Source organism: Enterococcus sp. DIV2371 (assembly GCF_050498525.1).
GTDB lineage: Bacteria > Bacillota > Bacilli > Lactobacillales > Enterococcaceae > Enterococcus_B > Enterococcus_B mangumiae.
Map to the genome: position 1 here is coordinate 882,672 of NZ_JBIPAJ010000001.1, position 115,343 is coordinate 998,014.

General features: G+C 38.4%; 111 protein-coding genes, 2 tRNA genes and 1 other annotated feature (2 of these 114 cut by a window edge). Of the genes, 98 read left to right on the top strand and 15 right to left on the bottom strand.

Annotation, left to right across the window (positions count from 1 at the left end; translation table 11 throughout):
• The 4 genes from tnpA to dinB all read left to right on the top strand — a co-directional run.
• Positions 1 to 194 carry the 3' portion of an IS200/IS605 family transposase gene (tnpA, locus tag IGL24_RS04105; protein WP_207699407.1) on the top strand. It extends 169 nt beyond the left edge of the window, so 194 of the gene's 363 nt are visible here — the last part of the coding sequence; its start codon lies beyond the left edge, outside the window; it ends in the stop codon at positions 192 to 194.
• Positions 195 to 237: 43 nt separating this feature from the next.
• A complete protein-coding gene (locus IGL24_RS04110; protein WP_429968396.1) occupies positions 238 to 1,302 on the top strand; it encodes an RNA-guided endonuclease InsQ/TnpB family protein in 1,065 nt (354 codons plus the stop codon).
• 176 nt (positions 1,303 to 1,478) lie between these two features.
• A complete protein-coding gene (rsmI, locus tag IGL24_RS04115) occupies positions 1,479 to 2,348 on the top strand; it encodes a 16S rRNA (cytidine(1402)-2'-O)-methyltransferase (RefSeq protein WP_206856591.1) in 870 nt (289 codons plus the stop codon).
• A 203-nt stretch (positions 2,349 to 2,551) separates the two neighbouring features.
• Complete coding sequence (gene dinB / locus IGL24_RS04120; RefSeq protein WP_207699415.1) at positions 2,552 to 3,688, top strand: DNA polymerase IV; 1,137 nt, start codon at positions 2,552 to 2,554, stop codon at positions 3,686 to 3,688.
• An 84-nt stretch (positions 3,689 to 3,772) separates the two neighbouring features.
• Here the strand turns inward: dinB and nrdG are convergent, their stop codons facing one another.
• Together nrdG and nrdD are read right to left on the bottom strand one after the other, a co-directional pair.
• Positions 3,773 to 4,375 carry an anaerobic ribonucleoside-triphosphate reductase activating protein gene (gene nrdG / locus IGL24_RS04125; protein ID WP_206856592.1) on the bottom strand — a complete coding sequence of 201 codons (603 nt, stop codon included), beginning with the start codon at positions 4,373 to 4,375 and terminating at the stop codon, positions 3,773 to 3,775.
• 238 nt (positions 4,376 to 4,613) lie between these two features.
• Positions 4,614 to 6,803 carry an anaerobic ribonucleoside-triphosphate reductase gene (nrdD, locus tag IGL24_RS04130; protein WP_206856593.1) on the bottom strand — a complete coding sequence of 730 codons (2,190 nt, stop codon included), beginning with the start codon at positions 6,801 to 6,803 and terminating at the stop codon, positions 4,614 to 4,616.
• Positions 6,804 to 7,126: 323 nt separating this feature from the next.
• Here nrdD and IGL24_RS04135 point away from each other — a divergent pair, with 323 nt between their 5' ends.
• From IGL24_RS04135 to IGL24_RS04185, 11 genes are all read left to right on the top strand, one after another.
• On the top strand, positions 7,127 to 7,894 hold the full coding sequence (locus tag IGL24_RS04135) for an ABC transporter ATP-binding protein (protein WP_206856594.1): 768 nt from the start codon (positions 7,127 to 7,129) through the stop codon (positions 7,892 to 7,894).
• Positions 7,884 to 9,944: an ABC transporter permease gene (locus tag IGL24_RS04140; RefSeq protein WP_207115111.1), complete on the top strand. Its 2,061-nt coding sequence runs from the start codon at positions 7,884 to 7,886 to the stop codon at positions 9,942 to 9,944. The genes IGL24_RS04135 and IGL24_RS04140 overlap by 11 nt, the downstream gene beginning before the upstream one ends.
• A gap of 230 nt (positions 9,945 to 10,174) precedes the next feature.
• The gene (locus tag IGL24_RS04145) at positions 10,175 to 10,324 is read left to right on the top strand and encodes a teichoic acid D-Ala incorporation-associated protein DltX (protein WP_206856597.1); all 150 of its coding nucleotides are present in this window, start codon (positions 10,175 to 10,177) and stop codon (positions 10,322 to 10,324) included.
• A gap of 10 nt (positions 10,325 to 10,334) precedes the next feature.
• Complete coding sequence (gene dltA, locus IGL24_RS04150) at positions 10,335 to 11,837, top strand: D-alanine--poly(phosphoribitol) ligase subunit DltA (RefSeq protein ID WP_207699409.1); 1,503 nt, start codon at positions 10,335 to 10,337, stop codon at positions 11,835 to 11,837.
• A complete protein-coding gene (gene dltB / locus IGL24_RS04155) occupies positions 11,837 to 13,042 on the top strand; it encodes a D-alanyl-lipoteichoic acid biosynthesis protein DltB (protein ID WP_206856601.1) in 1,206 nt (401 codons plus the stop codon). The genes dltA and dltB overlap by 1 nt, the downstream gene beginning before the upstream one ends.
• Positions 13,043 to 13,069: 27 nt before the next feature.
• Positions 13,070 to 13,303 (top strand): D-alanine--poly(phosphoribitol) ligase subunit DltC, encoded by a 234-nt coding sequence (gene dltC / locus IGL24_RS04160; RefSeq protein WP_206856604.1) that lies wholly within the window; start codon positions 13,070 to 13,072, stop codon positions 13,301 to 13,303.
• A gap of 2 nt (positions 13,304 to 13,305) precedes the next feature.
• Complete coding sequence (dltD, locus tag IGL24_RS04165; protein WP_207699410.1) at positions 13,306 to 14,571, top strand: D-alanyl-lipoteichoic acid biosynthesis protein DltD; 1,266 nt, start codon at positions 13,306 to 13,308, stop codon at positions 14,569 to 14,571.
• Positions 14,572 to 14,784: 213 nt separating this feature from the next.
• Positions 14,785 to 15,867: a M42 family metallopeptidase gene (locus IGL24_RS04170; protein WP_429968397.1), complete on the top strand. Its 1,083-nt coding sequence runs from the start codon at positions 14,785 to 14,787 to the stop codon at positions 15,865 to 15,867.
• Positions 15,867 to 16,664 (top strand): DUF975 family protein, encoded by a 798-nt coding sequence (locus tag IGL24_RS04175; RefSeq protein ID WP_206856609.1) that lies wholly within the window; start codon positions 15,867 to 15,869, stop codon positions 16,662 to 16,664. Before IGL24_RS04170 ends, IGL24_RS04175 begins: the two co-directional genes overlap by 1 nt.
• Positions 16,665 to 16,725: 61 nt before the next feature.
• Positions 16,726 to 17,466 (top strand): MBL fold metallo-hydrolase, encoded by a 741-nt coding sequence (locus tag IGL24_RS04180; protein WP_207115109.1) that lies wholly within the window; start codon positions 16,726 to 16,728, stop codon positions 17,464 to 17,466.
• A gap of 13 nt (positions 17,467 to 17,479) precedes the next feature.
• Positions 17,480 to 18,484, top strand: coding sequence for a lipoate--protein ligase (locus tag IGL24_RS04185; RefSeq protein ID WP_206856614.1), 1,005 nt, complete (start codon positions 17,480 to 17,482; stop codon positions 18,482 to 18,484).
• Positions 18,485 to 18,562: 78 nt separating this feature from the next.
• On the opposite strand, the gene IGL24_RS04190 is transcribed toward IGL24_RS04185, so the two are convergent.
• On the bottom strand, positions 18,563 to 20,395 hold the full coding sequence (locus tag IGL24_RS04190) for a hypothetical protein (RefSeq protein WP_207699411.1): 1,833 nt from the start codon (positions 20,393 to 20,395) through the stop codon (positions 18,563 to 18,565).
• 200 nt (positions 20,396 to 20,595) lie between these two features.
• Between IGL24_RS04190 and IGL24_RS04195 the strand changes: the two genes are divergently transcribed.
• The 3 genes from IGL24_RS04195 (at position 20,596) to IGL24_RS04205 (ending at position 22,249) form a co-directional block, all read left to right on the top strand.
• The gene (locus IGL24_RS04195) at positions 20,596 to 21,126 is read left to right on the top strand and encodes a signal peptidase I (RefSeq protein ID WP_207115107.1); all 531 of its coding nucleotides are present in this window, start codon (positions 20,596 to 20,598) and stop codon (positions 21,124 to 21,126) included.
• A 79-nt stretch (positions 21,127 to 21,205) separates the two neighbouring features.
• Positions 21,206 to 21,889 (top strand): O-methyltransferase, encoded by a 684-nt coding sequence (locus tag IGL24_RS04200; protein ID WP_206856625.1) that lies wholly within the window; start codon positions 21,206 to 21,208, stop codon positions 21,887 to 21,889.
• 286 nt (positions 21,890 to 22,175) lie between these two features.
• A tRNA-Arg gene (locus tag IGL24_RS04205) sits at positions 22,176 to 22,249 on the top strand.
• Between the two features lie 262 nt (positions 22,250 to 22,511).
• On the opposite strand, the gene IGL24_RS04210 is transcribed toward IGL24_RS04205, so the two are convergent.
• Positions 22,512 to 23,201, bottom strand: a complete 690-nt coding sequence (locus IGL24_RS04210) for a CPBP family glutamic-type intramembrane protease (protein ID WP_207699412.1) — start codon at positions 23,199 to 23,201, stop codon at positions 22,512 to 22,514.
• A 241-nt stretch (positions 23,202 to 23,442) separates the two neighbouring features.
• Between IGL24_RS04210 and IGL24_RS04215 the strand changes: the two genes are divergently transcribed.
• The gene (locus tag IGL24_RS04215) at positions 23,443 to 23,793 is read left to right on the top strand and encodes a hypothetical protein (RefSeq protein WP_206856630.1); all 351 of its coding nucleotides are present in this window, start codon (positions 23,443 to 23,445) and stop codon (positions 23,791 to 23,793) included.
• A 77-nt stretch (positions 23,794 to 23,870) separates the two neighbouring features.
• Here the strand turns inward: IGL24_RS04215 and IGL24_RS04220 are convergent, their stop codons facing one another.
• On the bottom strand, positions 23,871 to 24,407 hold the full coding sequence (locus IGL24_RS04220; protein WP_206856631.1) for a TetR/AcrR family transcriptional regulator: 537 nt from the start codon (positions 24,405 to 24,407) through the stop codon (positions 23,871 to 23,873).
• Between the two features lie 145 nt (positions 24,408 to 24,552).
• Here IGL24_RS04220 and IGL24_RS04225 point away from each other — a divergent pair, with 145 nt between their 5' ends.
• The 4 genes from IGL24_RS04225 to IGL24_RS04240 all read left to right on the top strand — a co-directional run bounded on the left by IGL24_RS04225 (position 24,553) and on the right by IGL24_RS04240 (position 27,964).
• Entirely contained in the window at positions 24,553 to 25,158 is a 606-nt protein-coding gene (locus IGL24_RS04225; RefSeq protein WP_206856633.1) for a GNAT family N-acetyltransferase, read from the top strand.
• Between the two features lie 221 nt (positions 25,159 to 25,379).
• Entirely contained in the window at positions 25,380 to 25,739 is a 360-nt protein-coding gene (locus tag IGL24_RS04230; RefSeq protein WP_206856635.1) for a DUF1304 domain-containing protein, read from the top strand.
• Positions 25,740 to 25,863: 124 nt separating this feature from the next.
• Positions 25,864 to 27,498, top strand: coding sequence for a SulP family inorganic anion transporter (locus tag IGL24_RS04235; protein ID WP_207699413.1), 1,635 nt, complete (start codon positions 25,864 to 25,866; stop codon positions 27,496 to 27,498).
• A gap of 91 nt (positions 27,499 to 27,589) precedes the next feature.
• The gene (locus tag IGL24_RS04240; RefSeq protein ID WP_206856638.1) at positions 27,590 to 27,964 is read left to right on the top strand and encodes a MerR family transcriptional regulator; all 375 of its coding nucleotides are present in this window, start codon (positions 27,590 to 27,592) and stop codon (positions 27,962 to 27,964) included.
• Positions 27,965 to 28,033: 69 nt separating this feature from the next.
• Here the strand turns inward: IGL24_RS04240 and IGL24_RS04245 are convergent, their stop codons facing one another.
• Positions 28,034 to 28,678 (bottom strand): uracil-DNA glycosylase, encoded by a 645-nt coding sequence (locus tag IGL24_RS04245; protein ID WP_206856640.1) that lies wholly within the window; start codon positions 28,676 to 28,678, stop codon positions 28,034 to 28,036.
• 127 nt (positions 28,679 to 28,805) lie between these two features.
• Positions 28,806 to 28,885 (top strand) — a sequence feature (ribosomal protein L21 leader region).
• Between the two features lie 20 nt (positions 28,886 to 28,905).
• Here IGL24_RS04245 and rplU point away from each other — a divergent pair.
• From rplU to recN, 20 genes are all read left to right on the top strand, one after another.
• A complete protein-coding gene (gene rplU, locus IGL24_RS04250) occupies positions 28,906 to 29,214 on the top strand; it encodes a 50S ribosomal protein L21 (protein ID WP_019723824.1) in 309 nt (102 codons plus the stop codon).
• Positions 29,215 to 29,242: 28 nt separating this feature from the next.
• Positions 29,243 to 29,581: a ribosomal-processing cysteine protease Prp gene (locus IGL24_RS04255; protein WP_206856642.1), complete on the top strand. Its 339-nt coding sequence runs from the start codon at positions 29,243 to 29,245 to the stop codon at positions 29,579 to 29,581.
• 18 nt (positions 29,582 to 29,599) lie between these two features.
• Complete coding sequence (gene rpmA, locus IGL24_RS04260; RefSeq protein ID WP_010736011.1) at positions 29,600 to 29,893, top strand: 50S ribosomal protein L27; 294 nt, start codon at positions 29,600 to 29,602, stop codon at positions 29,891 to 29,893.
• Between the two features lie 389 nt (positions 29,894 to 30,282).
• The gene (locus tag IGL24_RS04265; protein ID WP_429968398.1) at positions 30,283 to 33,141 is read left to right on the top strand and encodes a sigma 54-interacting transcriptional regulator; all 2,859 of its coding nucleotides are present in this window, start codon (positions 30,283 to 30,285) and stop codon (positions 33,139 to 33,141) included.
• 163 nt (positions 33,142 to 33,304) lie between these two features.
• A complete protein-coding gene (locus IGL24_RS04270; protein WP_206856647.1) occupies positions 33,305 to 33,796 on the top strand; it encodes a mannose/fructose/sorbose PTS transporter subunit IIB in 492 nt (163 codons plus the stop codon).
• A gap of 102 nt (positions 33,797 to 33,898) precedes the next feature.
• Positions 33,899 to 34,870, top strand: a complete 972-nt coding sequence (locus tag IGL24_RS04275; RefSeq protein ID WP_206856648.1) for a mannose/fructose/sorbose PTS transporter subunit IIA — start codon at positions 33,899 to 33,901, stop codon at positions 34,868 to 34,870.
• A gap of 32 nt (positions 34,871 to 34,902) precedes the next feature.
• The gene (locus IGL24_RS04280; RefSeq protein ID WP_206856651.1) at positions 34,903 to 35,709 is read left to right on the top strand and encodes a PTS mannose/fructose/sorbose transporter subunit IIC; all 807 of its coding nucleotides are present in this window, start codon (positions 34,903 to 34,905) and stop codon (positions 35,707 to 35,709) included.
• A 16-nt stretch (positions 35,710 to 35,725) separates the two neighbouring features.
• On the top strand, positions 35,726 to 36,640 hold the full coding sequence (locus IGL24_RS04285; protein WP_206856653.1) for a PTS system mannose/fructose/sorbose family transporter subunit IID: 915 nt from the start codon (positions 35,726 to 35,728) through the stop codon (positions 36,638 to 36,640).
• 292 nt (positions 36,641 to 36,932) lie between these two features.
• A complete protein-coding gene (locus IGL24_RS04290) occupies positions 36,933 to 37,307 on the top strand; it encodes a DUF956 family protein (RefSeq protein WP_206856654.1) in 375 nt (124 codons plus the stop codon).
• 77 nt (positions 37,308 to 37,384) lie between these two features.
• On the top strand, positions 37,385 to 37,630 hold the full coding sequence (locus tag IGL24_RS04295) for a GlsB/YeaQ/YmgE family stress response membrane protein (RefSeq protein ID WP_010736004.1): 246 nt from the start codon (positions 37,385 to 37,387) through the stop codon (positions 37,628 to 37,630).
• Positions 37,631 to 37,781: 151 nt separating this feature from the next.
• Positions 37,782 to 38,846, top strand: coding sequence for a M24 family metallopeptidase (locus tag IGL24_RS04300; RefSeq protein WP_206856655.1), 1,065 nt, complete (start codon positions 37,782 to 37,784; stop codon positions 38,844 to 38,846).
• A 214-nt stretch (positions 38,847 to 39,060) separates the two neighbouring features.
• A complete protein-coding gene (locus tag IGL24_RS04305) occupies positions 39,061 to 39,486 on the top strand; it encodes an Asp23/Gls24 family envelope stress response protein (protein ID WP_206856656.1) in 426 nt (141 codons plus the stop codon).
• On the top strand, positions 39,479 to 39,928 hold the full coding sequence (gene nusB / locus IGL24_RS04310; protein ID WP_206856657.1) for a transcription antitermination factor NusB: 450 nt from the start codon (positions 39,479 to 39,481) through the stop codon (positions 39,926 to 39,928). The genes IGL24_RS04305 and nusB overlap by 8 nt, the downstream gene beginning before the upstream one ends.
• A gap of 94 nt (positions 39,929 to 40,022) precedes the next feature.
• Positions 40,023 to 40,877: a bifunctional methylenetetrahydrofolate dehydrogenase/methenyltetrahydrofolate cyclohydrolase gene (locus IGL24_RS04315; RefSeq protein ID WP_207115100.1), complete on the top strand. Its 855-nt coding sequence runs from the start codon at positions 40,023 to 40,025 to the stop codon at positions 40,875 to 40,877.
• Positions 40,874 to 42,214, top strand: a complete 1,341-nt coding sequence (gene xseA, locus IGL24_RS04320) for an exodeoxyribonuclease VII large subunit (protein ID WP_206856661.1) — start codon at positions 40,874 to 40,876, stop codon at positions 42,212 to 42,214. Before IGL24_RS04315 ends, xseA begins: the two co-directional genes overlap by 4 nt.
• Position 42,215: 1 nt before the next feature.
• Positions 42,216 to 42,440 carry an exodeoxyribonuclease VII small subunit gene (locus IGL24_RS04325; RefSeq protein ID WP_206856663.1) on the top strand — a complete coding sequence of 75 codons (225 nt, stop codon included), beginning with the start codon at positions 42,216 to 42,218 and terminating at the stop codon, positions 42,438 to 42,440.
• Positions 42,440 to 43,327 (top strand): polyprenyl synthetase family protein, encoded by an 888-nt coding sequence (locus tag IGL24_RS04330; protein ID WP_206856664.1) that lies wholly within the window; start codon positions 42,440 to 42,442, stop codon positions 43,325 to 43,327. Before IGL24_RS04325 ends, IGL24_RS04330 begins: the two co-directional genes overlap by 1 nt.
• 8 nt (positions 43,328 to 43,335) lie before the next feature.
• Complete coding sequence (locus IGL24_RS04335) at positions 43,336 to 44,157, top strand: TlyA family RNA methyltransferase (RefSeq protein ID WP_207115097.1); 822 nt, start codon at positions 43,336 to 43,338, stop codon at positions 44,155 to 44,157.
• A gap of 101 nt (positions 44,158 to 44,258) precedes the next feature.
• Positions 44,259 to 44,708 (top strand): arginine repressor, encoded by a 450-nt coding sequence (locus IGL24_RS04340; RefSeq protein WP_206856668.1) that lies wholly within the window; start codon positions 44,259 to 44,261, stop codon positions 44,706 to 44,708.
• A gap of 17 nt (positions 44,709 to 44,725) precedes the next feature.
• On the top strand, positions 44,726 to 46,405 hold the full coding sequence (gene recN, locus IGL24_RS04345) for a DNA repair protein RecN (RefSeq protein ID WP_207700409.1): 1,680 nt from the start codon (positions 44,726 to 44,728) through the stop codon (positions 46,403 to 46,405).
• Between the two features lie 113 nt (positions 46,406 to 46,518).
• Here recN and IGL24_RS04350 read toward each other — a convergent pair whose 3' ends face one another.
• Together IGL24_RS04350 and IGL24_RS04355 are read right to left on the bottom strand one after the other, a co-directional pair.
• Positions 46,519 to 46,635 carry a DUF4044 domain-containing protein gene (locus IGL24_RS04350; protein WP_010735989.1) on the bottom strand — a complete coding sequence of 39 codons (117 nt, stop codon included), beginning with the start codon at positions 46,633 to 46,635 and terminating at the stop codon, positions 46,519 to 46,521.
• Between the two features lie 71 nt (positions 46,636 to 46,706).
• Positions 46,707 to 47,663 (bottom strand): magnesium transporter CorA family protein, encoded by a 957-nt coding sequence (locus tag IGL24_RS04355; RefSeq protein ID WP_207115095.1) that lies wholly within the window; start codon positions 47,661 to 47,663, stop codon positions 46,707 to 46,709.
• Between the two features lie 210 nt (positions 47,664 to 47,873).
• On the opposite strand from IGL24_RS04355, the gene IGL24_RS04360 reads away from it, so the two are divergent.
• The 17 genes from IGL24_RS04360 to ileS all read left to right on the top strand — a co-directional run bounded on the left by IGL24_RS04360 (position 47,874) and on the right by ileS (position 66,010).
• Complete coding sequence (locus tag IGL24_RS04360; RefSeq protein WP_206858021.1) at positions 47,874 to 48,242, top strand: DUF3397 domain-containing protein; 369 nt, start codon at positions 47,874 to 47,876, stop codon at positions 48,240 to 48,242.
• A gap of 170 nt (positions 48,243 to 48,412) precedes the next feature.
• Positions 48,413 to 48,844 (top strand): division/cell wall cluster transcriptional repressor MraZ, encoded by a 432-nt coding sequence (gene mraZ, locus IGL24_RS04365; protein WP_206858322.1) that lies wholly within the window; start codon positions 48,413 to 48,415, stop codon positions 48,842 to 48,844.
• A 21-nt stretch (positions 48,845 to 48,865) separates the two neighbouring features.
• Positions 48,866 to 49,825, top strand: a complete 960-nt coding sequence (gene rsmH / locus IGL24_RS04370; protein WP_207700123.1) for a 16S rRNA (cytosine(1402)-N(4))-methyltransferase RsmH — start codon at positions 48,866 to 48,868, stop codon at positions 49,823 to 49,825.
• Positions 49,826 to 49,829: 4 nt separating this feature from the next.
• The gene (gene ftsL / locus IGL24_RS04375) at positions 49,830 to 50,228 is read left to right on the top strand and encodes a cell division protein FtsL (protein ID WP_206858037.1); all 399 of its coding nucleotides are present in this window, start codon (positions 49,830 to 49,832) and stop codon (positions 50,226 to 50,228) included.
• Positions 50,229 to 52,421, top strand: a complete 2,193-nt coding sequence (locus IGL24_RS04380) for a penicillin-binding transpeptidase domain-containing protein (protein WP_207700122.1) — start codon at positions 50,229 to 50,231, stop codon at positions 52,419 to 52,421.
• A gap of 16 nt (positions 52,422 to 52,437) precedes the next feature.
• Positions 52,438 to 53,400 carry a phospho-N-acetylmuramoyl-pentapeptide-transferase gene (mraY, locus tag IGL24_RS04385; protein ID WP_206858041.1) on the top strand — a complete coding sequence of 321 codons (963 nt, stop codon included), beginning with the start codon at positions 52,438 to 52,440 and terminating at the stop codon, positions 53,398 to 53,400.
• Positions 53,401 to 53,412: 12 nt separating this feature from the next.
• On the top strand, positions 53,413 to 54,774 hold the full coding sequence (gene murD, locus IGL24_RS04390) for a UDP-N-acetylmuramoyl-L-alanine--D-glutamate ligase (RefSeq protein WP_207700121.1): 1,362 nt from the start codon (positions 53,413 to 53,415) through the stop codon (positions 54,772 to 54,774).
• Between the two features lie 26 nt (positions 54,775 to 54,800).
• Positions 54,801 to 55,889: an undecaprenyldiphospho-muramoylpentapeptide beta-N-acetylglucosaminyltransferase gene (gene murG, locus IGL24_RS04395; protein WP_207700120.1), complete on the top strand. Its 1,089-nt coding sequence runs from the start codon at positions 54,801 to 54,803 to the stop codon at positions 55,887 to 55,889.
• A 14-nt stretch (positions 55,890 to 55,903) separates the two neighbouring features.
• Positions 55,904 to 57,067 (top strand): cell division protein FtsQ/DivIB, encoded by a 1,164-nt coding sequence (locus IGL24_RS04400; protein WP_206858046.1) that lies wholly within the window; start codon positions 55,904 to 55,906, stop codon positions 57,065 to 57,067.
• Between the two features lie 154 nt (positions 57,068 to 57,221).
• Positions 57,222 to 58,550, top strand: a complete 1,329-nt coding sequence (ftsA, locus tag IGL24_RS04405; protein WP_206858048.1) for a cell division protein FtsA — start codon at positions 57,222 to 57,224, stop codon at positions 58,548 to 58,550.
• A 21-nt stretch (positions 58,551 to 58,571) separates the two neighbouring features.
• Positions 58,572 to 59,819: a cell division protein FtsZ gene (gene ftsZ, locus IGL24_RS04410; protein ID WP_206858049.1), complete on the top strand. Its 1,248-nt coding sequence runs from the start codon at positions 58,572 to 58,574 to the stop codon at positions 59,817 to 59,819.
• A gap of 15 nt (positions 59,820 to 59,834) precedes the next feature.
• Positions 59,835 to 60,521 (top strand): YggS family pyridoxal phosphate-dependent enzyme, encoded by a 687-nt coding sequence (locus tag IGL24_RS04415; RefSeq protein ID WP_206858055.1) that lies wholly within the window; start codon positions 59,835 to 59,837, stop codon positions 60,519 to 60,521.
• Positions 60,521 to 61,123, top strand: coding sequence for a cell division protein SepF (locus IGL24_RS04420; RefSeq protein WP_206858057.1), 603 nt, complete (start codon positions 60,521 to 60,523; stop codon positions 61,121 to 61,123). Before IGL24_RS04415 ends, IGL24_RS04420 begins: the two co-directional genes overlap by 1 nt.
• A gap of 30 nt (positions 61,124 to 61,153) precedes the next feature.
• Positions 61,154 to 61,423: a YggT family protein gene (locus tag IGL24_RS04425; protein ID WP_206858059.1), complete on the top strand. Its 270-nt coding sequence runs from the start codon at positions 61,154 to 61,156 to the stop codon at positions 61,421 to 61,423.
• A gap of 33 nt (positions 61,424 to 61,456) precedes the next feature.
• Positions 61,457 to 62,239, top strand: a complete 783-nt coding sequence (locus IGL24_RS04430; RefSeq protein ID WP_206858061.1) for an RNA-binding protein — start codon at positions 61,457 to 61,459, stop codon at positions 62,237 to 62,239.
• 20 nt (positions 62,240 to 62,259) lie between these two features.
• The gene (locus IGL24_RS04435; RefSeq protein ID WP_010735972.1) at positions 62,260 to 62,967 is read left to right on the top strand and encodes a DivIVA domain-containing protein; all 708 of its coding nucleotides are present in this window, start codon (positions 62,260 to 62,262) and stop codon (positions 62,965 to 62,967) included.
• Positions 62,968 to 63,211: 244 nt separating this feature from the next.
• On the top strand, positions 63,212 to 66,010 hold the full coding sequence (ileS, locus tag IGL24_RS04440; protein ID WP_207700119.1) for an isoleucine--tRNA ligase: 2,799 nt from the start codon (positions 63,212 to 63,214) through the stop codon (positions 66,008 to 66,010).
• A gap of 219 nt (positions 66,011 to 66,229) precedes the next feature.
• Here ileS and IGL24_RS04445 read toward each other — a convergent pair whose 3' ends face one another.
• On the bottom strand, positions 66,230 to 67,777 hold the full coding sequence (locus IGL24_RS04445) for an ArnT family glycosyltransferase (RefSeq protein WP_429966288.1): 1,548 nt from the start codon (positions 67,775 to 67,777) through the stop codon (positions 66,230 to 66,232).
• Between the two features lie 819 nt (positions 67,778 to 68,596).
• On the opposite strand from IGL24_RS04445, the gene IGL24_RS04450 reads away from it, so the two are divergent.
• Entirely contained in the window at positions 68,597 to 69,880 is a 1,284-nt protein-coding gene (locus IGL24_RS04450) for an NlpC/P60 family protein (RefSeq protein ID WP_347564939.1), read from the top strand.
• 113 nt (positions 69,881 to 69,993) lie between these two features.
• On the opposite strand, the gene zwf is transcribed toward IGL24_RS04450, so the two are convergent.
• The 3 genes from zwf to IGL24_RS04465 all read right to left on the bottom strand — a co-directional run bounded on the left by zwf (position 69,994) and on the right by IGL24_RS04465 (position 72,925).
• A complete protein-coding gene (zwf, locus tag IGL24_RS04455; protein WP_206858325.1) occupies positions 69,994 to 71,517 on the bottom strand; it encodes a glucose-6-phosphate dehydrogenase in 1,524 nt (507 codons plus the stop codon).
• Between the two features lie 14 nt (positions 71,518 to 71,531).
• On the bottom strand, positions 71,532 to 72,179 hold the full coding sequence (locus tag IGL24_RS04460) for a metal-dependent transcriptional regulator (RefSeq protein WP_207700141.1): 648 nt from the start codon (positions 72,177 to 72,179) through the stop codon (positions 71,532 to 71,534).
• A 401-nt stretch (positions 72,180 to 72,580) separates the two neighbouring features.
• Positions 72,581 to 72,925, bottom strand: a complete 345-nt coding sequence (locus tag IGL24_RS04465) for a DUF4828 domain-containing protein (protein ID WP_206858071.1) — start codon at positions 72,923 to 72,925, stop codon at positions 72,581 to 72,583.
• 171 nt (positions 72,926 to 73,096) lie between these two features.
• On the opposite strand from IGL24_RS04465, the gene sfsA reads away from it, so the two are divergent.
• The 12 genes from sfsA to IGL24_RS04525 all read left to right on the top strand — a co-directional run bounded on the left by sfsA (position 73,097) and on the right by IGL24_RS04525 (position 84,019).
• Complete coding sequence (gene sfsA, locus IGL24_RS04470) at positions 73,097 to 73,825, top strand: DNA/RNA nuclease SfsA (RefSeq protein WP_206858082.1); 729 nt, start codon at positions 73,097 to 73,099, stop codon at positions 73,823 to 73,825.
• A gap of 15 nt (positions 73,826 to 73,840) precedes the next feature.
• Complete coding sequence (locus IGL24_RS04475; RefSeq protein ID WP_207700142.1) at positions 73,841 to 74,857, top strand: Gfo/Idh/MocA family protein; 1,017 nt, start codon at positions 73,841 to 73,843, stop codon at positions 74,855 to 74,857.
• Positions 74,854 to 76,131, top strand: a complete 1,278-nt coding sequence (locus IGL24_RS04480; RefSeq protein ID WP_207700143.1) for a DEAD/DEAH box helicase — start codon at positions 74,854 to 74,856, stop codon at positions 76,129 to 76,131. Before IGL24_RS04475 ends, IGL24_RS04480 begins: the two co-directional genes overlap by 4 nt.
• A gap of 62 nt (positions 76,132 to 76,193) precedes the next feature.
• Complete coding sequence (locus IGL24_RS04485) at positions 76,194 to 78,896, top strand: sigma 54-interacting transcriptional regulator (RefSeq protein ID WP_207700144.1); 2,703 nt, start codon at positions 76,194 to 76,196, stop codon at positions 78,894 to 78,896.
• 151 nt (positions 78,897 to 79,047) lie between these two features.
• Positions 79,048 to 79,365, top strand: a complete 318-nt coding sequence (locus tag IGL24_RS04490) for a PTS sugar transporter subunit IIB (RefSeq protein WP_206858096.1) — start codon at positions 79,048 to 79,050, stop codon at positions 79,363 to 79,365.
• Positions 79,366 to 79,391: 26 nt separating this feature from the next.
• Positions 79,392 to 79,712 carry a PTS lactose/cellobiose transporter subunit IIA gene (locus tag IGL24_RS04495; RefSeq protein ID WP_207700145.1) on the top strand — a complete coding sequence of 107 codons (321 nt, stop codon included), beginning with the start codon at positions 79,392 to 79,394 and terminating at the stop codon, positions 79,710 to 79,712.
• Positions 79,713 to 79,825: 113 nt separating this feature from the next.
• Positions 79,826 to 81,286 carry a PTS sugar transporter subunit IIC gene (locus IGL24_RS04500; RefSeq protein WP_206858100.1) on the top strand — a complete coding sequence of 487 codons (1,461 nt, stop codon included), beginning with the start codon at positions 79,826 to 79,828 and terminating at the stop codon, positions 81,284 to 81,286.
• Positions 81,287 to 81,424: 138 nt separating this feature from the next.
• Positions 81,425 to 81,646 (top strand): hypothetical protein, encoded by a 222-nt coding sequence (locus IGL24_RS04505; protein WP_206858102.1) that lies wholly within the window; start codon positions 81,425 to 81,427, stop codon positions 81,644 to 81,646.
• A 23-nt stretch (positions 81,647 to 81,669) separates the two neighbouring features.
• A complete protein-coding gene (locus tag IGL24_RS04510) occupies positions 81,670 to 81,852 on the top strand; it encodes a DUF3188 domain-containing protein (RefSeq protein WP_010735959.1) in 183 nt (60 codons plus the stop codon).
• Positions 81,852 to 82,265 (top strand): DUF3284 domain-containing protein, encoded by a 414-nt coding sequence (locus IGL24_RS04515; protein WP_206858104.1) that lies wholly within the window; start codon positions 81,852 to 81,854, stop codon positions 82,263 to 82,265. The genes IGL24_RS04510 and IGL24_RS04515 overlap by 1 nt, the downstream gene beginning before the upstream one ends.
• 262 nt (positions 82,266 to 82,527) lie before the next feature.
• Positions 82,528 to 83,706 carry a GNAT family N-acetyltransferase gene (locus IGL24_RS04520; protein ID WP_207700146.1) on the top strand — a complete coding sequence of 393 codons (1,179 nt, stop codon included), beginning with the start codon at positions 82,528 to 82,530 and terminating at the stop codon, positions 83,704 to 83,706.
• Between the two features lie 34 nt (positions 83,707 to 83,740).
• Positions 83,741 to 84,019, top strand: a complete 279-nt coding sequence (locus IGL24_RS04525) for a zinc ribbon domain-containing protein (RefSeq protein WP_206858107.1) — start codon at positions 83,741 to 83,743, stop codon at positions 84,017 to 84,019.
• Between the two features lie 158 nt (positions 84,020 to 84,177).
• Here the strand turns inward: IGL24_RS04525 and IGL24_RS04530 are convergent.
• Positions 84,178 to 84,251 (bottom strand) — tRNA-Arg (locus IGL24_RS04530).
• 121 nt (positions 84,252 to 84,372) lie between these two features.
• Here IGL24_RS04530 and IGL24_RS04535 point away from each other — a divergent pair.
• Positions 84,373 to 84,537 carry a hypothetical protein gene (locus IGL24_RS04535; RefSeq protein WP_206858109.1) on the top strand — a complete coding sequence of 55 codons (165 nt, stop codon included), beginning with the start codon at positions 84,373 to 84,375 and terminating at the stop codon, positions 84,535 to 84,537.
• A gap of 53 nt (positions 84,538 to 84,590) precedes the next feature.
• Here IGL24_RS04535 and IGL24_RS04540 read toward each other — a convergent pair whose 3' ends face one another.
• The gene (locus tag IGL24_RS04540; RefSeq protein WP_207700147.1) at positions 84,591 to 85,823 is read right to left on the bottom strand and encodes an aminopeptidase; all 1,233 of its coding nucleotides are present in this window, start codon (positions 85,821 to 85,823) and stop codon (positions 84,591 to 84,593) included.
• A 239-nt stretch (positions 85,824 to 86,062) separates the two neighbouring features.
• Between IGL24_RS04540 and IGL24_RS04545 the strand changes: the two genes are divergently transcribed.
• Positions 86,063 to 86,653, top strand: a complete 591-nt coding sequence (locus IGL24_RS04545; protein WP_429968514.1) for a TetR/AcrR family transcriptional regulator — start codon at positions 86,063 to 86,065, stop codon at positions 86,651 to 86,653.
• 112 nt (positions 86,654 to 86,765) lie between these two features.
• Here the strand turns inward: IGL24_RS04545 and IGL24_RS04550 are convergent, their stop codons facing one another.
• The gene (locus IGL24_RS04550) at positions 86,766 to 87,209 is read right to left on the bottom strand and encodes a flavodoxin (RefSeq protein WP_206858114.1); all 444 of its coding nucleotides are present in this window, start codon (positions 87,207 to 87,209) and stop codon (positions 86,766 to 86,768) included.
• Positions 87,210 to 87,372: 163 nt separating this feature from the next.
• On the opposite strand from IGL24_RS04550, the gene map reads away from it, so the two are divergent.
• The 23 genes from map to IGL24_RS04665 form a co-directional block, all read left to right on the top strand.
• Positions 87,373 to 88,137, top strand: a complete 765-nt coding sequence (gene map, locus IGL24_RS04555) for a type I methionyl aminopeptidase (RefSeq protein WP_206858129.1) — start codon at positions 87,373 to 87,375, stop codon at positions 88,135 to 88,137.
• Positions 88,138 to 88,700: 563 nt separating this feature from the next.
• Positions 88,701 to 89,624, top strand: coding sequence for a YihY/virulence factor BrkB family protein (locus IGL24_RS04560; protein WP_206858130.1), 924 nt, complete (start codon positions 88,701 to 88,703; stop codon positions 89,622 to 89,624).
• A 77-nt stretch (positions 89,625 to 89,701) separates the two neighbouring features.
• Positions 89,702 to 90,832, top strand: a complete 1,131-nt coding sequence (locus IGL24_RS04565) for an MraY family glycosyltransferase (RefSeq protein ID WP_206858133.1) — start codon at positions 89,702 to 89,704, stop codon at positions 90,830 to 90,832.
• A complete protein-coding gene (locus IGL24_RS04570; RefSeq protein WP_207699708.1) occupies positions 90,832 to 91,632 on the top strand; it encodes a glycosyltransferase family 2 protein in 801 nt (266 codons plus the stop codon). The genes IGL24_RS04565 and IGL24_RS04570 overlap by 1 nt, the downstream gene beginning before the upstream one ends.
• Positions 91,632 to 92,459 (top strand): glycosyltransferase, encoded by an 828-nt coding sequence (locus IGL24_RS04575; RefSeq protein WP_206858144.1) that lies wholly within the window; start codon positions 91,632 to 91,634, stop codon positions 92,457 to 92,459. The genes IGL24_RS04570 and IGL24_RS04575 overlap by 1 nt, the downstream gene beginning before the upstream one ends.
• 4 nt (positions 92,460 to 92,463) lie before the next feature.
• Positions 92,464 to 93,174 carry a glycosyltransferase family 2 protein gene (locus IGL24_RS04580; protein WP_206858328.1) on the top strand — a complete coding sequence of 237 codons (711 nt, stop codon included), beginning with the start codon at positions 92,464 to 92,466 and terminating at the stop codon, positions 93,172 to 93,174.
• Positions 93,175 to 93,271: 97 nt separating this feature from the next.
• Positions 93,272 to 94,138: a glucose-1-phosphate thymidylyltransferase RfbA gene (gene rfbA, locus IGL24_RS04585; protein WP_206858151.1), complete on the top strand. Its 867-nt coding sequence runs from the start codon at positions 93,272 to 93,274 to the stop codon at positions 94,136 to 94,138.
• 13 nt (positions 94,139 to 94,151) lie between these two features.
• A complete protein-coding gene (gene rfbC, locus IGL24_RS04590; RefSeq protein WP_206858158.1) occupies positions 94,152 to 94,724 on the top strand; it encodes a dTDP-4-dehydrorhamnose 3,5-epimerase in 573 nt (190 codons plus the stop codon).
• 23 nt (positions 94,725 to 94,747) lie between these two features.
• Positions 94,748 to 95,776 carry a dTDP-glucose 4,6-dehydratase gene (gene rfbB / locus IGL24_RS04595; RefSeq protein WP_206858160.1) on the top strand — a complete coding sequence of 343 codons (1,029 nt, stop codon included), beginning with the start codon at positions 94,748 to 94,750 and terminating at the stop codon, positions 95,774 to 95,776.
• Positions 95,777 to 96,159: 383 nt separating this feature from the next.
• Complete coding sequence (gene rfbD, locus IGL24_RS04600) at positions 96,160 to 97,011, top strand: dTDP-4-dehydrorhamnose reductase (protein ID WP_206858162.1); 852 nt, start codon at positions 96,160 to 96,162, stop codon at positions 97,009 to 97,011.
• A gap of 46 nt (positions 97,012 to 97,057) precedes the next feature.
• Positions 97,058 to 99,088 carry a DUF7657 domain-containing protein gene (locus tag IGL24_RS04605; RefSeq protein ID WP_207699707.1) on the top strand — a complete coding sequence of 677 codons (2,031 nt, stop codon included), beginning with the start codon at positions 97,058 to 97,060 and terminating at the stop codon, positions 99,086 to 99,088.
• A 119-nt stretch (positions 99,089 to 99,207) separates the two neighbouring features.
• Complete coding sequence (locus IGL24_RS04610; protein WP_207699706.1) at positions 99,208 to 100,437, top strand: EpaQ family protein; 1,230 nt, start codon at positions 99,208 to 99,210, stop codon at positions 100,435 to 100,437.
• A 261-nt stretch (positions 100,438 to 100,698) separates the two neighbouring features.
• Positions 100,699 to 101,505 carry an ABC transporter permease gene (locus tag IGL24_RS04615; RefSeq protein WP_206858173.1) on the top strand — a complete coding sequence of 269 codons (807 nt, stop codon included), beginning with the start codon at positions 100,699 to 100,701 and terminating at the stop codon, positions 101,503 to 101,505.
• Positions 101,506 to 101,516: 11 nt separating this feature from the next.
• A complete protein-coding gene (locus IGL24_RS04620) occupies positions 101,517 to 102,737 on the top strand; it encodes an ABC transporter ATP-binding protein (protein ID WP_206858174.1) in 1,221 nt (406 codons plus the stop codon).
• The gene (locus tag IGL24_RS04625) at positions 102,727 to 104,313 is read left to right on the top strand and encodes a methyltransferase domain-containing protein (RefSeq protein ID WP_206858176.1); all 1,587 of its coding nucleotides are present in this window, start codon (positions 102,727 to 102,729) and stop codon (positions 104,311 to 104,313) included. The genes IGL24_RS04620 and IGL24_RS04625 overlap by 11 nt, the downstream gene beginning before the upstream one ends.
• 31 nt (positions 104,314 to 104,344) lie before the next feature.
• Positions 104,345 to 106,483, top strand: coding sequence for a glycosyltransferase (locus IGL24_RS04630; protein WP_206858178.1), 2,139 nt, complete (start codon positions 104,345 to 104,347; stop codon positions 106,481 to 106,483).
• A 209-nt stretch (positions 106,484 to 106,692) separates the two neighbouring features.
• Complete coding sequence (locus IGL24_RS04635; protein ID WP_206858180.1) at positions 106,693 to 108,084, top strand: sugar transferase; 1,392 nt, start codon at positions 106,693 to 106,695, stop codon at positions 108,082 to 108,084.
• A 17-nt stretch (positions 108,085 to 108,101) separates the two neighbouring features.
• The gene (locus IGL24_RS04640; RefSeq protein WP_206858181.1) at positions 108,102 to 109,142 is read left to right on the top strand and encodes a glycosyltransferase family 2 protein; all 1,041 of its coding nucleotides are present in this window, start codon (positions 108,102 to 108,104) and stop codon (positions 109,140 to 109,142) included.
• Positions 109,143 to 109,264: 122 nt separating this feature from the next.
• Positions 109,265 to 110,122 carry a LicD family protein gene (locus tag IGL24_RS04645; protein ID WP_206858188.1) on the top strand — a complete coding sequence of 286 codons (858 nt, stop codon included), beginning with the start codon at positions 109,265 to 109,267 and terminating at the stop codon, positions 110,120 to 110,122.
• A complete protein-coding gene (locus IGL24_RS04650; RefSeq protein ID WP_429968399.1) occupies positions 110,123 to 112,858 on the top strand; it encodes a DUF5776 domain-containing protein in 2,736 nt (911 codons plus the stop codon). It abuts the gene before it with no gap.
• A gap of 251 nt (positions 112,859 to 113,109) precedes the next feature.
• Positions 113,110 to 113,811, top strand: coding sequence for an IspD/TarI family cytidylyltransferase (locus IGL24_RS04655; RefSeq protein WP_206858190.1), 702 nt, complete (start codon positions 113,110 to 113,112; stop codon positions 113,809 to 113,811).
• A 12-nt stretch (positions 113,812 to 113,823) separates the two neighbouring features.
• A complete protein-coding gene (locus IGL24_RS04660; protein WP_206858193.1) occupies positions 113,824 to 114,879 on the top strand; it encodes an NAD-dependent epimerase/dehydratase family protein in 1,056 nt (351 codons plus the stop codon).
• Positions 114,879 to 115,343, top strand: partial view of a glycosyltransferase family 2 protein gene (locus IGL24_RS04665; protein ID WP_206858195.1) — the start only. The gene runs 516 nt beyond the window's last position; 465 of the gene's 981 nt are visible here — the first part of the coding sequence; its start codon is at positions 114,879 to 114,881; the stop codon falls past the right edge of the window. The genes IGL24_RS04660 and IGL24_RS04665 overlap by 1 nt, the downstream gene beginning before the upstream one ends.

A 115,343-nucleotide genomic window follows, 5' to 3' on the forward strand; every position in this document is an offset into this window, starting at 1 on the left:
AAACAGATAAGGATCATTGTCATTTATTCTTAAATGCACGCCCAACGTATAGTCCTGCGGATATAATGGCGAAAGTGAAAGGTGGAACTTCAAGAATTTTGCGTGATGAATTCCCAGAGCTAAAAGCGATGCCTAGCCTGTGGACACGCAGTTATTTCGTATCCACCGCATCTAGTCAAACAATCAAACGATAGGTTGAAAATCAACGAAAGAGGTGAACATTTCATGACTCAATCCATGACAGTGAAAATAAAACTGAAACCGACGAAATCAGATAGAGAGTTAATCCGCTCTTCTTCTTTGGTCTATATTGCGACAGTTAATTCTCTAGTTTCAGAAATGGTGAGTAATGAAAAAATCACCAAAAAATCATCTAAGGACATTAACGTGTCCCTCAATAGTGCTGTTAAAAATCAAGCGATTCGTGAGGCCAAATCTGTTTTTCAAAAAGCAAAGAAAAGCAAATTTAAAAAGATTCCTGTATTGAAAAAGCCAGTTATTATATGGAATAATCAAAACTTCACTGTTTGTCCGTCGAGCATCCGTATGCCTTTTGTGATTAATGGTAAATCTAAAAAAATTGAAATTCCCGCAACCATCTTAGCGTATGAACGTTCGTTGTTAAATCAAGCGAGTAAAGTCGGTACACTAAGAATCACTAAAAAAGGGAATAAGTACATAGCCCAAATTTCGATTGAAATTTCAGAAAGAATAACAACATCTGTTAAAACAATGGGTGTAGATTTAGGGATAAAAATACCTGCAGTATGTTGCACAGATGAACATGAAGTTAAGTTTGCTGGTAATGGTCGAATGAACAAATATGTTCGTCGTTATCATAACTCCCGTAGGAAAGAATTAGGTCATGCTAAAAAGCTGAATGCTATAAAAAAATCTAAAGATAAAGAACAACGTTGGATGAAAGACCAAGACCATAAAATTAGTCGTGAAATCATAAATTTTGCGATCAACCACAATGTGGGAATGATTCGCTTAGAAAAACTGGCGAATATTCGCAAACAGACAAGAAAAAGTCGTAAAAACAACCATTCTTTAAGTAATTGGTCATTCTATCGTTTAGCTTCTTATATTGAATACAAAGCACATTTAGTAGGTATCAAAGTTGAATATGTTCATCCCGCCTATACAAGTCAGAGGTGTCCAGATTGCGGACAGAAACATCGTGCAAAAGACCGTAGGTATCATTGTATTAATTGTGGCTATGTTGGACATCGTGATGTTGTCGGTGCTAAAAATATTATTTATGCACCTGTACTTGATGGTAAAAGTCAAGTAGCCTAAACAGCTATATGCTCTGGTTTAGGATGGGGTATTGGCATACCCTTAGCTTTGGGCTAGTACAAAACAGAAATGGACAGCGTACGGTTTAGCACCAAAGAATCCCACCTCAATCCCTAAGGAATGAGGCTTGCGCCTTAAGTCGTGGGAGTGTCAATCTGTTTAATAAGGAGAATCATATGCATAATCAAAAGAGTTTTAAAGGGAATCATGTAGTTGGAACGCTTTATCTCGTTCCTACACCGATCGGGAACTTAGAGGATATGAGCGTCCGTAGTGTGCGAACATTACAGGAAGCTGATATGATCGCGAGTGAGGATACACGCAATACACAAAAACTGTTGAACCATTTCGAGGTCTCAACACCTCAAAAAAGTTTGCATGAACATAATTATAAGGAACGTATTCCACAATTGATCGACTGGTTAAAAGAAGGCAAAACGATTGCACAAGTAAGTGATGCGGGAATGCCGTCAATCAGTGACCCGGGACATGAGCTGGTTGTTGCTTGTATCAAGGAAGATATTCCAGTCGTTGCGTTACCAGGACCGACAGCGGGAATAACTGCATTGATTGCTTCAGGACTGGTGCCACAACCATTTTTATTCTATGGTTTTCTTCCTAGAAAGAAAAAGGAACAGCAAGAGGTACTGACCTCTCTTGGCGCTCAAAAAGCAACCTTGATTTTTTACGAATCACCTTATCGAGTAGCCGCAACATTAACTAATATGTTAGAAGTATTCGGTAATCGTCAAGTTGTGCTTTGTCGTGAATTGACGAAGATCCACGAAGAATACTTACGTGGAGACATCGAAGAATTACTGGCTTATTTAGAAAATCAGCCGATCAAAGGAGAATGTTGTTTACTCGTTGAAGGAAGCAATGAAGAAATTGCACCGACTGAACAACTTCAAGGTACGTTGAAAGAGCAAGTTCAACAATTGATTGATCAAGGTGAAAAGCCGAATGCGGCAATCAAAACGATCGCAGTAAAAAATGGGATCAAGAAACAAGAAGTTTATCGTCAGTTCCATGAACTAGATGAGTAGAAATTTAGCGAAAAAGATTGTTCAAAAGTTTGAGGTTGGGACAGAAGTGTTTCTTCGAAGAGGTTACTTCTATTCCAGATACCTTTTGAATAGTCTTTTTTGTTCTCAGAAAATAAACAGAGTAAGATAGACATAGTTAGTTACAGAAGTACCACCTCACTTGAAAGGGAACAAAGGTTCGTGTATAATGAAGTGGGGTGAGTCTGATGGAGCTACAGTTTCCTTTACATAATGATACGTCTAGAAAAATCATTCATATCGATATGGATGCTTTTTTCGCGTCCGTTGAAGAACGAGATCATCCTGAGCTTCGTGGGAAACCATTAGTGATCGCCAGACATCCCAGCGACACAGGTGGGCGTGGTGTGGTGACCACGGCCAACTATGAAGCACGTAAGTACGGTATCCATTCTGCTATGAGTGCCCAAAAAGCCTACGAGCTTTGTCCAAATGCGATCTTCAAACCTGGAGATCATCAAAAATATAGTGAGATATCAAAAGAAGTCAGAGAGATTTTTTATCGCTACACGGACTTGGTCGAGCCGGTAAGTATTGATGAAGCCTATTTAGATGTCACGAATAATAAAATCGATTGTAAATCGGCGATCAAGATTGCTCGCATGATCCAACTTGATATTTGGCAAACCGTCCATCTGACTTGTTCTGCTGGTGTCAGTTACAATAAATTTCTAGCGAAGCTTGCCTCAGATTTTCAAAAACCTAAAGGCATGACAGTTGTTACCCCCGAAGAAGCGATAGATTTTTTAAAAGCTTTACCAATCGAAAAATTTCATGGTGTTGGCAAAAAAACGGTCCCTAAAATGCACGAATTAGGTATCTTTACAGGGGAAGACCTTTATAAATGCAGCGAAATGATGTTGATCCAACAGTTCGGTAAAATGGGGTATTCATTGTATCGAAAAGTGAGAGGTATCCATGATTCACCAGTCAACGTCACAAGAGAGCGTAAGTCAGTGGGGAAAGAGCATACGTATGGACAACCATTACGAACAGAAGAGGAAGTTCTCGGGCAGTTGAGGCAGTTAGCTGAGAAAGTCGAAGCCTCGTTAAGACGTGTCCAGAAGCATGGAAAAACGGTTGTTTTGAAGGTACGCTACACTGATTATTCCACGGTAACGAAACGAGTGACATTGCCAGAATATGTTTATAAAAAAGAAGCGCTGTTTTATCAAGCAAGCTTGATATGGGAAGAGATCTTAGGAATCGAAAAGGGGATTCGTTTACTAGGTATCACGTTAACGAATTTAGACCCGATGACGTATGAGAATATTGTTTTACCTTTGTGGGAAACGAATGATATGGAATCTGAAATAGAATAGGAAATGCCCCAGCTAAGCCAAAATAAAAGTGTATTTTAGGCTTAGTTGGGGCATTCGCTATTTATAGAAAGCAATAGAGTATGTTTAAATCAACTCTTGTTTTTTTATTTGTTCATACGTTTGTGTCGCATCTGTACATTTGTCCCAGATGACTACTTGTTTTTCAGCGAGTGATCGTTGGACGTCAATGATTCGCTGATTACTGCTTCCACGAAATTGCAATTTGAAATCTCGTTTTGACCATTCGAAACGACCATCGACTAAAATGTCGATTTTCGAGAGCAGTTCAAGTTTATCTTCAGAATCCTGTAATAATTCATCAAATGTATAGCCGGTCCATGACCAGATATCTTTGCGATGACCGAATTCTTGGCGAATCCGATCGACTATACGTAGACAAACATTTGTATTCAAAAAAGGTTCACCGCCCAAGAGGGTCAATCCTTGTACATAATCATTGCGCAGATCGGCCATGATCTGTTCTTCTAATTCTGTAGTGAATGGTTTGCCGTAACGGAAATTCTGAGCAGCTTTATTAAAACAACCTTCACAAGCAAATAAACAGCCACTGACATACAAACTGTTACGAACACCTTCGCCATCCACAAAGTTGAACGGTTTATAATCGGCGATATAGTCATGACTATAATCTTGGGCCAGCCATTCTTTTGGTTTAGGATTTCTCATAGTAAAACTTCTTTCATTATAAAATGGTATTCGTTATAAAGGTTCTTTAAGGTCGTAGAGAGTGTAAGAAAATCGGACATGCTAGTCTTATTACTCAGTGCTGAACGCTTCTTTCACAACCTTATCGACGGTGTTCAAGAAGCAACACTTCGGTAATAAGTCAAAAAAATCTAAAATGAAAAAGCCATTTTTGATTTTTCTGTCTTATTACTCAGTGCTGAACGCTTCTTTCACAACCTTACTTCATATGTTTGACGCGTGACGAGATTTCTTTGTGTCTGCCGTGGACCATTGGGCGGGCTTGTGGGTTTCCTAAGTAGCCACATGTTCGTTTGACTACGTCACATGATTTTGGATCGTGATTGCCGCATTCTGGGCATTCAAAACCGCGTTCTGTTGGTTGGAAATCTCCTTCAAAACCACATTGGTAACAATGATCGATTGGTGTATTGGTACCTAAGTAGCCGACTTTATCATAGGCAAAGTCCCAAACAGCTTCTAACGCTTTAGGATTTTGTTGTAAGACTGGGTATTCACAGTAATGGATAAAGCCGCCTGAACAGTATTTTGGATAGTCTTTTTCAAACTCAAGTTTTTCAAATGGTGTTGGATTTTTACGCACATCATAATGGAAACTATTTGTGTAGTATTCTTTGTCAGTGATATTTTCAACGAGTCCGAATTTTTCGGTATCTAATCGACAAAAACGATCGGTCAAACTTTCACTTGGCGTAGAGTACACGCTGAAGTGATAACCGTATTCATTGCCCCAATCATCTGCTTTTTCTTTGAGTTTTTTCACGATATCAAGAGTGAAGTTTTTGGCTTCGGCATTGTTTTCCCACTCACCGCCAAAGAAAGAAGCAGCAACTTCATAAAGTCCGATGTAGCCCATTGAAACTGTTGCACGACGATTTTTGAATAATTCGTCTACAGCGTCTGTCCGAGATAATCGTTTGCCAAATGCACCATACATATAAAGGATCGGAGCGTTAGCAGGGATGGCTTCTTTACAGCGCTCAACACGATAAACTAAGGCATCTTTCATGATCGATAAACGATCTGACAGTAATTGCCAGAATTTTTCTTGGTCGCCATTTGCTTCTAAAGCGATCCGTGGTAAGTTCAATGTAACGACACCTAGGTTCATTCGTCCTACATTCACTTCTTCGCCATTTTCGTCTTTCCATCCTTGTAAGAAGGAACGACAGCCCATTGGCACTTTGAAGCTGCCAGTCAATTCAACGATCTTGTCATAATTTAGAATATCTGGATACATTCTTTTTGTGGCACACTCTAATGCGAGTTGTTTGATGTCATAGTTTGGATCAGTCGGTTTCAAATTGATGCCATCTTTTAGCGTAAATATCAATTTAGGGAAGATCGCCGTTCTTTTTTCACTGCCGAGTCCGTTGATTCGAATTTGTAAAATTGCTTTTTGGATTTCTCGTTCAAACCAGTTTTCACCTAGACCGAAGCCAAGTGAAGTAAAAGGGGTTTGTCCGTTTGAAGTGAATAGCGTATTGATCTCATATTCCAAACTTTGCATCGCATCAAAAATATCTTTTTTCGTTTTTGCTTTTGCGTATGCTTCTTGACGTTCTGATGTTTCGATCCATTCTTTGGCTTCGCTCAGATGCTTTTTATAATTTAATTCTGCAAAAGGAGCAAGTAATTCATCTGTTCGATCGGCAGAGCAACCACCATATTGGCTAGATGCAACATTTGCAATGATCTGTGAGATCTGGGCAGTTGCTGTTTGGATCGATTTTGGTGATTCAACTTCAGCATTACCGATTTTAAACCCATTGTTCAACATCCCTTTGAAGTCGATCAAACAGCAGTTTGTCATCGGAGTATATGGATGATAATCCAGATCGTGATAATGGATATCGCCTTTTTGATGCGCATTTGCAATATGTGGTGGGAGTAGTTTTAATCCGATTGATTTCCCTACGATCCCAGCAGTCAAGTCACGCTGTGTATTGAAAACATTGCTGTCTTTATTCGCATTTTCATTGACAACACTTTGATCCTTATTGATCAGTTTCTCGATTGAAAAGTTGATATCTGTCGCCTTGCTGCGAGCAAAATCGCGTTTTGTTCGATAGTTGATATATTCTTCTGCTAAGGCATATTCGTTTTTTTCTAGCAAGATATGTTCCACGATGTTTTGGATCTCGTAGATTTTTACGTTATGTGCGAAGCGATCTTTGATTTCTTTGATCACAAGTTCAGCGATGGATTGGATCTTTTCATACGTAATAGGAGATAAGGAACCATGAATTTTCTTTTCTGCTTTGATCAGTGCGGCATTTATTTTCTGCTCATCAAAAGGTACCTCGCGTCCATCACGTTTGATGACAGTCATTTGTTTTGTTTCAGGCTGTTTTTCGAGTACAGCCATTTCTTGATCTGTTCGTTTCATTTTCTTCAGCTCCTACAAAATAGTTCTTGTCTATCATAAAACAAATTGAAGAAAGGAGCAACTGATTATCTGCTACATATAGTGTTTTATCACTGCATAATTGAATGAGTATACTATATATGGTGTATATTATCTTGTGAAAAAAAGTGAAAACGTACGGTATCAGCTTTTGAAAAATACGAATTATTTTTTTTTGAATAAAAAAATTGAATAAAAAAATTTCAAAGGTAATTTTCGTGTGTGATGAGGTGACAAAATCAAAAGGGAAAAAAATGGAAGGATATGCTACTATTCAATTAAGGATAATGGTGGAGGACAAAATGATGAATAAAATAATCGAAGTAAAACATCTAAGTAAAAGTTATGGAAGTAGTAAAACACCAGTCAAAGTGTTGGATAATATTTCTTTTTCAGTTGAAGAGGGAGAGTTTATTGGGATCATGGGACCAAGTGGTGCTGGAAAAACGACCTTGATGAATATATTATCAACGATTAATCTGCCAACGATGGGAAGTGTGTTGATCCAAGGGAATGAACTCACTAAAATGAAAAAACATGAACTAAGTGATTTTAGACGTAAAAAAATTGGGTTTATCTTTCAATCATTCAATCTCATCGATACTTTGAACGGTAAAGATAATATTTTGCTTCCTTTAGCTGTTGAGAACATAGCAAAAAATGAAATGGAACGTAGAGTATTACATGTTGCGCAACTTTTGGGGATCGAAGAATTAATGAAGCGTTATCCGGATGAAATGTCAGTCGGACAAAGACAACGGATTGCGGCAGCAAGAGCTTTAGTGGTGAAACCAGAGGTGATTTTTGCGGATGAACCAACTGGGGCTTTGGATTCAAAATCAGCGACAGAATTGCTGAATTACTTGAAAACGATCAATGAAGTAGAAAAAACAACGATCCTGTTAGTTACGCATGATCCTTATACCGCTAGTTACTGCAATCGGATTTTATTCATCAAAGATGGGGTGATTTTTTCAGAAGTCATCCGTCGAGGAACAAGAAAAGAATTTTTTGAAAAGGTCATCGACATGCAGGCGACGATTGGAGGAGGCGGTAAAATCAATGCTTTATAAATTAGCCGCAAAGAGTTTTCTAAAACAGTCAAGAGGCTACCTTGTGTATTTCTTTAGTTTGACCTTATCAACGATGATCTATTATTCCTTTAGTGCAATGACCTATGACCAATCATTGATCCGCCGGGCGAGTCAAGATGTTTCTATTGATAATACCTTGAATCTAGGTAGCTGGATCATTACTGTTGTTTTGCTCTTTTTCGTTCTCAGTGCGAATCGTTTTTTTCTCAACCGAAGGCAAAAAGAAATAGGTATCTATCAATTGTTTGGGATCAATAAGTTTCAGATCTCATCGATTTATGTGTTGGAAACGATGATCATTGGTTTTTTTGCTTGTGCCTTAGGGATATTGTTAGGCAGTATTTTCTCAAAATTGTTCCAAATGATTTTAGTACGAATGATGAAGATGGACATCACGAGTCGCTTTTTTGTTTCTATTCCTTCGATCGTTGAAACTGTCGTTGTCTTTTTCGTCATTCTTGCAGCGGTCTCCCTTTATTCGTTATGGAAGATCTGGAGTTATCCAATGACTCGCAGCTTTGGGGAGAAAGAACAAGTCGAAAGTTCGATGATGCGTATACGGACAAGGCATCGTTTATTAGGGGTCGTTGGTCTATTGATGATCTCTAGTAGTTATTTCGCTGCATTGAATTTTAGAGAAGTATTGACCCGGTTATATGAAACAAGAGTCAGTCTCGGATTGATCATCGCTTTTCCATTTTCGATCCTATTTGTCTGTTTGCTAGGTACGTACCTGTTCTTTTGCTATTCTTTTCGGTTATTGTTCCATTTATTGAGTGAATCGAAATTCAAGTATAAAGGAACTAATTTTTTATTGATCGGGAACACACAGATCCACCAGCTAAAAAATTGGCGCATGAATTCTCTGATCACTTTAGTTATCGGTTTATCATTGGCCATGATCGGTGGGATGACGGGTATATCAACACTTATTGCTCACGGTGAACAAATCGCGACGCCTGTTGCTTACCAATTGGATACTCAAATAGCTAGTAAGCTTCGACCGATTTTAGGAGAAGAAAATCAAAAAATCACAGACGAAATCGTCTTTCATTACAAAGTAGTAGGTAGCTATTATGACATGAATATTGGTTCGTTCTCTGCGGGTAATGAAATCAAACCGGTGAATTTGATCTCAGAAAATGAATATCAGGCTTTTCGTGAACTAAAACCTAATTTGCCAGAGATCAAATTAACAGAAACTGATCATGCTGTTATGTTAGATGCAGTCGAATCAATGTTTCGCAATTTTTCCAGTTATGGGAAAAAGATCCATCTACCTGATCAGCAGGAATTAGTGATCCAACAAGTACTTCCTGGATTTTTAGGAGATGAAAGCATGACCTATTATGGACCGACCTTAGTCGTTGATCAGGAAATCTTTGAACGTGTCGATGGATTAGAATATCAGATCATCAACTGGAATGTGACTGGTGGGAACGAAGAAGAAGTCATTGATCGAATCAATGAGGAATTGCCGACCAATTGGACACATACGATCTATTATAGTTACGAGATCACTGATCAAGGGTTGATTGGAAACATTCACGCGGACCCTTCTAAAGCTGAGGCTAGTGTGTATTCAGAAACGAAATTGACTGGTCAGTCCTCACGCTTGAATTATAATGCGCGCTATCCTAGATTGCGTGCAATCGATCGCCAAATTGGCATCAATATTTTTGTCGCCTTGTTTGTAGGGATGATCGTGATCGTCACTACTGGTAGTATTTTAATGGTTCGGCAATTATCGGAGGCTGAAACGGAACGTAGTAATTATCAGTTGTTGACAAAATTAGGTATTGCTCAGCGCAAAACCAATCGGATGATCTATGAACAAAATGCATTGATGTTCTTTCCGCCGATGATCTTAGGGATCACACATGCAGTTTTTGCGATTAACGTGTTTTCCCAATATGTCGAAGGGGCAGATTATTGGTTGGCATATTTTGTCAGTGGCGTATTGATCGTCATTTATCTGCTCTTTTACGTGGTGACGAGTCGCTTATATTGTCGGATCATTGAGGAATAAGAAGAACCATCAAAAGCACATCTAGTGGAGACAATAACTATTCAACTTAAAAAGTGAGAGATACGAAATGATTTTCGTATGGCTCACTTTTTCTATTGGTTATTTTTGCGCAATTGCTTGTTAGTGACAAAACTGTTAGCTATAAAGCGCATTCTGTTAGTAAAACAGATGTATTTTTTTCACATGGATGAGTAGAATTTGACTAAGGATTTGATTAGGAGGAAAAAAAGATGAAACAATGGTGGCAGCGACCGCACGTTCGATATTGGCGAACATTTATATTTCGGACCCTTGTCTATTCTGCAATACTATTGGTACTCATTTATTTGTATCATTACAAAAATATCCAAGGTGGAACTTTTATATATAACGAATTCTAGGAGGGAAACGATGAAGAAAAAAGGAATCGTGGCAGCGATCGATTTTTGGGGAGTATCAGACCCGGAGAGAATCGCGTATCAGACATCAGAAAAAAATTACACATATAAAGAGCTGAAGCAGTCCTCGGACGCATTAGGTTATTACTTAGAAAAACGATTGCTGGAGAAAGGCCCGATCGTGGTGTTTGGCAATCTGGAGTTTGAGATGGTCGTGGCTTTTTTAGGTGCATCAAAAGCAGGACATGCGTATTTACCAATTGATGCCCAAACACCGAAGGAGCGGATCGAAGCCATTTTAAGAGTGGCTGAACCTAGTATGATCATTAGTTTAAATGATTGGGAGATTGAGACAGAGATACCAGTCATTCATAAAGATTGTTTACATTCAATCATTACGTTGATGGTCGAATATCCATTTGAGCAGCCGGTAAAAGAGAATGAAAATTTCTATCTGATTTTTACTTCCGGTACGACAGGCGAACCAAAAGGCGTACAGATCAGTCACGATAATTTAGTCAGCTTCGTGGATTGGGTCTTGACGGATTTTCCCATCAAAGAAGGGGAACGTTTTTTAGCACAAGCACCTTTTTCTTTTGATCTCTCGGTATTCACGTTATATCCGGCATTGGTTTCTGGTGGGATCATCAGTCCTTTATCTAAGGAAATCGTTCAAGATTTTCAAAAACTATTTACAGTTTTACCACAACTAGAACTGAATGTTTGGGTATCAACCCCTTCCTTTGTCGATATGTGTTTGATGGACCCAGCATTCGATGCGACACATTTGCCAGAACTGTCTACATTTATTTTCTGTGGAGAAGAATTGACGAAGAAAACTGCGCAAGCATTAGTAGATCGTTTCCCTTTAGCTGATATTTACAATACGTATGGACCGACAGAAGCAACCGTGGCGATTTCTAGTGTATTGATCACCAAGGAGATATTGGCTCGCTACGAACGGTTACCGATCGGCTATGTCAAATCAGATACGGCTGTCTCGATTTTGAAAAAAGGAGAAGGCGATCGTGGGGAGATTTTGATAACCGGACCTAGTGTTTCAAAAGGCTATTTGAATAATCCAGAAAAAACGAAAGAAGTGTTCTTTCAAACAACAGGTGGGCGGCAAAGCTATCGAACTGGCGATGCAGGTTATCTAGCAGAGGATGGCTTACTTTTTATTGAAGGAAGAATCGATCAACAGGTAAAATTGCACGGGTATCGCATTGAGTTGGGAGATATTGAGCATGCGTTGCTAAAGGATGAGCGGATCAATCAAGCAATCGTTGTTCCTAAATATCAAGGGTCAAAAGTCCAACAATTAGTGGCGTTTGTTGTGCTAAATGAAGAGACTCCAGATGCCAACTATCAATTGGCTCGTTCGATCAAGCAAGGATTATCGGACTTTTTGATGGATTATATGATTCCGCAAAGAGTGATTTTTATTGACCAATTGCCCCAAACGAACAACGGCAAGATCGACCGTAAAGCACTGACTGCTGAGGTGAATAGGTGATGAATCTCCCACATATGATTCCTTATGCGGAGCCGTATTACTTTCTCATGTTGGGTTTCGCGTTAGCACCAATCATTTTTTCTTTGCTATTTTTTCAGAAACGTTTAACGATTTATCAAGCCGTCGTAACTTGCTTTTTCTTATTCATCAGTTTTGGAGGAACGTATTGGCAACAAGGACTTGCCTTGATTGGCTATGTAGTCTGGCAATCGATACTTGTCTGGTGCTATTTCACTTATCGAAAAAAAAGTAATCAAGGTATTTGGTTTTATTTGGCGGTAGTTCTCGCAATTTTACCTTTAGTGATCACAAAGATCACACCGTTTGTCTTATCAGGTAAAGAATCTCTGTTTATTTTTTTAGGGATTTCTTATTTAACATTTAAATCGGTACAAATGATCATGGAAATAAGAGACGGCATGATCAAGACCTATCATCCGTATCGTTATATCCAGTTCTTATTATTTTTCCCAACTATTTCTTCAGGACCGATTGATCGTTATCGAAGATTTGAGAAAGACCAAGTGCAACCACCAACAAAAGAACGATATCTGGAGTTGTTGGAGAAAGGAGTCCACCATTTGTTTATGGGCTTCTTATACAAATTCATCATCGGTTACTATCTTGGACAGGTATTGTTACCAATCGTATCAAAAGGAGCCTTAGCTCATGGCGGGATCTCCTGGTCGTTACTCGGCTACATGTACGTATATAGTTTGTATCTATTTTTTGATTTTGCCGGTTATAGTTTCTTTGCGGTCGGCACAAGCTATTTGATGGGGTACGATACACCAATCAACTTCAACAAACCATTTTTAGCTTGGAACATCAAAGAGTTCTGGAATCGATGGCATATGTCGTTATCCTTCTGGTTTAGAGATTACGTTTATATGCGGTTGATGTTCTTCTTGATGAAGAAAAAATGGTTCAAGAGCAAGATCGTGACGTCCAATATCGGTTACTTTGCCTTGTTTCTACTGATGGGTGTCTGGCATGGTTTGACATGGTACTACATTTTGTATGGCATTTATCATGCGACATTGATTTGTTTGACAGATGCATGGATTCGCTATAAGAAAAAACGGAAGAAGAAACTTCCTTCGAATCGTTTTACTCACGCATTTTCTGTTTTTATGACATTTCAAGCAGTATGTGTTAGTTTATTGATTTTTTCAGGATTTTTAAATCAACTATTTTTCAAGTAAATAATTAACTCAAAGGAGAGAATAGACATGGAAGAACAAGTTTTAACGATTTTAGCAGAAATTACAGGGACAGATGAAGTGAAAGAAAACAAAGAAATGGATCTATTTGGGGAAGGTTTATTAGATTCGCTAGGCTCCGTCCAATTATTAGTGGAGCTTGATGGCCAACTTGATGTTCAGATTCCTGTATCAGAATTCGATCGAGAAGAATGGGCAACACCAAATAAAATCATTGACCAAGTCAACGAATTGAAGGGATAGAGATGAAGAAAAAGCTGTTTGTGATTTTTGGACCTGTGATACTGGCATTTCTATTGATTGCGGTATTTTTCACCTCATCTTATCGCGTGAATGTATCTGATCCGGAAATCATCCATAAAGCAGCCAGTTCGATGTCAGATAATGTGTTGCGAGGGGACATAATCAAAAACACAGCTTTTGCTGAGAAGCAGTATGTCCCTTTTCTTGGATCGAGTGAACTGAGTCGAATCAGTCCTTTTCATCCTTCAGTATTAGCCCAAAAATATGAACGAAGCTACGAGCCATTTTTATTAGGTGCGCCTGGAACGCAATCACTGAGCCAATTCATGATGATGCGCTCAGCCAGTAAGGAACTTAAGAATAAAAAAGTCGTGGTGGTCGTGTCGCCTCAATGGTTCGTAAAAGAAGGTGTGAAGGAAGACTATTTCAGTACACATTATTCGGAGTTACAGACATTGGATTGGTTGTTCTCAATAAAAAAAGTCACACCTACAGATCGTTACTTGGCCAGACGATTATTAAGTTTTTCGATCGTTTCTGATGATGAGGAAATCGCACGAATTTTAAATACAGTGAAAAAAGGACTCACACCAGGAGATAAAGAGCTAGCAGAGTTAGAAGACAAATGGAATATCTTGAAACGTGAGGATGAATTGTTTAGTGGTATTGGTTTGACAGACAAACAAAACCGGATCAATCAAGCAACAAAACCATTACCTGCGAGTTATGAAAAAGAGCAATTGGCAAAACTCGCGACGCAGATTGGTTCCAGCGAAACGAAAAATAATCCTTTTGCCCTAAAAAACGAGTTCTATACTACTCGGATCAAAAACCATTTAAATGAGTTGAAAGATTCGCAAAAAGATTGGGATTATCGTTTTTCCAAAGAGTATTCTGATTTCCAATTATTGTTGCAACAATTAGCGAATGAACAAGCGGAAGCCCTATTCATTCTTCCACCAGTGAATGAAAAGTGGAGTGAGTATACTGGCTTGTCGCAAGAGATGTTGCAAGGATTTGCGAAAAAAATCAAGTATCAATTAAAGGAACAAGGTTTCCAACATATCGCCGATTTGACAAAAATGGCGAGTGTTCCTTATTTTATGGAAGATACGATCCATCTTGGTTGGCAAGGCTGGTTGACGGCGGATCAATACATTCAACCATTTTTAGAAGAAAAGCAAGCGAAGAGTAGCTATCACATGGATGATGCTTTCTATAGTAAGGATTGGCAATTGCAATCCCCAGAAACGCTACCAGAAAAATAAGTCAAAATACCAACACGATAGTATCATTCACGTAAGTAAGATCAAGTTATGACCCGTAACATCCAAAGAAAAAGGATGTTACGGGTCATTTTTGGCATGCTGGACAGGTTAAATCAATAACATAAGGCGGAACAAATCAAACAAATATCCTGCCCAAAAACGAATGAAAAATGATATAATTCTACTATTAAGTATAGAAAAGAGGGAAAGCGTTTGAATAAAAATGAAGAACAATTATTGATTGATTTAACAGCTGCGCGTGGTGTACCAGGAAATGAAGAAGAAGTACGAAAAGTCTACAAAAAATATGCAGAGCAGTTCGCTGACGAGATTATTTATGATGGCTTAGGTAGTATCATCGCAAAACATGATTCTGGCAACGGTCCTAAAGTATATATCTCAGGACATATGGATGAAGTTGGTTTCATGGTTACGAAAATCACAGATAAAGGATTTATTGAATTTCAAACACTTGGTGGCTGGTGGGGTCAAGTGATGTTGGCACAACAAGTAGAAATCAAGACTCAAGCTGGAAAAATCATCCATGGAGTGATTGGTTCAAAACCACCGCATGTCTTAACAGCTGAAGCCCGAAATAAACCTTACGATATCAAAGATATGTTTATTGATATCGGTGCGACAAGCAAAGAAGAAGCGACAGCGTGGGGCATTCGTCCTGGAGATATGGTCACTCCTTACATTGAATATCGTCGAATGAATGATGGAAAATTCTTGTTAGCAAAAGCCTGGGACAATCGCATTGGAACTGCTGTTTCGCTACGTGTACTTGAAAATCTAGCCAAAGAAGGCCATCCAAATGTCTTGTTTGCCGGTAGTGATGTCCAAGAAGAAGTCGGCTTGAGAGGCGCTCGTACAAGTACACATTTAGTTGATCCTGATATTGCGATTGCTTTAGATACAGGAACTGCTGGAGATACACCAGGTATGTCACCTAAGGAGGCAGACTCTGTTTTAGGTAAAGGACCACAGGTTTTGATTTTCGATGCTTCAATGATCCCACATAAAAAATTATTGAATTTTGTGATCCAAGTGGCAGAAGAAATGGACATTCCTTTCCAATATACAGTGATCACAGGTGGAGGGACAGACGCTGGTCAAATGCATGTGTCACGTAACGGCGTGCCATCTATTGCTATCACAGTTCCAGTTCGTTATTTACATTCTCACACATCGATCATCCATGAAGAGGATTATTTCAATACAGTGAAATTAGTTACTGAAGTAGTTAAACGTTTGGATAGTGAAAAAGTAGCAGAAATCCGGAGTTATGAGTAATGAAAATCAAGGTATCTGAGTATCGGAAAAAGGCGCGGGCATCACTAGAAGGTCAGTGGGGGATCAATGCCTGGATCATCTTTCTTTCAATCGTGATCGGGATCGTCCTTCAAGAGATTTTTGGCGGCTTCTTCCCAACGGGTAGCACACAATCTAATATTTTCAATTTTTTGCTCCAGCATGTGTTAGTCTTTGCGTTCACTTATGGGGTCTATTATATCTCGTTGGTGGTGGTCAGAGGTGGGCAAGCAAAACCGAATCTGTTGTTTGCTGTTTTTCAGAAAGAATATTTTGTGCCGATTTTACTTATCAATCTTTTCAATGCAGTTGTGAATTGGCTGATCAACGGCATCATTTTTTTACCGGGCTTTTTGATTGGTGGCTTCAATACGTATGTTGATCTACTTTTTAATGGGAATACTGCGCCTCAACAAATCATGCCTGATTATACGATCGATTTGAGTTTTGCGGTCCTTACAACCTTATTGTTCTTCGTATCTTTATTTGCGATGACGGTCGTTATGGGTTTATTCCAGTTTGCTGCATGGACAAAGTTCGACTATCCAAAATTGACAGTTATTCAAAGCTTGAGATATGCCTGGTTTTTATTGAAGGATCGTATTTGGACCTATCTGCTTTTACAACTTTCCTTTATTGGTTGGTATATTCTCGGATTCATCGCCCTATTTTTCGGTTTACTTTGGGTGATTGTTTACGTCAATGTGTCGATTGCAGAATTTTATGAACAAGCCCGTATCGAAAAAGGAAGCCCTATGGAATATTTTTCCTTAGGATAAGCAGTTTTTCTTATGAAAATAAGAAATTGTGGTAGCATAAGTTTTTGAGGGGGAATCAGTCATGAAATTAACCGTTTTAGGTTGCTTAGGTGCATATCCTTACAAAAAACAAGGAACGACGAGTTATTTGTTGCAAGCCGATCAATTTAATTTAATGATCGATGCAGGCAGTACGACACTTGTAAAATTGGAAGATCATCTTGATCCACTTGATTTAGATGCAGTGATCATCAGCCATTACCATCACGATCACATCGCAGATCTAGGCGTTTTACAATACGAGTGGCAATTGAATCCAAAAAGAGACAAGGAAAAAATATTGCCGATCTATGGGCACGCAAAAGATACTAGTCATTTTGAACAATTGACGATGCCTGGAGTTTCACAAGGATTCGCCTACGATCCAGCAAAAGAACTTGAAATTGGTCCTTTTTCTATTACTTTCATGGAAACCATTCATCCAGTGGTATGTTATGCGATGCGCATTGTCGAAAGAGCAACTGGTAAAGTATTTGTTTTTACAGGAGACTCCGGTTATTTGGAGAGCTTCATACCGTTTGCTGAAGAAGCTGATTTATTTTTGGCGGATACGTATCTTTTTGCAGGAAATGAACGACATCAGGCGCATTTTACTTCAAAAGAATCTGGAGAAATCGCAAAAGCGGCAAAGGTCAAAAAACTGGTTTTAACACATTTACCACAATTCGGTGACTTAACACAATTAAAGGACGAGGCGAAACAAGCAGCTGGAGAAGGAATCGAAGTTGCTTTAGCGGAAGTCGATAAAGTGTTCGATATCTAGGAGGACGAGAAGAATGATTTTTGTACCAAATGAAAACCATGATCCAAGAGTAAATTTAGCAATCGAAACATATTTACTACAAGAGATGCCATTAGAAGAACCAATCTTGCTGTTTTATATCAATGAACCGTCGATCATTATCGGACGAAATCAAAATACGATCGAAGAGATCAATCGTGAGTACGTGGAAGAACATGGTATCCATGTGGTACGTCGGTTAAGCGGCGGTGGCGCAGTATATCATGATTTTGGTAATCTGAATTTCAGTTTTATCATGCCGGATGACGGGGATTCTTTCCGGGACTTTGCGAAGGTGACTAAACCAATCATCCAAGCATTACACGAGTTAGGCATTTCTGGTGCGGAATTAAAAGGACGCAACGATTTAGTCATCGATGGTTTGAAGTTCTCAGGAAATGCCATGTACGCTACAAACGGACGAATGTTTGCGCATGGAACGATCATGTTCGATTCAGATATTGACGAAGTAGTGAATGCGTTAAAAGTCAAAAAAGAAAAGATCGAATCAAAAGGAATTAAATCCATTCGTTCCCGTGTCACAAATATCAAACCTTTCTTACCTGAAGAAAAACAAGGAATGACGACGGAAGAATTCCGTGAAGATATTCTTTTGAAAATCTTCGGTGTGTCTTCGGTAGAAGAAGTAAAAACGTATGAATTGACAGAAAAGGATTGGGAGAAAATCAATCAAATTTCTGAACAATACTATCGAAACTGGGACTGGAATTACGGAAAATCACCAGATTTCAACTTCTCACGTCAAAAACGCTTCTCGATTGGTTCGATCGAGGTACATTTAAATGTTTCAGAAGGAATCATTGATGACGTAAAAATCTTCGGCGATTTCTTTGGTCTAGGAGATATCAAAGATGTTGAACAAGCATTGACTGGCTTAAAGTATGACAAACCTACTTTACAAAAAGCAGTTGAAACGATCGATATCAAAAAATACTTTGGCGCGATCGAAGCCCAGGACTTATTAGAGCTCTTGTACTAAATGAGGGTATGATAAAATCTAAAACATCAAATAAAGACCTTCGAAAACAGTCTATTGACTGCTTTTGAAGGTCTTTATTTAGCTAGGAGAGATATTGATTTTTAAACGATCGACCCATTTATCTTTTTCTTGGATCAAGGTGCTGCTGTATTTATCGAGCGTAGTTTGGATCATCATCAAGTCATACTGCTCCTGTCGCATCAATTCTTCTGTCACATCTTTTGAAAAAATATTTTTCTCATATTGTATGCTGTGTTCACAGTGGATCTGGATTTGAGAATTGATTTCTTGGATCGATAAATAGATTTCTCGATGCAAAGGATTCTCAATGGCTTGAGTCTCTCGGAACGAGTGCTCGAGAATATGAATAAGCAGTTGCGTGAAATCTTCATCTTGGATCGGTAACGAAGCGGGAATGTGTGTATGGAAATCGACTTTGATATTCTTTTTAGTCGCCACTTCTTGATATCTCGCCAGAATCAAATTTGTCAGTTGGTGCCCTGTCGGAAATAGGGACAGATCCAATTGTTTTGTTTCTTGTACGATTCGCTTTAAGTAAGCTTTTGCTTCATCTTGTTCATCTGCATCGATCAACTGACTGAGTGCTTCCATCCGGGCAACAAAGTCATTTTTAGCATGATCGATTTGCTGGATCTGTGCTTGGATTTTCGCATAATGTGTTTCAATCAAATCAGTTTTAGTTTGTAAGAAAAGCCGTTCTTTATGATAACTATCGATTTTCATGACATTTTCCATGATGTTGTATGCAACAATAACAATCAGGATGATCGCAAATAAAAGAGTGGACCAGTTGATGATCGTATGCCCGATACCTAAAGCTGTTTGGATATAGAACATACAATGAAAAATAGCGATCAAAACGATCCAAGGACTACAAACAGTGAAAAAGCGATTTTCTTTATATGCTTCTCCGATACTTGCGATGGAAGTAACTAAAGTGCTGACCACACTGACGACACTTGCAAATGGCATCAATTCAGGCAATTCAAAGTCGGACAATAACGAATAAAGAATGATATTGGCAAAAAGAAATGCTTGGAAATAGCAGAAGTAGCCATACCATTTCTGGTAGCTCGTCATTTTTGATTGATAGTAAAAAATGATCAGTATAGAAGTCAAAATAGCGAATAAGTGAGAAAAAATCGAATGAACGATTGGCTCAAAAAGAACCCCACTCAAGATATCCTCCGAAATAGATTCAAACCCAAGAACTAAAGAAAATAGACTTAAAATCAATAATGAACGATCCAATTTCTTGTGTCTATAGAGAATATAGCTCGTCCAGATCAATAATCCGATGGCGATAACGAAAGCCAGGATCATCGCAATGACTTGAGGGATCGACTGTGAAAAAATAAAGCTGATCATAGGACTGGTTGTTCCTAAATAAACGTTTGGTGTCAGTCCTGAATAATTCTGGTAGGGGGAGGAAACAACGATTTTCAATGTCTTACCAACATAAGATTCTGGAAGATCAATGATCGATAATGATAATCCAGGGTTGTTTCTTTCACTATCTTTTGATCGACTGTAGAGTAGAGTATCATCTAGTGAAACACTTAGCCATTGGTGATTACCTTTGATCAACAGATTGGCATCATCCAAATCTTTATGTAGAGTCGTCTCCATTATAAATGGTTCATTTTTATCGATCGATGGCATGTAGTCGATATGGCTGCTATCGAACTGGAAATATGGATCATACTCAGAATAATACACCCATGAGTCTTCGATCTGTGACATTTGTTTGCTGTCAACTGGAGTGAAAATGTAATGGAAAAAATAAGTAATGCTGATTATAAATAACGTAGTTAATGTAATGATTATACTCCATTTGAGTTTTATAGAGAATGGTGCATTTTTATTACGAATGTTATTAAAAAGAACCATAGACGAATCTCCTTTTGTAAGTACTCTAATTCAAGAGTAAACTTTTTTTATTTTAGAGTCAATTTTTATCTGCGTCAACACATTTTTTTGTTGATTAGTTTTATTTTTCTTTAATAAGATAATGCTTGAGTGTTAATGTTGTAATAAATATCTTGTTATTATATTATGTATTTAATGAAATGTTACGAAGGAGGTCCGATGTGCCTATCTATAAAAAAATAACCTTTATTAGCTCAATTACGTTAGTGTCTTTATTAGCAATGATTTTATGTGTCGTGTTGCTTCCTCGTGTATTTGGATTGACCCCACATATCATCGACGATCAAGCAATGGGCGCAGCCTATTCAGAGGGAAGCTTGATCTATGTACAAAAAAGAAAGGCGGATACGTTATTAGTTGGCGATGTGATTACCTACTATGAGAATTCTGGTAAACATATTGTGACAAGAAGAGTCGTTGCTATTGAAGACCAACATCGCTATTTTTATACGAAAGCCGATGGGAAAACGCAGATTGAAGTCGAAGCCGTTCGAGACCGCAATATTATTGGAACACCTGTGTTTAAGATTCCTTACATCGGATTGCTGTTTTCACGGCATGCATTTAATTGGATGAAATGGGTTTTCTTAGGCATTGCTGTTTGCTTGTCCTCAATTACTGCTTGGCACACTTACCTTGAATTGAAGAAGCGCCGAGAGAAAGAAACTGATTTCTTTTCTGATATCCAATAGATTGATTTTTTAACGATCGATTCTTCCTCTTGTCGAAAGATAGGTTTCTTCGTATAATGTTTGGAAGAGGAGTGGAAGTATGCGTAATGAAATGATGCATCGTCCCGTTGTAAAAGAAGAATTATTGGACTTTATGCGGACAGAACAAAAACAGTTGACCGGAGAATTAGGGAAAGTTGAAGAGGAAGCACATGTGGCAGAAGTGCCGATCATTCCTCATGAAACAGTCGTATTTTTACAGTTTTTATTAGGACAGATCAAACCAAAACAAGTGCTTGAAATTGGAGCAGCGATTGGTTTTTCATCTAGTTTGATGGCACAAGTGATCGGAAAAGATGGTCATGTGACAACGATCGATCGCTTTGATGTGATGATCAGAAAAGCGAAAGCGACGTATGAGCGTTTAGGATTGACCGATCAAGTGACATTATTAGAAGGGCAAGCAGCCGATATTTTGCCAACCTTGACTGGCCCGTATGATTTTATTTTCATGGATAGTGCAAAATCAAAATATATCGAATTTTTACCAGAATGCTTACGCGTGTTGAAAAAAGGTGGCGTCTTGATGGTTGATGATATTTTCCAAGGAGGAACGATTCTTTTAGCTGATGAAGAGATTCCGAGAGGGAAACGAGCAATCCATCGTAAATTGAATGAATTTTTACGTGTAGTTATGGCACATCCAGATTTGACCTCTACGTTATTACCTTTGGGAGACGGTGTGATTTTGATCACGAAAGAGGCTGAAACAATCGATTTATAAATTGATATAGTGTAATTAAGCGTGAAGCACCTATCCGTTCGTAACCGAACCTAGGTGCTTTTATAGTATTTCTTTAACAGATGGAGCCTAAAGGATTGATCAAGCGCTATGTTGATAGTTGGTGTCGAACTACTCTCTCGTAGCCGAAACTTAATAATGACAAATGTTTTTTTAGGTAAAGGCGATGTGAATAAAGTACGATAAAAATTTTTGTTTCATAAAATAACTATTTTGTATTGACAGAAGCTGTCTATTTATCTATAATTATTTTTGTTCCGCTAAAGCTGTCATAGTAGCTCAGCTGGATAGAGCATCCGCCTTCTAAGCGGACGGTCGGGGGTTCGAATCCCTCCTGTGACGTAAAAAACCGTTAGAAACTTTTGTTTCTAGCGGTTTTTCTTGTATATTGTGCCAAATGAGTGCCAAAAGGTGAGAAAAGTATAAGAGTATGGAGCAGCGATTCTTAAAACCACGAAAATGTTGTTCCAGAATCACTCCTTCAGAAATAAGTGTGAAACCCCCATAAATTCGTCGAGTAATTTTCGGTTCTTCATGGTTATTTTTTGGAGCTGCCCCACCCGTCATCCCCTCTTTCTGTACATATTTTTAAGAAATCAACATGCTAAATACCAAACAATAAAATGATAAAAAACAAAATCAAATCATATAAGATATGCGCGAGCATCGGGATCCATAAGTTTTGTGTTTTTAGCCATGCGTAGAGGGAAGGTGCATGAGCTAAGCCGATAACAAAAATACATTGATAGAGATTGCCACCATATACTGCATAATGGCTGAGACCGAAAACGAGTAGAGAAATCGTACTAGCGGTCAAAATAGAAACTTTAGTAGGCATAAATCTGGAAAGTAATAGAAAAGTTAGGACGAAGATCGCTGCAATATAAAGTTCTTCACCAATCAGGCTCACACTAAGTTGAGATAGATATAGGATTCCTCCGCCAATACTTAATCCTTCGTACCAGTTGGCTCCACCAGCATTCGCAGCCATTGTTTGATTGAGCAGTTTTCCGATCAAGATAAAAATATCTGAAAGTAGAGAACCACTGATAATAACAAAAATGATCCAGCTCCAATCTTTCTTTCTTAGTTTTTCAAATAAGGACTGTGTATTTTTCCAACCAATCAGCGAGATCAAAGCAAGCAGACCTCCGATAGGTAAAAAGGTCCAATCTAGAGCCCCTGAGAAGACCGGATTAGCGGTCATCATGCCCCAATCAGCCAAAATCAAAAGAATGAGTGCTAAGAGCGACCGCCACGGATTGAACGTGACAGCTTGAAACATCGTGAACATTAAATAACTCCTCCTACAATAAAATCAACAAAGTGCGATTGTATCATTGATCTAAAAGATATTGAAATCATTTGCTGTTTTTTTTAGAGCTAGATGAGAGAGCTTTTTTCTTGGTGTAGGAAAACCAGATATCTATGATAAAATAAAGTATCAAAAGAAACTGTCTGAGCAGATAGTGACTAGCGTTTCTTGAGTCGAAAATCGAATGGGCATATTTTAAGAGAGGACAAAGGAAAAACGAATGTTAATCACAAAAAAATGGATGGATCGTTTGACACGTCCATACAGGTCACAAGGAATGGTCCGTTGTTTAGCGGAATCGCAGAGTATGGATAGTATTAGTAGTAAAGTGATTTTATTGATCAATGAGAAGAATGTGACGATTTTATTTTTGAATTTTTTTCAAACGAAAGTCATTGATCATCTCACCTATGAACGAGCAGAGATTGAAAAGGAAGATGTGGCTTTAGGTGGTGGACTATCTGTTGTCTGGCGTTTTTCTGCTGGAGGGAAGAAGTGGCGCTTTCGAATCATAAAAAAAATCATTCCTTTAGGGGATGAACAAAGAGAATTTTTAATGCAAATCCAGTAAGGTATGTATTTACGGGTTCAATAAAGAAAAGAAGAACGACTATACAACCGTAGGTGATAGTGTTCTTCTTTTTTTGATCAGAATCGCGTGATGATGTCATCTAAAATAGTGATCAGTTCGTCTTTTTCTACTTTTAAGTGACCACTGCTCCATTCAGCTAAGACGTTTGTGATTCCTGAAATCGAGAAAAGAACTTCTACTTTGTTTTTGATATCCTTTTCATCTAATTGTTCTTCGTCCAGGACTCTTTTTATCAAGATGTGTGTCAACTGAGCGGAGAGTTCATCATCCATGAAATCATTGAAGAAAAAGTGGAAAACAGCTTTGTTCTCATCTACATGATTGACTAAAGCATGGACAAAGTTGCGAAAGTCATATTGCTCTTTTTTTGGGTAAGTTTGATCGAAGATATCTGTCAGTATACAGATCGATTCTTCAATGATTTTTGAACGAAGATCATAAATATCTTCATAATGAGTATAAAACGTTCCTCGCCCGATATCTGCTTGTTGTGAAAGCTCCGCGATCGTGATTTTATTGATTGGTTTTTCTTTCGTTAAATCCAAAAAGGCTTGTTTGATTGCTTGTTTAGTTTTGGCGCTTCGACGGTCCATGCGTATCTCCTTTTTTAGACAGTATCTTCCTAAATGTTCATTATTGGACAGATGTTGAACAATTGCCTATAGGAAGTGGCTTTCTGAGTAATTATAATAAAGTTACATCAAGAAATAAAGTTTTGTTTTAAAGGAGAAGATGAACATGGAAAAATTAACGATTCGTTCAATCGATAAAAAAGACTTAGATACAGCAAGTAAATTTGCGGCGCAAGGGATGAACTATTCGAGTTATACAGAAAATCCGATCGCGCTTTATCTCTATCGCCAGTACGCATTGTCAGCAATGTTGATGAAATCAACAGTCACCCTGGGTGCTTATTTGGATGGAAAATTTGTTGGCTTTATATTTGCTCGCTTCGATGGAGAAAAGAAAGTACCTGTTTCATGGGGGAGACGGTTGTTTGTCAACATGGTAGAAAAAATGATCGGCTTGACTGGTTACCAAGGTGCGATAGGAGCGTATGACCAAGCCAATCAAAAAATGTATCATGAATTTGCATCGAATCATCCAGAGGGCGAAATCACTTATTTTGCGGTTGATCCGGCTTTGAAAGGTAAGCGGATCGGTTCACGCTTGTTAGAAGAAATCAAGAAACGTTACAAAGATAAACGTGTATATCTCTATACAGACTCTAATTGTAATTACCAATTTTACTTGAAAAAAGGATTCCAGATTTTCGGTCGTCAACCAATCGATCTAGGTGAAGGAGAACCAATGACTTGTTACTTACTGAGCACAACTTTATGATCGAATAAATGACGTTAATATATATGCTACTCTTAACGTTGACTCATTGATGAGTCGGCGTTTATTTTTCTTTTACCAATCATGAGTCACGAGCAGAAGTTAAAGTAAAAAAACAAGAGTTCCTTTATAATCTAAATGGAGATCGTTTTAGTTGGCGGAGAATCACAGCGAGCCAACTAAAAAAATGGGATCGATCGCTGATTTAGAAAGGAAGAAAATAGATGACACTTTTATCTCAAATTTTAGTTACCCTTGTTGCATTGGAGTTTCTTTATATCATGTACATTGAAACATTTGCGACAGTCTCTGCAACAACTAGTCGAGTATTCAATATGCCAAAAGAAGAATTACAACGGCAGTCAGTGCAGACTTTATTTAAGAATCAAGGGATCTATAACGGTTTACTTGGCGTGGCTTTGATATACGGTGCTTATTTTTCCAATGCACCGAAAGAAATCACAGGGCTATTATTGATTTATATCTTACTTGTTGCGGCTTATGGCAGTTTTACGAGTGATCGCTTGATCATTGTCAAACAAGGTGGATTAGCGCTGATTGCACTCATTACGCTATTTTTTTAAGAATGATGCGGAGAATTCAATGTAAAAAACATGAAAGTTTGTGAAAAACCTTACTTTGGTCGCTAGAATATGCTATCCTATAACGTGCATTTTATAAATTTTTTATGAAAATGGGGTAGTAGTGTTGTTGAAGAATTATATGCGTTTATTGAGAAAAGAATTTACTGGTTATGATCTTTCAAAATTCCAAAAAGATGTATTGGCAGGAATCACCGTTGCTGCGGTTGCTTTGCCTTTAGCATTGGCGTTTGGTGTTTCAAGTGGGGCTGATGCGGCCGCTGGGTTGATTACAGCTGTCATTGCCGGTCTAGTCATTGGTGGTTTGTCAGGTGGGTTCTATCAAATCTCTGGTCCGACTGGTGCGATGGCGGCTATCTTGATGTCTATTGCGGCTAAGCAAGGGATGCAAGGGGTTTTGTTAGCCACTTTCTTAGCTGGCGGCTTTTTACTAGTTGCGGGTATTTTTAGGCTTGGAACGTTGACTTCGTTTATTCCAGCGCAAGTCATCACCGGATTTACTTCTGGGATCGCGATTATTATCGCATTGGGGCAGGTGGATAATTTATTCGGAGTCTCGTCTAAAGGTGCGAATGTCATGGAGAAGTTGACTAGCTATCAAGATTTAGGCTTTGCTATCTCTTTTCCAACGCTTCTAATGGGGAGTTTGGTGATCATCGGGATGGTGTTCTATCCTAAAAAATGGGGACAAAAAATACCAAGTTCATTACTAGCGATCGTCATTACAACTGCTTTGATGATGCTTGTTGATTGGCCAATCGCAACGGTAGGAGACATTCCTCAAACATTGATCAGTAACAATCGGTTGTCCCTTGGTGATTTTAGCCTCTCAGCGTTCCAAACAGTACTTGTCCCTGCAATCAGTATTGCGTTATTAGGGATGATCGAAAGTTTGTTGTGTGGTGCTTCGGCAGGACGTATGGCGAATCGTCAATTAGATAGCAACCAAGAATTGATTGCACAGGGGATTGGCAATCTACTGTTGCCATTTTTTGGTGGGATTCCGGCGACAGCAGCAATCGCTCGAACAAGTGTAGCGATCAAATCAGGTGCGCAAACAAGATTAGCTGGGATGATCCACGCCATCGTCTTGTTTCTATCTATGCTGATTTTTGCTCCGATCATGTCGAATATCCCAATGCCAGCACTAGCAGGTGTGTTGATCGTTACTGCTTGGCGTATGAACGAATGGGAAACGATCAAAGAACTATTTGCTAAAAAATACTGGTCAGCGATCCTCTTATTTTTCTTGACGATGGGGTGTACAGTGATCTTTGATCTAAGTATAGCAATCGTTATCGGAATCATCAGCGGATGTGTATTTTTTGTTGCTAAGAGCGCAGCCATCACGATTTCGATTGAAGAAGTCGATTGGCAACGAGTGAACTTACCAGAAACAAGACAGTTAGATAATTGGGCGGTGGTTTATATCAGTGGACCTTTGTTCTTCATGTCTGCTGAACGCTTGAAGGCAACCTTAGCACAATTACAAGAAAAAGAAGGAATCATTTTTTCGATGCGTGGGGTACCGAGTATTGATTTGACGGCTCAAAGCTTATTTGAAGAATTTCAAGAAAAAGCTGCTTTACAAGGGCAGACGATCATTTACACTTCGTTACAGCCAGAAGTTGAAAAGCAATTGGAACATCTCTGGGAAAAACAAAAGACGGAACAGCATCGCACTGTAGCCCATGCATTATCCTCCTTGCACAAAAAATATGTGATCGACGGTGAAGCGTAGTCGGATGATGTGCGAGACAAAAAAGATTTGTGACTGTTACAAGGGGTAAGGTAAAATAAAGTAACAGATTTCTGGGAGGCGGAGAAATAAAATGAATATCAAACAAGTCAGTGAAGAAAAAGGCATCTCTGCGGATACATTGCGTTACTATGAGCGAATCGGACTGATTCCACCGGTAAATCGAACAACCGGGGGCATCCGTGATTATACCGAAGAAGATTTACGCTGGGTCGACTTCACACTATGTATGCGAAGCGCGGGTTTGTCGATCGAGTCCTTGACCGAGTATATCCGTTTATATGGTGCAGGTGAAGAAACGATCCTTGCTCGTAGAGACTTGCTGATGGAAGAAAGCGCCCAATTGGAAAGAAAGATGGCAGAGATGCAAGCTTGCTACGATCGTCTTCAAAAGAAAATCGCCCATTACAACGAAGACTTGGTAAAAGGCGATAAAATCTTTGCCTGATCGGGTAGACGAAACAAAGAACCAAGCAATTGCGCCTAAAATAAGGGATTGCTTGGTTCTTTGCTGTCTTTATATTTTTTGGTGAAGTAGTTCTCCGAGTGTTTGCCAATCCGCTAAAATAGTGTCTGTCAATGTTCGATTATAAAAAATAGCAGCTGGATGAAAGAGTGGCAGTACCTTATATTGCTTGTTGGAGTACTGGTAAGCATCGTGTTGTTGATTCAACTCTAAGACTGGGCCCGTATACAATTTCCCGTGATTTTTTGAAATCGTATAGTCTTTTCCTAACAAGCGCTGCAACCCAATATTACCTAATGTGGCAATCAATTGGGGACGAACATGTTGCAATTCATAATCCAAGATCGGTGCGTGGGCAAACACTTCTGCTTTACTAGGCGTTCGATTCGGATAGACGATCTCTGATTTTTGAGTCCGTCCATTGATCCGTTGGACGATACGGTAGGGGCGACTTCTAACAGCACTCGTGATATACACTTCTTCTCGAGATAAACCGACTGACTGCAGGGCATTCATCAACTCTTTGCCAGCTTGACCGCTAAATGGAATATGGTTCTCAATTTCTGTTTTTCCTGGTGCTTCGCCGACTAGCATCAACTTAGGCTGCATAGGACCTTGGCCTGCAACAAACCCTTCTACGTGATACCCTTGGATACGGCGAGTGGCTTCGTCAATCAATTGTTTTGGATAATCCATCTCATCAACTCCTGTTCTTATCCATTATAAAAAGAAATCGATCAATTGACGAATGATTGGCAACATAAAAAAGTAGTTGACGAATAAAGCCAGATTTGGTATTCTAGTAATGTTGTAATTGTGGTCTCCACAGCTACAACCGCACAGAACGAGTTAAATGAAGTACAGGTCACCCTGTCACTCTGGATGGCGAGTCTAAGTATGAAAATAAGGAGGTGCTTTAAAGCATGTACGCAATTATTAAAACAGGTGGTAAACAAGTTAAAGTTGAAGTTGGACAAACGATCTACATCGAAAAACTTGACGTTGAAGCAGGCGAAAAGGTTGTATTTGACGAAGTTATTTTAGTAGGTGGCGAAACTACGAAAGTAGGCGCTCCAACCGTTTCTGGTGCAACAGTTGAAGGTACAGTTGAAAAACACGGCAAACAAAAGAAAGTCGTAACTTTCAAATACAAACCTAAAAAACACTCACACCGCAAACAAGGTCATCGTCAACCATACACAAAAGTGGTTATCGACGCGATCAACGCTTAATCTGCGTTTGAGAAAGAAGGCCTAAACAATGATCAAAGGGACATTTAAACGAAATGACGCTGGTCAAATCGTTTCATTTACTTTGACTGGGCATGCTGATGCCGGTCCTTACGGAAGTGATATCGTCTGTGCAGGTGTTTCTGCATTAGCGATCAGCACGGTCAACGGGATTGCTTCATTAGCAGGTTTCGAACCGATTGTTGAAATGAATGAAGAAGAAGGCGGCTATTTGTACGTCGAAGTAATTTCACCATTGACACAAGAGCAAAACAATATTGCTGAAATCTTATTGGAGAATCTCCTATTAGGTTTACAATCGATCGAAGCTGATAACCCAGAACATATCCAAACAAAAACAATCAAATGAAAATAGGAGGTGCAGACCATGTTGTTAACAATGAATCTACAATTATTCGCCCACAAAAAAGGTGGCGGTTCTACATCTAACGGCCGTGACTCAGAATCAAAACGTCTAGGTGCTAAACGTGCTGACGGACAAACAGTTACAGGTGGATCAATTCTTTACCGCCAACGCGGAACAAAAATTTATCCAGGTGTGAACGTAGGTATTGGTGGAGATGACACTTTATTTGCTAAAGTTGACGGTGTTGTTCGTTTCGAACGCAAAGGCCGCGACAAAAAACAAGTGTCTGTTTATCCAGTAGCTCAAGAAGCTTAATGAACAGTTGGCTCTATTCCTTGCGTAGCAAGGGATAGGGTTTTTTTATGATTTAAATCAGACTATTCTCATGGGGTCATTTTCGACTCATCAAGAGGTGGTTTTTTTGTCTCTATAGAATGAAGGGCATCTATCATTAGTGGTTTAGCAATGTTCTTCAGCTATATATGGAAAAGAGAATGCGAAAAAATAAAAATATCCAGACAGTTGTTAATGATATCTATAAGATCCTGCTATTTCAAAAGTGCATTATTTGCTCGGAAAATAAATAACAAACGTTCTTTTTCGTTTTGAATGTATCTTGCTTCCTTTTTGATATAAATAGTTGACGAATAGTGATTAAATCAATAGTATTAAGTTTCAAGGACAAGAGAAAAGGGGCGAAAAAATTGGCAAAACGAATTGACCGAATTTATACGTATGTCAAAGAAAAGACCGCTCATTTATCAATAGAAGAAAATGATCAAGGCGTAACGACCCAAGAGATTGCTGAAGTTTTGGGTATCCAGCGTACCAATAGCAGTAAAGATCTTAACAAACTAGTACGCGAAGGAAAGCTAAAGAAAATGGATGGTCGTCCGGTTCGGTATGTCTACCAAGAGAGTCCAATCACAGAAAAACCATTAACCAAATATGTACCAAGTTATAAAGAAGAAATGACTGGTGTGAAAAAGCCGAGTCTTCAAGTAGATACGAAGGATATCTTTGCCAAGATCATCGGGGCAAATGGCAGTATGAAAAACTCAGTGGAGCAAGCCAAGGCGGCGATTTTATATCCGCCAAGAGGACTGAACTGTTTGATCACTGGGCCAACGGGATCAGGAAAAACCTATTTTGCTCATGCGATGTTTCATTTTGCTAAAACGAACCATGTAGTGGAAGATGATACAGAACTGATCGTCTTCAACTGTGCCGATTACGCGAATAACCCTGAATTACTGATGAGTCATCTTTTTGGCTATGTCAAAGGTGCATTTACAGGTGCAGAAGAAGAGAAAATGGGGATCATTGACCAAGCAGATGGTGGAATGCTTTTCTTGGATGAGATCCATCGCCTGCCTCCTGAAGGACAAGAAATGATTTTTTACTTTATGGACCATGGCACGTATAGTCGATTGGGTGAAACAACAAAATATCATGAAGCGAATGTTCGGATCGTCGGTGCCACGACGGAAGATCCAGGTTCGGCACTACTTGAAACGTTCGTTCGTCGTATCCCTATCAACATCAAGTTGCCTGCTTTTGATCGACGCCCAGCAAATGAAAAAATCGATTTAGTCAAAATCATGATTGCTCACGAAGCCAATCGTACACAAAGAAAAATCTCTTTGACAGAAGATGTTGTGAAAGCGCTAATAGGGAGTGTCACTTACGGGAATATCGGACAGCTGAAGTCGAATATCCAATTAGTTTGTGCGCGTGGATTTTTGAATCACATGAATAAACCTGAAATATCGATCACGATCGATGATTTGACGGAAGGGATTCGTAGTGGGTTGATCCAATTGGCAAGTAATCGGAAAGAGATGGCAGAGTTATCTAAGATTCTTGACCCAAAAATCACAGTATTTCCGAACGATGATGTGATGCAGTTACAGGCGGACTCTTATGAGTTACCTTACAATTTATACGATATTATTGGCGATAAAGCAGCATTGCTGAAGTCAGACGGATTGGACCAAGAAGCCATCAATCATTTTATCTCAACGGATATCAATATCCATTTAAAGTCATTCTACAAAGATCATGGATTTTCATTTAATGCTGACAATAAGTTAGCGGAGTTTGTCGATCCTAAAATCATTGAAGTAACGAATCAGATTTATATGATGGTCAAGCAATCATTACCTTATGAATTTCAACAAAACTTTATTTATGCGATGAGTCTTCATATCAGTTCTTTTCTAAAACGAATCCATTTAGGGGAAGAGCGTCATACGAATGATAATATTCGTGAAATGGCGATCGATTTCCCTGAGGAATATTCGTTGGCCAAGGAAGTACGGCAACATATCGAAGCGTATTTCCAAGTGGATATCCCAGAAAGTGAAGATTACTATTTGACCGTTTTACTTGTCTCGTTACGAGCGAATCAAGCAAGCGGTCGGATCGGTGTCGTTGTAGCTGCACATGGCAATAGTACGGCGAGCAGTATGGTCCAAGTGGTGCAACAGTTGCTTGATGCGGATAATGTTCGTGCAGTGGATATGCCGCTAGATATGGACCCGAAAACGGCATTGAGTCGGATCGAACGTAGTGTGCAAGAAGTAGATGAAGGAAGTGGAACGATTCTTTTAGTAGATATGGGGTCACTTGCGTCCTTCAATACACAGATCCAACAAGATACTGGTATTCCAGTCCGAACGGTCGATATGGTCACGACTTCTTTAGTTTTAGAAACGGTGCGTAAAGTTTCTGTACTAGGAACAGACCTTGATCTACTTTATGAATCCTTGAAGAATTTTCGAGGTTATGCTGAGGTTTCATCTGGAGAGGTCAGTAAAGAAGTGACGGATAAACAACGAAAAGCAGTAGTGGCGATCTGTGCGTCAGGCGAAGGAACGGCACAACGGATCAAATCTTTGATCGAACGAGCAGTCAGCAAAAGGCAAGAAGCCCAATTAGAAGTGATTGCATTGTCGATCGTTGATTTGAAAACAAAACTACCAGAGATCCAAAAAAACTATCAAATCATTGCAACGACAGGAATCACTGATCCGCACATTGCTGCACCATTTATTCCTTTAGAGCGATTTATTGATCAAAATATTGAAGTGATTTTAGATCAACTATTATTGGAGTCAGAATTAGACGAAACGGAAGATGTGTTGTTGAATGAAGAGACAGCTAAAACGACATGTGTGTCATTTATCGCTGAGAATTTTACATTTATCAATGGAGAAAAGTTGATCGATCCTCTTTGGAGATTTGCAGATGGCTTAATGGATTCAGCAGGTATCGACGTCAAAGAATACGGAATTATGATCAACTTGGTCTTGCATACAGCAGGAATGATCGAGCGTGTCATTTTAGATGAGCCGCTTTCTGTCGAAAGACAAGAGGATCATTTGATTGAAAATGACCCGTTGTATGTAAAAGTAATTGAGCCGTTAAACGATTTAGAAGAAAAGATCAAAGTGAAATTTCCGTTGGAAGAAGTGTATTATCTGTTGAAGATGATCAACAACCATTTAGAGAAAAAAGAATACACTAATGAGGATATACACAAAAAAGATACACTATTGTAGTGTATCTTTTTTGTGTATTGTATAAGAAACCATTAAATAAAGCAGTGTATCTTTTTAAAGTTGGCACGGTTCTTGCTTTTAATAAAGTGTGCTTAACGGAGATTCTTCCTATACGAGTAGGAAGATGTTTTGCGTAGTGATTTTAAAAGAAGGAGATTTACGAATGGATATTCGATTAGCACGTATAGATGATCGTTTGATCCATGGGCAAGTTGCAACTGTCTGGTCTAAATTGACTGGCGTTGAACGTATCATCGTCATCAGTGACGTAGTAGCAAAAGATAAGTTACGAAAGTTTCTTTTAAAAGAAGCTGCTCCTCCAGGGATCATGGCAAATGTCATCACAGTCGAAAAGATGATCCAGATTTTTGAGAGCGGACTCTTAGCGAGAACGAAAGTGATGCTTTTGTTTACGAATCCTAAAGACGTTGAAAAAATTGTCCGAAGTGGTATCCGACTGAATTCTCTAAATATCGGAGGAATGAGTTTTTCTGAAGGGAAAACCATGATCACAAATTTTGTGTCCGTCGATCAACGAGATATTGAAGCCTTCCATTTTTTGGATGGACAAGGTGTCGAACTGGAGATTCGGAAAGTACCCGCAGATCGGAAAATCTTTTTGATGGAATTGCTGACCAAAGCCAAAAAAGCATAAAATTGTTGTTGCGTAACGGTCAAATGTATCTGTTGTAAGAGGAAAGCACTTATTTTTTTATTTTTGATTTTGTTACAACAAAAAGAAGTAGGAGGTATAAATATGGTAGGGATTATCCTTGCAAGTCATGGGCAATTTGCTGAAGGAATCTTACAGTCGGGTTCAATGATCTTTGGCGAACAAGAAAACGTCAAAGCTGTTGTTTTACAACCGAGTGAAGGTCCAGATGACTTGAGAGCCAAATTAGAAGAAGCAGTCGCTTCCTTCGATAACCAAGACGAAGTCTTATTCTTAGTTGATTTATGGGGCGGAACTCCGTTCAATCAATCAAACACATTATTTGAAGAACACAAAGATAAGTGGGCAATCGTAAGTGGTTTGAACTTGCCTATGCTGATCGAAGCATATGCTTCACGTTTTTCAATGGAATCAGCGCATGAAATTGCTGCTCATATCATTGAAACAGCAAAAGAAGGTGTGAAAGTCAAACCAGAAGAATTAGAGCCAGTAGTAGAAACTAAAGCTGCAGGACAAGAAGCTAGTACTTCAGGAGCACCTGGTAAATTCACTTATGTATTAGCACGTATTGATTCACGTTTGTTGCACGGACAAGTAGCAACTGCTTGGACAAAAACAACAAAACCAACACGTATCATCGTTGTATCTGATGCTGTAGCAAAAGATGAATTACGTAAAAAATTGATCCAACAAGCTGCACCTCCTGGGGTAAAAGCTCACGTTGTACCAGTTGAACAAATGATCAAACTTGCAAAAGACGATCAACATTTTGGTGGACAACGCGCATTGCTATTGTTTGAAAATCCTCAAGATGTCGTGCGTGCAGTTGAAGGTGGCGTACCACTAGAAACAGTGAACGTCGGTTCAATGGCGCATTCTCCAGGTAAAGTACAACCAAATAAAGTACTTGCTTTCAGTCAAGATGATATTGACTCATTCAATAAATTGAAAGAATCTGGCGTGAAATTCGATGTACGTAAAGTACCGAATGACTCTAAAGGAAACATGGATGAAATTTTGAAAAAAGCGCAAGATGAATTGAAAAATCGTGCTTAATTAATTATCAGAAAAAATGGAGGATTACTATCATGGATTTAAATATTATTCAAGTGATCTTAGTCATCATCGTCGCATTTTTAGCTGGTATGGAAGGAATTCTTGATGAATTTCAATTCCATCAACCAGTTGTTGCATGTACGTTGATCGGCTTAGTAACTGGAAATCTAGTTCCTTGTCTTATCTTAGGTGGTACATTACAAATGATCGCGCTAGGTTGGGCAAATATCGGTGCCGCTGTCGCTCCCGATGCTGCTTTAGCATCTGTTGCATCTGCAATTATTTTAGTTTTAGGTGGTCAAGGTTCAGCCGGCGTTTCTTCAGCGATCGCGATTGCTGTGCCACTAGCTGTTGCTGGTTTATTGTTAACAATCATTTGTCGTACGATTGCGACAGCGTTTGTTCATTTGATGGATGCTGCTGCAAAAGAAGGTAACTTTAGAAAAGTTGAATTATGGCACATTGTTGCAATCTGTATGCAAGGTGTTCGTATTGCAATCCCTGCTGGTTTGATCTTAGCAATCGGTGAAGGTCCAGTAAGAAGCTTACTTGAATCTATGCCAGTTTGGTTAACAGACGGATTAGCTATCGGTGGTGGAATGGTCGTTGCCGTTGGTTACGCAATGGTTATCAACATGATGGCTACAAAAGAAGTATGGCCATTCTTTGCAATCGGTTTTGTTTTGGCAACTGTATCAGAAATCACTCTTATCGGTCTAGGCGCAATCGGTATTGCTTTAGCTCTTATTTACTTGGCACTTTCTAAACAAGGTGGTTCAGGTAACGGCGGAAGCTCAAATACTGGTGACCCACTAGGCGATATCATCGATAACTATTAAAGGAGGCGTTCACGAAATGGCAGAAGAAAGAATTCAATTATCTAAAAAAGATCGTATTTCTGTTTGGTTGCGTTCGACTTTCCTTCAAGGATCTTGGAACTACGAACGTATGCAAAATGGTGGTTGGGCATTCTCAATGATCCCAGCGATCAAGAAATTATATAAAACAAAAGAAGACCGTGCGGCTGCGTTGACACGTCATTTAGAGTTTTTCAACACACATCCATACGTTGCTTCACCAATCATCGGGGTAACTCTTGCACTAGAAGAAGAACGTGCAAATGGCGCACCTGTTGATGATGTTGCGATTCAAGGGGTTAAGGTTGGTATGATGGGTCCTTTAGCTGGTATCGGTGATCCAGTCTTCTGGTTTACAGTAAGACCGATCCTTGGTGCTTTAGCAGCTTCTCTAGCGATGGCTGGTAACATCTTAGGCCCAATCATTTATTTCGTTGCTTGGAATATCATCCGTATGGCATTTATGTGGTACACACAAGAATTCGGCTACAAAGCTGGTTCTAAAATCACAGAAGATTTATCTGGTGGATTGTTGCAAGATATCACTAAAGGTGCTTCAATCTTAGGGATGTTCATCTTAGGTTCATTAGTTAACCGTTGGGTATCTATTGGTTTCGCACCAGTAGTATCAGAAGTTAAACTTGACGATGGCGCGTTCATTGACTGGAGCAGCTTACCTGCAGGTGCTGAAGGAATCAAGAGTGCTTTGGAACAACAAGCAGCTGGACTTTCTCTATCTGAATACAAAGTAACAACATTACAAGACAACCTAGACAGCTTGATCCCTGGATTAGCTGCATTGTTACTAACATTGTTCTGTATGTGGTTATTGAAGAAAAAAGTTTCACCAATCGTTATCATTCTTGGATTATTCGTAGTGGGTATCGTATTCCACTTGATCGGTTTAATGTAATCTAAAGGAATAAAAGATAAGCTGTGACAGAAATCAATCATTGATTTTTGTTGCAGCTTTTTTCTTGAAACGTATCGAGATTGGTCTCTTCAATCGTCCTGTTACATCAGGGAGTGAATGGGAGAAACTGTTCGTTGAAGGTAGTGTCTATGCTCGAAAAGGCATATAATTTATGATAAGATGACCTTGATATAGAAGCGAAAACTTGTGAGTATAAGTGAGGTCAACCGCTTCTGACCTACCTTCTTTTACTTAATATAACTTTAGATTGATTAGAAATGGAGTGATTGAAATGGTCCAATCGCTGAATACAAAAGTGGACTTAACGATGAATGCCACCTCTTATCTAGGGGTAGCAGAATATGGAAAAATCATGATCGGGGATAAAGGATTTGAATTTTACAACGATCGCGATGCACGTAAATTTGTGCAGATCCCTTGGGAAGAGGTCGATGTAGTAATTGCCTCAGTGATGTTCAAAGGGAAATGGATTCCCCGTTTTGCGATTCGAACAAAGAAAAATGGGACGTATTCATTTTCTGCGAAGCGCCCTAAGGAAGTTTTACGAGCAGTTCGAAAATATGTCGACCCAAGTCACATGGTGCGCTCTCTCAGTTTGTTCGACGTAGTCAAACGAGGTGTGATTGGTATTTTTAAGCGTAAATGATCTGTAGCGAACCCTCATCGTTTGCTTGGTTTTTATTTCTTATGATAAACTTAAGAAGTAAAGAGGGAGGTTATACGATGAGTTGGTTATGGACATTGATTGTTGGTGCGATCATTGGAGCGATTGCTGGAGCAATCACAAGTAAAGGAAATTCGATGGGATGCATCACAAATATTATTGCTGGTTTGATTGGTTCAACGATCGGTCAAGCGATTTTTGGTAACTGGGGACCGAGCGCTGCTGGTATGGCACTTATTCCATCTATTTTAGGGGCAGTGATCTTAGTTGCAGTTGTTTCATTTTTCTTTGGCAAAAGATCTTAGAAATAAAAGTATGAAGCGTTTTGACTTGAGTGAAAGTTCAAGTCAGAACGCTTTGTTCGTTTCTATTGAGGGAATTTATCTTTCTTATGCCTATAAAAAAGAAAGTTTGCTATAATGATAAAAAGAGTGCAAAGAAAGAAGGAATTTACACATGATGTTACGAGTAGAAAAGTTACGCAAAAAAATGCGAGAAGCGAATCTAGATTCATTTTTAGTGACAAGTCCTTACAATCTCCGCTATTTGACAAACTTTACCGGAACGACTGGTTTAGCTGTGATCACATTAGATAAAGCTTTTTTTATTACGGATTTTCGTTATACAGAACAAGCAGCAGCACAAGCACAAGGCTTTGAGATCATCAAAAATGTTGCCCCTATCTTTGAAGAAGTAGCAGATTTGACGCACAAAGAAGGTTTGAAAAATCTAGCGTTTGAAGAACGTACAGTATCATTTTTAGAGTATTCGGTATTAGAAGAATTACTTGATGCAGAATTGATCCCTGTTTCTGACATGATCGAAGAATTGCGTGAAGTAAAAGATGACGATGAATTAGTGATCATTGAAAAAGCATGTAGTATCGCTGACATGGCGTATGATCATATCCTAAAAATGATCCAACCAGGCATGACAGAGATCGAAGTTGCGAACCAATTAGATTTCTATATGCGCTCACTAGGTGCATCCGGTGTATCTTTTGAAACGATCGTGGCAAGTGGCGTTCGTTCCGCAATGCCACATGGTGTTGCTAGCAAAAAGATCATTGAACAAGGGGATTTGATCACGATCGACTTTGGCTGTTACTACGAAGGCTATGTTTCTGATATGACTCGTACTTTTGCGATCGGTGATCCAGGAGAAAAGCTGAAAGAAATCTATCAAATCGTCTTGGATGCTCAATTAGCAGTGTTAGAAGCTGCTAAACCAGGTGTGACAGGAATCCAGCTTGATGCAGTGGCTAGAGACTATATCAGTAAACATGGTTACGGTGAAGCATTTGGTCATTCGACTGGCCACGGTATTGGGTTAGAGATCCACGAAGGGCCTAATGTATCTTCTCGTGCAGAGAAGCCGTTTGTTGTTGGTAATGTCATCACAGATGAACCAGGTATTTACTTACCAGGAATTGGCGGGGTCCGGATCGAAGATGATCTGTTGATCACGGCTGAAGGAAATCGGGTGTTGACTCACTCACCAAAAGAATTGATTATTTTATGATCGATTAGCCTTTTTCAATAAATGTAAATGTCAAAACTCAGACTTTGTTATAGAAAATGGGCTCATTTAATGATACACTATAAGAGAAATCAAGCGATTGTAAACGGCGCGTTTTTCACGCATGACTGATTTACAGGCGACAGTTTTCCTAGGTACATGAACGGAGCTTATTGAAGTGAGGGATGTACGTAGGCAAAAGGAGGAATAAATAAAAATGGCAGACGAAAAAAACTTAGTCTTACATGCTAATCAAGATTTAGGAGAAATCGTGATTGCACCAGAAGTAATCGAAGTCATTATCGGTATTGCAGCTTCTAAAGTCGAAGGTGTCTACGGGATGCGTGGAACTTTTGCTAGCAATGTCACAGAATTGCTAGGTCGCGCAGCGCATGGTAAAGGTGTATATTTAGTCAATGATGAAGAAGGTTTGAAAGTTGACTTATATTGTTATTTAGAATATGGCGTTTCAGTACCAAAAGTAGCGATGGAAATGCAAGATCGAGTGAACCAAGAAGTACTTTTCATGACCGACATTGCACTAGCTGAAGTCAATATCCATGTCGTAGCAGTTGTGCCAGAAAAATTGGAACAACCAGCAATCGATGAACTTTTTGAGGACGAAGAGGAAGAAAATGAATAAAGAGTTATCAAGACACGAAATTCGCGAGATGGCATTACAGGCATTGTTCCCATTAGATTTCAATACTGATCTGACGAAAGAAGATGCGATTTTCAATGCGATCGAGTTGGATCACCAAGAGATGATCAATGAAGAGCAATCAGAATTTGTTCCGGTATATCTAGACACACTAGTAGGTGGCGTCTGTGCAAAAAAAGAATCGTTAGACACGATCATTGAAAAGCATTTAAAAAATAATTGGCGGATCAACCGTATCTCCAAAATGGACTTGATTATTTTAAGAATCGCGATTTTCGAAATGATGTACGTGGATGACGTACCTGCAACCGTTGCATTGAATGAAGCAATCGAGTTAGCGAAGACCTTCAGTGACGACCGCTCACGTAAGTTCGTGAATGGTATGTTATCGAATGTGTTGAAAGAATTAGAAGCTGGGGCGTAAGTCCTAGCTTTTTTCTATGATGGTCAAGAAATCAGGTTATGTTACAAGAGATTTCTATGGTAGAATGAAAGCAAAAATATCTGGGAGTGATCGTATGTCAGAACTGATAAATGGAAAAGAATTAGCAGAAAAAATGCAAGCAGAACTTGCTTTAAAAGTAAAAGAGCTTAATGAACGACAAATCAATCCCGGATTAGTTGTTTTATTAGTTGGCGAAAATCCAGCAAGCCAAGTCTATGTTCGCAATAAAGAGCGAGTAGCCAATCAATTAGGCATTTATTCAAAAGTAGAACGCTATAGTCAAACAATCTCAGAAGATGAACTGTTGAGTGAAATCGAGAAATACAACCGCGATCCTCTTTTCCATGGCATACTGGTACAGTTGCCATTGCCAGAGCATATTGATGAAGAAAAAGTATTATTGGCTATCGATCCTAAAAAAGATGTCGATGGTTTCCATCCATTAAATCTAGGACGCTTGTTTGCAGGAAATCCGGATAAGATCCCTTGTACGCCTTATGGAATCATGAAAATGTTTGAAGCTTATAATATTGATTTAACAGGCAAACGTGCTGTAGTGATCGGTCGTAGTAATATTGTTGGTAAACCAATGGGACAACTTTTATTGATGGCGGATGCGACAGTCACGATCGCTCATTCAAAAACGAAGGACCTTCCAGCATTAGCGCGAGAAGCAGATATCCTCGTGGTAGCTATTGGTCGCGGTCACTTTGTAACGAAGGATTTTGTCAAACCTGGTGCAGTCGTTATCGATGTCGGTATGAATCGCGATAAGGAAGGCAAATTGATTGGTGATGTCAAATTTGATGAAGTCGCTCCTCTTACAAGCTTCATCACACCTGTTCCTAAAGGAGTAGGACCAATGACGATCACGATGCTGATGGCACAAACGGTGCAATCAGCTGAAGCGGAGCGAGGCGAGTTATGACGCAAGAGTATCTCACGGTCACCACGTTAACCAAATATTTAAAACGAAAATTCGAAGCAGATCCATATTTGGAAAGAGTTTATTTAACTGGTGAAATCTCAAATTTCCGTATGCGAGCAAATGCGCATCAATACTTCAGCTTAAAAGATGATCATGCAAAAATTTCTGCGATCATGTTCAAGGGGGCTTTCCAAAAGTTACGTTTCCAACCAAAAGAGGGCATGAAAGTATTAGTGATCGGTCGTATCTCTCTTTACGAAGCCAGTGGTTCTTATCAAATCTACGTAGAACATATGGAGCCGGATGGTGTCGGTGCGCTCTACCAAGAGTTAGAGGAACGAAAAGAGAAATTGATGAAAGAAGGCCTATTTGCCGGACCTAAACAGGCACTACCGAGATTTCCCAAAAGGATCGCGGTGTTAACAAGTCCAAGTGGAGCAGTCATTCGTGATATCATCACGACGGTCAAACGTCGTTATCCGATTGCGCAGCTTGTTTTGTTCCCAACAGTTGTCCAAGGAAATCAGGCCGCAGATGATGTCGTTCGCAATATCCAACGTGTAGAAGAGCTGGGGAATTTCGATACGATGATCATCGGACGCGGAGGCGGCTCGATTGAGGATCTTTGGCCTTTCAATGAGGAACGAGTGGCTCGTGCCATTTACCAAGCCAAAACGCCAAGTATTTCCTCTGTCGGACACGAAACAGACACGACGATCGCCGACTTAGTTGCAGATGTTCGCGCAGCGACACCGACTGCGGCAGCTGAATTGGCTGTACCAGTGCTATCTGAAGAGTTGATGCGGATCAAAGAACGACAAGCACGCTTAGAACAAGGTTTTTTACGTCAGATCCAAAGAAAGCAAGAACGATTTGCTCGAGCGCGACAATCTTATGTTTTTCGTCAACCTGAACGACTTTACGAAGGACAAACAATCAAATTAGATCAATTGCGGCAACGTCTGTATCAAGCGACGCAGCAAATTTATCATGCAAAAGAAAAACAAACGTTGAATTTAAGTCATCAGTTGCAACAAGTCGCACCAATTTATCGAGTGAAAGCAGCCAAGCAAGAAACAAGCTACTTAGAAAAACGATTAGCAGAAAAAATCCAACAATATATGCAACAACAGCAACAAAAATTTCAACAAGCGGTTCAATCACTTGATTTACTTAGTCCTTTAAAAATCATGGGTAGAGGATATAGCTACACGACGTTGAATGATCAAGTAGCAAAAAGTGTCGAAGAGATCCAAGTCGGTGATGAATTAGTCATTCATTATGCAGATGGACGGGTCAAAGGCAAAGTGGAACAGATCGAAAAGGAGACAGAATAAGATGGCAAATCCAACATTTGAAGAATCATTGCAAGAATTAGAAAAAATCGTCATGCAATTAGAGCAAGGAGATGTCCCTTTAGAATCAGCGTTAGATGCGTTCAAAAGAGGAATGGAATTGAGTAAGCAATGTCAAGATACACTTTCGAAAGCGGAAGAAACATTAACAAAAATGATGACTGAAACGAATGAAGAAATCACTTTTGACGAGAAAGAGGGAGCATGATGGAACTAACTGATTTTTCTGAGATCCACCTGCCTTTGGTAGAAGAAGAAATGGTTTCTTTCATTACGGAATATACGTCGGATGAGCGCCTGAAGGAAAGTATGGTCTATTCGATCCATGCGGGCGGAAAAAGAATCCGACCACTTGCTTTACTAGCAACTGTCTCTTCATTTGGTACCAAGATCGACACTTCGGTTTACCAAGTGGCAGCCGCATTAGAAATGATCCATACGTATTCATTGATCCATGATGATCTTCCTGCGATGGATAATGATGATCTGCGCAGAGGCAAGCCAACGAACCATAAAGTTTACGGAGAAGCTTTAGCGATTTTAGCAGGCGATGGTTTACTAACAGGTGCCTTTCAGTTGATCAGTATGACTCACTTAGCCAATTCACCAAAATTATTGTTATTGCAGCAATTAGCTGTTAGCGCTGGAACCCAAGGAATGGTAGCAGGTCAAGCGGCAGATATCGAAGGTGAAACGAAAGAGTTGACGCTAGAAGAATTAGCACTGATCCACGAGCGAAAGACTGGACGTCTTATACGCTATGCTTTGCTAGCTGGGGGTATTTTAGCGGAACAACCAGAAGAAGTCTTGCTTCAATTACAAAAAATCGCCGCACATCTCGGTTTAGCATTTCAAATCCGCGATGATCTATTGGATGTAACTAGCACGACTGAAGCGTTAGGAAAAACAGCGGGCAAGGATGAGCGAGCGGATAAAAATACGTACCCTCGTTTATTAGGAATCGAGCAGACAAGAGCTGCCTTGCAACAAGAAATCCATTCCGCTAATGAGATCATTGCCCAGTTAGAACAAGAAGTTTGTTCATTTGATGGAGACATCCTTCGTCAATTGGTCAAACGATTCGATGAGAAGTGAGGAAAAGGATGGAAAAAGAACGAGTAGATGTATTAGCTGTCAAACAAGGGCTATTTGAAACGAGGGAACAAGCAAAACGTTCTGTGATGGCTGGTTTGATCTATAATGAAAAAAATGAACGTTTTGACAAACCAGGAGAGAAAATCCCTGTGAGCAGTGAACTAAAAGTCAAAGGAAAAAAATTGCCGTATGTATCTCGTGGTGGGTTAAAATTAGAGAAGGCATTAAAGCAGTTTGATCTGACAGTAAAGGATAAGGTATTGCTTGATATTGGGGCATCTACTGGAGGCTTTACAGATGCAGCACTGCAAAATGGTGCAAAGATGAGTTATGCGTTAGATGTGGGCTATAATCAGTTAGCATGGAAAATCCGCCAAGACCCCAAAGTGGTAGTGATGGAACGCGTTAATTTTCGTTATGCAAAACCAGAAGATTTTGATCAAGGTGTTCCTGAAGTGGCAGTTATCGATGTTTCATTCATCTCTTTGAAACTGATGTTACCACCTTTACATGCGATTTTAAAACCAGAAGGTGAAGTGATCGCATTGATCAAACCACAGTTCGAAGCAGGCAGAGAAGCTGTTGGCAAAAATGGCATCGTCCGTGATGCTGCAACACATCAACAAGTTATCGAAGAAATTTTGACTTTTTCTACAGAACATGGTTTTGATGTATTGGATCTAAGTTATTCTCCAATCACTGGTGGAGAAGGAAATATTGAATTTTTAGCGCACTTGAAAAAAGTATCAGATAAAGGAACAATCTATGCGAACGTTGATCCAGTTCAAATCGTTGAAATGGCTCATGAACAATTTACGCATAAGCGATAGTCTCGAAAAATGATAAAAAAAGACTATGAGTTCTTCTTTATTAAGCGCTTGAAATAAGCTATCATTGATAGAAGAAGGATTGGCGAAGGAGCGGATTGAGCATGAGAAAAAAAGATCGACATCGTTTGATTACTCGATTACTGAATGAACAAGATATACGTAAACAAGAAGAATTTGTAGAAATACTAAAAAATAGAGGAATCTCTGTCACGCAAGCGACGATTTCAAGAGATATCAAAGAGCTGAAATTGATCAAAGTTCCAGCTGTAGATGGCGGCTATCGTTATAGTTTGCCTGCTGAAACAAGTGAAGATGTGAACACAAAGTTAGAAAAATTATTGAAAGACGCATTTGTAGCTGTTGACCAGATGGAGAAATTCGTTATTTTGAAAACCTTGCCGGGTAATGCTTCAGCTGCTGCAAATCTGATCGATAAGCGTTACAAAAAAGAATTATTCTCAATCATCAATGATGATGACAATGTGTTGATGATCACACGATTGGAAGAAGATGCTGTTCAATTAAAGAAAGATTTTCTGCATTACCTTTAATCTAAGGAGTGATTGCAATGCTACAAGAAATCAGTATCACCAATTTTGCGATTATTCCTGAGTTGCGGTTGTCGTTTCATGAAGGAATGACTGCTTTAACAGGAGAAACCGGTGCGGGTAAGTCAATTATCATTGATGCTTTAGGCTTATTAGCAGGGGGTCGCGGATCAAGTGATTATATCCGTCAAGGTGCGGATAAATGTATTCTTGAAGGATTATTCGAATGGCCAAAGCAAAAGGGTTTTGAATCATTGATGGAAGAATTGGGGATCGAGTCGGATGGCTCAAACCTGATTGTTCGCCGTGATATGTCATTGACAGGAAAAAATGTCTGTCGGGTCAACGGGCATATTGTTACATTGGCGAATCTAAGACGTGTCGGTGGTTACTTAGTGGATATCCAAGGCCAAAATGAACACCAAGAATTACTACAACCTGAATCGCATCTTGTTTTACTTGATCGTTTTGGAGATGCGACGTTCCAAGAGAAGAAAAGAACGTATCAAGAAGCTTATGAAGCATATCGTGAACTAGAAAGAAAAGTACGTAAGATCCAACAAAACGAAAAAAACTATGTGCAACGCATCGATATGTTGAACTTTCAACAAGAAGAAATCGCAGCTGCACAACTAGTAGTTGGTGAAGAAGAAAAACTAAAAGAAGAGCGCGATAAGTTAAGTAATTATCAAAAAATCGTTGATGGCTTGGCTACGGGTTACGGCGCATTAAGTGAAGGGGAACAAAGCAGTCTTGATGGTGTCGGGATGGCTGTTTCTGAAATACAGAGTATCGCGCATCTTGATCCAGAATACGAAGCGATTTTTGAGAATATCCAGAGTGCCTACTATTTGTTGCAAGATGCAGTAGGGGATATGAGCAGACAAATCGATTTACTTGAACTGGATGAAAATCGTTTAGAAGAAGTAACGCAACGTATGGAAACGATCCGACAATTAAAACGTAAATACGGTGATTCAGTTGAAGCAATCTTAGCCTACTACGAAGAAATTTCAGAGGAACTAGATTCTTCCGACTTTACAGAAGGTCAGCTTGATAAAATGAAGCAAGAACTCACTCAAAAAGAAGAACGAGCTTTTCAGTGTGCGAATGAGCTTCATCAAGCAAGAAAAGCCATTGCAAGTGAGTTGGAGCAATCGATTTTACGTGAATTGAAGAGCCTGTATATGGAAAATACCGAATTTGAAGTTCGTTTTTCCAACCGAGCAGATGGACGATTAGACGAGCAAGGGATTGATGTCCTTGAATTTTATATCACGACGAACCCAGGAGAACCATTGAAACCGCTGGTCAAAGTTGCTTCAGGCGGTGAGTTGTCCCGAGTATTACTTGCATTGAAAACCATTTTTTCTTCTGAGCATGGGGTGACTAGTATCATTTTTGACGAAGTAGATACTGGGGTCAGTGGCCGAGTGGCACAAGCCATTGCAGATAAGATATTGAAAATCTCTAAGTATTCTCAAGTACTCTGCATCACACATCTACCCCAAGTAGCTGCTGTAGCGGATTATCAATACTACATTGTAAAAGAAGTAGTCGGTGGAAGAACACGAACATCCGTTGCCGAACTAGCTGCGGCTGAAAGAGAAAATGAAATTGCGCGAATGTTGGCAGGTAGTGAGATCACACCATTAACGATCGAACATGCCAAAGAATTACTGCGCTTAGCGAAAAAATAAAACGATGCAAGAAGCATTCAACTAAAAAAGCAGAGCTTGGAAATCAGAAATGATTTCCAAGCTCTGCTTTTTTTATCATTAATCATAAAGAGACTAAGGTTATTAGCAGTTATCTACATTACACTGATTACAGCAGTTAAAACGACTGAACCGATTGTCAAAATCAACATTGTCCAAATCACTAATTTGGTCACTTTCGCAAAAGTACTCGTTTGTTTTTTTTCTCGCATCGTGATTACCTCGATTTATTATTGTTAACTTAATTTTACATGCTTTTCGCCTATTCTACAAGAGGGCATCTCTATAAAAACTTCCCTTTTTTTAAATAATAAGTGGTTAACAGGGAAATGATCACGGTCAATAAGATCAGCCAGAGAAACGCATCATCCCTTTCAGCAATTGGTAGTTTAATGTTCATCCCATAAATACTTCCGATAATTGTAGGGATTGTTAAGATGATCGTTAAAGAAGTTAAAATTTTCATAATATTATTCAAGTTGTTGGAAATGATTGCTGAAAAAGTTTGGTTCATTTGCTCGACTAGCTTTAAACGGATACGAGCAGTTGTCTTCGCTTGTTCGGTTTCGATGATCACGTCTCTTAGATGATTCATCAAAGCGTGATTATTTTGGACAGCTTGATTTTCGGCTAAGTGTTGTAAGGCTTCAAGGTTGGAGGCTGTCGCTTCTTTGAAGTACACTAAACTTTTTTGGATATCCATGATTTGATATAGCTGTTTATTTTCAGTTGAAACTTTTAATTGTGTTTCAAGCAAGTCACATTGAGCAAGTAATGAAGATAAGTAGGTGTTAAAAGATTGAGTAATTTGCCAAAGCATCTGCATAAAAATATTTAGATTTGCCGAAAGGTCATTTTTATGAAACGTTTGTTGGAACACTTTCTTCAAAAAAAGTGGTTCATGATTGGTAATTGTGATAAGCTTCTTTTTGGGCGTGAGAATAATCGAGAACGGATAAGTGTCTACTTGGAAATACCCACTAGGACTTGTCTTTGGAAATGGGTATTGTAACAACAATAATGCTGGTTTCGTTAATTTTTCTTGATTGAATTCTTCTACCCGTGAGTTTTCTGCATCGTCTAAGACAGACGTAAGGTAATCTCTAGGTATCTGAAATTGTTCGATCAACTGATCGATCTCTTCTCCTGTAGGACGCTCGACACAATACCAAACGGTTTCAGCAGTTTCTTCCGATGAGTCAATCAATTTTTGGTCTTCGAGTGTGAAATACTTTATCATTGGGAACCTCCTCAATACTTCTTTCTTCTATTATAACTAATTCTTGAAAAGAACACATTGAAAGAGACTATCCTTTGACCAACAATGAGTTGATTTGTAAAAAAGGGCTATAGTAAAGTAATAAAACAGTATAAATTTAAACTAAATGAAATCGTTGTGTAAACTAAATCACGTATACTTAACGCAACGATTAAAAAGGAGATTTGTCGTATGGGCAGTTTTTCACCACTTGTATTATTTTGGTACATCTTTCCGGCAATCGTGATTTTTGGTTGTCAATTTCTAGTTAAAATCTTTGCTCTGACTCGCCGTTTTAAAGTCAAAGCACCTGATTTAGCCGTTCCCTTTTTGTGGGGAGGTATCCACGCATTGTCTCGTAATACCGCTACGTCTTCATTTTTGCCTTTTTTATTGATCACAATCCTTTTGATGGCAATCTGTATTGCGTTATTCCAAGCTTATTACTATGACGAAATCGTGTATTCACGTTATTTCAAAATGACTTGGCGACTTACTTTTTTGGTTACCTTAGTCATGTATGTCGTATTGATCGTCTTGAACATCCTTTCATTTCTCTAATATGACGCAATCAGGCTGTTAAAAGACTTTTAAAAATCTTTTTGCAGCCTGATTGTTAAAATTTTTTTTACTAATAAAAAAGTTATTCTCAGATTTCCTATAAAAGGTGGTAGAAAGTGGGGGATTGTGGTAGACTGATTTTAGTTAGTGGAGGATTGGGGGGAGTTTCGATGTTAATGGGCGAATATCGGCATAATATTGATGCAAAAGGTCGCTTGATCGTGCCTTCAAAATTACGCGAGGAGTTAGGCGAACAATTCGTGTTGACTCGTGGTTTAGATGGTTGTCTTTTCGGCTATCCAATGAGTGAATGGAACGAATTAGAATCGAAACTAAACGATATGCCTCTAGCAAAGAAAGACGCTAGGACGTTTGTGCGCTTTTTTTACTCAGCAGCTACAGAATGCGAGCTAGATAAGCAAGGACGTATCAATATCCCTAATACATTAAGAAACTACGCAACAATTACGAAAGAGTGTGTCATTGTTGGTGTGTCAAACCGAATTGAGATTTGGGATGAAGCCAAATGGCAAGAATTTTCAGAAGCTGCAGAAGAAAACTTTGATGAAATCGCTGAGAACATGATCGATTTCGGATTATAAGAAATAGGAAGAGGCTGACTAATGACTGAAACATTTCGACACTATACAGTCATGTTAAAAGAAACGGTAGATGGACTTGCGATCAAACCGAACGGAATATATGTGGACTGTACACTCGGCGGAGCCGGGCATAGCGAGTACTTATTAAGCCAATTGAATACAGAGGGTCATCTTTATGCGTTTGATCAAGATCAAAAGGCAATCGATCACGCAAAAATCCGTTTGGCTGAGTATGTCGAAAAAGGTATGGTCACTTTTATCAAAGCAAACTTCCGTGAACTTGAAGAGCGTCTGACGGAATACGTTTCTAAAGTCGATGGGATCCTTTACGATTTAGGCGTGTCCTCGCCGCAACTAGACGAAGCGGAACGTGGGTTCAGTTATCATCAAGATGCGCCTTTAGATATGCGGATGGATCAATCGGCACCATTGTCAGCTTATCATGTGATCAACGAATATCCATACAACGAATTAGTGAAGATTTTCTTTCGTTATGGAGAAGAAAAGTTTTCAAAACAAATTGCCAGAGAAATTGAACGGGTGAGAAAAGATCATCCGATTGAAACAACCGGGGAGTTAGTAGAGATCATCAAAAACGTGATTCCTGCCCCAGCAAGACGAAAAGGCGGTCATCCTGCAAAACGTATTTTTCAAGCTGTACGAATTGCAGTCAATGATGAATTAGGAGCTGAGGAAGCTTCCTTGGAACAAGCTATCCGTTTATTGAAGATCGATGGTCGGATCAGTGTGATCACTTTCCACTCATTAGAAGACCGGATCGTCAAAAACATGTTCAAAGAATATAGTACAGTCAAAGATCTACCACCGGGTTTACCGGTCGTACCTGATGAGTTCCAACCGGAATTAAAAGTGATCACGAGAAAACCGATGTTACCGTCTGAAGAAGAATTAGCAGAAAACAATCGTTCTCGTAGCGCAAAACTGCGTATCGCTGAAAAAATAAGAGAGAAAGAGGAGTAGAAGAATGGCAGAATTAAAGAAAGTCCAACAATATCCATATGATTTACAAGAAATTGAACTACCAGAGCAACCTCTGCCAGATTCACCCTCTGAGAAAGAAATCATTCTTCCTCAATCGCCAGCTAAGCGCTTGAAGCAAATCTCTATTTTTGAAAAGCTTGCAGTAGTGTGTATTGCTTTTTCCGTCGTTGCACTTTGTGTGTTGACAGTCATGTTAAGAACCAATATCAGTGGCATGGAAAAACAAATCGGTTCAATACAAGTTGAAGCCAATGAGAAGAAACAACAAAAAATAAGTTTGGAACAAGAGAAAAGTGAACTTTCTCGTACCGAACGTGTCAAACAAATCGCAGAAGAAAAAGGGTTGTCAATCAATGACGACAATTTAAGGAAAGTGAAGTAAATGAGTCTTAAAAATAAATTCCGGCGGTTTATGGAAAAGAAAAATCTAAATCCGATGAACAATCGCAAAAAAGTAGGTATCATTTTATTTGCTACGAGTATTGGATTGTTCTTTTTATTTGCCGTTCGTTTTGCATACATCGTGATCGGTGGTCATGTGGCAGGCACTTCATTAGAAGAAAAAACGAACCAGCTTTACCAAGGAAGTGAAGTGGTCAAGGCAAAAAGGGGCACGATCTTTGATCGTAATGGGGTAGCTTTAGCAGAAGATGCTACGTCTTACTCGATCAAAGCGATTCTTTCCAAAACCTATACGTCTGGAGACAAAAAATTATTTGCGCAAGAAAAAGATTTTGATACGCTTGCTGATATCATCAGTAAAAACCTTTCAATGGAAAAAAGCAAAGCATTGAAGGTCCTCCGTGATGGAGCCGATCAAAATTTGTATCAAGTAGAATTTGGTAATTATGGGCGCAATATCACCCAAGAAACCAAACAAAACATTGAAGATGAAATGAAAGCGGCCAATGTTACTGGCCTTTATTTTGATAACCATCCAGCACGTATGTATCCAAGTGGTGTCTTTTCTTCCCACTTTATTGGGTACGCTGTACCTGATGAAAAAGAGACTGGTTTAGTCGGACGTCTAGGAATCGAATCTGCTTATGATGACATCTTAAGTGGACAAAATGGAAAGATCTACTATCAAAAAGATAACTTCCAAAATCCATTACCTGGAACCGTAGCAGAAGAAGAACCGGCAACCGATGGGAAAAATATCTATACGACCCTTGATAGTCGTCTGCAAACTTACTTGGAAACGTTGATGGACCAAGTGAATGAAGAATACCAACCCGAAGAATTGACAGCTGTCTTGATGGAAGCTAAAACAGGTGAAATCACTGCCATGGCTCAACGCCCAACGTTCAACCCTGAAACGATGGAAGGATTGACTGGGGAAGATGCTGTATGGCGTAATATCCTTGTACAAGATTCTTATGAACCAGGTTCGACGATCAAAGTATTCACAACAGCAGCTGCGATCGAAGAAGGTAAATTTGATGAAAATGAATCGTTCTTATCTGGACAGATCAAAGTGGCTGATGCAACGATCAATGACCATGACTTTGGTAAAAAAGGGATGCTGACGATGCGTCAAGCTCTTTCTTGGTCTAGTAACGTTGGTATGGTGATGCTTGAACAACGCTTGGGTGGTAAATGGTATAACTATTTGCAGAAATTAGGATTTGGTCAAAGCACTCACTCTGGATTAGATGATGAAGTAGCTGGTGCTTTACCGACGGCCAATATCGTTGACCAAGCAATGAGTGCCTATGGTCAAGCGATCGGTGTGACTAATTTCCAAATGATGAAAGCTTTCAGCGCAATCGCAAATAATGGCACGATGATCCAACCACGTTATATCAGTAAGATCGTTGATCCGAATACCGGAGAAGAAGTATCTACTGAAACGGAAGTGTTAGGACAGCCGTTTTCTAAAGAAACGACAGAAAAAGTACGTGAGTATATGCGTGATGTCATTGAAGACGAAAATTATGGTAGTGCGTATGGCGTGTATAGTGTTCCAGGATATAACATCGCAGCTAAGACTGGGACTGCTCAGATTGCCTCAGATACAGGAGGCTACCTAACAGGAGAAACAGCTTATCTATATTCGATCGTCGAAATGATACCAGCTGAAGATCCTGAATATGTGTTATATCTGACAATGAAACATCCTAAGACATATGACCGTACAGCTTTAGCAAAAATCGCAAACCCATTGTTAAAACGAGCGATGGATTTCAAAGAAGCTGAAACAGCTACACCAGAAGAAAAGCGGACTGGCAATGTGACAGTCTCTGATTACCGGAACTTAAATCCTGATATTGCGGCCGCTGATGCACAAAAAAGCGGGTTGCAACCAGTAGTCATCGGTGATGGAGACAAGGTGCAAGCACAGTCCACAGCAAATGGTGATGAGCTGATATCTGGAGAAAAATTGATTTTATATACTGGTGGTACTGCACTGATGCCTGATGTAACAGGTTGGTCAAAAGCAGATATCATGAAATTAGGAAAAATACTTGGTGTAGAAGTGACGTTCCATGGCGATGGTTACGCAACGGAACAAAGCCTTGCACCATATGAAAAAATATCTGATGAAACCTTGAGTTTCCATCTAAAAGAATAATAGGAGAGAAGAGAGCATGGATTTGACACAAACATTGATCCCCATTGCGAGTAGTTGTGCAATGACGATTGCAACAATGCCGTTATTTATTGGTTATTTTCAAATGAAAAAACAAGGCCAAGCCATTCGTGAGGAGGGACCTAAATGGCATAATGTAAAAGCCGGAACTCCAACGATGGGGGGATTGGTGTTTTTAGTCAGTGCGATCTTGACAGGTATCTGGGTAGGTGCTTGGCAACAACAGTTGACACCTACTCTTTTCATCTTACTTTTTGTCCTTGCTTTATACGGGGCAATCGGCTTCTTGGATGATTTTATCAAAATCTTCAAGAAAAGAAACATGGGACTGAATTCAAAGCAAAAACTGATCGGACAAATCGCAGGTGGAATCATCTTTTATCTCGTTTATCGTGGGGAAGGTTATCCAGGAACACTGAACTTTTTTGGCATCGATCTGCCATTAAGTTGGTTGTACGGAGTATTTGCGATTTTTTGGCTAGTCGGCTTTTCCAATGCGGTCAACTTGACAGATGGGATCGACGGCTTAGTGGCTGGATTGGGCAGTATTTCATTTTTGACCTATGCAGTGATTGCTTGGCACCAACAACAGTATGACGTATTAGTCATCTGTTTAAGTGTTTTGGGCGGTTTACTAGGGTTTTTCGTTTACAATCGTAAGCCAGCCAAAATTTTTATGGGTGATGTCGGTTCTTTGGCTTTAGGTGGCTTATTAGCGGCAATCTCGATCATGCTCAATCAAGAATGGACGTTATTGCTGATCGGATTGATGTATGTCATTGAAACAGCTAGTGTGATGTTGCAAGTTTCTTCTTTCAAATTGACGGGGAAAAGAATCTTTAAAATGTCACCGATCCATCATCATTTCGAGATGAGTGGCTGGTCAGAATGGAAGATCGACACTGTCTTTTGGATAACAAGTGTAATTACTTCATTGATCACATTATGGATCGTATGGTAGGAGATGACGAGAATGAAAAAAATAACAACTTATGAAAATAAAAAAATCCTTGTTTTAGGATTAGCAAAAAGCGGATTTAGTGCGGCCAAGTTATTACATGAACTGGGCGCACTTGTCACCGTTAATGACGGTAAACCATTTGATGAAAATCCTGAAGCACAGGAATTGCTATCTTTAGGGATCAAAGTCGTGACCGGTAGTCACCCCATCGAACTATTAGATGAAAAATTTTCGATGATTGTCAAAAACCCTGGTATTCCTTACACACAACCATTAGTTGCAAAAGCTCAAGAAATGGGTATTCCGGTAATTACGGAAGTTGAACTAGCTTACGAAGTAGCGGAATGCCCAATTATAGGTATTACAGGAACCAACGGAAAGACAACGACCACTACGATGATCGGTTTATTGCTGAATGCAGGGAAATCGGCGGGTGTTGCACGTTTAGCAGGGAATATCGGGTTTCCTGCAAGTAGTGTGGCACAAGAGGCTGGTCCAGAAGATAAGATCGTCATGGAACTATCAAGCTTCCAATTGATGGGAATCACTGATCTTCGTCCACATATTGCAGTGATCACGAACATCTATGAAGCCCATATCGACTATCACGGCTCTCGTCCAGCTTATGTCAAAGCCAAATGGCATTTGCAAAAAAATATGACAGCAGACGATTACCTCGTGTTGAATTGGAACCAAAAAGAATTACAAGAACTCAGTAGAAAAACGAAGGCAAAAGTATTGCCTTTTGCGACAGATCAAGTTTTGGAAACAGGCGCTTATTCTTTTGAAGGAGCCATTTATTACGATAAAGAAAAAGTGATGGATACCTCAGAAATCGGTGTTCCAGGCGCCCATAATGTTGAAAATGCACTAGCAGCGATTACAGTGGCAAAACAATATGGCATATCAAATGAAGAAATAAAAGAAACGTTGAGTCATTTTCATGGCGTGCCCCACCGTACACAGTATGTTGGTGAAGTCCAAGGACGTAAATTTTATAATGATTCGAAAGCGACCAATATCTTAGCAACGAAGATGGCTTTAGGTGGTTTCAAACCAGAAACATTGATCTTGATTGCTGGTGGACTTGATCGTGGAAATTCATTTGATGAATTGATTCCATCGCTTGAAGGAGTCAAAGGCTTGATCACGTTTGGTGAGACAAAAGAGAAATTGAAAGACGCGGGTGAAAAAGCAGGGATCCCGACGATCTATACGGCAGAATCTGCGGAAGCAGCGGTTCCATTAGCTTTAGAAAATAGTGACCCGGGAGACGTGGTTTTATTGTCACCTGCTAATGCAAGCTGGGATCAATACCCTAACTTTGAGATCCGAGGCGATCGCTTTATGGAAGCCGTAAGAAAATTAAAATAGAAAAGTAGAAACGAGCGATAATAACTATGAAAATTTTGGTAACAGGTGGAGGAACCGGTGGACATATCTATCCCGCGCTAGCCTTCGTCAATTATGTGAAAACACAAGAGCCGAACGCCGAGTTTATGTATGTAGGTGCAAAACGTGGTTTGGAAAATAAAATCGTCCCAACCACTGGGATTCCTTTTCATACCTTAGAGGTCCAAGGATTTCAGCGAAAGTTTTCACTAGGTAATGTCAAAACGATCCATTTATTTTTAAAAAGTATCCATCAAGCAAAAAAAATACTAAAAGAATTCCAACCGGATATCGTGATCGGGACGGGTGGCTATGTATCTGGGGCAGTTGTCTATGCTTCTGCTAAGTTAGGGATTCCGACGATCATCCATGAACAAAACAGTGTTCCGGGAATGACGAATAAATTTTTAAGTCGCTACGTGGATCGGATCGCCCTTTCTTTTAAAGATGCAGCAACATTTTTTCCAGAAAATAAATCGGTTTTGATCGGTAATCCACGTGCCCAAGAAGTTGCAGATACGATGAAAACTGATATTCTAAAAAAATTCGACCTTGATCCTGAGAAAAAAACAGTTTTGATTTTTGGCGGGAGCCAAGGGGCATTAAAAATCAATCAAGCTGTTACTTCTTATTTAGACACGTTTACTGCTACTGACTATCAGATTCTTTACGCATCAGGTGATCGCTATTATCAAAGCATTAAGGAAACACTTGGAGAAGCGAAAGCAAACATCAGCATCCAACCTTATATCAATGATATGGCTGAAGTGATGGCGGCAAGTGATTTGTTAGTTGGTCGAGCAGGAGCAACATCGATTGCTGAATTGACTGCCTTAGGGTTACCTTCGATCCTTATCCCGAGTCCCTATGTGACGAACGACCATCAAACTAAAAATGCGATGAGCTTAGTTCGAGTTGGGGCAGCCAAGATGATTGCAGATGGAGAATTGGACGGTGATTCATTAGGCGCCGCGATCGCTGAGATCATGACAGATGAAACATTACAAAAGAACATGTCAACTGCTTCTAAAACATTAGGTATACCGGATGCATCGGAGCGCTTGTATCAACTGGCAAAATCGTTAATCAAAGAGTAAGGTGGTGGTCATAGATGAGTAAGAAAAAAGAAACAAAAAAGCCGGAGCAGTCAAACGACGAAAAAAAGTTGACGCCTTGGCAAATGGCCAACCGTGAATACTTAGAAGAACATAAAGAGCAGTCAGAGAAGCCGCTGGAAACAAGTGAAAAAAGCGATCAAAAGGAAGAGCAACAAGAAGCTACTATTCCTTCTAAAGTCGAAGACCCGCTTGTTGAAGAAGACTTCTTGGACTATGAAGAAATCGAACATAAGAAAGACGGCGCACCATATAATGGTTCGTTTATCGATCGTTTACCTAACTTGAAGAATTACCGAAATAAAGTTTTATATCGTAGGCTGAGCTTAATCATTTCCATTCTGTTGATTCCTTTGTTATTTTTGATTTATTATGTTTCTCCTTTAAGTAAATTAGAGGCAGTTTCTATTTCGGGAAACGAGGTCGTCTCCAAAGAAGAAATATTGAATGATACGCAATTAGAGATGAACCAGCATATCTGGGGACAGTATTGGCATCGCCAAACTTATATCGACCAGTTGAAAAAAGAACAACCTCGGATAAAATCTGCTACGATCGCTTTTAGTGGCATCAATACATTTGATCTGTCTGTCACTGAATACAAAGAGATCGCCTTGATTTTAACGGACGGGAAATATCATCCTGTGATCGAAGATGGCACGGTGTTAGATGAGACGGTTGAAAGTCCTACGAAGAACTTACCGATCTTAGAAGGATTCACAGATTCAACAAAAATCAAAGAATTAGCAACCGAATATAATAAGCTATCACCAGAATTGCAAAAAGCCATTTCAGAAATCAAGTATACGCCTCGTGATACTAATAAAAATTTGATCCAGCTAAATATGAATGATGGCAATCAGGTGATCGTCAACATTAGTAATTTAGCGACACAAATGAATTTTTATGCGCAAGTAGCAAGTGAAATGGAAGAAAATGGCGTGATCGATATGGAAGTAGGGATTTTCTCTTACCCATACTCAAATAACGATGAAGAAGAATCAGAAGAGGGAACAGAAGCAGGAACAGAAGAAAGCACAAACCAAACTTCTGTACCGGAAACAAGCGAAAATGAGCCTGAAATCAGCGAGAATCAAGACGAAATGAATCCGACAAATGAAAATACGACCCCATCTTCGTCAAGTTTGGATGAAAATTAAGAAAACCATTGTAAAATGTGATAATCTACTTTCTAAAAACTGGTAATTTATGGTAAAATTGGAAACAGTGAATATATCTATAAAGTATATTTTTAAAACGGACGTTATTTGTTCGCATGTATATGGAATAGTTAAGTAGGAGGGAATCCCATTCATGGCAAAAACAGGAATGTACGTAGGCCTTGATATTGGAACGACATCTGTCAAAGTTGTCGTGGCTGAATATATCGACAGCCAAATGAATATTATTGGAGTAGGGAACGCAAAATCAGAAGGGATTAACCGAGGCATCATCGTTGATATCGACAAAACAGTTCAAGCGATACAGCGAGCAGTGCGTCAGGCAGAAGAAAAAGCCGGCATCCAAATCAAAAGTGTAAGTGTGGGTCTACCAGCAAACATGCTTGAAGTAGAAAACTGCCAAGGGATGATTGCAGTAAACGGAGATTCAAAAGAAATCACCGATGAAGATGTCCGTAACGTGGCTTCAGCTGCACTGGTTCGTTCAATACCTCCTGAACGTCAAATCGTGTCAATTTTACCACAGGACTTTACGGTAGATGGATTCGAAGGCATCAAAGATCCTCGCGGGATGATCGGTGTCAGATTAGAAATGTACGGTCTATTATTTACAGGACCAAAAACAATCATTCATAACATCCGCAAGTGTGTTGAGAATGCAGGGTTGATCGTGAACGAATTAGTGATCACACCTTTAGCATTGACTGAATCGATCCTTTCAGATGGAGAAAAAGATTTTGGTACGATCGTGATCGACATGGGTGGCGGACAAACAACCACTGCTGTCATGCACGACAAACAGTTGAAATTCACAAGCCTGGATCAAGAAGGCGGCGAGTTTGTTACAAAAGATATCTCTATCGTTTTGAATACGTCATTCAACAATGCAGAAGCATTAAAAATAAATTATGGGGATGCTTACCCAGAACGTACTTCAGAGCAAGAAGAATTTCCGGTAGATGTGATCGGCCAAACAGAGCCTGTTAGAGTCGATGAGCATTATCTATCAGAAGTGATCTCAGCTCGTATGGAACAAATCTTCAACAAAGCAAAAGAAGCGTTGGATCAAATCGAAGCGTTAGAACTGCCTGGCGGCATCGTTCTAACTGGTGGGGCAGCAAGCCTTCCAGGTGTAGTTGATTTGGCACAAGAAATATTTGGCGTAAATGTAAAACTTTATGTACCAAATCAAATGGGTCTAAGAAATCCGGTATTTACAAACGTGATCAGTATCGTTGATTACTCTGCGAATTTAAGTGAAGTCTATCAATTAGCTAAAATCGCTGTAATGGGTGAATCAGCACCTGTTCATTATACAACCAATGAGCCGGAAGCTCACACATCTTATGAACAATATGATGTGGCAGAAGAAACAACGTATAACGAAGAACCAGAAGAAAAAAAATCTGGGGAAAACGTTACAAGTAAAATCAAAGGATTTTTTACCAATATATTTGATTAATCATCGTGGGAGGAAAAAAACATGGAATTCTCAATTGATAATAACATCAATGACGGCGCAGTAATCAAAGTCATCGGCGTCGGTGGCGGAGGCGGAAACGCTGTAAACCGTATGATTGAAGAAAACGTTAAAGGTGTTGAGTTCATCACTGCCAACACAGACGTACAAGCATTAAAAAATTCAAAAGCAGAAACAGTGATCCAATTAGGCCCTAAATATACACGTGGCTTAGGTGCAGGTTCACAACCAGAAGTTGGTCAAAAAGCAGCAGAAGAAAGTGAACAATCTTTACGTGAAGCACTTGAAGGTGCTGACATGATCTTCATCACTGCTGGTATGGGTGGCGGAACTGGTACTGGTGCAGCACCGATCGTTGCGGGTATCGCTAGAGAATTAGGCGCATTGACAGTAGGTGTAGTGACTCGTCCATTCACATTTGAAGGACCAAAACGTGGTCGTTTCGCCGCTGAAGGAATCGCTCGTTTGAAAGAAAACGTGGATACATTATTGATCATCTCTAACAACCGTCTTCTTGAAGTCGTTGATAAAAAGACACCGATGCTTGAAGCATTCCGTGAGGCAGATAATGTCTTACGCCAAGGTGTTCAAGGTATCTCTGATCTGATCACTGCTCCAGGTTACGTAAACTTGGACTTCGCTGATGTGAAGACAGTTATGGCAAACCAAGGAACTGCTTTGATGGGTATCGGAGTAGCAAGTGGCGAAGAACGCGTGATCGAAGCAACGAAGAAAGCTATCTCTTCTCCATTATTAGAAACATCGATCGATGGGGCAGAACAAGTCCTATTGAATATCACTGGTGGCTTGGATATGACATTGTTCGAAGCACAAGACGCTTCAGACATCGTCGCTAATGCAGCAACTGGCGATGTAAATATCATCTTAGGTACATCGATCAATGAAGAAATGGGCGATGAGATCCGTGTAACGGTCATTGCTACAGGTATTGATGAAACAAAAAAGGAACGAAAGTCTAGTCGTCCAGCTAGACAAACACCAACACAAACGCAATCTTCTGCTCAAAGCAATCGATTAGACATGGACCAAGCAAAACCGATCACTGCTGAAGATGAAAGCAGTTTTGGTGATTGGGACATCCGTCGCGAACAAAATGTTCGCCCTAAAGTGGATGAGTCTAATTATGAAACTATTGAGAAAAAAGAATTTGATACATTCAATCGTGAAGAAACAAAAACAAAAGGTGACGACGAATTGAATACACCGCCGTTTTTCCGTCGTAAAAAATAAAAGGAGGAAGAGCACATGATTGCTGACAACTTGCAGAATATCAAGCAAGACATTCAGGATTCGTGTGCTCTTGTTCATCGTGACCCGAAAGAAGTTACACTAGTAGCTGTTACAAAATCTGTTGGATCGCCCCAAGCAGAAGAATTGATCACTGCTGGAGTGACCCATTGTGCAGAAAATCGTGTCGATAAATTGTTGCAAAAAAAACAAGATTTGCTTAAACATTCTGAAGTAAAGTGGCATTTAATTGGTAATTTACAGCGCAGAAAGGTAAAATTGATTGTAAATGAAATTGATTACTTTCATGCGTTGGACAGTTTAAAATTGGCAGAAGAGATCCAAAAAAGATTAGAAAAGCAGTTAGCTTGCTTTGTGGAAGTGAATGTATCTGGTGAAGCCTCTAAGCATGGTATCTCACCAGATGAACTTCTACCTTTCTTAGAATCTTTAGCAGCCTTTCCTGATATTCAGATAGTGGGACTTATGACTATGGCCCCTAAGGATGCTTCTGCTGAACAAATTCGTAAAGTGTTTGAAACGCTGAGAGAATTGCGTGATCTTGTCCAATCAAAAAAATACACACATGCACCATGTACCGAACTAAGCATGGGGATGAGCCAAGATTTTCAGCTTGCAATTGAAGAAGGAGCTACATTTATCCGTGTAGGAACAGCGCTATTCAAAGACGAGGAGGAAGAATAATGCCACTTTTAAACAGAGGAGCAATTGCTAATTTTTTCGGATTAGCTGATGAAGAAGAGTACGAATACGAAGATTATCCTGAAACACAACAAAAGGTTGCCCCGCAACCAACTAAAACAAAAACACAGTATCAACAACATTCTCCAGCTGTTTCACAGCCGATTGAAAAACAACAACGCTCAACTACGACAACTCGTCCTGTTGGTCGTGAGAATGTGCCGACGAACGAAACAAAGAAAGTAATCGAATTACATCAATCTTCTACAAAAAATACGCAAAAAGAGCAAAGACAAACGAGACCATCCGCGCAACCTAAAACACAATTAGCGGGAAAAATCACAGTGATGGAACCACGTGCTTACTCTGAAGCAATGACGATTGCCAAAAGAATCATTGCAGGAGAAGCAACGTTAGTCAACTTTCGGTTAGTAGAAGAAAAACAGGCGAGACGTATCGTGGACTTCCTAACTGGGACAGTCTATGCATTAGATGGCGATATTAAACGAGTAGGGGATGAGATTTTCTTATGTACCCCTGCTGGTCTGGAAATCGATAGTTCGACGGCTCAATCTTTCGCAGATGGAAGTATGTTTGATCTGTAATGAGGAGGAGCAAACATTTATATTCTTTTTATGTTACTTAATTTAATTTCACGAGCTGCGTACTTTTATAGCATGATCCTAGTAGTCTACGCGTTATTATCTTGGTTTCCTGGTGGATACCAGTCTAATCTCGGACGTATATTAGCAAAAATCTGTGAACCATATATCAGCCTATTTGATCGTTTGCCATTAAGATTTGGACCAATCGATTTTACGATCTTAGCATCGATTGTGATTTTAAATCTTGCCGTGCAAGGATTGGCACATATCGTTGACTGGATTTTGATCATGGCTTTTTAATGTAGAACAAACAGGGACATAGGAGGGAATCAAGTGGATGCGAATGTGTATCAGCATTTCCGAGTAGATGAACGTTCTTTTATCGACTCTGTCGGAGATTGGATCGAACAGGTCCAGAGTCAGTATGCACCTTATCTGACAGAATTTCTTGATCCGAGACAGTGCTACATCTTAGAGACCCTGATTCGCCAAAATAGTGACTTGCGTTTTCAGTTGTATGGTGGATATGAGCAAGCGGAGCGAAAACGATGCTTGATTTTCCCAGATTACTATGAACCTGTTGACGATGATTTTGAAATGTCATTATATGAAGTCCATTATCCGAGTAAATTCGCCAATTTAAGTCATGGGAAAATTCTAGGCACGCTAGTAGGTACTGGAATCAAACGTTCTTACTTCGGTGATATTATTTCAGATGATGAACGATGGCAAGTGTTCATTGCAAATGAAGTCGATCACTTTGTCGTTAATCAAGTGACTAAGATCGGAAAAGTAGCTGTTCGCTTAGAGGAAATCAAGTATACAGATATGGTCTTGCCAAAAGATAGTTGGACGCAAGAAAGAGGAACAGTGACTTCACTTAGACTGGACAGTGTGATCTCGGAAATCTATAATATTTCCAGACAGCGTTCGAAGCAACTGATCGAAGCAGGAAAAGTAAAAGTCAACTGGACAGAAAATACCAAACCGGACTTTCTACTTGAGTTATTAGACATTGTTTCAATCAGAGGATATGGTAGAATACAAATCCAAGACCTTGAGGGGAAAACGAAAAAAGACAAGTGCAGGGTGTTGTTTGGTGTATTACGTAAATAAAACAAGAAGGTGGTTTACTCATGGCTTTAACTCCATTAGATATTCAAAATAAAACATTCCCAACTAAAATGCGGGGATATAATCAAGACGAAGTAGATGATTTCTTAGATTTAGTTGTTCGTGATTACGAAGAAGTGACACAACGAAACCGTGAATTAGAAAAAGCAGTGAAGCATTCAGAGGAAAAACTTGAATACTTCAATGAATTGAAAGATGCCTTGAATCAATCGATCATCGTGGCACAAGATACAGCGGACAAAGTAAAAACAAGTGCAAGTAAAGAATCAGAAGTGATCGTTACTTCTGCACAAAACAAAGCGGACGAAATGGTTGCAAATGCTGAAAAGCGTGCGCACCAATTAACTACAGATGCAGAAGAAAAAGCACGCCGTATCTTGACAGATGCGACTGAAAAAGCAAGACAATTAGCTACAGAAACAGAAGATTTGAAGAAGAAAACTCGTGTCTTCCATCAACGAATCAGCTTGATGTTAGAGTCACAGCTTGAACAAGTAAAAAGTCCAGAATGGGATGAGATCTTACAACCTTTCTCTAGTTATGTAACAGATAGCCATGAAGTAATCAAAGAAGTTTTGGCAAAACAGCTTGACAATGAAAATGAAAGTGATGTACACTCTGAAACAGGAGTATACGAGTCTCCAGTGACTGCTTTTGATACTCAAGCAATCGACCTTTCGATCATTCCTGGAGAATACGAAGAAGAGTAGAACAGAAAAGCATTTTGACATTCTTAAAGCGAGCCGATGATAGTGTAAGATTGGTAAGACCCTGCAAAGTGAAAGATCCTCTACTTGATTTATTTCTGAACATCAGTAAGAAATAGCGGCTGACCTCGTTATCGGTCTTTGAGAGTTACGATCGTAACTAAATTTGGGTGGTACCACGGCATGTTCGTCCCTAGGATGAGCATGCTTTTTTGCGTTCTGTAAACTATAGTTAAGGAGTGTTTGTATGAAAATGAAAGAAACCTTGCAACTAGGAAAAACAAGTTTTCCTATGCGTGGGAATTTGCCAAACCGTGAAGGTGAATGGCAAAAAGAATGGGAAGAAAATCAAATCTATCAACAAAGACAAGCGTTGAATGAAGGCAAACCAAGCTTCATTCTTCATGATGGCCCTCCATATGCAAATGGAAATATCCATTTAGGGCATTCGTTAAACAAAATCAGTAAAGATATCATCATCCGTTCAAAATCAATGTCAGGTTTTCGCGCACCATACGTACCCGGCTGGGATACACATGGTTTGCCGATCGAGCAAGTATTGACGAACAAAGGGATCAAACGAAAAGAAATGACGATGGCTGAATACTTGGAGAAATGTCGCGAATACGCACTTTCACAAGTAGACAAACAACGTGAAGACTTTAAACGATTAGGAGTAGCTGGGGATTGGGAAAATCCTTATGTGACGTTAGATCCTTCATATGAAGCTGCGCAGATCCGTGTATTTGGTAAAATGGCTGAAAAAGGTTATATCTATAAAGGATTAAAACCGATTTACTGGTCACCATCTAGTGAGTCTTCTTTAGCTGAAGCAGAAATTGAATATAAAGATGTCAAATCTCCTTCAATTTATGTTGCTTTCACTGTCAAAGATGGCAAAGATCTTTTAGGTGAAGACACTGCATTTGTAATTTGGACAACTACACCATGGACATTACCAGCAAACCAAGGGATTGCTGTAAATCCAACATTTACGTATGTTTTAGTCGAAGCAGATGGCCGCAAATTTGTTGTTGCGAAAGATTTATTGGAAACTGTGCAACAAGCTATCGGCTGGGAAGCAGTCAACGTCTTAAAAGAATTCGCTGGACAAGAAATGGAATACATGACAGCGACACATCCTTTCTATGATCGTGAATCTTTAGTGATCTTGGGAGATCATGTAACGTTAGATGCCGGTACTGGCTTAGTTCATACTGCACCTGGACACGGGGAAGATGACTACATTGCTGGAAATCGCTACAAGTTACCTGTAGTTTCACCAGTTGATTCTAAAGGTGTATTCACAGAGGAAGCACCTGGCTTTGAAGGAATCTTTTATGATAAAGCAAATCCAATGATTACTGATTTATTGCAAGAAAAAGGTGCTTTGTTGAAATTGGATTTCTTCACACATAGTTATCCGCATGACTGGCGTACTAAAAAACCTGTCATTTATCGTGCCACACCACAATGGTTTGCTTCAATCAATGACTTCCGTCAAAACATTCTTGATGAAGTTGAAAAAGTTGATTGGATCATTCCTTGGGGTAAAACACGTCTTTATAATATGGTACGTGATCGTGGCGATTGGGTGATCTCACGTCAACGTGCTTGGGGTGTACCACTACCGATTTTTTACGCTGAAAATGGGGAAGCAATCATTACGCCAGAAACAATTGAACATGTTGCTGAGTTATTTGCGGCCCATGGTTCGATCATTTGGTTTGAAAAAGAAGCGAAAGACTTACTTCCAGAAGGCTTTACGCATCCAGGTTCACCTAATGGCGAATTCACCAAAGAAACAGATATCATGGATGTTTGGTTCGATTCAGGTTCTTCCCATGAAGCAGTTTTACGTCAACGTCCTGAATTATCTTTCCCGGCAGATATGTACCTTGAAGGTTCCGATCAATATCGTGGCTGGTTCAATTCAAGTATTACGACAAGTGTAGCGATCAATGGAGTTGCGCCATATAAATCAGTTCTTTCTCAAGGGTTCACATTAGACGGCGAAGGTCGGAAAATGAGTAAATCTTTAGGTAATACGATCGTTCCAGATAAAGTAATCAAACAATTCGGTGCGGATATTCTACGTCTATGGGTATCTAGTGTGGATTATGAAGCAGATGTTCGTGTATCAATGGATATTTTAGGTCAGGTTGCGGAAGTTTACCGTAAGATCAGAAATACGATGCGCTTCTTATTAGCAAATACGGATGATTTTGATCCGAAGAAAGATGCAGTGGCGTATGAAGAGCGTCGTTCAGTCGATAAATATATGACAGTTCGTTTAAATCAAGTGATCAAAGAAATCCGTGAAGAAGGATATGACAAGTATAACTTTATGCAAATCTATCGTACGGTAATGAATTTCTTAACAGTTGATCTATCTTCTTTCTATCTTGATTTTGCCAAAGATGTGGTTTATATCGAAGCAGAAAATGATTATCAACGTCGTTGCATGCAAACTGTATTCTATGAGACAGCAGTTGCCTTGACTAAATTACTAACGCCGATCATTCCTCATACAGCAGAAGAAATCTGGTCATTCTTAAAAGAAGAGGAAGCATATGTTCAATTAAGTGAATTACCAAGCTATGTTGAATATGCGAACCAAGATGAGTTGTTGGACACATGGACAGCCTTCATGGATTTCCGTGACAAAGTCTTAAAAGCGTTGGAAGAAGCAAGAAATAGTAAATTGATCGGTAAATCATTAGAAGCAAAATTAACGATCTATCCGAATCAACAAGTGGCACATTTATTAACAGCAGTTGCTGCTGATATTCCACAATTATTGATCATCTCACCAGATTACTTTACGATCATGCCAGAAAATACGGAAGCATCTGAAAATGCTTTAGTCTTTGATGATGTGGCAATCTTAGTCGAAAAAGCAGATGGGGAAACTTGTGATCGTTGTCGCCAGATCCGTAAAGATGTTGGTTCCCATGAAAAATTACCACACTTATGCGGACGTTGCGCACAGCTTGTTGAAGAGTTCTATCCAGAAGCAGTTGCAGAAGGTTTTGAAGAGAAATAAGTAAAATTAGAAAGTGGCTAGGAATGATTGTAACATATCATTTCTAGCGCTTTCCTTTTTAAATCAATAGAAGTATATATGTTTGAATATTTTTTCAATTTTTTACAGTATTCAACATAAGCAAATTATAAAAAATAAGTAGCCTCGGAAAAACATATTTCCTAGTGCTACTTATTTTGATTGATTTTAAAAGCAAAGTTTTGGTAATTTAATCTGTAGCTATAAATTAGTTTTAGTCGAAAATTTATTTAGCAATACACCAATCATTAGGATAGCCGGAATGAAGATACCCATCGCATATCTAGGATTTGCCTCCCAAAATAGCAAAAATGTAAAATAGCCTGAAATATAAATCGTACACAATAAAACTATTTTGTTTTTAGAACGGAACGAATAAATACTAGACAAAACAACACCTATATACAATAAATATTGAATCGTCATCATCCAGGAGTACAAAATTAGTCCCGTACCTTTACTTGAAAATAAGCTTGAGGTCTTTTCAGATCTCCCAGTACCTAAGAAGACAGAAAATGAAGATTTCAAATCTCCTGATCCCCAAGTTACTGATACTTTATTATTCATTGTTTCTAATAACTCTTTAATACTTAATCTTGTATAACGTTCTCTGATTATTTTTAAATGCTCTTGTTGTATTTGTGATTTTGATTCCTTTTTTTCTAAAAAAAGTTTCCAAGTAAATTGCTGTTCATCAGTTGAATATATTCCTATAGCCCATCTAGATTTTTCATTTGCAGTTAATTTATCAGGAATAGGGGCATTATGGATTCCCATCATCAAATAATGTGTATTAGGTTGACCATAATTTGAATCTGGATATAAGTTTTGAGTATTTATGAATTGTTTCCATCCAAAATTTCCTAAGAATAAAAATAAAAAAGGTAATAATCCGAGTAGCTTCCATTTTCTTTTGTTAATAATTACTAAAAATAGTGCGATTGCAATAACTAATATTAAAACTGTACCTTTACTAATAAAGCCGATGGTACAAAATAAGAGTGCGAGAATAAGATTTAAAGACCAATTTGTTTTTTCTTTATAACTTTGAATGTACCTTGACATAAAATAAAATGTTAATGAAATAAAAAATAGTGACAAAATATCTGTATATGCAACTGGTACATGTAAAGTTATTTGCAAAGCAAAAATGATTAATTGGACTACTATTAAAGAAACTAAATTGTTTATTCTTAAATTTTTAAGTGATAGGAAAATAAAAAATATCGTCAACAAATGAATAATAGAAAATATTAGAATTATAGCATAGTAGTTTTGACCAAAAAGAGCCTGTACTCCTATAAAAATATACATTAAAAGTAAGTTCTGAGGATTCGAGTACATATAATCATAGCCCCACTTTGTTCCTTCTCGTAACTGGTTTATATGATTCAATACAATTCGTGTATCGTCCACAGGTTGATCAAAACCTATAAACTTTATAAATAAAATCAGTAAGACGAGATACAACATTAGTTCAATAATCAAAAATATATAAGTGAAATTATTATTTAAATTAGGTAATTGCCTTTTTCGTAACCATTGAATAATTAAGAAATACATTAATAAAGAGAAAGCAAAACAAATAATATTGATTGGTATAATCACTTTATAAGAATGGGTATTTCTGAATAAGGAAAAAATTTCTCCTATTCTTGGAGAAAAAATACTAGTTGAGATTGTCCATAACATAAAAAAAAGAACTAAACATAGAAAAAAATGAAAAAATATACTTTTACTTAATCGCATATAGTTGAACTCCCTTTGTTTTTATTGTGATACTTATTTTTTTATAAATCTAAATGGTTTGATTCTTATGACTAACATGTTTAATTTGTCTAGCCAAACTTAGTTTTGATATTCTAATGATTGAAACATAATCAGTAATGTTAACATGAAGTAGAATCAACAAAAATTAAATTTTTATAATGATATAATAAAAATTAGAGATTAATGAGGTTAAGTTAGATAAAGAACTTAATGAAGTAATATTAATTAAGGAAATACTTACTTCATAAATAATTTATTTCTATCAAAAATTAAAATAATTTCCCAAAGACTTAAGAAGCTATAGTGGAAATTTATTGGCTATTCTCAAAATTGATTTTGATATTAACTCAACCAGATAGAATTCACATTAGCAGATTTATTCACTAATTTCTTTGGGATAATCATGCATTACTATAATCAAATCTTTTTTAGAATACTGTAAATATGCATATGAAGTAGTTTCAAATCCAAAATTTGTTCTGAACCGTACTAAGTATATATCTTTTTTGTGCGCATTTTTTAAATGAAATATTTTATTTTAAATATAAGTATAATTATTACCATTACTATTTTTAAAATAACATTTAAATGTTTTTTATACCTTTCTTTATTAATTTTATAAAACCAGTTTATTCGATAATTATAAAAAAATAAAGAAAACTAATAAATTTTTTAAAATATTTTTTTATATTAAATTTATTTTATTCAAATATAGGATTATTATAATCTTTCTGCAACTTATAAACAACGAATACTTGTTACTATCATTTATGTAACTAAATAAAAGGAGTGTTTAAAGTGAAGAAATCCACAAAATTAGTTTTTTTAAGTATGTTAGTTTTGATTGGATCTATTTTTTTAAAGGGAAATATTACGCATGCTGAAGAAAGCGTTTTATCTAATAGGGACTTTTCTTACGAAAAGGAGCAAGCATTAGAAGCTGGGTTCTCGGAAGAACAATTTAAACAAATCATGTATATGCCTGCGCTTCCTTCAGAAGAAATTGTCTATGCGCCGTTTGCTACAATGACAACAAATCAAACAAAAGTCGTTAATAAAGCAAAAGAACAACTTGGCAAACCTTATGTCTGGGGAGCTTCGGGGCCTAATTCATTTGATTGTGGGGGATTGGTTAAATATGTTTACAAACAAGCTGTTAGTATGGAACTTTCAATGGGAACGACAAATCAAGAAAAATATGGGACCGAAGTTAGCTTAAATTCATTGCTACCAGGAGATTTACTCTTTTACGGTGACAGAGGAAATACTTATCATGTAGGGATTTATATTGGCAATGGACAGATGATTCATGCTCCTAAACCTGGAGAAACTGTCACAACAGTAAATATCCAATACTTTTATCCAAGCTTTGCCAGAAGATTACTAAGTAGTGAAGAGCCTGTAGTTAAAAAAACATTTACAGAAGTTAAAAAGACAGTCATGGTCAATGAAGAAAAAAAATCCATTGATTCTTTACCCTGGGGAATGAAAGGATATATTTATATAAGTAGTTCTACAACATATAAAGGAAAAGTTGTAACGATTACACAAGATTCTGGCTCTTATGCTTATAGTCCTGAATTAAAAGGATGGATTGATAAAAAAGGAATTGATGAAGTAATTGCTACTAATGTACAAGGTACGATAAAGAATGGAGGATATTCTATAGATCCTGTACCATGGTATAGCGGAATCGTACATATTGGTTCAACATCTAATCATATAAATGAAAAAGTTACAGTTACAGCTAAAAAAGGATCCTATTATTACGTAGCTAATTTAGGATGGATTGATAAAAAAGCTTTCAATTCTGAATTACAAAAAGCTGTAGATGATACACCTAGTACGAATGTCATTACAACAAATAAACGTATAAGTACTGAAATCAATAAAAAAGCATCTGTTTTAGGAAATGGGAAGTCAATTGATACATTACCATGGGGAATGCCTGGTTATGTTAAAGTAGGAAGTTTAAACAATTATATTGGAAATAATATTTCCTTAACCCAAGAAGAGGGGAGTTATGTATATAGTCCTGAATTGAAGGGCTGGATTGACAAAAAAGGGCTATCGATTCAATAATATATTATTATAATCAAATAATGTTGATAATCAAAAATTTTATAATTAGAAAGAGTTTGGGACATAGTTCAGAAAAAATCTAACTATGTCCCAAACTCTTTGTCTATTGGTTTTTAATCCAACTTGCCACGTTCACGGTACCAATGATCAGGCTGCCAGATCCATTCGAAGCCGTCTTTTTCTAAAAGTTCGAAGGCTGCTTGAGGACCCATGGAACCAGCTTTGTAATTTGGAAAATCTGGTTGTACTTGATCCCAAACTTGACGAATGATATCAACGATATGCCATGATTGTGCAACTTCTTCCCAATGAGAGAAATTGGTACTATCGCCATTTAACGCATCTAGCATCAGTTTTTCATAGGCTTCTGGACTATTTTCGACCATTTCAGCACTATTACGGTATTCTAGTTTGATTGGATCAGTCGCAAAACCTTGGCCGACTTTTTTACCATTCAATGTGAATGAAAAACCTTCTGTTGGTTGGATATAAATCGTCAAGACATTGGGTGGTAATGTCGTGTCATTACATGGTTCATCGATCGATGTTTTAAACACATTGACAGGAACTTGTTTAAAGACGATATTGATACGTGTTCCTTTTTCAGTTAGACGTTTCCCCGTACGTACATAGAAAGGTACACCAGACCAACGGAAATTATCGATCGTGAATTTTCCGGCAACAAATGTTTCAGTTGTCGATTCTGGATCAACATTATCTTCTTCTCGGTATCCTTTGAACGTTTGATCGTCCAATTGTCCTGCGGCATATTGACCTCGGACAAAGTTTTCTAAAACTTCTTCTTTTTCATAAACACGAATCGCTTTTAAGGCTTTGATTTTTTCTGAACGAATTTCTTTTTCAGAAAAAGCGACAGGCGGTTCCATTGCTAATAGCGCCAGTACTTGGAGAATATGGTTTTGGACCATATCTTTTAATGCACCGCTATGGTCGTAGTATCCCCCACGATCTTCGACACCTAAACTCTCACCAAAAGTGATTTGGATGTTATCGATATAGCGATTGTTCCATTGAGACTCAAAAATATTATTGGCAAAGCGAATCGCAGAAATATTTTGGATCATTTCTTTTCCTAAATAATGGTCGATGCGGAAAATGTCGTCTTCTGGAAAGACTTGACGGATTTTCTCATTTAATTCAAAGGCAGATTGGTAATCAGAACCAAAAGGCTTTTCGATGATCAATCGATTGAATCCAGTTTCTGTAACGATCTTCTGGGATTTCAAATGAGAAACGATCGTACCGAAAAATTGGGGAGCCATTGCTAAATAGTACATCCGATTGCCATTTAAGTGATATTGTTCATCTAAACGATCTGACAATTCTTTCAATGTTTGATAATGAGAAGAATCGTTGACATCATGAGATTGGTAATAAAAATGGCTAGCAAATCGTTCGGCTTCTTCTGGCGAAGGATTCAATGATGCAATCGTTCCTTTGACTACTTCACGGTAGTGTTCGTCACTCCAAGGGCGGCGTGCTGTACCGATCACAGCAAAATGTTCACTCAGGTTGCCTTTTTTGTATAAACGAAAAAGCGAAGGATACAATTTACGTTGTGCTAAATCTCCAGTACCGCCAAATATAGTAAATAATACGTTTTTTTCATTCATTATTTGCGTAATCTCCTTTACAGTTTGTCGACAAAAATTGTACTGGCGGCTTTAAAGCTGACAGAAATTTTTTTGGTTTTATTTTGGATAGTGATTGGCCCTTCATAAGCCGCTACATCAGTTATTTCATAAGTTTCATCAATGTTGACATCAATTGTCACTAAATAGTCTAACAATTCTTTTTCATCAAGGACACGTGCGATCCGTATTTTTGTACCGACGGGGTATGATTCAAGTGTTTGCCGACGCTCTTCATGGACAACTTGTTCCTTCTCAGGGATAATCCCCCCATGAGGACAATGTTTAGGATGATTTAAATAACTTTCTAAATGATCCGCAAGCTGTTCAGAAGTCACATGTTCTAATACTTCTGCATCATCATGTACCTCATTCCAGTTGTAATCTAAATGTTCGACTAAAAAAACTTCCCATAGTCGATGTTTACGTATCAGACTGCTTGCTTTTATCAGCCCGCTGTCAGTTAATTGTACACCTTGATAAGGAGAGTGTTCGACTAGTTTTTCTTTTACGAGTTTAGAAATCATTTCGCTTACTGAAGCAGGGGACACTGCTAGGCTAGAAACGATTTGTTTATTGTTGACTTTAGTTGTGTCACCGCCTAATTCCAGAATGATTTTTAAATAATCTTCTCGGTTTGGTGTCATATGCGATCATCCTTTCATGGTAAGAAACCATCACTTGTAAGTGTAACAAAAAAAACACGAATTGACTATTTTATGAGAAAAAAAGTAAGAGCAAATCGGCTGTTTTTTTTCAGTGATAGTAGCCAATCGATTTCCTATAATTCTAAGGTTTTGTGTGGGATCATAGATCTTAAAATAAATCATTCAGCGAACGATTTCTTTTCTCCCATCATAGCATAATCTGATGGGTGAATGTTATCATAAGGAAGTTCTATAAAGGAAACTTGCAAAACAAGACAAATGGTTTAGAAAATGGGGGAGTTTCTAAATCATTTGTCTTGTTTTTATAGTGGAAAAGAAATACGATTAGCTACTGAAGAGATGGAAGAGTAGCGAGCATCGTATCCAGTCAGGCAGTCTAATTATGATTTTTTTGATAACAAGTAAGCTGAATCATTTGCTTCATCGTACAGTAACATATCATTGTAAGAAAAGGTCAGATAAAAGCCATACTGGTCTCTAACGATCAGTTTTTCAGAGGTAACTTCGACTAACAGCGTACCTAAAGAACGGTCATCAAGCCAAAAAGAATAGTCAGAAGTAATGGTTAATTCATGGTATGTTTGATTTTTATCAACGAATGACCAAGCCCCACAGTATTTAGTCAGGTCATCGACGTGTGCTTCTTTTATTTTACGATCAAGTACTTTTTTCCCAGCAAGTGTCGCGACACCGGCAAGCAGGAAATAGAGGATTCTTTTTTTCATGTGACCACTCCTTTGTCTTTACGTATATTGGAAGCATATTTTGCCTGTTGCTCCTTTTCTTATATTTTACTAAAGAAAGTGAATGATTTCTCTAAGACTTTCGACTGGTTTTTTAAGTGTTTTTAGCAAAATTATGGTAGGATACAGTAGTAGGGAGACAGGTGATGAATATTGTACTACCAAGATGTTGAAATTGCTTACTTTATTGAACGACCAAATCGTTTTATTGCGTTCTGCTTAAACCAAAAAGGCGAAGTTCTCAAAACCCATGTTAAGAATACAGGTAGAGGAAAAGAACTGCTACTACCTGGTGCTGAGGTTGCATTGGTACACATTCCGGGAACGAAGCGTAAAACAGCATATGATTTGATTGCCGTCAAAAAGGGACAACACTGGTTCAATATCGATAGTCAGCTGCCCAACCAACTAGCAATCGATGGGATTTTAGCTGGAACGATCCAATTACCTCACTTAGACGGAGAGATTGTGACTTACAAACGTGAAGTGACTTTTGGCAAGTCTAAATTTGATATTTATTTAGAAACAAGCTGTGGTCAAAAAGCGTTTGTTGAGGTCAAAGGAATGACGTTAGAAAATAAAGCAGTCGGCGCGTTTCCTGATGCGCCAACGATCCGCGGACTTAAACACGTCAATGAATTGATTCACGCCTATCAAGAAGGCTACAAGTCCTATATCGTATTTATTGCACAATTCGAACACTTACATCGAGCAACGATCCATGAGCAGATGCAGCCAGAATTAGCTGCTGCTTTTCGTGCTGCTCAACAGGCAGGTGTAAACGTAGTCGTATACAACTGTCAAGTGACAGAAAATCAAGTGCGTGTGAAACAAGCGATCCCATTTGATTTGGAGACAGTTTTTGAAGATCCTAATTTATAGAAAGAAGGCGGAAAAATGATCCATTTAGGTATAATCGGCACAAATTGGATTACCCATCAATTTGTACAAGCGGCTCTAGGTACACATAAATATGAATTGACAGCAGTTTATTCAAGACACTTAGAAAAAGCTCAACAATTTGGTGCAGAGTATGAAGGAGACATCGCTTTTGCAACAGATTTAACTGTCTTTTTTGAGTTAGAGCATATGGATACGGTTTATATTGCTTCTCCGAATAGTTTACATTTCCAGCTTGCAAAGCAAGCGATTCTGGCGGGGAAAAACGTCATTGTAGAAAAACCAGCATTCAGTACACCTAAAGAAATGGAAGAAATCATCCATTTAGCGAACCAAGAGAAAGTCTTTTTCTTTGAAGCTGCAAGAAATATCCATGAAGCAGGTTTTAAAAAGATTGCAGAATTCCTACCATTGAAAAATGAGATCATTGGTGCGAATTTCAGTTACATGAAATATTCTTCTCGTTATGATCAAGTGTTAGACGGCGAAGAACCGAATATCTTTTCGCCACATTTTTCTGGTGGAGCAATGATGGATCTAGGTGTTTACCTTGTGTATGCAGCGGTAGGTTGGTTTGGCAAACCACAAGAAGTCCATTATTTCCCAAGAAAAATAGCAACTGGTGTCGATGGACTTGGCTGGGGGATTTTAAGATATGCTACGTTTGATGTAGCGATCCAACCAGGTAAGATTGGTGATTCGTATCTACCTTCAGAAATTTATTTTGATAGTGGAACGGTGATCATGAATGGTGTCAATGCGATCGAACAAGCAGAATATCATGATCGTAATCACGAACAAATCGAAAAATTAGATATCGTTGCTTCTGAAAATCCAATGAGTGAAGAAGCAGAAGATTTTGCACATGTGATCATGAATCCAAAAGATCCACAATGGGGCCTACATTATGAAGAATGGGTCGAGCTTGCACGAAACGTGAATCAAGTCGTTTATGATTTACGGATCAGTGGTGGAATTGAATTTGATGCAGATAAAGAGGGAACGACTGAATGAACGATTTTTTAAAACATTTTCCAACTAATTGGCAAAACAAATGGGCAGACAAAGGTTTCACTACCCCATCGTTTATCCAACAAGAAGTATTTACTGATTTGAAAGACGGTAAAAGTTTGATTGCCGTTTCTCCAACCGGCTCGGGCAAGACATTAGCCTATCTATGGCCTTTATTGTTGAATGTGAAGAAAGGGGAGGCAAGTACTTTGCTGATCCTTGCCTCTTCACAGGAGTTGGCGATCCAAGTCGCCGATGTCACACGGGAATGGGCGAAAGAATTAGCAATCTCTGTCCAATCTGTCGTTGGTGGCGCAAACGTCAAACGACAAATCGAAGGACTAAAGAAGAAACCTGAAGTGTTGATAGGTACGCCAGGTCGTGTATTAGAGTTGATGAAAGCAAAGAAAATAAAAGCACATCAAATCAAAACAATCGTATTTGATGAGGCGGATCAGCTGTTTGATGAAGGAAATCGACCATTTATCGATCAAATCATGCATCAAGCACCAACAGACTATCAATTAGCTTTCTTTTCAGCTACAGCCGATCGTTCGATCGAACAAATCGAAGCGTTGACTAAACAATCGCTGAAAGTCATCGATGTCACTAAAATGGATGATTCAAGAAAAGGACTTAGTCACTACTTCATTCGTGTCCCGGCACGAAAAACAGAGGATTATTTAAGAAGACTAGCCCATGTGGAAGGTTTCCAAGCTCTTGTGTTTTTCAACCAATTGAGTGAACTAGGTGTGATGGAAGAAAAAATGAGTTATCGAGGAATCCCAGTAGCGAGTTTAGCCTCTGATCAAAACAAGTTATTACGAAAAGCGGCATTGAATCAATTTAAAGATGGCACGATCAGCATGTTGTTATCAACAGATGTAGCAGCTAGAGGGTTAGATATCGCTGAACTTCCTTATGTGGTCAATATCGATGTTCCAGTCACGGAGGAGTCATACTTACACCGTGCTGGCAGAACTGGCCGAATGGGTCAACAGGGACAAGTGATCACTTTTGTGAATGATCACACGCTGAGAGACCTGAAAAAAATTACTCGACAGACAGAAACAGAATTAACAGAACTATTTATATATGGGGGAGGTCTGCAAACAGAAGCGCCTGAAAAAGCCCCAACAAAAACGCTCCCTAAAAAGAAAGAGGCTGGAAAGAAAGATACTAGTGACGGATCAACGAAAAAAACAGCTGTTTCCCCTAAAGTAAAACGTAAAAACAAGCAGAAAAAGGACAAAAATAAAGGAGCAAGGCGCAAATAAGCGCCTTTTTGTGTTAATATATTGAAAATGGAAACAGGTCGTTTGTTTAAAGGAGAGTTAGCATGAACGAAAGACAGGAAGAAATCTTGGATTTACTCACGGAAAATCATCAAGGATTGACAGCAACAGATGTTGCAAAACAATTAGAGATTGACCGTAGTAATGCAAGTCGTTATTTGAGTGATTTATATAAAGCGCATTATATTGTAAAAAGTACTGGTAGACCTGTAGTTTATTCTATGCCTCCCAAAAAAACAGCTTCAGACAAAGTTCATGTAGACGCTTCTACACAAGTTACTTTTGAAACCTTAGTGGGAGAGAATGAATCGCTAAAAGTAAGTATCCAACAGGCCAAAGCCGCGATTTTGTATCCTCCGCGAGGATTGCATACGATTATTTTTGGTGAAACAGGAACAGGGAAATCGATGTTTGCTGAATGTATGTATCATTTTGCTATCGATTCGGAGATGCTTTCTCCTGATGCGCCATTTATTTCATTCAATTGTGCGGACTATGCACAAAATCCGCAACTGTTGTTTGGGCATATCTTTGGAATAAAAAAAGGTGCTTACACCGGGGCAACACAAGATAGTCAAGGGTTGATGGCTAAAGCAGATGGCGGGATCTTATTTCTAGATGAGATCCACCGCTTACCGCCAGAAGGACAAGAGATGCTCTTCACATTTATCGATAAAGGTGTTTATCGTCCTTTAGGTGAAAGCGCTCAAGTCCATGAAGCATCTGTCCAGATCATTGGCGCAACAACAGAATCATCTGAAAGTTTTTTGACTACATTCAATCGTAGGATCCCAATGGCGATCACTTTGCCCAATCTAGCCTCTCGTTCACTCGATGAGCGTTATGAAATCATTTCATTGTTTATCAAACAAGAAGCCAATCGATTGAATCAACGGATCGATATCGAAAAAGAAGCAATTCTAGCCTTCATGTTATACGATGCAGAAGGCAACATCGGCCAAGTAAAACGTGACTTGAAATTAGTCTGTGCCAAGTCTTTCCTCCATTATCGGATGCATCAGGAAGAAAAATTAGTCATTCGTAAAGAAGAGTTGTCCTTACAAGTCCAAAAAGGATTATTACGCATCAAAGAGGTTCCTGAACGATTGGATCGTTTTATGGATAGTAAGAGTCAATACTTGACGTTTGAGCCAGGGTTTGCTGACGTCGTTTGGTCTCGCGATCCAGAAAGAAATATGCAAGTATACAATGACATTGAAGAAAAGGTGATGTCGCTTTCTGAATCAGGCAGAGAAAATATTGATTTAGAATCTTTGATCTCTAAAGATGTCGATGAATATTTCCAAACCTATGTCAAAGAATTGACGAAAAGTACGATCCCGAAAGATTTGATTCCAGAAGACATCTGGCGCTTGACGAATGAGTTGTATGACTTAGCTGAACAAAGACTAGATCGGATCTATAATCAAAAAGCACGCTTTGCATTTGCCTTACATTTACAAAGCACATTGGATCGTGTCAAAGATGGTCATATGATCGTTCACCCTGATTTGAATAATATAAGAAAGAAATTTAAAAAAGAGTTTCAAGTTGCCATCGATTTATCCACGATCATTGAAGAGGATCAACAAGTGGAGATACCTTTTGATGAAATTGGCTTTATCAGTATGTTTCTTTCTATCAATTTAGGCGAAAGTGAGCCAGTTAAAGAAAACAAAGTCGATGTGTTAGTTCTGATGCATGGCAGACAAACCGCTTCAAGCATGCTGGAAATGGCGCAAGATCTTCTCGGAACAACGATTGGTCAAGCGTTCAATATGCCCTTAGAGATGGAAGTCCAATCGATGTATGAAGAAGTATTGCGATATGTAAAAAATCGCCAAAGCAGTTTGACAAATGGATTGATTTTACTAACTGATATGGGGTCGCTCAACACATTCAGTGATCTGATCTATGAAGAAACTGGCATACGTACAAAAGCAATCACGATGACGAGTACCATGATCGTGATCGAAGCCATTCGTATGGCGAATGTTGGCCGAAGCTTAGAAGATATCTACCAAAGCATTCAAATGTCATTTGAATCGATCGTTAAGGACCAGTTCAAGATCGAAAACCAAGAGCAGCTCGAACGGAAAAAAGCAGTCATCGTGACTTGTTTTACTGGAGAAGGAGTGGCTGCAAAACTCTATCAACGTATCGTGCCAGTGATCAATCAAGACAAAGTGGAAGTAATCCAAATGCAATTTTTAGAACGAGAATCATTTAAACGGCATATCGATGCATTACTGGAAGAATATGAAATCAAAGCGATTGCAGGAACGGTTGAAGTGGACTATCAAAATATCCCATTCTTTTCTGCCTATGACGTATTTGATGATGATAAACTCAATACATTGAAACGGATTGCAGATGATGAAGTACCAACAGCTAAAATCGTTGATTCGTTAAAAGATTCTTTGAACGCTATTTCATCTGTCGAGCGATTGATCCAATCCCTACAGAAAGCCGTTCAGCAGATCCAGACCGATTTATCGATCATCATTGAGCCTGGGGTAGACACAGGAATCGTGATCCATGTCGCTTTTCTGATCGACGGTCTTATCAAGCATGAAAAATTGCGGACATTCGATGATTTTGCGACTTTTGCGAAAATCTATCGGTTAGAGATGGACATCGTACGAACGAATCTAATCGGGATCGAACGTAAATATGGGGTTAAAATCCCTGAGCATGAAATTGCTTTTATTACACAAATGTTTATAGAGAATAAAATAAAAAAATAATCAACAACGCACAGTGCACACACTAATCGTTAGTGTGCGCACTGTATTTGCTTATTTATAGTTATGAAAACGCTATTTTTGAGATTTAGTGTTTGGCATGCTTCTTGCGTTATAGTTATAGTGTAAAACCAAATTTGAAGGAGTGGAAAAAATGGAGAAAAAAACAATCATGTTAGTATGTTCTGCAGGAATGAGTACAAGTTTATTGGTAACAAAAATGCAAAAAGCAGCAGAAGAAAAAGGAATGGACGCAGATATCTTCGCGGTTTCAGCTTCAGATGCTGACAATAACCTTGAAGCTAAAAATGTGGACGTATTATTACTTGGACCACAAGTTCGTTTTATGAAAGCACAATTTGAACAAAAATTAGCACCAAAAGGAATTCCATTAGATGTGATCAACATGCAGGATTATGGCATGATGAACGGCGCGAAAGTACTTGAGCAAGCTGAAAAATTAATGAAATAATCAATTGGAAAGCTGGAGGTAGAATAGTGGAAGATCAACAGAATCTAGAAGCCATCATGGGATTGATCATGTATGGCGGAAATGCAAAAAGCGATGCAATGGAAGCGATTGCGGCTGCGAAAAAAGGCGACTTCGATTTAGCGGAACAAAAAATCCGTGATGCTGAAGCCTCTCTTATCGAAGCGCATCATTCTCAAACTCAAATGCTCACACAAGAAGCACAAGGAAATCATATGCAAGTGACACTGTTGACGGTGCATAGTCAGGATCATTTGATGACATCGATCGCATTCACAGACCTTGCAAAAGAGATCATTGATTTATATCGTAGAACTTACGTTGAATAACTAAGACCCTTCTTTTTTGAACGGAAGAAGAAAAAAAATTTTTGAACGGATTTTTTTTAATTTGATATAAGGAGTTATTCTTTATATAAAAAAACTTATAGGAGGAAGTAATAATGAATGGATTAACAAGTTGGATGGAAAAATACATCCTTCCAGTTGCCGGAAAAATCGGCGCGCAAAAGCACTTAGTGGCATTGCGTGACGCTTTTATCGGTACAATGCCTGCAACAATGGCTGGATCAGTAGCTGTAATGATCAATGCAATTATTCGTGATTTACCACAGCAATTTATTAGTACGTATGCTGACAGCTTAGCAGCAGACAAAGGTTTTTTTGCCGTATTGAATGTAATCATCGGCATCAATGGGTTCGTTTGGAATGGGACATTAGCAATTGCCGGACTGATCTTTGCCTTTTCATGGGGATATAATCTAGCCCGTGCATATGGCGTCAATGACTTAGCAGGAGGGATCGTTGGGTTAGCAACTTTGATTCAAGGAATCGCTTTTGGCCCGTCATTATCAGCTGCGTTAAATGTCAATGTACCGCAAAATGTTGCAGACGCGATCAATGGTTCAGAAATTGGCGCAACGATTGCTGATGGTACGCTATCAGTTGGTTTATGGGGTTGGTTGAAACTAGATCATTTAAACGGTAATGCCTACTTTACAGTAATGATCATGGGCGCAATCTCGGTTATTATTTTCTGTAAATTGATGCTTGCAAATATTACGATCAAAATGCCAGATTCAGTACCACCGGCAGTTTCTAAAGCATTTGCAGCAATTTTACCAGCAACGATTTCATTATATGTCATCGCTATCATTAATTATGTTGTTGGACGTGTTGCGGATGGTCAATTGATCATTGATTTAGTACAAAAATATATTGCAGAACCATTCTTGGGCTTGTCACAAGGTATCGGCGCAGTATTGATCGTTACAATTTTCGTTCAGATTTTCTGGTTCTTTGGTATCCATGGCCCGAACGTATTGGCACCAGTATTAGAAGGTATTTGGGGTCAAGCACAATTGATCAATATCGATATCTTCCAAAAAGGTTACAATGGTAAAACAGGAACTCCCGCAGTATTGGATGCGATCGAAGATGGTAAAGCATACATGTGGGTACGTGGTTCATTTGATGCATTTGCATGGTTTGGCGGATCAGGTGGTACAATTGTTCTATTGATTGCTATCTTACTATTATCAAAACGCGCAGACTACTTGACTGTAGCAAAACTTTCGATTGGACCTGGTATCTTCAATATCAATGAACCAGTTATGTTCGGTTTACCAATCGTCTTGAATGCGATCATGTTCATCCCATTCTTAGTTGCACCAGTTGTTGCGACAACCATCGGATGGGTAGCAACTTATCTAGGATTAGTCGCACCGGTGTCCCAACAAGTAACTTGGGTCGTCCCACCGTTCTTGCTATCATTCCTTGCAACAGGAGCAGACTGGCGGGCACCGATCGTTACATTAGTATGTATGGTTGTGACCTTCTTGATCTGGGCACCATTCGTCATGTCGGCGAATAAGATGGATCCAGCAGCAGGGGAGCCAAAATAATCTGCTAAAAGGAGTAGGGGCTATGGGCGATGACGATCCGTCAAATCCCTAGCCCTCACTTCATTCAGAAGGAAATCGAGTGAATATGTATAGAAACTAGAAGAATAAAACCAATAGAAAAAGAAAAGAGGAAAACAAATGATTTCAATAGCTAGTGCGATGCAACAAGATGCAATCAAAGAATTATTAGAAGGATACAATGAAGACGGCATGTCCTTTACATTCAAAGAAAAACAAGGAATCAAATTATTCTTTGAAACAAGTGCAGAAGATAAAGAAGCAGCTGCAAAAACAGCAAAAGAATTAATCAAAGCTCAACCATGGGGCACGGTATTATATTTCCAAGCAGCAGCAGTCTAAGAAACAAGATAAGGGTGGTTCAAATGATAAAAAATGGATTGTTTTTATGTAGTATTGGTTCACTGATCATACTATATAGTTTAAATCCCGGAACACAACAATATGATATTTATAGTATGGTCACTGGGTTGTTTTTTGCAGGACTAGGAATCTACTTCTTTTTAAAAGGTAAGAAAAAAGAAGAAGCAAAGGAGAAAAAGAACTAATGGAAATCGTTAAAACACTAAATATTCCGGCATCGTTTTTCTATGATAAAGTGATGGATTCTGTTCTTTTCGATGTCCGTAAAGCCACTGGGAAATCAGTGACACGCAAACAGTTAAAGAATCTTGAATACATCAAACAATTCTCTCAAAATAATCGTGCACGCATTATAATTGAGGAAGTCATTGATAACCAATCTTATAAATTTCGTACCTCAACAACAAAAAATGATTTTGTCGTTCATTATCAAATCAAGCCGATCGATGAGAAATCTTGTGAAGTCCATTATACGGAACAGATGGAATCACACGGAATGTTGCAGAAAATGAATGATATGATCTTAGGAACAATGTTGATGTACTTTAAAAAGAGACGTTTTAAAAAGATGCTAGGAATGATTGAAGAATCCTATTAAACGGGTAGCGAATCTGACCGTAGCACAAAGAGGATAACTGATGATCAAAAAGAGAATAAGTTGTGAAAGCAATGCTCTGATCCAAAAAAATAAGCGCTAAAAACCAAGAATCGGCTATTCTATTTTTTGGTTTTTTAGCGCTATTTTTTAGAAGCGTGTTTTTGACAAGTATACTTTTTAAAGCGATGGTAATCCACCTACTATTATTATTAAGAAAATAATAGTACAATTGGTATAGATATTTAAAGGGAGAAGGGGAAATATGACGGATGTTATAAAAGAATTAGGAAATGGATCGTTAGAAGAAATGTATGCTTTAGCGACCTATGCCTTTAATTCGCAAGATACAGAAGAACGACGTGGACGGTTCAAGCTGATCGTTGAAAATTCATGGAATTATGGCTTTCTAGATCCAGAAGGGCATTTGACAAGTCAAGTGATGGCGACACCTTTTTCAGTGGACTTCCACGGAAAAACTTATTTGATGGCTGGGATCGGCTATGTTGCTTCTTATCCCGAAGCACGTGGACAAGGTGGCATCAATCGGATCATGGAAAAAATCCTTGAAGATTGTCGCGAAAGAAATGTCGCACTTTCGTATTTAGCCCCATTTTCTTATCCTTTTTATCGTCGCTACGGGTACGAGCAATTATTTGACCGAATCAGCTATGAACTAGATAGCCGTGATATGCCGGCAGTAAAAAAAACGACGGGCTTCATGAAACGCACAACGTTTGAAGAATCTGTGGAAGCGATACATTCCATCTACGCAAACATGCCCGAGAGTAAAAGAGGCGGTTTAGTCCGTGAAGATTGGTGGTATTCTTACAAGTTCAAGCAACGAGAAGAGAACCATTATGCACTGTACTATGACCGTGAGGGAAATGCTTCAGGTTATGTTGTTTATAAGTTAGAAGCGCCCACTTTTGTCATTGTCGAAATGGGTTACTTGAACCATGAAGCGTTGAGAGGATTGATGCGATTCATCGGTTCCCATAATGGCGCATTTGCTTCATTTGAATATACTTGTGGTTTTTCCGGACACAGTAAAAATTATTTATTAGATAATCCATTTGCAAAAACAACGGTCACACCGTATATGATGGGAAGGATCGTCGACATCGAGAAATTTATGCAAACCTATCCATTTGAGCAGGACATCAACTTTGCGCTCCATGTAACAGAAGATCCATATGCAAAATGGAATGAAGGCTTTTTTGACATTACTTATGTCAATGGAGTACTTGAAGTAAAGAAAGTCCAACAGACGGAATTACCTGTGGTCAGTGGAACAATCCAAAGCATGACACAATTACTGCTAGGATATCAAACAGTTGAAGCGCTTGCTTTTCATGAAAAAATCAGAGTTGAAAACAAATTGATCGCTGAACTCAGTCAAGCTTTACCGAGTCAACAACCAATTTTAAATGATTATTTCTAAGTTGTAAGAATAGTTTGATAGGGGGATTAAGAAGATGCAAGAGATGAAGTATTGTCAAAGTTGTGGCATGCCACTTGATTCAGAGGAAGTTTTAGGGACAAATAAAGATAAAAGCAAGAATGTCGAGTATTGCAGCTACTGCTTCAAAGACGGTGCCTTTTTAACTGATTATACAATGGAAGAAATGATAGACGTGAGTGTGAAACATATGAGTGAATCAGGAATGCTTAAAGAACAAGGCAAGACAAAAGAAGAAGCCCGTGAATTTATGCAAGGCTTCTTCCCAGAGTTAAAAAGGTGGAAAAATGGCTAAAGACCAGTCCGCTTATGATCCAACGACATCCTCTTATTTCTGAATCGATGTTTTGCATAAAAAAATAAGGCCAAAACCTCAAAAAAGTTAAAACGAGGGTTTTGGTCTTATTTCTTATAATCGAATACTTTTGGCGCAAACTTTGATAAGTTCTTAAACGTTCCTGACTGGAATTGAACCAGCGACCTATCGCTTAGGAGGCGATCGCTCTATCCTACTGAGCTACAGGAACAAGTAGTAACACTATTATTTTAGCGTTTTAAAGGAATAGTTGCAAGCTGATTTTGAAGCAAAACGTTTCCAATAAAGGAATCTAGAGTGGTAGAATGAGGGTGTTGAAGGGGGTTTTGATTATGACTGAGAAACCAAAAGAAGAAGTAATTGCGGAACGTTTGGATGAAACAAAAAAAGAACGGGAAGAAATTACGAAAGATGCGATACAAAAACATGAAGAAGACAAACCAGAACACAAAGAAAGTCGCAAATTTACGTTTACTAAAAAAGAAGATTTATTGTAAAGCGTGTATACACAAACAGACCTGGACATCATGTCCAGGTCTGTTTGTTTTTATCAAGCCCAGTCGCCGTTTCTGAAAATCGGCACTCTTGAGCCATCTTCACGAATACCATCGATATCCATTTGATCAGAACCTACCATGAAATCGACATGTGTTTGGCTTCGATTCAAGCCTGCAGCTGCCAATTCGTCATCGGTCATTTCTGTTCCGCCTTGGACACTAAACGCATAAGCTGAACCAAGTGCTAAATGGTTTGACGCATTTTCATCAAATAATGTGTTGTAGAAGATGATTCCTGATTGTGAAATCGGTGAAGGGTCAGGCACTAAAGCAACTTCGCCTAAACGTCGTGCGCCTTCATCTGTATCTAAAAGTTTTGCTAAGACTTCTTGCCCTTGTTCTGCTGAGAAATCAACAACTTTTCCTTCTTTAAAAGTAAATTTCATTCCAGTAATAGTCGTTCCTGCATAACTCAAAGGTTTTGTGCTTGAAATGTATCCATCAACACGATGGCTATCAGGTGCAGTGAATACTTCTTCGGTTGGCATATTTGCCATGAATTTTTCTTCACGAGCATTATAGCTTCCAGCACCCTCCCATAAGTGGTTTTTCGGTAAACCGATCACGATGTCTGTTCCTGGGGCAGTGTAGTGTAAAGCTGTGAATTGTTCTTTGTTCAATTCTGCCGCTTTTGCCGCTAATTTTTCGTCGTGATTTTTCCAAGCAATCACTGGATCTGCTTCATAAATGCGTGTTGTTTTGAAAATCTCATTCCATAATGCGTCGACTTGTTTTTCCTCTGGAAGGTCAGGGAAGACTTTTGCTGCCCATTGTTTTCCAGCAGCAGCTACGACTGTCCAACTTACTTTATTTGATTGCGTTGCTTTTCTTAGATTCATCAATGCTTTGCCAACTGCTGATTGGTAACTTGCTACACGGTCGTTGTCGACACCTGCGAATGCGTCTGGATCAGAAGAGACGACGCTGATTCTGCTCGCGCCTTTTTCAATCCAATCATCTGCTTGATCGATTTTGTATTGTGGGACTTCTGTGATTCGATCATCTGCTGCATGAGTCAGGAATTCTTTTTGGATGATATCATCCGTCCATTGAACGATCACTTCAGCTGCTCCTAAACGGTAGGCTTCTTTCGTGATCAGGCGAGCTAAATCAGCTTGTTCTACATTGATTTGTAAGACTACTGTATGCCCTTTCGACACGTTTACCCCTGTTTCTGCAATTAAACGTGCGTATTTTTCTAAATTTTCATTAAAATCAGGTGACATAATTAAATTCCTCCTCATCGTATTTTTGGTAATTACTCATTATATAATAACATTTAATTAGAAGTGAAACAAATAAACATCTGATAAAATAATCATTTGTTTTTAATTAGAAAACAAAAAAATGCGTTAATATCCGTCAATAAAGGCAGAAAAATTTGCAAAAAAATAAAAAAACAAGTTTTGCTTATTAGAAAAAAATGGTACAATAGTACTAATCAATGGTGGAAGCGTTATAAAAAATTTCAAGGAGATTAGAAAATTATGGCAAGAAAAAAACAATAACGAAAGAGCAGATTTTGGCCGCCGCCTATGAAGTTGCAGCCAATGAAGGATTTTCAAAATTCACTGCGAGAAACATTGCAAATAAAATGAACTGCTCTACACAACCAATCTATTTAGAGTTTAAAAATATGGATGATTTGAAACATGCGCTGTTTGAGCAAATCTACGATTATCTAAAATACGAAGTCTTTCCTGTAGAACATACCGGCAACACGATTGTCGATCTAGCGCTGAATTACATCCATTTCGCAAATCGTGAAAAGAAATTATATAGCTCCCTTTACTTGGAAGAGTATGGTGGCGGAAGAGAGATGCAAAATTTCTCCTATAATTACTTTATGGACGTAGTGAAAGAAGATCCAAAGTACATGGACTTGCCAAATGATAAACTAGTTTCGCTTCTCAACGGGACTTGGATCATTGCAACAGGTATCGCAGCCTTGATGTCATCGAATATCATCCATCCGACTGATATACAGATCGAAAAGATGATCCAAGATAGTATCAATGCCATTCTAAGCTTAAAAGATCCGATTGAAGTAGACTGATTCGTTTATTTGAAAATTGATCGACCCCATTTGATAGTAATGCCTTGATTTACAAAACGTAATGCTTCTAAACAAAAAGAAGGATGTGGTAAACACATCCTTCTTTTTGTGATTAAGATAACTTGGATACAAGAGATTTTGCGAATGCTTCAAGATTTTCAATGTCTTCTTCTTCCGCATTTAAATCAACTTTGACACTTTCAGCACCCTTGACAGCACCAGTTTTTGCAAAGGCAGCATCAAAATCGTCAACTGACTTACAAAACTCATCATAGAAAGTATCTCCAGAACCACAAACCCCATAGATTTTTCCAGGTAGTTCAAGTTCTTGTAAATCTTCATAGAAGTCAACGATTTCGTCAGGTAGATCACCGTCATCGTATGTATAAGTAGCAACTACACAGATATCTGCCTCTTGGAAATCTTCCGCATCTACTTGTGTACATTCATTGATTTCGACATCGATATCCATATTTTCTAGAGCCTCTGCAACAATATCAGCGATTTCTTCCGTGTTACCAGTCATACTTGCATAAACGATTTTTGCTAAAGCCATAAGGCGCCTCCTAAAATTTTAATGAATAGCATTTCAACAATTATCAATTATACCAAAAGTTTGAGAAAAAGGAAGCAAGATTTGTAAGCGTACTAAGGTGTTTGGCTAAATACTTACTACTATGTTAAAATAAAAAGGATTTGTAAAAAGGAGACGAGAATAGATGATAACATTAAAATCAGCACGTGAGATCGAAGCAATGGCAGAGTCTGGTGCATTATTAGCAGATGTACATAAAAATCTGCGAGATTTCATTAAACCAGGAATTACTAGCTGGGATATCGAAGTATTTGTACGTAACTATATTGAGAGTCATGGCGGAATCGCTGCACAAATTGGATTTGAAGGATATGAATATGCGACATGTATCAGCATCAACGATGAGATCTGTCATGGATTTCCTCGAAAAAAACCACTTAAAAGCGGTGATTTAGTAAAGGTAGATATGTGTATTGACTTAAAAGGCGGAATCTCTGATTCTTGTTGGGCATATGTAGTTGGTGAATCAACCCCTGAGATCGATCGCTTGATGGAAGTAACTAAAAAAGCGCTATACATCGGTATCGAACAGGCACAAGTCGGTAATCGCATCGGTGATATCGGACACGCGATCCAAACATATGTAGAAGGGGAAAACCTTGGCATCGTTCGCGATTTCATTGGTCACGGTGTCGGACCAACGATCCATGAAGAACCTGCTGTTCCACATTATGGTCAACCAGGCAAAGGATTACGCTTAAAAGAGGGCATGGTCATCACGATCGAACCAATGGTTAATACCGGAACGTGGAAAATGAAAATGGACCCAAATGGCTGGACTGCATATACTAGAGATGGTGGATTATCATGTCAATATGAACACACATTGGCCATCACCAAAGACGGTCCAAGAATTTTAACTTCTCAAGGTGAAGAAGGAACTTACTGATTCGTTCCCAAAATCATCAGTTGAAAAACTGTTTGAGTAACTAGAGAATGTTTTCGGTGACCAAATTTTTCAAGAGATAAATAAAGTAGTTCAAATACTGACGCCTACAATATTAAAGTAGAGATTGAACGATAGATAAAACAATCGATTCGATTCCTATTTGAAGTTTAGAATTGGAGGTGTCTTTATTAGATAAACGGTGTTCAAGAAGCAACACTTCAATAATAAGCCAAAAAAATCAAAAATGAAAAAGCCATTTTCGATTTTTCTGTCTTATTACTCAGTGCTGAGCGCTTCTTTTACAACCTTGATAAACGGTGTTCGAAAAGCTGACCTTCAACATTAAGCTGAAAAATCAAAAAATATGAGAAGCTATTTTCTGATTTTCCATCTTACTGCTCAGGTCAAAGCGCTTTTCTCACAACCTAGATAAACGGTGTTCGAAAGCCAGCTCCTTCAATATTAAGTCAAAAATTGAAAAAATATGAGGAGCTATTTTCTCAATTTATGCCTTAATACTCGGAGCTGAACGGCTTTCTCACAACCTCGAACAGGAGATTACTATGAATATTTTGGACAAAATAAAACAACATAAGAATTTAATGCGTTTTATTGAGACGACGCAAAAGAGGATCGTTGATTCGGAAATGGGGACGACTTCAGTAGTTGTTGCTTATTATTTACTATTATCTTTGTTTCCATTGATTATTGCGTTTGGAAATATTCTGCCGTATCTTCAAATCGATCAAGAAACTGTATTGACTTATATTCGCCAAGTGATTCCTGAAACAATCTATCAGTTTATCGGTCCTGCGGTGAAAAATTTGTTGACGCAAAGTTCTGGTAGTTTGTTGTCAGTTTCGGCAATTGCGGCATTATGGTCAGCAAGCCAGAGTATCAATGCATTACAGATTGCAATGAATAAAGCTTACGGAGTAGAAAATAGGAAAAATTTTATCATTGTCCGTTTCTTTTCTTTAGTGGTCATCTTGTTATTTATGATTGCCATTAGTGGCGTCACATTAGTTCTTGGATTAGGACAAATGATTTTAGAGGCGATACAACCGATATTTAAAATACCTGTTAATTTTATTGACCAATTCCAAACATTGAAATGGCCGATTACTTTGGTCGCTTTGTTCGTGATTATGTTTTTGATTTATTTGATCGTCCCAAATGCGCAATTGAAATTTAAAGCAGTGATTCCAGGGGCTGTCTTTGCAACAACTGGCTGGATGTTACTATCGCAAGTTTTTGGGATCTATGCTCGTTATTTCGCTACGCGTGTTAGCGGTTATCAAATCATCGGAAGTTTTATCGTTTTGATGCTTTGGTTAAATTTTGCTGCCACGATCATTATTCTTGGCGGAATCATCAATGCTGTTGTGCAAGAGTACATAACAGGAAATGAAATAAAAGAACGTAAAAATGTTACGTCAAAATGGTTTAATAAACTAAAAAATAAATTTTCTCATAAAAAAAAATAGAAACACGAGTTCTTATTGTAAAATAGCGACAGTGTTTTATAATTATTATTGACTCTTTAAATAAAGTAGGTGCCCATATGCTGGTTTCTTTTAGTATGGTAATAAGGATTTTTTTGACAATTTTATTGTCTTTGATATTGACCCCCATCTTCAAAATCATTTCAGTACAAACTGGGATGGTCGATAAACCGAATGAACGACGAATAAACAAAGTGCCGATGCCTTCAGCTGGTGGTTTACCTATCTTTGTTACTTTCGTGATATCTAGTTTATTTTTGTTCAAAGATATTATCCCTAAATTTTATATTCTTCCGATTTTATTAGCGGCATCGGTTATCGTTTTGACTGGTTTGCTTGATGATAAATACGAATTATCACCAAAACAAAAAAGTATTGGGATTTTGTTAGCGGCATTGATCGTCTATTTCATTGCGGATATCAGGATCGATTCTTTTACGTTGCCGTTCATCGGTTATGTCCAATTAGGTTGGCTTAGTTTTCCGGTCACCGTGTTTTGGATTTTTGGTATCACCAATGCAGTCAACTTGATTGATGGTTTAGATGGCTTAGCGGCAGGAATATCATTGATTGGCTTAATGACCATTGGCATTATTGGCTACTTTTTTTTACACGCATCAACAGTATATATACCTATTGTTATTTTTTGTTTAGTCGCGAGTATCATAGGATTTTTCCCTTACAATTTTTACCCAGCTAAAATTTATTTAGGGGATACTGGGGCACTTTTCTTAGGTTTTATGATGGCTGTATTATCACTGCAAGGATTGAAGAATGTTACGTTTGTTTCATCTATTTCTTTGTTGATCATCATGGGCGTGCCTGTAACTGATACTTTTTTTGCAATCATTCGTAGGAAAGCGAACCGTGTGTCGTTTTCTACGGCAGATAAGAAGCATTTACATCACCGATTGCTCGCTTTAGGATTTACCCATAAAGGGGCTGTTTTGACGATTTACTCCATTGCGTTGATGTTCTCGTTCACTGCGATGATCATGAATTATACAGGAAGCTTTGGTACGATCGCCTTGTTCTTAGTGATGTTATTTGCTGCTATTTTATTATTTGAATTGATCGGATTGATCAATGAAAAATACCAGTTTATTCTAAAAACGTTACGCTTTTTAGGAAATAAAGAATATCGTACACAAGTGATGCAGAAATACTTTAAGAAATGGAAAAGACCTTAATGGAGAACAATAAAAATAAGCCGATTTTAATCAGCATTGTTACAGCAAATAGTAAAAAAATATTTCAGACATTGGATACGATCATTGCAACGATCGGTGAACAACCGGCAGTTGAATTTCAAATTTTTGATAATAACTCGACACCTGAGTATCAAGCTCGTTTACGCGAGTATTTAAAATATCCGTTCATGAATATTTATTTCAATAACGAAAATCGCGGCTTTGGTTATGGGCATAATCATACATTACTGCAAAGCTCTGCACGATATGCGGTGATTTTTAATCCAGATATCTTAGTGGATGAACAGACGGTGATCGATCTTGTTGCACGATTAGAAGCACACCCTGAATGTGCGATGTTGGCGCCTAAAATCTTGAATGAAGATGGGACGACCCAATACTTAGTTAGACAGCGTTTAGCGTTATTTGATTATATCTTGCGCTTTATCCCTTTTGATTTTGTTAAAAAAATGTTTGATCGTCGATTGACTCGTTTTGAATGCCGTGATTTACCGGACGATCATGATTCTTATGTTCGAATGATTTCTGGTAGTTTTATGGTAGTAGATGTTGCAAAATTCCAATCAGTCAACGGCTTCGATAACCGTTACTTTATGTATTTTGAAGACAATGATCTTTGCTTGAGTTTTGAAAAAGCGAATGAAAAAATACTTTATACCCCTCTTTCCACCGTCGTCCATTTGTATGGAAAAGGAGCACATCGGAATTTTAAGCTTTTTCGCATCTTTTTAAGTTCAATGATGAAATTCTTCCATAAGTGGGGGTGGACTTTTTTCTAATGTCACCTGAAGTAGCAGTAGTGATCGTGTTGTATCACCAAAAAATCGACCAATCTCCTTCTTATGATTGTCTACAAACAGCTGTACAAGCTGGAAAAATTGAACTAATTATTTTCGATAATAGCCCAGTGGCGCATGATGATTTACTTTATTCTGAAAAAAATGTCCAGTATCACCATGATCCATCGAATCCAGGTCTTGCTGTTGCCTATAATTATGCTATTGACCATGTTTCTGATGAAGTGCAGACATTGGTGACGTTGGATCAGGATACAGAGATCGATGCAACTTATTTTGAAACTGTTGCACAAATTTCTTGGAATAAGGAACAAGTCGCTGCTGTTCCTATGGTGTTTTCTGGGCCAAGACAGATTTCGCCAGTTTGGGCTGACCAATACATCAATCGTCATTTCGAAGTGATCGAAGAACCTGTGACGACACCTCGGCGAATCATGGCGATCAATTCAGGTGCTGTTTTTTCTCTCACTTTTTTAAGAGAGATCAATGGCTATAACACAGAATTTCCGCTCGACTTTTTAGATCATTGGCTCTTTTGGCAAATCAAGCAATTGAACAAGCAAATAGTCGTTCTAAATACTAGAATGAACCATGATCTCTCAGTATTAGATTATAAAAAAGTGAACGTAACACGCTATCAGTCGATTTTGACTGCTGAATCAAGATTTTATCAGAAATATGATCAACAGCACTTGGCTCAACATCGAAAGCAGTTAGTATTAAGGATGGCCAAGCAATTTTTGACTGTCAAGAATCGTCAAATTTGGCGAATGACTTTACGTTCGTTTGTTGAGAATTGGAAGGTGTGAAATGATGCGATCGGTTTGTATAGCAACTTTTAATGGTAGTGCGTATTTAAAAGAACAGTTAGATAGTATCTTAAAACAACTTTCTCCAGAGGATGAAGTGATTATCTCAGATGATGGCTCAGTTGATGATACTTGGTTGATTTTAACGGAATATGCAAATAATGACCCGCGTATCAAACTTTTTGAAGGACCTAAACAAGGGTTGATCAAAAATTTTGGCTTTGCGATCGAACAGGCTCAAGGAGAGCTGATTTTTTTAGCAGATCAAGATGACGTCTGGTTAGATGGAAAAGTAGAGAAAATCACACGATCTTTTCATTTACATCCTGATCAATTAGTAGTTGTTTCAGATCTAGTGATCGTAGATAGCGAATTGAATGAGATCCATCCATCTTACTTTACTTTTAGAAAATCAAAAGAAGGTTGGTTGATCAACTTGATCCGTAGTAATTACATTGGTGCCGGTATGGCATTTCGTTCTTCATTAAAAGAAACGATTTTACCGATACCTGATAATGTACCGATGCATGATATGTGGATCGGGTTGCTTGCTGGTAGCCATACTTCTTTTATTCGAGAACCTTTGACTCTTTATCGGAGACATGATTTCAATGCAAGTGAAATTGAAACGAAGAGTAGCTGGCGACAGAAAATCGCATGGCGATTGCATTTGATCCAAGCACTCGTTCAGCGAAAATGGAGAAAACATCGCTAAAAGATATTGTTAAATTCGCAAGAAATCCATGACAATTAGTTGGATTGATGAGATAATAACAAAAGTAAAAATCAAAAATAAAGGGGCGCTTATATTCATGAAAGGAATCATCCTTGCGGGAGGAAGCGGAACACGCTTGTATCCTTTAACAAAGGCAACATCGAAACAGTTGATGCCAGTATACGATAAACCAATGATCTATTACCCAATGTCTATCTTGATGTTGGCAGGTATTAAGGAGATATTGATTATTTCTACCCCTCAAGATACCCCACGCTTTAAAGAATTATTTGGGGATGGGCATGATTTAGGTATCCATCTTGAATATGCTGTTCAAGAAAGTCCAGATGGATTAGCCCAAGCCTTCATCATTGGGGAAGAATTTATTGGTGATGATAGTGTTTGTCTTGTTTTAGGAGATAATATCTATTATGGTGGTGGACTATCAAAAATGCTGCAACGTGCTGCCTCAAAAGAGAGTGGAGCGACTGTTTTCGGTTATCATGTCAATGATCCCGAACGTTTTGGTGTAGTCGAATTTGATGAAAATATGCAAGCTCTTTCCATTGAAGAAAAGCCAGAAGAGCCAAAATCAAACTATGCGGTTACTGGACTTTATTTTTATGATAACGATGTGATTTCAATTGCAAAAGAAATCAAACCATCTGAACGTGGTGAACTTGAGATCACAGATGTCAACAAAGCTTATTTAGAAAGAGGCAAGCTTTCTGTAGAAATCATGGGACGTGGCTTTGCCTGGTTAGATACAGGTACACACGAATCCTTACTTGAGGCTTCTACATTTATTGAAACGATCGAAAAACGTCAAAACTTGAAAGTTGCCTGTTTAGAAGAGGTTGCTTATCGAATGGGCTACATCGACAAGGAGCAACTAGCAGTTTTGGCAGAACCACTGAAAAAAAATCAATATGGTCAATACTTATTAAGATTGGCTGCTGAATAAGGAGTTTTTAGTGATGAAAGTGACGGATACTAAATTAACAGATGTTAAAATCATTGAAATGGACGTTTTTGGCGACCATCGAGGTTTCTTTACAGAGAGCTATTCAAAAGCAAAATTTGCAGAACATGGCTTAGATTTTGATTTTGTTCAAGATAATCATTCTTTATCAGCTGAAGCAGGTGTGATTCGCGGCTTACATTTTCAAAAAGGAGCATCGGCTCAAACGAAATTGATCCGTGTCACTTCAGGTGCAGTCTTAGATGTGATCGTCGATATTCGTAAAGGTAGTCCAACCTATGGACAGTGGGAAAGCTACATCCTATCTGAGCACAACCATCGTCAATTACTTGTGCCTAAAGGATATGCCCACGGTTTTGTGACGTTGACACCAAACGTGAACTTCCTTTATAAATGTGACAACTATTATGATGCAGCAGCAGACGGTGGCATCGCATTTGACGATCCGGACTTAGCAATCGATTGGCCGATCGATCTTTCAAAAGCAATCATGTCTGAAAAAGATCATAATCATCCTACGCTGAAAGAATTTGAAGCAGAAAACCCATTTGTTTATGGTGAAATCTAACATTTGATGAGGAGAAATATTAAATGAAAAATATCATTGTTACTGGTGGAGCAGGCTTCATTGGATCAAATTTTGTTCATTATGTTGTAAAAAACCACCCGGAAGTACATGTGACAGTTTTAGATAAACTAACTTACGCAGGAAACAAAGAAAATCTAGCTGGGTTACCAGCTGACCGTGTGGAACTAGTGGTCGGAGATATCGCTGATGCGGAAGTAGTTGATCGATTAGTTGAAAAGGCAGACGCAGTCGTTCATTATGCGGCTGAGTCACACAACGATAATTCGTTGAAAGATCCGTTCCCATTTGTACACACAAATATCATTGGAACGTATACGTTGCTTGAAGCTTGCCGAAAATATGATGTTCGTTATCATCATGTTTCTACGGACGAAGTTTACGGTGATCTACCATTACGTGAAGACTTACCAGGTCATGGTGAGGGCGAAGGTGAGAAGTTTACTGCGGAAACACCTTACAATCCTTCAAGCCCATATTCTTCAACAAAAGCTGGTTCTGATCTATTAGTGAAAGCATGGGTCCGTTCATTTGGCTTAAAAGCGACGATCTCTAATTGTTCAAACAATTACGGGCCTTATCAACACATTGAAAAGTTCATTCCACGTCAAATCACAAATATTTTGAGTGGTATTCGTCCTAAGTTGTACGGAGAAGGGAAAAATGTTCGTGATTGGATCCATACGAACGACCACTCATCTGCCGTATGGTTGATTTTAACTAAAGGAAATATTGGCGAAACGTATTTGATCGGTGCTGACGGTGAGGAAGATAACAAAACTGTGATGGAAATGATCTTAGAGTTGATGGGGCAACCAATGGATGCTTATGAACATGTAAAAGATCGTGCTGGTCATGATTTGCGTTATGCAATCGATTCAACAAAGCTTCGTCAAGAACTTGGCTGGCAACCAGAATTCACTAATTTCCGTGATGGTTTAGCAGAAACGATCAAATGGTATGAAGAAAACCAAGAATGGTGGAAAAAAGAAAAAGAAGCAGTTGAAGCAGCTTACGCTAAAAATGGACAATAAGAGGAGAGCATTCATACTCCCTCGGACGTGCTGCGTTGATTAGAGCGGATGATCTTCTCTGATTAGATGTTTTTCTTGCTTGAATGGCTAGCTAGAGAAACTCAACCTCTTTTAAATAGTCGTTGAAGGGGCACTGCGTTTAATGGACGCTGCCCCTTTTTCCATGCAAAAGATTTTTAAGTACGCTTGGTGGATGCTCATCCTCTCGAAAAGCGAGAACCGATATGGTAGAATAAGTTTGGTTCTGAACACATAACAAACATCTATGTCTTCGAACAAACAGATATATATGAACCAAGCATGTACAAAAAGAAAACAAGATAACTACTCACACTTTTTTACAAAGAACACGTTAAAAATAATATTCAAGGAGCGATAGCGTAATGTTTTTATTAACAGGTGGAAATGGTCAACTTGGTACAGAGTTACGACATTTATTAGATGAAAAAGGGTTATCTTATGTTTCAACAGATGCCCAAGAATTAGATATCACAGATGCAGATAAAACAATGGCTTATATCACAGACTTAAAACCAGAGGTCATCTTCCATTGTGCAGCTTATACAGCTGTCGACAAAGCAGAAGACGAAGGCAAAGAATTAGATGAAAAAATCAATGTGGACGGCACGAGAAATGTGGCGCTGGCAGCAAAAGCAGTAAATGCTAAATTGATTTACATCAGCACGGATTATGTTTTTGATGGTAAAAAAGAAAATGAAGAATACCAAGTTGATGATGCAACGAATCCATTGAATGAATATGGACGTACAAAATTATTAGGTGAACAAGCAGTTCAAGAACTTTTAGAAGATTATTATATTATTCGTACTTCATGGGTGTTTGGCGTATATGGTCATAACTTTGTTTACACGATGCAACGTTTGGCACAAACGCATGATCGCTTAACTGTGGTCAACGACCAATTTGGCCGTCCAACATGGACGCGCACATTAGCTGAATTCATGGTCTATGTGATCGAACAACAAGTGCCATATGGCGTATATCATCTTTCAAATGAGAATAGTTGTTCATGGTATGAATTCGCAAAAGAGATCTTAAAAGACGAAGCAGTAGAAGTAGCCCCTGTGACTTCGGCAGAATATCCACAAAAAGCGACACGTCCACAATATTCCGTGATGAGTTTGAAAAAAACGGAAGATCTTGGTTTTGAGATCCCAACGTGGCAAGAAGCACTTGAACAAATGTTACAAGCTTCTGAAAAATTGAACAAATAAGGTTTTTCCTTAGAAAAAAGAAACAACAAAGAAATTGGAGAATTTTATGGAAAAACAAACAAGAAGTGCAAGGCGAGATAAGTCACGGCAAGATAAGTCAAGGCAAGTAGAGAAGGAACAGACGCATCCATTTTTGGATATATTCTTGAAACTACGTTATCTGATCGGGTTACTAGTAATCGTGATTGTTGTAACCTTCAACTTGAACGGCAGTTCGATCGGTAGTTGGGATACTTACGTATCGCAAAGAGATGATGGAAAAGAGACGGACGTGATATTTGGTCAAAACCGTGAAGTACGTTCGGATGAATGGTTAGTACAAACGCCTTTTTATCTCTCTCAAGCAGAAACAGGCTATCCGGTCATAAACGAAGACTATTCTTTGAATGGACAAAATATGATCATTGCCTACAATTCACCGGTAAAAGATATTACTGTGATCGGTAAACCATTCAACTGGGGCTTCTTCTTTTTAGGAAGAGATCGAGGGTTATCTTTTTATTGGGCAATGAAATTGGTCGTTATGGTCTTGTTAGGATTTGAACTGCTGATGATCCTAACAAAAAGAAACAAGCCACTTTCATTGATCGGTGCTTTTGCTTTGACATTCGCACCCGCTGTTCAATGGTGGTTCATGCAACACGTTGGCGATTTGATCTTCTTTACGATTGGACTGATGGTCGCCTTTTATCATTACTTTTATCAACATGAAAAAAAATGGCTGCGTGCATTGATGATGTTGCTGGTGGTCATATTCGGTATCGGCTTTATCCTAGTGATCTATCCGGCCCATCAGGTCATGTTAGCCTATTTGTTAGTTTTTTATTTTATCGGGTTATTGGTCTATTACCGCAAAAAAATAAAATGGGATTGGTTTGACGCTGTCTTGATCACTGCAGCGCTATTGTTTATTGGCGTTGTCATGTGGCATTTTTGGTCAATCTCAAAAGATGCATTGATGGCCGCTTTGAATACGTTGTATCCAGGAAATCGAGTGAGTACGGGTGGGAAATTCAAATTTAGTGAGTTTTTCTATTTCTTAACAAACTGGAAAATCTCCTTTGAGGATATCAGCTTCTCAAATAATTCAGAAGTGGCACTCTTTTACCATTTCTTCCCGACTGTCTTGTTGGCAAGTCCATTCGTATTGTTTGGGAAAAAAGACGGAGATCGAAAAATCATCGGTCGCATCTTGATGATCTTTTGTCTCTTCACCATTTTTTGGATCACTGTCGGCTTATCTAGAACGATGGCTCAATTGACCTTGTTATCATTTGTGCCGCCTTTCCGAGCGATTTTGACGTTCAGTTTTGCGGCTTGTCTATTATCGATTTGGTTCATTGCTTATATTTGGAAGCATGATGTCATCCCTACATGGTATAAATTTGTCTTATTGATTGCGAATGCTGGTATTTATTACTATGCATTACAAGGTTCTAAGATGGAAGGATACTTTTCTGAGATCGAACTGATCAGTGTGATTGCGCTGGGAACCCTTCTTTTAGCATTTGCACTGTTTCGACAACGCGTGCTTTTCTATCTTTCATTTAGCGCGTTGATCATTGCTTCTGGTTTCTTTGTGAATCCAGTTGTCCAAGGAACGGGTGCAATCTTTGAAAAAACATTGGCGAAGGAGATCCAAAGAATCGATCAACAAGATCCTGGTCAATTATGGTTAACAGAAGATGAACTGTATAATTTCACGCCGACGCTAGGAGTGAAGTCATTCAATACGGTACGTTTCTATCCAGATAAAGCCGCTTGGCAATTGATTGATCCAGAAGGCGAATATGAGAGATTCTACAACCGGTACGCTCATACGAGAGCCTTTATTGCCAAAGAAGATACAGCCTTTAAACTCGATCGTCCAGACATGTTCTCAGTGACACTGAATTTTGATGATGCTGAAAAATTAGGTATCAAATACGTTGTAACGAAACGTCCTTTAGATGACTATAACCAACGTAATGAAGCACAGTTTACTAAATTATATGGACCAGACGACGATGGACACATGATTTTTGAAGTAGCATACCCAAATTACGCTACTTGGCAAACACAAACAACAGGTCAATAAAAAAACTTGTTGATTGAATAAGATGTGTGCGATTAAGCTGATTGTTGGATCAGTGATAAACCATTTTTGGTGGCATTGATCCAACGATCCTTTTTTAAAAAAACTTCTTAGAAGAGGAGGTGGAAACCATTCAAACATTTGTAGAAAAATTCATAAATAAAATGAGTACTGGGATCTTGTTACTTATGCTTATCGCCCTTTTTTCTGTCTGGACGATCGGTATAGGGACACCAGCTACTTTATTTTTATATGAACATAGCGCACAGTTTGTCACATTTGGCGTATTTGTTTTAACTGGCTTGAATATCTATAAAGCAAGAGGATTTGACTTTTTTTATTTAGGAGCAGCAGTCGTAATATTTTGCTTTTATACGTATTTCAGCGAGGTACGAGAAGGTTCTTTGGCTGGCAATCTTTTGATCCCAATACTTATTCTATTTGGATTGTCTGTAAAGTGGATCGAATTCGACAAAGTAGATCGCGCAATCTATTTGCTTGTATTCTCATTTTTCTTAGCTGTGACAGTCTATCGAGTTTTCACAGAGATCCAAGTTCCTGAAGGACAAAGTATCTGGAATCAAGATAATAAATTATCAGATATATGGATCAATACGAATACGATCGGTAGCACATTGATGATGCTTGGACTATTGATCAGCGGTTTCGCTAGTTCATTTGAACGTTGGTATATTCGGATTCTTAGCATACCAGCGATTATCGCTGCATTTCTAGGTATCTGGGTCTGTCAATCACGCTCTGCCTTGATTGCCATTATCCTTTTTGTACTACTAGATATCTGGCCTAAGAAATTCTTTAAATTTATTCGGGCACCTTTTATCGGCTATTTAGCCATTTTTAGTTTAGCACTACCGATTTCCTATTTAGCAGCAACTTCTGAAGATATCAATCTTTTCACTGGAAGAGAAGAAATTTGGCTAAAATTCTATCAAACGATTTCCGAGAGCTTCGAGCAATTGATGGTTGGAATGAAACCTTTTCTATATTACCGTGGTGAACAAGTTCTAGGAAATCATAACAGCTATAACTCGATTCTGAACTTATACGGATTGATAGGTATAGCGATTACCGGTATCTTGTTACTTGTGTTTATTGGTAGACTGACCTTAAAGGCTAATTTGTCAAATGGACAACTGACTTTCTTATGGGCTTTCATGGCAGTCATGATCCAGTCGTTCATGGAAGATACATTGACTTCTTTCCCTTGGGTTCCTATCGGCTATCTATTGTTAGCCATGGCAAGTCATCGTTACGACAAACCTAAAGAAGAGCAAATAAAAATACACGATGAAAATCAGTTTGCAACCTCGAGAGTTGCTCGTTATCACTAAACACTTGAACGAGATGAAGGGATTCAACCTAGAGATCAAGTTTCATTCAATCAATAAAATAAACGTGGGTCAGCCATTTTTTTGGCAGATCCACGTTTTTTGCTTCATTGCAATTAAGTATCATCTTTTGTAAAATAGTAACGTTGACAAAAAGTTTGCTTAATAGAAAGTTAAGAAACGACGAATATCGCAGTCCTCGGCTTAAAATGTGGTAAAATGGCTGTTGACTGTAATTAACTGAAACTGCTTGGAGGAACACAAATGTTTAAAGATTTGTTTTTATTTATGAAGGATATCTATCAAAATCGAAAGCTATTACTTCAATTCTCGCTAAACGATTTTAAATCACGTTATGCGGGTTCATTTTTAGGAATTCTATGGGCGTTCATCAATCCCGTCTTTACGGTTCTTATTTATTGGTTAGTCTTTGGTTTCGGGTTAAGAGCGGCAATGACAGATGGCAAGTATCCGTTCATCGTTTATCTGATCACTGGGATGGTGCCATGGTTCTTTTTCTCAGATGCTTTTACCTCTACGACATTGGTTTTCCGAGAATATACGTATTTAGTAAAAAAGGTAGTATTCAATATCCGTATTCTACCAACAACTAAAATCCTTTCGAATTTGTATACACATTTATTCTTTATCTTGATTGGATTAGTCGTAGCGATGGGGCATGGTATTTTTCCAACAGTCATGTCTTTCCAATTGATCTATTATCTATTTTGTATGGTGGCCTTTTTGACCGGTCTAACGTGGTTGACTGCATCTATCCAACCGTTTTTACCTGATATCATGCAATTTATCACGATTTTATTACAGCTGATTATGTGGACATTACCAATTCTTTGGAGTACTAGTCAATTTAATCCAGCAATCATAAAAATCTTGAAGTTGAACCCATTGTATTATATTGTCCAAGGTTACCGTGAATCCTTCCTAAGTGAAGCTTGGTTCTGGGAACATGGCACGTATACATTATATTTTTGGGTAGTGACATTGATTATGTTCGTAATCGGTTCATTAGTGTTCCGTAGATTGAAACCACATTTTTCAGATGTGCTGTAAGGAGTATAGTTATGACAGAATATGCAATTAAATTAAACAACATCACTAAATCATACAATATGTATGCGAAACCGAGTGATCGTTTTAGAGAAGCATTGAATCCGTTCAAGAAATCATACCATGATGTTTTCTACGCATTGAAAGATATCAATGTAGAAATCAAAAAAGGTGAAATGATCGGTTTTGTCGGTGAAAATGGTTCCGGTAAGTCCACGATGCTCAAAATCATTACAGGCGTGCTGACGCCAACTAGTGGCACGATGGAGATTGAAGGGAAGATTTCTGCTTTACTTGAATTAGGTTCAGGCTTCAATCCTGAATATTCAGGATATGAAAATATTTATTTAAATGGGATGGTCCTTGGTTTTTCTCGTGAAGAAGTCGATGCGATGGTTGATGATATCATTGAGTTCGCTGATATCGGAGATCATGTCTACCAGCCAGTTAAAACTTACTCAAGTGGGATGTTCGTCCGTTTGGCTTTTGCGGTTGCGATCAATGTCAATCCAGATATTTTGATCGTCGATGAGGCACTTGCAGTCGGAGACTTGGAGTTCCAATTGAAATGTATGGAAAAATTTACAGAAATCAAAAATTCTGGGAAAACGATTCTATTTGTTTCTCATGATATCAGCTCGATCCGTCGTTTCTGCGATCGTTCTTACTGGTTAAAAAATGGGGAAGTCGTCGAATATGGCGATACGATGGACGTGACGACCAATTACGAAAACTTCTTGAAGAAAAAATCAGTCAAAACCGTTGATCGGAATAAAAATCAAGTGGAGCGTTTTGCTGCACCAGATATCGTGGATGTATTAAGTGCTGAGTTATTAGACAAAAACAAGCAACCGATCGATATGTTAGAACAAGGGGAAGATCTGTATGTCAAAGTCACTTATGACGTGAAAGACGATACGATCAAGAAACCTGTTCTAGGGATCGCCTTGCGAACGGTTGATAATTTCTATGTCTGTGGATTGAATACTTTATTGGACGATATCACGATCCCTTGGGAAAAAGGGAAAAATGTCTTTTATCTCAAATACAATAAGTTAGGGCTGCTTGCCGGCGAATACTATTTCGATGTGGCTGTTTTTGAAGAAAATGCGACCGTTCCTTTAGTTTATAAAACCAAATATATGAACTTATTTGTGACGGGTTCTTATATTGGTGAAGGAATCGTGGTCTTGGATCACCATTGGAAAGAAGGAGATCAAAACAATGAAGTATGATTTCGAGATGGACTTAGATGAACAAAGTAGCGTAGGCAAGATTGTCGGCCAAATCAAACCGGGAAGCAAAGTCTTGGAATTCGGTCCAGGCAATGGCCGCATGACGAAACATTTGATTGGTGCTAAAAACTGTGAAGTAAGCATCGTTGAATTAGACAAAGAACTATTTGATTATGTGAATGAAATCGCCCAAGATGGTTTTTATGGCGATATTGAAAGTTTTGAATGGGCAAAATATTATGATGGTCAAACATTTGATTATATTTTATTTGCTGATGTATTGGAACATTTAGTTGATCCTTTAAAAACTTTGAAAAAGGTCAGAGAATTTCTAAATGAAGATGGCGAGATTTTGATTACGTTTCCTAATCTCGTGCATAACTCTGTATTGATCCATCTCTTTAATAATGAGTTGCCATGGGCTTCGTTTGGGTTACTTGATGAAACACATAATTCATTTTATACCCACGAAGGCTTTCAAAAAGTATTTGAAAAAGCTGATTTGCATATCAACATCGAAGACTATTTGTATCTAGCGGTGGGAGATACTGAATTGAAGTCAGCCTATACAGACTTACCAAAAGCAGTTCGTTATGACTTCAAAATGCGCCCATTTGGCGAAGTGTATCAGTATTTCTTTTCATTGAAAAAACAACCGAATGTGGAAGCTAAGATCAACATGCCACAAAATTCAAATTACGTTAAAATGATGGAAATCACCAAAAAGAATACACAAGAAGAAACGTTACAGATCCCGTTCAATAATCATACGGGAGAAAACCAAATATTGACTTTTCCATTGACAGAGGAGCCTACAAGTTTTGTTTTTCAATTTGAAAAGCAACCAAGTTACCTAGAATTCAGTGTTGAAATAGATGGAGAAAAGCTTGACTTCATTGCATCGAATGCAATCATCAAAACAACCACAGATTGCTATATCTTTGACGGATCAGATGTACCCAAATTTGAATTGACCGGTATTAGTGGAGAGTCTATCAAAATCTCTTGTCACTATCGGTTTATCGGTGAGCTACCAGAAACGATGGCTGAAGTACTTACTGTGATCAAACCAATGGCTGATGTTCAAAAAGAACTGTCTGCGAAAAACGAGGCACTCACAAAAGAAAATGAACATTTACAAGCGGAGAATAAAGAGTTAACGAATGTCTTACAGATCATGACTGAACGATATTCTGAGTTATTGCAAGCTAACAATTGGGCGATCAAGCCTAAAGGACGTTTGGTGAAACCAAAAGAAACTGCGAAAAAAGTCCAAGCGAAAGACCTTTCTCTTTGTATCGACGAAAAAAGTTGGGATCCAGAAACAAAATTACTCAAAATCATTGGATGGGGAATTTCAAATGCAGAACGCAAACCTTTATCTTATAAGCTGTCTGTCGATCAATCACCATTCTTCGAGGTTCAGCAAATCGAGCGTATCGAAGTAAATGAAGCCGAAAACCTTCCTCCCCACACAAAAGCTGGTTTTGAGATCCAGATAGCGTGTGAACAAGAAAAATCATTTTTGATTGAATTGATTGCAGAAAATGGGCAGTCTTGGCTAGTTGAAATGTAAATAACTTATTAGGTAAAGGAGTACTAAACCAGTGCAAAAAAAAGAAATTGCTGTATTTATCGATAAGATCACTCGGGAGCGGGCAACTGGCGATTTATTGATCGTTGGTTGGGCAATCGATGAAGTATCAAAAGAAATTCCGACGATCCAAGTCGAAAAGGAAGACGTCATAGCGGAAAATACGCCAGTCGTGCGTTTGGACATCAATCATCTCTATAATCTAGATGTGAAAACTCAAAGCGGGTTCAACCTTCGATTATCTGGAAAGCTAAAGGGGAAAGCAATTTTAGATTTTCGAACAAAAGATCATCAAAATGGGATCTCCGTCAAGTTGAATGGGCGCTATCCTTATGATGATGGTATTGAATCAAGTTTAGAGATGAAAAAACGTTTATTGAAAAAAGGGTTGAATTATGCACGGACATACGGGTTTAAAAAAGCGATCCGTCGTGCAAAAATGGAATTGAAACCAGGTTCGATCGATTACGCACAATGGATTGCAAAGCACGAACAAATCGATTTAGAAGAGCAAAAGGCAAAAGCGCAGGCATTTGGGTATCGTCCATTGATTTCTGTCGTCATGCCGGTTTATAACGTTGAAATCAAATGGTTAGAAAAATGTATCGATTCAGTGCTTGCTCAAACGTATGATCACTGGGAGTTGTGTATCAGTGATGATGCTTCAACTGATCCTAAAATCCATAAGTGCTTAGAACGTTATCAGCAAAAAGACTCACGGATCAAAGTCGTTTTTCGTGAAGAAAACGGACATATCAGTTTAGCAACAAACTCCGCACTTGAGATCGCAGAAGGAGAATTCATGGCATTACTTGATAATGACGATGAACTTCCTGTAAATGCGTTGTTTGAAGTAGTCAATGTGTTGAACGATCATCCAGAACTTGATTTGATCTATAGTGATGAAGATAAGATTGATGCCGATGGCAATCGTTTTGATCCTCACTTTAAGGCAGATTGGTCACCAAATACCTTAATGGGAAATAACTATATTTCTCACTTAGGTGTTTATCGATTAAGTATCGTCAAAGAATTAGGAGGCTTCCGTAAAGGCTATGAAGGGTCTCAAGATTATGACCTAGTTCTTCGTTTTACAGAAAAGATCCCAGCAGATCATATTTATCATATCGATCGTGTACTTTATCATTGGCGAACGATTCCAGGATCAACAGCAAGTAGTGGTGAAGCGAAAAGCTATATCTATGATTCTGGCGTGAAAGCTTTAACAGATGCGTTAGCTCGCAGAAATATCAAAGGTCAAGTGCGTCCAGGGCGAATTTCAGGATTCTATGAGATCACATACGATGTCTTAGAAGAGGATCTAGTCAGTGTCATCATCCCAACCAAAAACGGGTATGATGATTTGAAAATGTGTATTGATTCAATCATTGAAAAAACGACCTATCCAAACTACGAGATCATCGTAGCGGATAATGGTAGTACTGATCCTAATATGCAAAATCTTTTTGACTCATACAGGGAACAGTTAAAAGAACGGTTTATCGTCGAACTGATCGATATCCCATTCAACTATTCTCGTATCAATAATCTGGCTGCAGAAAAAGCCAGCGGAAAGTATTACTTATTCTTGAACAATGACACGGAAGTAATCGCACCTAATTGGATGACAACGATGGTTTCTTATGCTCAGTTTGATTCAATCGGCTGTGTGGGTGCAAAACTTTACTACCCAGATGATACGACGCAACATGCAGGCGTATTAGTTGGGATCGGTGGAGTTGCTGGACATGCACTGAACAATTACGAGCGCACACATTGTGGTTATTTTGGACGCCTAGTGATCGATGTTGATTATTTAGCAGTAACAGCAGCTTGTATGATGGTGAAAGCAGAAGATTTCCTTGCAGTAGATGGCTTTGACGAAACATTACAAGTAGCATTCAATGATGTTGACTTATGTCTGAAAATCTATGAATTGGGTCGAAATAATGTATACGCCCATCAAGTCGAGCTATATCACTTTGAGTCGAAATCTCGCGGGTATGAAGATACACCAGAAAAGCAAAAGCGCTTTGCTGGTGAGATCAAAAAAATGCAAGATAAATGGCCAAAATATATCGCACACGATCCTTTCTATAATGATAATTTGACAAAACAAGGAATCGGCGATTTTTCATTACGACCAGATTGATGCTTGTATCCTATACCTTCAGCAAATCTTGACCATGTGTCAAGCTTTGCTGAAGGTATATTTTTATCGATGCAGTTTTGGCTCGGACATATTGCTGAATCTACCATCAGTTACTTTGAAATTAGGTTACAATTTGGTTATCCACTATGTTTTTAAAGAGGGCTATGGTAAGATGATAGAGGTATTATTTTGTGGTTAGGAGTGTATACATGAATAAAAATGGAGAATGGAATGCTGCCCGTCGGATATTTATTATCATGATGGATGTCTTGGTATACAATGCAGCAGTGTATATAAGTTTCTTATTGAAATTTCAAGGAGAAATCCCAATGCGGAATTTTGAGACCTTTCAACATTCTGCAATATTTATTTCCATTATTTTTATCGCGTTGAATATTTTGTTAGGGGCGTATGTCTTTTATAATCGAATGATCAGTGACATTATATTTGTGACCGTGATCGGACAAGTATTGATATCATTCGGTGTAATGATCGTGACATTTGCTGGTCGCTGGTTTGCTTTTCCACGGGCAGTCATCTTGCTATCCTTTGTAGTAGGGACGATATTACTGAGTCTGTATCGCATTTTGATCTACAAATTATATTTACGAGTAAGTAGAGATAAAAAAGTAGTGATCGTAGGCCTTGAAAAAGATGTCGCTCCAGCGATCCAAAACTTTCAATCTAAAAAGAACAACAAACATAAAGTCGAAGCTGTGGTCATCGATAATTATTATGAGAATATCAAAAAGATGATCGATGAGATCGATATCGTGTATCTATCTTCCCATATCGAAGAAAATGAAAAAATCAAGATTTATCAATTGATCACAAAAAAAGAAAAGAAACTATTCTTGAATACGACGTTTGAGAATCTAACGATGATCAACCCGAACATCATGAACTTTGAAGATGAAAGCATCATTGAAGCTTCAGGATTTAGGATCCAACCTGAATATGAATTATTCAAACGCTTATTCGACATCGTCGTTTCGCTTATTTTATTGATCCTTGCATCACCATTTATGTTGCTCACAGCAGTCCTAGTCAAAGTGACTTCGCCAGGACCAGTGATCTATAAACAAGTCCGTATCACTAAGAACCAAAAAGAATTTTCTATTTACAAATTCCGCTCGATGGCAGCGACAGCAGAAGCTAAATCTGGACCTGTCTTAGCTAAAAGCAACGACGCACGGGTGACACCTGTAGGTAAATTTATTCGTGCTGTGCGTTTTGATGAATTGCCACAGATTTTCAATGTTTTAAAAGGGGATATGTCTATCGTGGGACCACGTCCAGAAAGACCTTTTTTCGTGGATCAATTCAATGCAGAAAATCCTTATTACTATTTGAGACATAATGTCCGAGCAGGTATTACCGGATATGCGCAAGTGTATGGTAAATATGTTTCCGACTACAATAGCAAATTGCGTTTCGATTTGTTATATATCAAAAAATATTCATTGATGATGGATTTAAAGATCCTATTGCAAACGATCAAGATCCTTTTTGATAAAATGTCTTCTCAAGGATTAGAAGAAGATGAAAATGCTAACTCATTAGCGGAAATCGATTTTCCAAAAGAACGAATTTATCAGTGAAGTGGGAGGCACATAAAATGATAGAACCAAAATTTAGCATTATTGTGCCGGTCTATAATGCGCAATCCACGATAAAGAAAACGATTGAAACATTACAAACGTTGGACTACGATGATTACGAAGTGATCATCGTCAATGATGGCTCAACCGATGAAACTGAAACAATGATTCTGACATTGACTGAAGAAAATCCGATCTTTCAGTTGATCACCACGGAGAATAATGGCCCTGGTATTGCGAGAAATATTGGAATCGAACAAGCAAAAGGAACGTATATTTTATTATTTGACGCAGATGATGAACCGAGCCGCTCGATTTTAAAAAATTACGATCAGTTACTGACTGATCATCCAGAAGCAGATTTGATCGTCAGCTCGTTTCTTTTTCGAACGATGGATAATGAAAAAGTCGTATCCGAAAAAGTGAATCAAGTATCCGAAGCCATTTACCGAAACCATGAAACATTTATTAAAGACATGTATCATTTGATGAATCAGCAACTCATGTATGTTGTATGGAACAAATGCTATCGCAGAGATATTGTAATGGGACAAAATATTCGATTTAAAAATTATCGTAGCTGTGAGGATCGTATTTTTAATTTGGACTACTATCGACATTGTCAATATGTGGTCATGAATCCAACCGTTGCATATACCTATGAGTTTGTTGGAGGGCAAGGCATTACTAATAAGTATTACCCTAATAAATTCCAAACCTTCAAAGAATTTTATCTGTTAGCAAACACCGTCACAAATTCGATAAACAAACCCGGAATGGCTGCACTTTTATTAAAAGGAACTACCTCAGTGATTTTTTCCATTTACGGAAATTCTGATCAAACTTCTAAAGAAAAGACTAGTGAAGCCAAAAGGGTTTTGGCAGATCCAGTGATCGTAGAAGCTAAAAATATCGCACTGACAGATTCTACAGCCAAAAAAGTCACAAAACTTCTGTACAACTTACCTGCGCCGATATTTTTATCCGCTGTTCGTTTAGGTAGTTTTGTAGAGGAAAGAATGCCAGGATTGATGGCTTTCTTAAAACGATCGTATTAAAAAGCACGCTCAAACGTTTGAGCGTGCTTTTTCGTAATGTTGTTTAACTAATTGACAACTTGTAAAAAACACGAGCTTATGCGAAAATATATAAGAAATTAAAAATAGATGAGGCTGTAATAATGTATAGTAATGATGTAGAACTAAAAAATGTGCAAAAAGTCGTACTTGAAATATCAAAATATTTTGTTGAATTTTGTAATGAGCATGGTCTTGTATGTTATTTTTGTGGCGGTGGATGTATTGGTTCGATTCGTCATCAAGGATTCATACCTTGGGACGACGATTTAGATTTTTTCATGCCGAGGCAAGACTATGAGAAATTGAAGATCCTATGGGAGAAATATGCAAATAAGGATCGTTATCCATTGTTGTTTGCTACTTTAGAATACAATGATCATAATTCATTTATGACTATTCGTGATATAGAAACAACATTTGTAAAAACGTATCAAGAAGATCTGGATATCCCACATGGTATCCCCATCGATATATTTCCATTAGATGGCGCTCCAGAAAGTGGGTATAAACGAAAAATCCAAAAAATATGGGCATTGATCTATGCTTTATTTTGCTCGCAAGTAGTACCAGAAAAACACGGCGGACTTTTAGCTACTGGAAGTAGAGTCCTTCTAAATATCTTTAGCTCCAAAAAAGCGCGGTACAAGATTTGGCGCTTTGCTGAGAAACAAATGAGTAAATATCCATTTGGCTCAACTCAATATGTGACCGAGTTGTGTGTAGGACCCAAATATATGGGGAATATCTATGAATTAGCTGATTTTAAATCTGCCATTTTTGTTCCTTTTGAAGATACCGAGATGCCAATTCCAGTCGGCTATGATCGCTACTTAAAACAAGTCTTTGGCGAGTATATGGAGCTACCTCCAAAAGAAGACCAACAACCGCATCATGAGGCGGTTGTTCTTGACACAAAAACATCATACAAAAAAAGACATAATAAAAACGAGGAGAAATAAATGGTAAAGAAAAATACAAGAATGTTGCCCAGAAGAATCAGCATTAAAAAAATCTTATCCGGAACACTTTTGTGCACGATGCTATTGAATGGTTTTGCTCCCGGTATGTCTGCGAATGAAATTCAGTTTTCAAAGGCTAAAACGGGTAAAGATATATCAGCTGTACAACAAAGTGATACTACTACGGAAGAGACAACAGGTAGTACTTCGAGTAGTTCAATTGAGGATTTAGAGGAAAGTACAACCACTTCAGAGACAGTATCAGAAAGTTCGGCAACGACAGATGAAACAAGTGATTCTGTAGAGGCTAGTTCTACTACTGCCGACAGTGAAACCAGTTCTTCAACAACTGAGAGCAGCTCGACAGATCAACCGACGACAGAATCAACTGATGATAGTACAGAGCAACAGTCCACTGAAGATGTCGAAGTGGGGAAACAAGGAACAAACCATAAAAAAGGCACGTATGCCATGCAATCTGGTGGAATCTCTCTGCGTGCCGCATCAGTGATCGATAAAGTCTATGCGAACAATCCTAATCTTCCAGGCAAACATTTTATTGATGTGGCTAGTTGGAATGGGAATATCTCCGTAGCGGAATACCAAAAAATAAAAAGTTATGGTGTGACTTCAGTATCGGTGAAATTAACGGAAGGGACCTCTTATACGAATCCTTACGCTGCTAGTCAAATCAACAACGCAAAAGCTGCTGGATTAACAGTCTCTGCTTACCATTACAGCTTGTATACATCAACTCAAACTGCACAAGCCGAAGCAAATTATTTTGCTGACGCTGCCACTCGGCTGGGACTTAATAAAAATACGATCATGTTCAACGATGCAGAAGATCCTACATTGATCAACAATGGGAGAGATGCCCATAACAATTCGTTAGCATTTAACAAACAACTACAGGCAAAAGGTTTTTCAAATGCAGCTTTATATGTAGGAAAATACTGGATCACTAACGGCTATATCAACACTTCGGCGTTTGGGAAAGATCGTGTATGGGTCGCGCAATATCCTTATTCTCCAGATAAATCGATGCAATGGAACAATGACCATGGGGCATGGCAATGGTCCTCTAATATGCATTTCCCAGGACTTGCTAATTATGAAAACAGACCATTTGATATCTCCATGAGTTACAGTACGTTTTTCAGTGCGCCAAATCCTGGTCCTGATTTGAGCAAATACTACACGACTAATCCTGGTAGAGTCATTGTCAAACAAGATGATAACTTTTACAATGATGTGAATTTTACTGATCCAGGCCTTAGAGTCAAAAAAAATACGCTAGTGACTGTTAAGAGTATTCAGACAACTGCTAGTGGTATTCCTCGCTTATATACAGATAAAGGGTATTTGACGGCGAATAAATCATATGTTGTTGCGGCTCAAAGCAATATTGATTCTTATTTTACAACGAATCCTAAAAAAGTTCGTTTAAAAGCGGATGATTACTATTATGCAGATACAGAGTTCAAACAACGCTTGAATAAAGTGGCAAAAGGGACGGTCGTACAAGTAGAAGACTTAGCGTATACGCAAAGTGGCATTTTCCGTCTTAAAACCAAGAACGGCTATTTAACAGCTAATAAAAGTATAGTTGAGCAATTCTTAGAAGTGTCTGATTTGTATTATACAACGAATCCTGGACAAATCATCACTTTAAAAAATGATCAATATTATAAAGATGTTGCATTTACTTCAGCAGGTGAATCTGTTCCAGCCGGCACAGTTATAAAAGTTACAGGTATCGAAAAAACGAAGAGTGGTATCCCGCGACTTAAAACTAATAAAGGCTATTTTACTGCGAATAAAGACTACGTGATCGCTGCAGTATCAAACATCAATAATTACTACACGAAACGACCTACACAGGTTGTTTTAAAAGCGAATGACGCTTATTATCGTGATCCTGAGTTCTTGCATAAAGGGGCTTCAGTCAATAAAGGAACATTAGTCAATGTAACTGGTGTCGAATATCGTGAAAATGCTGTTCCACGCTTGATCACATCAAAAGGCTATCTAACGGCAAATAAAAATTATGTCCAAGAAGTACCAAGTAACATCAATAATTATTACTACAGTAATATCAATCAAGTAGTTATGAAGAAGAACGATAGCTACTATAAAGATGTTGCATTTAGCCAAAAAGGCGACCCTGTCTTAAAAGATGAAGTCATCCAAGTACAAGATGTCGTCTTTACTAGCAGTGGCATTCCACGTTTAAAAACAGCGAAAGGTTATGTGACAGCAAATAAATCTTACGTCACTACCTTAGTTTCTAATAGCGATAATTATTTCTTGGAAAATCCAAGAAAAATCATCATGTTAAGAGAAGATCGCTATTATTCTGATCTTGCTTTTAACAATCCTGGGGCGACTATTCCAAAAGGCAGAATCATCGATGTATCAGGCATCGAATTTACAGCGAATGGTGTTCCTCGATTAAGAACAGCAAACGGCTATATCACAGCAAATAAAACGTATGTGACAGCTGCTGCAAACAGTAACAATAATTACTTTGTAACGAACCCTGGTCGCGTACAACTTTTGACAGATGATTGTTACTATAAAGATCTGAACTTCACTCAAAAAGGAAGCGCCATAAAAAAAGGGACGATTTTAACGATCCAAGGCATCGAATATACTGCGTCAGGTATGCCAAGGTTGAAAACAGCTAATGGGTACGTGACAGCAAATCAAGCATATGTAAAAAAAGTAAACTAATAGGATAAGACCAGGAATATGAAAAAGATCATCTATTTTATGTTCCTGGTTCTTTATTATGGGTAAAAATCGATTGAAAAAAATTTGAGTTGATCGGACATTTTGTCTGGCGTACTATAGAAAACATTGAAACTTGTTGGTAGTTGTGAGAAAATGTAAAAGGTTGAATGCAGTTTAACACTGGATTATTATTAGAATATTAAATATGACAAATACTTCATGTACTTGTAAAAGGAAGGAATTTAAATCGAATGATTACAGCTGTTATTATCGCCGGTGGAGTGGGCAAAAGAATGGGACAAGATATCCCAAAACAATTTATCAATATTGAAGGAAAACCGATTATTATCTATACCTTGGAATCATTCCAACACCATCCACAAATTGATCGAATATTAGTGGTTTGTAAATCAGGTTGGGAAGAAACAATGTGGGCGTACATCAAAGAATTCAATATCAGCAAAGTTCAGTGGGTGATCACTGGTGGTTCTAAAGGGCAAGAATCGATCAATAATGGCGTACAATTCTTGAAAGATTATTCTGAAGATGACGATACGATCATCATTCATGACGGTATCCGCCCATTAGTAGATGAACTTGTTTTATCTGATGTCATCGTAAAATGTAAAGAGTTTGGAAATGGTGTAACTTCACTTCCATATAACGAACAAATTTTTATCAAAAAAACAGAAGAAACAACAGAACAATATGTGGACCGCAATACGTTACGACGTGTGTCAACACCGCAAGCCTACCAGTACGGTAAATTGCTAGCTGCATACGATCGAGCAGTAAAAGAAGATATTGGTATGACTGATTCTTCTTATACAAATACCATGATGGTAGATCTAGGAGAAACACTTTATTTTGCTGCTGGTTCAGATAAAAACATCAAGTTGACAACCAGAGAAGATTTAGATTTGTTCAAAGCATATTTAAAGATGAAAGACTAGGTGGTGTGATAGATGGCTTTAAATACAAATCCGCTATATATAAAAGATTTGCAAAAAGTGATCGACCACGTCGAGGCGATCAAAGACTTAAATGGGAAATCACTTTTGATGATTGGCGCCTCTGGAATGGTAGGATCGTTTCTAGTCGATACGATCATGTTAGCAAATGAACGGTTAGGCATTGAGATCAAAGTATATGCGATGGGACGAAATCGCAAAAAACTAGAAGAACGATTTGAAAAGTACCAATCAAGTGATAACTTTGAGATCGTAGAAGGAGATGTTACTGAGCCTTTAGATCCTTCTATCAAAGCCGACTATATCATCCATGGAGCTAGTAACACACATCCAAGGGCTTATGCAACCGATCCAATCGGAACGATCATGACGAATTTGGCTGGTACGGAACAAGTCTTAAAACATGCAGTAGCTACGAATGCTACAAGAACGCTATTTTTATCGACCGTAGAAATATATGGTGAAAATAGAGGCGATGTAGATAAATTTAAGGAAGACTACTGTGGTTATATCGATTGTAATACGCTAAGAGCTGGTTATCCTGAAGGTAAGAGAGTCAGTGAATCATTATGCCAAGCGTATATCGCAAAACATGACTTAGATATTGTCATCCCAAGACTATGTCGTACATTTGGACCTACGATGCTGTTATCTGATTCTAAAGCTTCTTCACAATTTATTTTGAATGCAGCTCGAGAAGAAGATATTGTTTTAAAAAGCGAAGGCAAACAGTATTTTTCTTACATTTATGTAGGGGATGCAGTATCTGCTATTCTTCATTTGATGATCCACGGGAAAAGCGGAGAAGCGTATAATGTGTCAGAAGAGGCTTTTGACCTACAATTAAGAGATCTTGCTGGAAAACTGGCAGAAATAAACAATAAAAAAGTTATCTTTGAACTACCTGATGAAACTGAAAGCAAAGGTTTCTCAAAAGCAAGTACAGCAATATTAGACAATCAAAAATTAAAAGCAAATGGTTGGGATTCAGTATTTACACTTGAAGAATCGCTAGCGCACACAGTACAGTTAGTTAAGGATGAAGTTTGATGTGTGAAATCAGTATAATCGTTCCTGTATATAAAGTAGAGAAATATCTGAAAAAATGTGTCGATTCTATTATTGCTCAAACATTTACTGATATTGAAATCATTTTAGTCGATGATGGTTCTCCAGATGATAGTGGGAAAATATGTGATGAATATGCAGCTCAAGATAAACGAATAAAGGTCATCCATAAAAAAAATGGCGGGTTAAGCAGCGCACGTAATGCAGGTATTGAGATTGCCAAAGGGAAATATTTAGGCTTTATTGATAGTGATGATTATATTGCTGAAGATATGTTTGAAATATTATATAATCAGTTATTAGATTATGATGCTGATATAGCTACCATAGGTATGATCGATGTGTATGAGAACAAAGAAACAAAGGTCAATCATTTAAAATTAGTTGAAGTTCTAGATCAAAAAGATGCGATACAAGCTGTTCTAGACAGTACCGATGTGTATGCA

Bases quoted from the DNA above. Each gene is read 5' to 3' on its own strand.
- IGL24_RS04110 (WP_429968396.1), top strand. From the start codon at position 238: ATGACAGTGAAAATAAAACTGAAACCGACGAAATCAGATAGAGAGTTA.
- rsmI (WP_206856591.1), top strand. From the start codon at position 1,479: ATGCATAATCAAAAGAGTTTTAAAGGGAATCATGTAGTTGGAACGCTT.
- nrdG (WP_206856592.1), bottom strand. From the start codon at position 4,375: ATGAGAAATCCTAAACCAAAAGAATGGCTGGCCCAAGATTATAGTCAT.
- nrdD (WP_206856593.1), bottom strand. From the start codon at position 6,803: ATGAAACGAACAGATCAAGAAATGGCTGTACTCGAAAAACAGCCTGAA.
- IGL24_RS04135 (WP_206856594.1), top strand. From the start codon at position 7,127: ATGAATAAAATAATCGAAGTAAAACATCTAAGTAAAAGTTATGGAAGT.
- IGL24_RS04140 (WP_207115111.1), top strand. From the start codon at position 7,884: ATGCTTTATAAATTAGCCGCAAAGAGTTTTCTAAAACAGTCAAGAGGC.
- IGL24_RS04145 (WP_206856597.1), top strand. From the start codon at position 10,175: ATGAAACAATGGTGGCAGCGACCGCACGTTCGATATTGGCGAACATTT.
- dltA (WP_207699409.1), top strand. From the start codon at position 10,335: ATGAAGAAAAAAGGAATCGTGGCAGCGATCGATTTTTGGGGAGTATCA.
- dltB (WP_206856601.1), top strand. From the start codon at position 11,837: ATGAATCTCCCACATATGATTCCTTATGCGGAGCCGTATTACTTTCTC.
- dltC (WP_206856604.1), top strand. From the start codon at position 13,070: ATGGAAGAACAAGTTTTAACGATTTTAGCAGAAATTACAGGGACAGAT.
- dltD (WP_207699410.1), top strand. From the start codon at position 13,306: ATGAAGAAAAAGCTGTTTGTGATTTTTGGACCTGTGATACTGGCATTT.
- IGL24_RS04175 (WP_206856609.1), top strand. From the start codon at position 15,867: ATGAAAATCAAGGTATCTGAGTATCGGAAAAAGGCGCGGGCATCACTA.
- IGL24_RS04180 (WP_207115109.1), top strand. From the start codon at position 16,726: ATGAAATTAACCGTTTTAGGTTGCTTAGGTGCATATCCTTACAAAAAA.
- IGL24_RS04185 (WP_206856614.1), top strand. From the start codon at position 17,480: ATGATTTTTGTACCAAATGAAAACCATGATCCAAGAGTAAATTTAGCA.
- IGL24_RS04190 (WP_207699411.1), bottom strand. From the start codon at position 20,395: ATGGTTCTTTTTAATAACATTCGTAATAAAAATGCACCATTCTCTATA.
- IGL24_RS04200 (WP_206856625.1), top strand. From the start codon at position 21,206: ATGCGTAATGAAATGATGCATCGTCCCGTTGTAAAAGAAGAATTATTG.
- IGL24_RS04210 (WP_207699412.1), bottom strand. From the start codon at position 23,201: ATGTTCACGATGTTTCAAGCTGTCACGTTCAATCCGTGGCGGTCGCTC.
- IGL24_RS04215 (WP_206856630.1), top strand. From the start codon at position 23,443: ATGTTAATCACAAAAAAATGGATGGATCGTTTGACACGTCCATACAGG.
- IGL24_RS04220 (WP_206856631.1), bottom strand. From the start codon at position 24,407: ATGGACCGTCGAAGCGCCAAAACTAAACAAGCAATCAAACAAGCCTTT.
- IGL24_RS04225 (WP_206856633.1), top strand. From the start codon at position 24,553: ATGGAAAAATTAACGATTCGTTCAATCGATAAAAAAGACTTAGATACA.
- IGL24_RS04230 (WP_206856635.1), top strand. From the start codon at position 25,380: ATGACACTTTTATCTCAAATTTTAGTTACCCTTGTTGCATTGGAGTTT.
- IGL24_RS04240 (WP_206856638.1), top strand. From the start codon at position 27,590: ATGAATATCAAACAAGTCAGTGAAGAAAAAGGCATCTCTGCGGATACA.
- IGL24_RS04245 (WP_206856640.1), bottom strand. From the start codon at position 28,678: ATGGATTATCCAAAACAATTGATTGACGAAGCCACTCGCCGTATCCAA.
- rplU (WP_019723824.1), top strand. From the start codon at position 28,906: ATGTACGCAATTATTAAAACAGGTGGTAAACAAGTTAAAGTTGAAGTT.
- IGL24_RS04255 (WP_206856642.1), top strand. From the start codon at position 29,243: ATGATCAAAGGGACATTTAAACGAAATGACGCTGGTCAAATCGTTTCA.
- rpmA (WP_010736011.1), top strand. From the start codon at position 29,600: ATGTTGTTAACAATGAATCTACAATTATTCGCCCACAAAAAAGGTGGC.
- IGL24_RS04270 (WP_206856647.1), top strand. From the start codon at position 33,305: ATGGATATTCGATTAGCACGTATAGATGATCGTTTGATCCATGGGCAA.
- IGL24_RS04275 (WP_206856648.1), top strand. From the start codon at position 33,899: ATGGTAGGGATTATCCTTGCAAGTCATGGGCAATTTGCTGAAGGAATC.
- IGL24_RS04280 (WP_206856651.1), top strand. From the start codon at position 34,903: ATGGATTTAAATATTATTCAAGTGATCTTAGTCATCATCGTCGCATTT.
- IGL24_RS04285 (WP_206856653.1), top strand. From the start codon at position 35,726: ATGGCAGAAGAAAGAATTCAATTATCTAAAAAAGATCGTATTTCTGTT.
- IGL24_RS04290 (WP_206856654.1), top strand. From the start codon at position 36,933: ATGGTCCAATCGCTGAATACAAAAGTGGACTTAACGATGAATGCCACC.
- IGL24_RS04295 (WP_010736004.1), top strand. From the start codon at position 37,385: ATGAGTTGGTTATGGACATTGATTGTTGGTGCGATCATTGGAGCGATT.
- IGL24_RS04300 (WP_206856655.1), top strand. From the start codon at position 37,782: ATGATGTTACGAGTAGAAAAGTTACGCAAAAAAATGCGAGAAGCGAAT.
- IGL24_RS04305 (WP_206856656.1), top strand. From the start codon at position 39,061: ATGGCAGACGAAAAAAACTTAGTCTTACATGCTAATCAAGATTTAGGA.
- nusB (WP_206856657.1), top strand. From the start codon at position 39,479: ATGAATAAAGAGTTATCAAGACACGAAATTCGCGAGATGGCATTACAG.
- IGL24_RS04315 (WP_207115100.1), top strand. From the start codon at position 40,023: ATGTCAGAACTGATAAATGGAAAAGAATTAGCAGAAAAAATGCAAGCA.
- xseA (WP_206856661.1), top strand. From the start codon at position 40,874: ATGACGCAAGAGTATCTCACGGTCACCACGTTAACCAAATATTTAAAA.
- IGL24_RS04325 (WP_206856663.1), top strand. From the start codon at position 42,216: ATGGCAAATCCAACATTTGAAGAATCATTGCAAGAATTAGAAAAAATC.
- IGL24_RS04330 (WP_206856664.1), top strand. From the start codon at position 42,440: ATGGAACTAACTGATTTTTCTGAGATCCACCTGCCTTTGGTAGAAGAA.
- IGL24_RS04335 (WP_207115097.1), top strand. From the start codon at position 43,336: ATGGAAAAAGAACGAGTAGATGTATTAGCTGTCAAACAAGGGCTATTT.
- IGL24_RS04340 (WP_206856668.1), top strand. From the start codon at position 44,259: ATGAGAAAAAAAGATCGACATCGTTTGATTACTCGATTACTGAATGAA.
- recN (WP_207700409.1), top strand. From the start codon at position 44,726: ATGCTACAAGAAATCAGTATCACCAATTTTGCGATTATTCCTGAGTTG.
- IGL24_RS04350 (WP_010735989.1), bottom strand. From the start codon at position 46,635: ATGCGAGAAAAAAAACAAACGAGTACTTTTGCGAAAGTGACCAAATTA.
- IGL24_RS04355 (WP_207115095.1), bottom strand. From the start codon at position 47,663: ATGATAAAGTATTTCACACTCGAAGACCAAAAATTGATTGACTCATCG.
- IGL24_RS04360 (WP_206858021.1), top strand. From the start codon at position 47,874: ATGGGCAGTTTTTCACCACTTGTATTATTTTGGTACATCTTTCCGGCA.
- mraZ (WP_206858322.1), top strand. From the start codon at position 48,413: ATGTTAATGGGCGAATATCGGCATAATATTGATGCAAAAGGTCGCTTG.
- rsmH (WP_207700123.1), top strand. From the start codon at position 48,866: ATGACTGAAACATTTCGACACTATACAGTCATGTTAAAAGAAACGGTA.
- ftsL (WP_206858037.1), top strand. From the start codon at position 49,830: ATGGCAGAATTAAAGAAAGTCCAACAATATCCATATGATTTACAAGAA.
- IGL24_RS04380 (WP_207700122.1), top strand. From the start codon at position 50,229: ATGAGTCTTAAAAATAAATTCCGGCGGTTTATGGAAAAGAAAAATCTA.
- mraY (WP_206858041.1), top strand. From the start codon at position 52,438: ATGGATTTGACACAAACATTGATCCCCATTGCGAGTAGTTGTGCAATG.
- murD (WP_207700121.1), top strand. From the start codon at position 53,413: ATGAAAAAAATAACAACTTATGAAAATAAAAAAATCCTTGTTTTAGGA.
- murG (WP_207700120.1), top strand. From the start codon at position 54,801: ATGAAAATTTTGGTAACAGGTGGAGGAACCGGTGGACATATCTATCCC.
- IGL24_RS04400 (WP_206858046.1), top strand. From the start codon at position 55,904: ATGAGTAAGAAAAAAGAAACAAAAAAGCCGGAGCAGTCAAACGACGAA.
- ftsA (WP_206858048.1), top strand. From the start codon at position 57,222: ATGGCAAAAACAGGAATGTACGTAGGCCTTGATATTGGAACGACATCT.
- ftsZ (WP_206858049.1), top strand. From the start codon at position 58,572: ATGGAATTCTCAATTGATAATAACATCAATGACGGCGCAGTAATCAAA.
- IGL24_RS04415 (WP_206858055.1), top strand. From the start codon at position 59,835: ATGATTGCTGACAACTTGCAGAATATCAAGCAAGACATTCAGGATTCG.
- IGL24_RS04420 (WP_206858057.1), top strand. From the start codon at position 60,521: ATGCCACTTTTAAACAGAGGAGCAATTGCTAATTTTTTCGGATTAGCT.
- IGL24_RS04425 (WP_206858059.1), top strand. From the start codon at position 61,154: ATGTTACTTAATTTAATTTCACGAGCTGCGTACTTTTATAGCATGATC.
- IGL24_RS04435 (WP_010735972.1), top strand. From the start codon at position 62,260: ATGGCTTTAACTCCATTAGATATTCAAAATAAAACATTCCCAACTAAA.
- ileS (WP_207700119.1), top strand. From the start codon at position 63,212: ATGAAAATGAAAGAAACCTTGCAACTAGGAAAAACAAGTTTTCCTATG.
- IGL24_RS04445 (WP_429966288.1), bottom strand. From the start codon at position 67,777: ATGCGATTAAGTAAAAGTATATTTTTTCATTTTTTTCTATGTTTAGTT.
- IGL24_RS04460 (WP_207700141.1), bottom strand. From the start codon at position 72,179: ATGACACCAAACCGAGAAGATTATTTAAAAATCATTCTGGAATTAGGC.
- IGL24_RS04465 (WP_206858071.1), bottom strand. From the start codon at position 72,925: ATGAAAAAAAGAATCCTCTATTTCCTGCTTGCCGGTGTCGCGACACTT.
- IGL24_RS04475 (WP_207700142.1), top strand. From the start codon at position 73,841: ATGATCCATTTAGGTATAATCGGCACAAATTGGATTACCCATCAATTT.
- IGL24_RS04480 (WP_207700143.1), top strand. From the start codon at position 74,854: ATGAACGATTTTTTAAAACATTTTCCAACTAATTGGCAAAACAAATGG.
- IGL24_RS04485 (WP_207700144.1), top strand. From the start codon at position 76,194: ATGAACGAAAGACAGGAAGAAATCTTGGATTTACTCACGGAAAATCAT.
- IGL24_RS04490 (WP_206858096.1), top strand. From the start codon at position 79,048: ATGGAGAAAAAAACAATCATGTTAGTATGTTCTGCAGGAATGAGTACA.
- IGL24_RS04500 (WP_206858100.1), top strand. From the start codon at position 79,826: ATGAATGGATTAACAAGTTGGATGGAAAAATACATCCTTCCAGTTGCC.
- IGL24_RS04505 (WP_206858102.1), top strand. From the start codon at position 81,425: ATGATTTCAATAGCTAGTGCGATGCAACAAGATGCAATCAAAGAATTA.
- IGL24_RS04510 (WP_010735959.1), top strand. From the start codon at position 81,670: ATGATAAAAAATGGATTGTTTTTATGTAGTATTGGTTCACTGATCATA.
- IGL24_RS04515 (WP_206858104.1), top strand. From the start codon at position 81,852: ATGGAAATCGTTAAAACACTAAATATTCCGGCATCGTTTTTCTATGAT.
- IGL24_RS04520 (WP_207700146.1), top strand. From the start codon at position 82,528: ATGACGGATGTTATAAAAGAATTAGGAAATGGATCGTTAGAAGAAATG.
- IGL24_RS04525 (WP_206858107.1), top strand. From the start codon at position 83,741: ATGCAAGAGATGAAGTATTGTCAAAGTTGTGGCATGCCACTTGATTCA.
- IGL24_RS04535 (WP_206858109.1), top strand. From the start codon at position 84,373: ATGACTGAGAAACCAAAAGAAGAAGTAATTGCGGAACGTTTGGATGAA.
- IGL24_RS04540 (WP_207700147.1), bottom strand. From the start codon at position 85,823: ATGTCACCTGATTTTAATGAAAATTTAGAAAAATACGCACGTTTAATT.
- IGL24_RS04550 (WP_206858114.1), bottom strand. From the start codon at position 87,209: ATGGCTTTAGCAAAAATCGTTTATGCAAGTATGACTGGTAACACGGAA.
- map (WP_206858129.1), top strand. From the start codon at position 87,373: ATGATAACATTAAAATCAGCACGTGAGATCGAAGCAATGGCAGAGTCT.
- IGL24_RS04560 (WP_206858130.1), top strand. From the start codon at position 88,701: ATGAATATTTTGGACAAAATAAAACAACATAAGAATTTAATGCGTTTT.
- IGL24_RS04565 (WP_206858133.1), top strand. From the start codon at position 89,702: ATGCTGGTTTCTTTTAGTATGGTAATAAGGATTTTTTTGACAATTTTA.
- IGL24_RS04570 (WP_207699708.1), top strand. From the start codon at position 90,832: ATGGAGAACAATAAAAATAAGCCGATTTTAATCAGCATTGTTACAGCA.
- IGL24_RS04575 (WP_206858144.1), top strand. From the start codon at position 91,632: ATGTCACCTGAAGTAGCAGTAGTGATCGTGTTGTATCACCAAAAAATC.
- IGL24_RS04580 (WP_206858328.1), top strand. From the start codon at position 92,464: ATGCGATCGGTTTGTATAGCAACTTTTAATGGTAGTGCGTATTTAAAA.
- rfbA (WP_206858151.1), top strand. From the start codon at position 93,272: ATGAAAGGAATCATCCTTGCGGGAGGAAGCGGAACACGCTTGTATCCT.
- rfbC (WP_206858158.1), top strand. From the start codon at position 94,152: ATGAAAGTGACGGATACTAAATTAACAGATGTTAAAATCATTGAAATG.
- rfbB (WP_206858160.1), top strand. From the start codon at position 94,748: ATGAAAAATATCATTGTTACTGGTGGAGCAGGCTTCATTGGATCAAAT.
- rfbD (WP_206858162.1), top strand. From the start codon at position 96,160: ATGTTTTTATTAACAGGTGGAAATGGTCAACTTGGTACAGAGTTACGA.
- IGL24_RS04605 (WP_207699707.1), top strand. From the start codon at position 97,058: ATGGAAAAACAAACAAGAAGTGCAAGGCGAGATAAGTCACGGCAAGAT.
- IGL24_RS04615 (WP_206858173.1), top strand. From the start codon at position 100,699: ATGTTTAAAGATTTGTTTTTATTTATGAAGGATATCTATCAAAATCGA.
- IGL24_RS04620 (WP_206858174.1), top strand. From the start codon at position 101,517: ATGACAGAATATGCAATTAAATTAAACAACATCACTAAATCATACAAT.
- IGL24_RS04625 (WP_206858176.1), top strand. From the start codon at position 102,727: ATGAAGTATGATTTCGAGATGGACTTAGATGAACAAAGTAGCGTAGGC.
- IGL24_RS04635 (WP_206858180.1), top strand. From the start codon at position 106,693: ATGAATAAAAATGGAGAATGGAATGCTGCCCGTCGGATATTTATTATC.
- IGL24_RS04640 (WP_206858181.1), top strand. From the start codon at position 108,102: ATGATAGAACCAAAATTTAGCATTATTGTGCCGGTCTATAATGCGCAA.
- IGL24_RS04645 (WP_206858188.1), top strand. From the start codon at position 109,265: ATGTATAGTAATGATGTAGAACTAAAAAATGTGCAAAAAGTCGTACTT.
- IGL24_RS04650 (WP_429968399.1), top strand. From the start codon at position 110,123: ATGGTAAAGAAAAATACAAGAATGTTGCCCAGAAGAATCAGCATTAAA.
- IGL24_RS04655 (WP_206858190.1), top strand. From the start codon at position 113,110: ATGATTACAGCTGTTATTATCGCCGGTGGAGTGGGCAAAAGAATGGGA.
- IGL24_RS04660 (WP_206858193.1), top strand. From the start codon at position 113,824: ATGGCTTTAAATACAAATCCGCTATATATAAAAGATTTGCAAAAAGTG.